Source organism: Paenibacillus suaedae, from assembly GCF_032337355.1.
Classification (GTDB): domain Bacteria; phylum Bacillota; class Bacilli; order Paenibacillales; family Paenibacillaceae; genus Paenibacillus_B; species Paenibacillus_B suaedae.
The window spans coordinates 288,358-396,763 of record NZ_JAVYAA010000006.1; the positions used below are offsets into that span (position 1 = coordinate 288,358).

Below are 108,406 nucleotides of genomic sequence, written 5' to 3' on the forward strand. Positions count from 1 at the left end.
GTAAGCGCGAATCCAATACTTCTTGTGTTGTCGATCGCGTGCTGAGCAATCGCCTTCACTTCTGCAAGCTCCAAGCCCTCTTCAGCGGCCGCACCTGCAATTTTATGAACGAGCACTGTCCCTGCAACACCTCTGCGGCCAACCGTGTATAGACTGTCCTCTACAGCTATATCGTCGTCCACTTTGACATAATCGACCTGAATTCCGTCTTCTTTGGCTAGATGCGACGCATTTTTGAAGTTCATAATGTCGCCACTGTAGTTCTTAATAATGAGCAGCGTTCCCTTCTTGCTTGCAGAGGCCTTTAACGCTTGATAAATTTGAATTTGTGATGGGGATGCAAATACATCACCGCATACGGCTACATCGAGCATGCCTTGTCCAACAAATCCAGCGTGAGCTGGTTCATGACCGCTTCCTCCGCCACTGATCAACGTAACCTTGTTCTCATTCACGATTTTTTTCTTGACAATCTTGTATTTGCTGATGAACTCCAGTTCCGGATGTGCAAGCACCATACCGTTACACATTTCCCGAACCAATGTTTCCGGTTGATTCAATATTTTTTTCATTCCTTACACGTCCTTCTGGCCTTTAAATTGTTGACCCATCATATCAGCCACTCGAATCGCCGATACGACCATCTCTTCTGTGACTGGGAACGGCATGGAGTGGATAGATTCTTCAGGGATGCACGCCTTCTGTGCAACTGCCTGTAATTCCTCGTTCGTAACACTTGTTACACCGAGATCAGCTAAGCATACCGGAAGACCAATGCTTACGCAGAATTCCAATACCTCGTTCATTTCTGCTGCGCTTGCATTCTCAAGGACAAGCTGCACCAATGTTGTAAAGGCTACCTTCTCGCCATGCATATAAAAGTGAGTGCCTTCAAGTGAAGTTAATCCATTGTGGATGGCATGAGCTGCCGCCAATCCGCCGCTCTCGAACCCTAATCCAGACAACAGAATATTCGTTTCTACAATGTTCTCCAGTGCAGACGTTACCAAGTTCGCATCGCAAGCCATCTTCGCCTTCGCACCGTCTTCAAGCAATGTTTCGTAGCACAACTTCGCAAGTGCGAGTGCTGCTTTCGTACCTTTGGCAGGTGCTACTCCTCCCATTGCACCACAAGGCAGTCCTGCATTTACATTCGAATAAGAGCTTGCTGTTGCACGTGCTTCGAAGTAAGTGGAGAGCGCATCTCCCATGCCTGCTACGAGGAAGCGCGTTGGCGCATTCGCAATGACAGTCGTATCAATCATGACCACACTAGGACTTTGCTTGAAATAAGCATAATCGTCAAATTCCCCTTCAGGCGTGTACATGACCGCGGAATGGCTAGTTGGCGCATCAGTTGCTGCAATAGTTGGAACGATAATGAGCGCTTCCCCTTCTGCCACACATTTGGCTGTATCAATCGCTTTGCCACCGCCAAGTCCAATTGTACATGAGCAATTATGCTCAATAGCAAGCTGTTGTAATCGTTTTACTTCTTGACGAGAGCATTCTCCAGTGAAACCGCTCTCAACTAACGTAACTTTGTATTTATTCATTGTATGTTCAAGCTTATGCTTTACACGCTGCACATCATCTGGATGAGCGATCAGAAGAGCAGAATCTCCGAATGTTCGAATGAAATAACCCAAGTTATACAGTTCATCTTCACCTTGTACATATTTGGCTGGGCTGATAAACGCTTTTCTCATGATTAAATGCCTCCTCTGTGCTATTTATATGTTTATTATAGAACCGTCAATGAACCAGATCATTGAACTATTATTGCGAAATAAAGCGCTATCTTATCGGATTTTCTTATCATTTGTACGCCGAATGGTATTATCTTGTCATTCAACCAGAAAAATATGCTATAATTTAGCTATGCAAACAAAAGGAGAATGAGTCATCGTGAGTTCCCGTTTTAGCTTAGAGAGCATCATCGATATGGAAAAATGGCAGCAGCTGCAAGACTCGCTATCCTTAGTGACGAAGATGGCCGTGATTACGACTGACTATAAGGGCATCCCAGTAACAGCGCATAGTCATTGCCAAAGCTTCTGCCAGGCCATACGGCAAGATGAATCGTTGTCGCAATACTGCCAGAAGTGCGATGCACGCGGCGGTCTAGAGGCTGTTCGGCTGAATAAGCCGTATATCTATTTGTGCCACTTTAACATTGTCGATATTGCCATTCCGATTATCGTGAATAATCAATATATGGGGGCAGTAATGGCCGGACAAGTCAAGCTGCGTGACAATCCGATGGAGCTCGAACAAATTGTAAACCGACCCGCTAATGCGGATGCGAATCGAAAGTTCAAGAATCTCGAACCAGAATACAGCTCCTTGCCGGAACTGTCCTATGATGAGGTTGTCACCATTTCTGAAATGCTCTATCATCTATGCAATTACATTGTAGAGGAAGCCATTTCCAAAAATACAACCATTGAAATGTATCGGCAGGCGCTTCATAGTGAGAAGACTGCATCCGAGTTTTTAGCAGACCATAGCTATCGCAGCATTCAGACATTCAAGGCAGAACTGGATAACACGCTGATCGACAATCAAATTAGCAAGATGAAAAATCAGCAAATGCATGCCTCCAACTCGATGCTTCAGCCTGCATTCGATTATATTTATACACACAAGAGCGAGAACGTAAAGCTGACGGATATGGCGGCACTCTGCCATGTCAGTCCCAGCTACTTCAGTCGTATTTTTACGAAAGAAACAGGAGAAAACTTCTCGGTGTTCATACCGCATCTCAAAATCGAGTGGGCCAAACAAATCTTGGAGACTACCGATCTGTCTATTTCGGAAATTAGCAATGAGCTTGGCTTCAGTGAACCGAGCTACTTCATTAAGTCATTTAAGAAATTTGAACAACTTACACCTGCTCGCTATCGCCAAATCTATAAACGATAAACCATAACAAAAAGCCGTCACTCCACGTTCTCCTTCGAACTTGGGGACGGCTTTTCAACTCTTCCTATCTTCCAATTATTCATCGAATCCACTGCTGCAAATCATTCATCGTTACATATGAGATAGATGGCGATCGTTCATGCTGCTCATGTCCTTCTGTACAGGCTGCCGCTTTATAACCATGTTCCAGCTCGAACGTATGGAAGCGTACCGATTCCTTATCCGGCTTCAATTCGAATGTCCCTGCCCCATTGTCAACGATGGAGAAGGAATCCAGCGGAATAGATAAGCCCTTTCCGGCTGCCTTGATATAGCTTTCTTTCAATGTCCAAAGTGTATAGAAGTAGTCTAACTTCTCCGCGTCGGCTTTTTGCATTAGAGCATCCGTTTCTTCCATCGAGAAAAAACGGCGCGCAATCGACAAGTCAATCGGCTTTATTTGCTCCACATCAATGCCAAGCACTCCTTGCCCCCATATCATCATCACCCAGCAGCCTGAATGAGAAATGTTGAAGGAAAAGTCGCTGTCTCCTGCGACACGTGGCTTGCCGTACTCATTGTGTTCAAAATGTATGTCTGCATTTGTATATCCGTAATCCTTACATAACACTGCTCTAACCAAAGATTCTCCAAACAGAGAGCGGTACGCATCTTCAACAAACTTAAATTTTCTAATTCGATCTCTTCGCTGCGGTGCAACCTTGCTCATAAAATCATCATACTCCGCAGGCGAAATGTGTTCCGGTAAGTGAAATGCTGCGATTTTCGTTATGTTCATCACCTTTTGACCGATATATTGAATGACATTTAGAAGCCCATCTTCAATAACCAGCTAGCCAGATGCTCTTCCCGCGCTTTTATGTCATCCTTGTCTCTATTATATTTGCCCAGTTGGTATTCGCCAACAAGATTACCGTCGAGCATGAGTCGAGCATGAATAGCACATGCTCAAAGCAAAAGATGCTCATAAGTCAACATGCTGTAAATACCTTCATGTTGGAAGACGAATGAGCATCCTTGATTATCTGGAAACGATGAATAGACCGTTATGCTTGAATGAATTGTGGAGACATTTGCAATTCATAGTTGTTCTTTTCTTTCTGCTTGTTATAGATGAAGTGCATAATGATCGCAGCGATTAAGAAGAAGCTGACTTGCAAAATCTGTACTTGCGCGTTGAAGTAATAGAACTGAAGTCGGCTTCCCGTTGCTGTCAGCCAGAACGTGAAGAGATAGAACAGCAGAGTGCCTCTTGTTGCATTGAACACGTAGCTTTGGAACCATATGAAGAACATGAGCTGAATAACGTAGAGAAAATAGGAGGTGCTAGTTTCATAGGAAGAGATCACGTAGCCTGGCAGCACCCAAAGTCCGAATATGAGTCCAGTGAGCAGCGAACTGGTAACATTGTTTTTGAATTTGCCCTGAAGAAAAGGAAGCAAAAAGCCAATCCAGCCAAAGATTCCACCGATAAGCCCTGTCTCCTCAATCAGATTCCACAGTCCAATTAGGAACATGTCAGAAATGCTGTATGTCATTTGCGGAAGAGGAATGCCGAAGAGCTTTGAGCCATAGTGCATTGTCGCTACGAACAAAATGACGACTACTAACAATACAGGGAACCAGAACAAGTCTTGTTTTCTAGGAATCAGTTTGGAGAACACGCCCTTCACTGCCTTTGAACCGCCCATTGCATAATACGCAATTAATCCAGCGAACGATGGTGAGTAAAGCGCAATGATAGTCAGCGGATGCATAAGCGTGAGAGGTCCTGTAATCGGAACCAGAATGTCCCCAAACAGCATATAGGCAAGCCCAATCCCCCAACAAGCGCCAAACGAGATGGCCAAATACAAATACAGATATTTGTTATGATTGCTCATCTTTTCAACCTCCCTATCGTATTGGTTTGGTGCTGGATCTTACTTACACATTCACTTTCTTATGGATCAAAGCCAGTAGGTTATTGACCGTGCTGAAGTTTTTCAAATCCATATCCTCATTTTCGACTTCGATTCCGAACCTCTGCTCGACAAAATTTACAAGCTTCATCGCGAACAGCGAGTTGACGAAACCCAATTTGAAGAAATTGTCGTCATCCGAGAATTCAATGTTATCTTCGCTAATGGACAAATTTTGATGAATGAAGTTTCTGATTTCATTTTGATAGTTCATAGTATCCTCCTTCAACATTTGGCAATTGGACTTCAATATAAGGTGGGAAGTCTTGAATATTGTCTAAATCATGTTCCAACACATAGTTGCCCTGCCCATCCGATGATTTCTCACGAAATCCTGCAAAGCGATAACTGACATACATCATCCTGTTGCGTCCTGTTTCGCGAAAATCGGCCAGCAGCGGGGTGTTCTGTTTGCGAGCCTCTTGTAATATGTAACTAAGCAGCACCGTTCCTACGCCTCGCGACACGACCCGACATGACATGAGCAGCATCTCTAGCTTCCAATGAGTTTCTTGGGTATGGATTAAGGCTAGCCCAATCTTACCGTAATCTCCATACTTGTCTTCTAATTGGCAGACTAACAGCCGATGGTGCGGAGATTGCCGCAACTCGTCCAATTCTTCATAGCTGAACGTTCTTCCCGTAGCATTCAATTGATTCGTTCGAACCGTCAGTTCCTCAGCTCGCTGCAAATCCTCTTCCTGTGCGGGATAGATCGTAAACTTCATAGACAGCGTTGCAAGAAACGCCTCCGAGGGCCCTTGATATTCACTTTCTGCCAGCTTCCGCTGATAATCAGCCTGATACAATTTGCGTCTTCGTGCAGAATCAACTGTTATGAAACGAGGATTCAGTGATGGATGTGATAACAGGGTGAGATATTGATCCGCATTGATGCAGTGAACACTCTCATGGACGTTCTGTACTTCTTCCAATTCGAAGGGTTGATCGTCAACAAACAGAATCGTGTCCATACCGATATTGATATTTTTCTGAATTTCTGCGAGTGAATATGATTTGGCGTTCCAATGAATTTCAGGATACAGGAAGTAATCATCCAATCCGAACTCTTTCAGCTTGGACATGGCCAAGTCATAGTCGTTCTTGCTGGCAATCGATTGAAGAATTCCGCGGCTATCAAGTGTCTGGATAATCTCCCGAATGCCCTCCTTAAGTTGGACGCTGGATGACTCCACCAGTACCCCATCCCATAGTGTATTGTCCAAATCCCACACGACGCATTTATACTCTTTTTTTTCGCTCATACGTATCCTCCATCGGAATAGTCATAGAACCCTCATCCACTTTTGCGTCCCCACAGGCCTGCATCAACCATCTTCTTCAACAATGGGCAGCATCTATACTTGGGATCTTGATAGCTGTCATACAGAACCTCTAGCGAATGAACAACCGTATCCAAGCCTATTAAATCAGCCGTTTCCAGCGGCCCCATCTTATGATGGAAGCCTTGCTTCATCATTTGATTCACTTGCTTCGCCGTCGCTATTCCATCCTGTACGAGATAGGCCGCTTCATTCATGAACAGATGGGATAAGCGATTCGAGACGAATCCAGGCAAGTCGTCAATAATTCGTTGTTAGGATGAAATATCCTTTAAGAGTACCTCATAGCCGTATCTTGCTAAATCCAGTGCAGTTGCACAGCCCATGACCCCTGCACCCACGATCGCAACTGTTTGGTTCGACCTCTTCCCATCCCTCCTCTATCATGCTATGCAGACACTTCATGCGCTCACTAATACCGCGCTTACAATCTGCTAGCCGGAGCTAGACTGATACAAGAAGAGCAAATGATTAGTAGATTTCTTCGTATGTTTCCTTCGTTTCCGCTAAAGCCTTGCCTACCTTGGTCCGGAACCATTCCACATCCTCTGCTGTCAGGGATATGTTCGGATACAGTCTCGACATCGTCGATACGAGTATGCCATTCTTCGAAAGATTATGGTTCAAAATAATGTCCATCGACATAATCTCAAAATCATAGTCCGAAGGACTTGTCAGTACCGAAGAGCAGCAATGATAGGCTGAACATGCTGGCGGACCTTGAATGACGAGTGGAAGCCCTATGGCATCCGCTTCCTGCTGGATAATCTGCTGCATCTCACACATCTTTTCATTCATTTCCGTCATTGCCAGCCCTTGATTGCGACTCAATATCTCCAGTGTTGTTTTGACAGCCGCCGTTCCAAGCGGGTACCCGTTGAAAGTTCCAGCATGAATTACTTTTTTGTCGACCAGAAGCTGCATAATCTCCTTCTTGCCAACTAGTGCAGATACAGGTACGCCGCCTCCCGCAATTGCCTTCCCAAGTGTTGTCAGGTCAGGACGTACATCGAATTGCTCCTGAGCGCCGCCTAATCCCATACGAAGTCCGGTTATTATCTCATCGAAAATAAGTACAACCTCATACTCATCACATAACGCCCGCATTTTCTTCAGATAACCCGGTGCGGGCATAACGCTTCCCCCATTCACGCATACCGGCTCCGTGATGACAGCAGCAATTTCATGGCCTTTCTTCCGCAGCAGTTCTTCTAGTGCCGCTTCATCATTCCATGGCAGCAAGTAGGATTGGCTCTCAAGCGAGTTCGCTGCGCGGCCTGCTGTTCCTTTGAGGTCTCCTCTGAAATCGGATGGAATTGGCTCCCCGCTGCGCGGCGCTCTCCCACCCATAATGTTGTCTGCATTGCCATGATAATGGCCTTCAAATCGGACGAAGCGGTTTTTGCCTGTCCATGCCCTAGCTACCCGTAATGCATTCTGTACGATTTCCGTACCTGACAAGCCAAAACGGATCATCTCAGCCGAAGGGATATACTTCGCAATCAACTCAAGCGCTTCTGCATCCATATCACAGTGGCTAACCGAGAGAACCCGATCGATTGTCTCCTTCAGGCTCTCATTGTATTCTCGATTCCCATGGCCAACGATCAGCGCACCGAATCTAGCATATAGATCAAGATACTCGTTGCCGTTCATATCCCATACCCGACTGCCTTCGGCTTTGACGAAGTGAATTGGGGTTTCCTCCCACGGAAGATGGAAATTATAATGCACGCCTCCGGGCAGCAGTTCTTTCACTCTCCGGTTGTAAAGCTCCATTGTGTTCTGTCGCGTAATCAATTGCGCTATCCCTCCTTTATTGACTCTACTATCCAACGAAGCTACCAACACCCATCATTCAGTAGATTCCTTCTTGGCATTTTGTATCAGATAGGATCGCTGCAATACGATATCAATATCCGGTCAAGCGTGAATAAGGAGTTGAGACAGTTGTTCCCGATCCGCCTGATCATCAAATGATAAAGATTGAGGAAGCCTCGTATTTTCCCGAATCAAATTACGGGTGATTTGATTCGGGCCAATATCCACAAATAAGTCAGCTCCTGCTTCATGCATCGCTTCGAGCACTTGATTCCAATACACCGGTGTAACCAACTGATGGGCAAGAATCGCTGCTAAGTTGTCTGCGGGCTCGATAATTTTACCTGTCACTGTCGACCATACATCGAATTTGGTAGGGCTGAATGTCACGTGCTGCAAGCAAGCTTCGAACTCAGGCTTCAAATAGTCCATTAATGCACTATGGTAAGGCGCATCTGCCTTCATAGGCATCATGCGGAATGGAATAAATTCTCCCCCCGCCTCGACCACATCATTCTCTACCTTCAGAAGTGCCGTCTGATGCCCCGCAATGATGAACTGACTGGGAGAATTGTAACCGGAAATTGTGACATAATCATGTGAACGAACGCTCTCGATGATATCTGTAAGCGTGTCTACATCTATATCTACGACGATTCCCGCTCTCCCCTTCTTCTCTTGCAGCGCGCGATGCATCAGTCTTCCCCTTTCTCTTGCCAAACGGACACCGTCCGAGAAGGGCAAGGCTCCTGCCGCAATGAGCGCCGAAAGCTCGCCAAGACTATGCCCTACAGCTCCGAATGGTACAAGTCCGATCTGTTTCTCCCACACTCGATACAGTGCATAACTTGCGGTCACGACTGTGGGCTGAGCAATTTCGGAAAGTGACAGTTCTTCTAAGCTTCCATTCAACAGAAGGTCTTGCAAATCCAAGTTCAATACATCACTCGCCTCTTCAAATACCTCCTGCACGATCGGGAACTCCTCCATCAATGAGCGGCACATCCCGCTGTATTGACTGCCTTGTCCAGGAAATGCTGCGGCAAGCTTCATATCGAGTAACCTCGCTTGAAATAATGCCGTAGACCATAATACGAAATCATTTCTTGCTGCATCTGGGAGGATCCCTCGATAATCTCCAACACCTTCGCTTCCCGGTATAACCTCTCTACTGGATATTGATTACTGAAGCCATTGGCCCCATGTACTTGCAGAGCATCGCTTGCGACCTCCACCGCTACCTTGGATGCAAAATACTTTGCAATTGTCGTTTCAATCGTAGCCTCGTCTTCCTTCGCAAGCCGCATTTCTCCTGCTCGCAAACATAACGCTCTTGCAGCGTGTACCTTCGTTACCGCATCTGCGATCATCCCGCGAATTAGTTGGAAGCTGCTCAGCTTCTGATCGAACTGCGAGCGGGTTCGGGAATAGGACACCATTGCATCCACGCCTTCTTGCGCAATGCCAACACCAGCCCACGCGATACTGTATCGGCCGTTATCCAGTGCCGTCGAGACCACATATTCGAAGCCGAAGTTAAGCCTCCCTATTACATGTGACTTCGGCACCTTAACATCTCGCAGATGAATCTCAGCCAGATGGGTTGAACGTGATGCCATTAGTCCTTCAATTGCTCTTGTTTCAACACCCTCATAAGCTCTCTCCACGAGAAATACAGAGCTCTTCCCCTGATTCGCTGCAACAATAAAGAATACATCCGCGATATCTCCAAACGTAATCCACTTTTTCACACCATTAATCACGTAATAATCGTCTTCCTCATGCCATGATGTCTTAATATTCTTGGCATCTGACCCAACGTCCGGTTCGGTTAATCCGAAGCATGCAATCTGTTCTCCTCGTGCCAGCCGCGGCAGCCAGGTTTCTTTCTGCTCCTTCGTCCCGAAGCGAAGCAATGTCTCTGACACTAGCGAGGTATGAACGGTTATCAAGCTGCGCGCTGCTACAGAAGCCTTACCGAACGCTTCTGTAAATAAGCCATAATGGATCGCATCGAGGCCAAGCCCGCCATAGGAGACAGGTAAAGATGCCGCCAGATAGCCTTTCTGCGCCATTTTGTCAATCAGCTCACGCGGCATTGTACCCTCATCTTCCATTTTTCGCACAAGTGGACGCACTTCTTTATCAACAAATGTACGAGCCTCCTCCACAATCGCTGCCTGTGAATTCGCCTGTGTTGGTTCCATTTCTTGAATGTTCTTCATAGCGACACCTTTTCTTCTACGCATTCACTCAAATGCCCAGCGAATTCCGAAATTGTCTTGAATTCAAACAATGCCACCGGATTAATATTGATTTCCAGTTTTCTGCGGAGTCGGTTCACAATTTTGAGAGCTTGAACGGAGGACACGCCGATCTTCATGAAGTTCATATCCTCATCAATCTCTTCTGGTTCCTCATTAAGAATCGTTGCAATTTCTGCTTTCATAAAGCCCACGATTTCTTCCTTGTTCATCTTCACTTCTCCTCTCTACTATTCACGAATCCAATGGGAAGTCTGCTCGAACGGATATGCTGGCAAAGGAACGAGCATGCCAGATCCGTCGGGATGCAATGACGACCAGTCTATATCAGCACCTGATACGTACAGCTGCCCAACAGTATGAAGCACTGTGTCTTCAAGCGAACCAGAGGCGCTCGACTCGATCAGAATGTGCTCAGCTTTGCTGTTCTGCTTATGCGACAGCACCTTGTCTGCTTCTTCCGTAGTCATGCACACGCCGAGTAGGACATCCGCTCTCGATTGCAGCAGACCCGCATCTTCATGAGCACTGCACTTCTTATCCTCGCCTTCTTCACGAATGCTCTTCGATTCGCTCATGAATGTGTCTAAGGCTGTTTTGATATCCATTCGTTCTTGCAGCAGATCAGCAAGGATCTGGCCAGAACCAAGTCCTCTTACTTCGGTTATTGAAACTCCGCTTTGCAGAATTCGCTGTACAAGCGAGTACCAATAAAAGAAAACCGATAACTGTACGCGCTCCTTCATTTCCGGCTCAGAAACCCCATATTGGCTCGCACCACATTCGAGTACATCCAAATGGTCGATTGTGAATTGTTCAAAGGCAGCATCTCGAGTTAAGAGATTATCAGCCAGCGATTGGCTCGCAATATCACCGATAACTAACGCTACTTTTGCGGCGCGGTTTTTCAAGAAACGACCTCTATTTGCCGTTTGTAATACCTCTGCCTTCAATGAATCAGAATTGGAAAGAATGCAGGCAGCTCGATAGCTGTAATGCTTGCGATAACGATTCCGTGTAAAGCATAGATGATTGATATTTATAGAAGGATCTAGTTCCAGCAATTCCTGTGTCTGACGAATAACCCGCTCCAGTGCTTGCTCCGATTTAGCTGACAGGGTGAGCAGATGTTTACGCGGACGAACTGCGGATCTTGTGGTTGCTGCGGATGCTGCAGTCACCTCAGATGCTGAGGACGTTTCGGACGTTTCGGATGTCTTGGATGTCACGAATGCCTTGGCAGTTTCGCTCGTAGTGGAGGGTGCCTCTGCCCCATTCCATTCTTCGAGCACCACATGCACATTCGTTCCCCCTAATCCGAACGAGCTTATCCCTGCCTTACGGGTGTTATTCTCATCAACTGACCATTCTTCAACATCCTGTACAATGAAGAACGGTGATTTCTCCATTTCAAGAGCTGGATTGCGTGTGCCCATATGCAGACTTGGAACCAGCTTTTTGTGATAGAGAGATAACAGCACTTTCACAAGTCCGGCCCCGCCTGCGGCAGGCAGCAAATGTCCGATATTGGTCTTGACAGAGCCCAATCCGATCTTGCCATCAGTTCGTCTCTTTCCTTCAGTAAAGAGCTTAGTTAGCGCGTTCACTTCAATCGGATCGCCGATTCTCGTGCCTGAACCGTGTGCTTCCACATAGCCAACTTCACCCGGTGACAGATTCGCATCAATGTACGCTTCGGACAGAACTTGATATTGCCCGCCCGGATTTGGCGCCATGATGCCAAGCGAATATCCATCGTTATTGACGGCGCTCCCGCGGATAATGCCATATATCTGCTTGTTGTTCTGAACTGCTTGGGTAAGAGGCTCCAAGTACACAACTACTACCCCTTCACCTAACACGGATCCATCAGCTTCAATATCGAACGTCTTCGTACAACGAGTCGAGGAGACAATTCCCGCCTTTCGCGACAATTGATGGACGATTGGTGTTGCCAATATATTAGCGGCACCTACAATCGCTCCTGATATGCTGTTCTGTCTAATCGCTGCAACTGCTTGATGAAGCGCTACTAGGAAGGATGAGCATGCCGTATCGATTACAAGCGCCGGCCCTGTAAAGTTGAGCTTATGTGCAATCAGAGCCGATACCATATTGTGCATATTCCCTACCATCGTATTTGGATGGATACGATCAACGCCATGCTTGTCCATATAATTCATAACAAGCTGGTAGTACGTATTGATGTTAATGCCGGTATATACACCGATGTTGCGTTTCTCATCCAGCCCCGGCAGCGCACCGGCATCTTCAAGTGCCTCATAGGCAATCTCCAGCATCAGCCGCTGCTGCGGATCCATGAATGCAGCTTCCTCATCGGAAATCTCGAAAAAGTCATTGTCAAAACAGTCGATATTCGCGATTTCACCAAGCCAGTCATCCCACTCTGGTTTTCCCGCCAATTGCCTGCGCTTCTCACTTACCTTGGCAATGCTGTCTTTCTTCGCGCATAGATTATCCCAGTATTGCTGAGGCGTACTTGCGCCCGGCACACGCAGCGCAATTCCAGTAATGGCAACAGCATTATGCAAGTCTAATTTGTTGTCAGCATCCCATGCCGATGCAGGAATCTCACGTGCTTGAGGCATCGTTTGCAAATAATCTGCCATTTGCTTAATGGTCTTGCAGATGACAAATAGCTCAAATCCAATTTCTCTGCCAAAGTGCTTCTCAATGCGGTCTAAGAACTGAAAACGTTGAATCGAGCTTCCGCCCAATGCCAGGAAAGAATCATCTGTAGATATACGTGTTTCCGGTATGCCCAGTACTTCTGCCCAGCTCCGGCGAAGGAAGGATTCAAGTTCATTTTGAGGAGAGTGAATAACCCGCTCCTGAACACGACGCTGTTCTAATCCCGCATGAATTTCTTGCAGCGCCTCGTCATACTCCCCATCTTCATAGCTCTTGCGCAGCTCGAAGCGTTGGAGTTTGCCGCTCGTTGTCTTCGGAATCGTGCGAACCGGAATGACATGAGTAACCTCAATGCCGAGAGATTCTCGCATATGAGTGATGATTTGGTGGCGAAGATCGAGCAGCTTCTCAATGCCCGATTTGTGCTTCACGAAGGCAAGCAGTTCTTCCTGCTGTGTAGCGCCGTTAAACAAACCTACGAACGCGATGTTGCCGCGCGGAATCGCACCTTGCTCATACAACACTTCCTCCAAATCATGAGCGAAGTAATTTTGCCCGCGGATAAATATAATGTCCTTCATTCTCCCGCTTACCACAAGCGAGCCTTCCGCTATGAAGCCTAAATCGCCGGTATGCAGCCATCCGTCAACGAACAAACTCTCGGTTAAGTCGTCACGATTGTAATAACCGGAAGTGACGGAACCACCTTGAATCTGAATTTCTCCTACAACATACTCGTCCACTGTACACCCGTGTTCATCCGCAATTCGGATACTGATCTCAGGAAACGGAGTGCCCTCATGAACGAACGGAAGGCGATCTCGTTCATCGGTTTCCTGAACAGGAACAGCAAGCTGTGCATGTATCAATTTAGATCGGGATATGTATTCTACCTTCGGAACTTCATCCATTCGCCAAATGCTGACCCCAACTGTTGCTTCAGCCATGCCGTAGGCAGGCAGCATCATTTCAGGCTTGTATCCACATGGTTCGAATTTCTTAGCAAAGCTGTTTACCACATGGATTGATATGGGCTCAGCTCCATTCAGTGCAAACCGTAAAGACGACAAATCAAGTGTGGTCAGCTTCTCGTCCGCGACCTTCTGTATCATCCAATCAAATCCGAAGTTCGTTGAACCGAACCAGGTTGCCCGATGCTCAGACATTTTGCGCAAGAACAGGTAGGGTGATCGGACAAACGTATACGGTGAGAAAATGACAATATTGCTTCCGCTCACAATAGGAGTAATATGCTGAACGAACAGACCCATATCATGCGTGTGTGGCAGCCACGTAAATACGGTATCCGACTCTTTCGTCTCGAATCGTTCTGCCATGGCGAGCGCATTAATCAAAATGTTGCGGCTGCTCAGCTTCACTCCCTTCGGAATACCTGTACTGCCTGAAGAAAATTGGAGGAACGCTAGCTCATCCGGCTGTGCATCATATGGCTCCCCTACGCCTTCGGTTTCCAGTTCCTGCGTGGAGAAAAAGCGGATTCCCTCATAGTGGGAACTCTGTTGAAGCGACTCATAATACTTGCGATTATGCTCCTCCATAATAATGATTGGCTTTTGGAGCACTTCCCATATTCTCGTCAGCTTAAGCAATCCGGCAGACAGCGGCTTCCACGAGGTAGGCTGACTGACCGGGGCTGCAACAATGCCGCCCAATATACATGCCCAGAATGTACAGTAGAAATCTTTAGACTGATCAATTTCCAAAATGATTACTTCGCCTGGCCGTATCCCTTTTCGGTACAGCATGCTTAAGTTTTTCCGGGCATTCTTCACAAGTTCCGGATAACTTAGAAATTCCTCATTTCCAGAAGCGTCTACGAAGGTGAGGCCCTTCTGCGGATATTGATTTGCGACATACTGAATCATTTCGGCTAAAGTGTGATACTCTGCTGGAAGTGCAAGAGATTTGCCATGTTGAATCGCCTTCTTAGACATGTTGAACCTCCTTATATGGATGACGCAAGAAGTAGTGGCTTGCTGAACAGGATGTACAGCATTCAGCAAGCCGTCACCAAGAAGAGTTGCCGTTGATTGAATTCAGAAGCCAAGTTAGTGCACGAGGGTGTATTGACCATGGAGATATGAACGAATAAATGCTTGGATAACGTCTGCGTTGAGACCTAGCGGGCTTTCCAAGTGAATACGCAGTTGTTCTTTATCGTAGTTGACGGAAATGGATAGCTGAGCTGGAGCACTGGCTTCCTGTTCACTGAATGAGTTCCGGAAAGCATCAATCTCCTCTTGTGATGCATAGCCTTGGAAATTATAGAGTACAAGAGCTTGTGGCTGCCCGCCGCTGCGATAAGATGCATCCAGCAGACTCGCAAGTTCGATATATTCCCCTGATAGCTGCTTATGGTACAGCAGTGACAAGAAGTTAATCGAATGTCGTCTGCAATGCTGCATCACATCTTGTAACCTAGCTGCCGGTTGTCCTTCGTGCAACAGCACGGGGATAATATCTAGAAATTCTCCTACGCTGTTGTAGAAATCCTGATTCTGATAGCTTCTTCCATAATGGATCATCGCGAGCGGAACGTCGGTTATTCCTGTATAGGAACGCAGTAAAGCGCCAACCAAGTCAAACGAATACTGCCATGGGTCTGCTATGTTCGTCAATGCAATCGGGATGGACAGCTCAAGCTCCGTAACCTCTCGGTTCGGAACGTGGAGCAGACTGTCTATGATGGAGCTGTTCTGCTCTTTCCATACTCGCAGCTCATGGTATTCGATGATATCCTGTTCCGTGATACCTACTGGCCCCTTGGACAGCAGTGTTACATAATCTGCATACGGCTGAATAGGCTCGTCGTCCCTGCCTGCTATCCCCTGTTCAAATTGACGACGCACAACTTCTGCACTCATCCCATCAAAGGCAATATGGTCGAATCCCCATAGAATCTGATGGGTATCATCTGATACACGCAGACAGCACAATCTCCAAGGCAAATGGCCCGCTATATAGGGTTCTGACAAAATAACGCCAGTCAAGCCGTCCACAAGATGTTGTTTTGTCGTCTCGTGATACGTCCGCAGATCGATATACGGAATGTGCTGAGCGATGAATGCAGAGAGAGCGGTACTATCATACTCACTCCAAGCAGGCTCATCCTCCCCTTCCATTACGCTATGAAGCAGCTGATTGCGCTGAATAATTGTGACTAGCAAGTTGCGAAGGAACTTCTCGTCCACATCGTGAATAGAAGTAACAAATCCGCTGACTTGAGCCCCGAATGCTCCGTGTGCGAGTTGGACAGGCGACAATGGGAAACGGCCAACTCGATCCGCTGAAGCCATCATTGTGGAAATAAGCGAGCATGAGACACGTACATGCTGCACAAGCAACAGGATTTGCTGCTCAGAAAGCTCGACCGCTGCTCCCTCTCTCCATGGGTCGTCGTGCTTTTGGAGAAATGAGGACGAACGAGAGCTGCTCAATCCAGGAAGCGCAGCCAACTGCTCGACTGTCGGATACATGAAAATTTCATTCACCTTCAATTGAAGCCCAGCTTGCAGCAGAGCCTGAACAAGTGCGATAGCCTTAATGGAATGCCCCCCATGCTTGAAGAAATCGTCTGTAATACCGAGTCTCTCCTGATCCAGCACTTCTTGCATGCAGCGCAGAATCGTCTGTTCGACCTCGGTTCTCGGAGCCGCATATGTCGACTGACCCTGCTCATTCTCACTGATGTTCTTCAGGGCCTGACGATCGATCTTTCCATTTATATTGAGAGGCATTCGTTCAAGCTTGATCAGACGAGCAGGAATCATATAGGCTGGAAGCTTTTCGCGCAGCAGTGCTTTCATCTGCTCTTGATTCCATCCCTGTCCATCCGCACGGTCTGCCTGCTCAACGGTGTAGTATGCAACCATGTACATGCTGCCGGTTCGATCTGTTCTCGCTAATACAACTGCCTCCTTCACGCCGCTGACGTGCTGGATATGATTTTCGACCTCTCCAAGCTCAATCCGGAAGCCTCTGATTTTGACTTGGAAATCAAGTCGACCAATGAAGCCAATCTCCCCTGTAGGAAGCCTCCATACCAAGTCCCCAGTTCGGTACAGCTTGCCCGTTTTGTCGAATGGATCGTTCACGAATCGCTGTACGGTCAGTTCATCCCGGTTTAAGTATCCTTTGCTTACGCCCGCTCCGCCGATATACAGCTCACCAGGTACATATGGAGGCACTAATTGCCCTTGCTGATCCAAGATGTACAGCTTGGTCTGGGAGAGCGGATATCCGATTGGAATGCTGTGCACGTGCTCGTCCGTATGTCCGATTGGATAGTAGGCAGCAAATACCGTCGTCTCCGTTGGCCCGTACCCATTGATCAATGTATCCGGCCCTAGGTACTCTACCGCTTTGCGTGCATGCGGTATCGAAATGGCTTCCCCGCCAATCAGCAATTTCCGGACATGCTTCAGTGCGGTTACATCCCAATCCACCAGCATATTGAACAATGCTGACGTGATGAAGAAGGCCGTGATTCGCTCCTGCTCAATGAACTTGGCCAACTGCGCAATTTCGATTGCCGAGTCCTTCGAGATGATGACTAAACAAGCACCATTCAGAATCGCTCCAAAAATATCGAATACCGAACCGTCAAATGCGTAATTGGACAATTGAAGCATTCTGTCACTGTGCAGTATCGTCACGTAATTCGCGTTCTTCACAACACGGGCTACATTGCGGTGACTAACAAGTACTCCCTTCGGTGTTCCTGTCGAACCTGACGTGTACATGATATATGCTGTATCGTCTGCATCTCCGATATTGGAACCGATATTGGTTGTCCATGATGCTGAGTCGTGAGATCCATCGTCATCTTCTGCTGCCCGACCTCCCTCACGATCCAGCAACAGTCGAGGGAGTGACTCGTCAAGGGTGGATTGCAGCACTGAATCTGTGAGGATGAGAGAAGCACCGCTATCCTCCAGCATGAAGGCGATCCGAGACTGCGGATAATCTGGGTCGATCGGCACATAGGTGCAGCCCAGCTTCAAAATAGCTAGAATGCTCACAATCTGCAGCGGCCCACGATCGAGCAATATCGCTATATGATCTCCCTGTTGAACATGCATGCCTGCAAGGCGTGTAGCGAGCCTGTTCGCTCGGCTATTCAACTCTGCATAAGTCAGTTCTTCATCATTCCACACAATTGCAGGGCGCTGCCCATGCAGCTCCACCTGTTCTTCAAACAACTGTGCAAGCGTTGGATGGTCTGCTTCCAGCGTAACTGCTGGATTCAACTCGTGCAGCAGCCACTCTTTCTCCTGTGGTGTTACAAGCGTAAGCTCACTCAGCCTACGTGTTGTATCTTCAGTCAATTGCGTAAGCATGTGGAGCAATCGCGTTCCATAAGATTCGATTCGTTGTCTGGTGAACAAACTCGTATTGTATTCCAAGAAAGCCACATAGCGATTGTTCCGTTTCTCGATTGTCCAAGTGAGGTCGAACTTCGAATCCTTGTTCATCATTGGCCTAGGAGTTAGTGATAATCCGTCCAGTTCCAATTCCTCCGTGCCCATCGTAATGTAATTGATAACGACATCAAACAGCGGATTTCTTGCGATGTTCTTCTCGATATGAAGCTCCTCAAGCAGCATCTCGAACTGGCAATCTTGATTTTCATAGGCCTTCAGCATCTTCTCTTTCATGTATTGCAGGTACTCGCCCACGCTTAGGCTTTCATCAATTTGTGAACGGATTGCCAATGTATTGACGAACATTCCGACGATCGGCTCGAGATTGGCATGGCGTCTACCTGCAATTCCTGTACCCACAATAAGATCCTGTTGGCCCGTAATCTTCCACAGCGTCAGCTTCAAAACAGCCATGAGAATCATATAAGGGGTCAATCCTCGCTCAGATCCCAACTGTTCCAGCCGCCCACTGAGTGCTTCACCAAATTCGAATTCCACTTCATCGCCCGAGAAGGTAAGCACAGGCGGTCTTACGTAATCTGTCATCATATTGAGCGTCGGAATCTCGCCTGCAAATTCTTCTTTCCAATATTGAAGCTGTGTACCAAATGCTTCGCTCTTGAAGAATTCATTTTGCCAAGCAGCAAAATCCTTATATTGCAGGGACAATGGCGTTAGTGTCTTGCCAGCATACAGTGCTTGCATCTCTTCTAGTAAAATCGCTATCGAATACTGATCCGATATAATATGGTGCATATCGATGAGCAGAATGTGCTTCTCCTCGTGTATGCTCGTCCATCTTACGCGGAGCAGCGGCACCTGCGCCAAATCAAACGGCCGGATGAAAGACTTGATTTCAGCTTCCACGCCTTCCTCAGTTGTAGTGTTGAATTCAACAACGGAAGGCACCTCGTCCTCAATGATTTGGACTACTTCTCCATTTACGATCTGGAACCGAGTGCGCAGCGATTCATGTCTTTGCACAATTTCATCAATGATTGACTTGCATCTTGCCTTGTCAAGCTGCCCTTCCACCACATATACGGAGGCCAAATTGTAAGGAACCGCATCGCCAACCAGCTCATGTACGGCATACATGCGCTTCTGCGCAGATGAGACTTCATAATAAGGCTTGTTCGCAACAGACTGAATCGCCATGAATTCCTGCTCGTCAGCGCGGTTTGTCCATATCCAGTCCACCATCTGGTTAAATACGGCATTATCGAATATTTCCGTCAATGACATATCCAGCTTAAATGCTTGTTGTATGTTGGCGGACAAGGAAATGGCCTTCAACGAATGACCGCCTATGACGAAGAAATCATCCTCAGCCTTTACCTCGCCGCAGCCGAGAAGCTCCTGCCATAATTCTGCTAATTGCTCACTGATGGTATCCCGACTCCTAATACTGGATGACTGACCAATCTCGATCTGCTGAGCTTGCGACAGGGTTTGGACACATGAACCTTCTTCCTTACGCTTCAGCTCAAATGCATTAAGAATCACATCATGCTCATGATACGTCGCATCGAACACATAGGTCGGCAGCGGGATACGCTGTCTTCCGCTCTCCGGATGCAGCATCGACCAATCAATCTCGAAGCCTTCACACCACAGCTGGGCAAGCAAGCGTTGGAATTCTATCCAGCTAGATGCTCCATTCCCGCCAGCTTGCAGCCTATGAACCGACGGCGAATCCTGCGCCTCCGTTCGATGTGAATGTTGGGATGTGGCAGACGCGTAATCCGAACATTCGCAGCCGATCGCAACGACACTTACACTGATTTCTTCAATAGTGCTGCTATTATGGCTTACATCAATGAGTGGAATTCGGGATGGACGGAGTGGATAATAGAATAGTTGCTTTCTAACCGCCTCTGTCCCGGCACCATTCACTACAGCCTCTAGCGCCCCTTCTTCCAAACCTTGCAGCCATTTCCCGCTTGTTTGTACCCATTCAACCGCGTGCTCCAAGGCCAATACACCAGCAACCGTTAAGGCACATACCTCACCAATGCCTTGACCGAATAGTCCATCTGGCAGGACACCAACATCGATCAAACTCATTGCTATCCCGTAACTTACAGTAAACCATTCCAATGCAGGGTCATCTTGCAACTGATGGAAGGCATCCCTCTTATCGAGTTCCGTGCATGCAATCACCCGTTCCACATGGCGGTTGAATGTTGCCGCTAGCGGATGTAGATTTTGCGTCGTTGATGTATACCAATCTCGGCCTAAATCGCGATAAACCCCCGCTTCCGCAGCAATATAAAAGTGAGCGGTCGGTCTGCCGTCCTGAATACGCAATCCGGATTGTTGAAGGAATTGCTGCATTTCCTTCGTCTCATATGGTAAACCTCCATCTAAGAGGAGCGCCTTGCGGTATTCGAACGGCTTGCGCCCCATTTGCAATGTCCAAGCGGCATCCGAGATATGGACTTCTGGATGGCTGTGCAAGTACTCCAACACAGCCTCACTCGTATGGGTCAATGCCGATTGACTCCTAGCTGAGAACAAGAGCAAATTGACAGGTTCCGATGGCCGGAATCGGCTTATTTCAGGCGGCTGCTCCAGCACGACGTGCACATTCGTTCCACCGATACCGAAGGAGCTTACACCAGCCCGCAAGATTTGACTCCGATCCGTCCGATATTCAGCCTGTGTATTCACATAAAATGGACTGTTTGCAAAATCAATTGCAGGATTCGGCTTCGCAAAATGAAGTAAAGGCGGAATCGTTCGATGATACAGGGACAGAACGGTCTTGATGAAGCCTGCCACCCCTGCCGCAGAATCGAGATGCCCGATATTCGCTTTTACAGAACCGATGGCGCAATAGCCCGTCTTCTTCGTATCCCATGCTTGCTTCAGGGCTTCAATCTCGATCGGATCTCCCAATTTCGTTCCTGTCCCGTGTGCCTCAACATAGTGGATATCCTCAGCCGATACGCCAGCCTGTCTAAGGGCAGATTGAATGACCTGGGCTTGACCGCTCACACTAGGAGCCGTGTACCCGATTTTCTCAAGGCCATCATTATTCATTGCCGATCCCTTAATGACACCGTAGATATGATCGCCATCTCTAAGGGCTGCGGCTAGCGGCTTGAGGAGTACAACACCGCATCCATTGCCAGATACGGTTCCCGATGAATCCTCCGCGAATGGCTTGCAGTGCCCGTCTTGGGAGAAGATCATGCCTTCATGCCATAAGTAGCCTTCCTTCCGCGGATAGGAAATGGACACTCCACCGGCAATCGCCATATTCGACTCTCCACGCTGCAGTGACTGTACCGCTTGATGAATCGCTACTAATGAAGTTGAGCAAGCGGTTTGCACATTGAAGCTAGGCCCTTTCAAATTGAGCTTGTATGACACACGGGTCGTCAGAAAATCTTTTTCATTTAAGGTAATCGCTTCGAATGCACGAAGCAGATCTTGTTGATGACCTAAGAATTGAATCATCCAAGGAAGATTGGAGCCACTTCCGGCAAACAGGCCAATTAACCCCTTGTATGCGGAAGGATTGTATCCCCCATTCTCCAGCACTTCCCATACGCATTCATGAAGCAGCCGAATTTGCGGATCCATCATGTTGGCTTCCTGATAGGGATAATCGAAAAATGCGGAGTCGAAATACTCGATACCATCAAGGTAACCTTTTGCCTTCACATACTTCGGATGAGACAGCATGTCAGCATCCACGCCAGCTTGCAGCAGTTCTTCGTCTGAGAACTCCACAACTGACTCTACGCCAGATACGATATTATCCCAAAATGCATCAATCGTAGGCGCTCCTGGGAATCGTCCCGCCATCCCTATCACTGCGATATCTGCTGTCGCATGACTTTCAGCAGCAACTGGAGCAACTGGCATTGCAAGACCAATGTCCTGCAATTCTGAAGGAATGCCGATACTCTTGACTAATGATTCAATCGTTGGATATTGGAACAGCTGCATTAACGGAATGGAACGCCCGATCAGAGAATTGATCCGATTATTAATCAGGATTAGTCCCAATGAGTTCCCGCCAACGTCGAAGAAATTATCCCGCACGCTAATGCGATCGGTTCCGAGCACATCCTTCCAAATATCCAATATCGCCTTCTCCAATCCTGTTGAAGGCAATTTCGTTTGTCCCGTCATTTCCGATGACTCTTGTGGGAGCGGCAGTGCTTTCTTGTCAATCTTTCCATTTGGAAGCGTCGGCATCTCCTCCAGCTGACGAACGAAGCCAGGAATCATATAATGAGGCAGCTTCTCTCGCAACCACGGCTTGAGCCATATATGCGCTTCTCCGTCAACATCCGCTTCTTTTTTAACCGTGCAATATAATCCAAGCTGTTTGTTCCCGCGCTTATCGTCGTAAGCAGCAGCTACAGCCTGTCTAATATGTTCATGCTTCTGAACAACCTTCTCAATCTCATCAAGCTCCACCCGATATCCGCGTACTTTGATCTGCGAATCCAGCCGTCCCATCAGTTCGATTTCGCCATTGGCAAGCAATCGTCCGCGATCCCCTGTGCGATAGAGGCGGCAGCCCGGAAGCTGTTCTGTTTCGAAAAATTTGCGCTTCGTTTCCTCCGGATTGTTCAAATATCCGCGTGCAAGTCCATGTCCAGCCAAGCATAATTCGCCGAATACCCCTACCGGCTGCAGCAGTCCAGAATCGCTGATGATATACGCTTGTGTGTTCGCAATCGGCTGTCCAATTGTAACCGACTTGGAAGCCGTCAACTCCTTCGCTACCGACCAGATGGTTGTTTCTGTCGGGCCGTACATATTGAATAATCTTGCTTCGGAACGAGTTTGCAAGTCTTTCAACAAGGCGTCAGGATAATTCTCCCCTCCGCTCAAAATACAGGCAAGCTGCTTCAGCGCAGGTGCAAAATCCGAATTCTCAACAAATGCCTTAATTCGCGATACCGTGCTTAACAGATGCGTAACCTTGTGCTGAACAATTTTCTCATTCGCCAGCATCGGATCCAACTGTTCACTCTCATTAGCAATATATACGGAGTGGCCCGTGCACAGTGGAACAATCGACTCGAATGCAAAAATATCAAAGGATAACGTCGTTACACAAATGACACGATCCTCTTCGTGCTGGAACACACCTCTCTGTTGAATATCTTGAATGAAATTGAGGATAGAGCCTTGATTGATCATGACTCCTTTCGGCTTGCCCGTTGAACCTGACGTAAAGATGACACAAGCTAAGTTGTTTTGATGAGTTCGTGATACAGGATTGCTGCAGTCTTCTGTATTGTGATTTCTGATAGAGTTTATGATCTCTCTGCAATCTACCATTTCCCCTGCAAACTCAATGCCCGCTTGATACTCTTGTGGACATAATAGAATATTCACATTGCTCTCTGTGAGCATGTACGTGATTCGTTCCTTCGGGAATGCTGGATCGATCGGAACATATGCTCCGCCTGCCTTCAGCACCGCCAGCAGTGACACGATTAAGTACTCATCCCGTCTTGGCATCACGCCAACCAGCGTATCCGCTGTAACACCTTGTTCAATCAAGTGGTGCGCGATCGCATTGGCTTGTTCATTCACTTCGCGGTACGTAAGCTGTCGTCCATCGGTTACGATAAGCGCCGGTTTGTCTGGTTGTGTTCGTGCATGGTGTTCGAACAGCTCTACAATTACTAGGTTCTCGTCATATGGCAGCGCCGTATGATTCACATCAGTCACAATCCATAACTTTTCTTCTGGCGTCAAGAATTCGATCTGCCCCAGACTAGTATTAATATCCGTTGTGATGCGCTGCAAAATGGCCTGAAAGTGTCCGATCATTCGCTGCACGGTTTCCTTGCGGAACAATCCCGTCGCATATTCTAGGAAACCTTCTACCGTCTTCTCTTTTTTGTTTTCCTGACAGGTTAGTACCAGATCATAAGCGGAAGTTGTTGTCGGGAAAGCATATGGTGCAAACGAGATGCCATCGATTTCAAGCTCATGGAACTCCATATTTTGAAAGTCGAAGCAGACATCAAACAGTGGATTGCGGTTGAATTCTCGTTGCAAGTGCATACGGTCAACGAGTTCGTCAAATTGGCAGTCTTGGTTCGAAAATGCCTTCAGTGCGTTCTCCTTCACTTCATGCAGAAACTCCGCAAACGACTTCTGGCTCAACGGACGGTTCCGCATCGCAAGCATATTCACAAACATGCCGACGGTATCTTTCGTCTCTTCCTGCGTTCTTCCCGCTACAGGTGTACCGACGATAATATCCTCCTGACCAGAATAACGGGCTAGCAGGACATACCATGCACTCAACATCATCATATACAGCGTCGATCCCGTTTCTTGAGCCAGTTGAATGAGCTTCGCCGCGCAATCTTCTTCAATGTGGAAATAAATCCGGTCGCCATGGAAGTCCTTGACAGGCGGTCGTTCATAATCTGTCGGCAATTCCAGTACAGGCAGTTCACCGCCAAGCTGCTGGAGCCAGTATGCCCGCTGATCGTGGATTTCTTGTCCAGCAGACTGCTGCTCCGCTTGCCAGACTGCATAATCTTTGTACTGAAGAACCGGCTGCGTCAACTCCCCGAAATACAACGCGTTGAAGTCTCTCGTAATAATCTCCATGGATGTGCCGTCCGCAATGCTGTGGTGCATGTCGAACAACAACAGCTGCTCGTCCGAGCCTGTGCGAATGAGTTCGACTCGGAACAATGGCGCACTTCCTAAAGAGAATGGCTTAATGAATGAACGGATCAATGGCATGATATCCTCGTCATTGAAACGGTCTATTTCCCGATACGTAAAAGGAATATCTACGGAATCATGAATGATTTGAACGGCTTGATCGCCGATAATGTCAAAGGAAGTCCGCAAAGATTCGTGGCGCAACATGAGCTTTTCCAGTGTTTGTTCTACTCGGGTTCTGTCCAGCAGCCCTCTAATCTTCGTAGCAGATGGAAGGTTATAAGCAACGCTGCTTGGATCAAGCAGATGCAGTGCATACATCCGATTTTGAGCAGATGACAATGGATAGTAATCTCTTTGTGCCGCAGGTGCGATTTGCACTTGCTGATAAGAGTATGCTGAATTCTCATACAAATGAGCGACCAATGTGATCGGTGATGAATAAGTGAATAAATCAACAATCTCCACCTTGATACCTGCATGCTGCTGAATCGCATGAGCCAAGCTAACCGCCTTCAAGGAGTCGCCGCCGAGCGAAAAGAAGTCTTGATCACTTGCAATCATGTCGAAACCGAATACAGATTTATACGCAACCAATACCGCCTGCTCTAGTTCACTCTGGTTACGAAGTGTCGCTGCCACTGCGAGACGATCCACATGATTCTGCGAATGCTGAGAATAAGACGATTGATGCACAGCAGCATTTGATCGTGGCAATGATGCTTGGGGAGGGCTAAACGCGATATCAATTGGGAAATGTCCTTTGTCAAACACATAGGTTGGTAGCGACACACGCTTGCGAACAGTATTGCCTCGCATGGCTTTCCAATCGAGATCGACACCCGCTCCCCATAGGAGTCCTAGCTTATGATGAATATATTCCACATCATCCAGCGCCTCTTGCGGATGGCGTATTAAGTTCACGAAATGTTGACCGGCAGCCTTGGATTCATGTTGTCTCGCAAAAGTACTTAAGGTACGACCCGCCCCGACTTCGATGAATACATCGTGCTCCGACTTTAAGATTTGTGTCAGGCATTTAGCGAAGTTCACTGGTCGTAAAATATGCGCTGCCCAGTAGGACGGCCGATTCATTTCGCTCGGCGACACCCATTCTCCGGTCACATTCGAGACGATCGGAATACGAGGCTCGTTGAACCGATAAGCGGACAGCCGCTTCTCAAATTCACGAGCAGCCTCCTCCATCATCGGCGTATGGAAGGCATGGGATGTTTTTACCCGAACTGCCTTCCAGCCGAGCTGCTCGCACTTCGCTTCGAATTGTGCAATCGCTTCTTCCCGCCCGCCAACGACGCAGCTATTTGTCGTATTTTCCAGCGCAATCCACACATTCGGAATCAGTTCCGGCTCTGCCATGCTTGCTGTCGCCATAACGGCAAGCATTACTCCTGGCTCCTGCTGCTGCATCAGACGTCCGCGCAAGCGAACAATCTCCACCGCGTCCTTCAGTTCGAATACACCTGCGACCGTTGCCGCGGCAAGTTCTCCAATGCTGTGTCCAATCATTCCTGCCGGCATCACGCCAAGCTCCAGCATCGTAAGCGCCAATGAGTAGCTTGTGCCAAACAGTGCAAATTGACTGTTCTCCGTCTGATTGATTCGTGAGCTATCGCCAACGCCGTATATCATATCCTCGAACATCAGCCGTTCGTCTTCAGTCAGGCATGACAGCACATGATCCATATGCCGCTTGAATATGCGGGAAACTGCGCTTTGTTCAGCGGAACGGTACAAGGAACGACCCATTCCTTGGTACTGGCTCCCTTGTCCTGGAAACAGGAAGTATACCTGCCGCTTGGCTGGCTGCACCTCATGAACAGCAGCGTCTTGCAGCTGTTTCAGCAGAAGCTGTGGATCATCGGCGTAGCGGTTATTCACGACGAGCGCCTTACGGTAGGCAAATGGCTTCCTTCCTATCTGTAATGTCCATGCCGCATCGGTAACGTTAATGCTTGGGTTGTCTATCAAGTGCTGTACGATATTGTACGAAGTGTTGACAAGCGCCTCCTTGCTCTTGGCGGAGAACACAAGCAAATTCACCTGCTCCGGATCGCTGCTGTCCATCATGCTCGGAGCTTCCTCCAATACCATATGGGCGTTCGTACCGCCAACCCCGAACGAGTTGATGCCTGCTCGGCGCTTGCTGCCTGTACCGATGGTCATCCACTCCATTCCTTGTGCCTGCACAGTAAATGGCGTACTCGCAAAATCAATTTTGGGATTCGGTTCCATATAATTAACCGTTGGCGGGATATATTTGTGCTCCAAGCTAAGTGCAACCTTCGCCAAGCCGATCACTCCAGCAGCTGTATCGGTATGCCCTACGTTGCCTTTCACCGAGCCTAACGTACAAAATTGCTTCTTTTCAGATGCGAACGCCTTCGTTAAAGATTCCACCTCGATCGGATCGCCGAGCGCAGTGCCTGTTCCATGAGCCTCAACATAGGTTATCGTTTCTGGATCAATGCCTGCAACACGATACGCCTCCTGGATAACCTCAGCTTGTCCTTCCACACTTGGCGCCACAAAACCAATCTTCTGTCTTCCATCATTATTAATCGCGGAACCTTTAATGACAGCATAGATATGATCGCCATCCTCAATGGCCTCATCCAATCTCTTCAGCACGACTAATCCCATACCGTTCGAGAACATGGTTCCCTTCGCCTTGGCGTCGAATGGCCGGCAGTGTCCATCCGGAGAAAACATCATGCCTTCCTCGTAATAATAGCCCCCCTCATTCGGCAGTTCGATCGTGATCCCACCAGCCACAGCAATATCGCATTCGCCAAGAATTAATGACTGACACGATAAGTGAGGGGTAACCAGCGTTGTCGAGCAGCCTGTAAGCGCTGAATAAACTGGCCCTTTAATATCCAGCTTATAAGCGATCCGAGTCGCCAAGAAATGATTCGTGCTCAGTGTAAAAGCTTGATACTTATCACTAAATCCACTTTCGCCGAACAGAACCTTCTGATACCATTCAAAATCGTCAGACCCGCCAAGAAACAACCCAATCTTCGAGGTATCAGATCCGGGATAATATCCGGCATCCTCTAATGCTTCCCATGTCCCTTGATAGAGAAGACGAAGCTGTGGCGACATCATCTGCACTTCACCTGGTGTATACTCGAAGAAGTTTGGATCGAACTCCTCAATGCCATCAATGCGTCCTTTTGCCTTCACATAATTCGGTGATTTCAGCAGGTTGGGCTGAATCCCTAATTCGAGCAATTCTTCATCCTTATAGAAATGGATGCTCTCTACGCCGCCTTTTAGGTTATTCCAGAAATCATGAATATTGGAAGCACCGGGCGCGTGAATGGACATGCCGATGATCGCGATATCCGATCGAACGACTTTTCTGTCCCGTTGGAAAAATGATTTCCGATCGGTAATCGTCTCTTCCTCAGCTTGATTGAAATGATCAGCCAGCAATCGTACAGTTGGATATTGGAACAGCAGCGTGATTGGGAAATCCTGCGTCAATGCTTTTTTCAGCTTGTTGTGCATTTGGATCAAGGCTATTGAGTGACCGCCGATTTCAAAAAAACTATCATCCACACCGACATGGGTAATTCCAAGTACCTCTTGCCACACAGAGGCAATAAGAACCTCTAAATCGGTATTCGGTGCTATGTCGCTTGATGAAGCTGCATCTAAATAGTCTTTGTCCGCGATCAGCGCATTCCGATTCACCTTTCCGCTCGTATTGAGAGGAAGCTCTCTTTTATGTACAAAGAAGGAAGGAATCATGTACGCTGGCAATTCCTTGGATAGGTGCTCCTTCAATTGAGCCACTGAAATCTCATCGTCAGAGAGATAATAGGCGCACAACGCAGCCGACTTGCCTGTCTCCTTCTTCACAACAACGATAGCCTGCGTAATTCCTTCCATCTGCGACAGCACATTCTCGATTTCTCCTGTCTCGAGCCGGACGCCGCGCACCTTTTCCTGAAAGTCAATTCGTCCGAGAAACTCAATCGTTCCGCTTGGAAGCCAGCGGGCCAAATCCCCCGTGTGGTACATATTGCGGAAGTAGTCCGGATCGATCCCTTCTTGATAGAACGGATTCGCGACAAACTTCTCCTTCGTCAGCTCATCCCGATTCAAATATCCCCTGGCCAAGCCTACACCGCTAAGACATAATTCACCTGCGATCCCAATTGGCTGTAATTGATCTTGCTTGCCTACGATGTACCAGCGCGTCTCATTGAGCGGCTCACCAATTGGAATCGAGCGTGTTGTATCGTCGCCCCTAATCGAATAATGGGAAGCCCATATCGTGCATTCCGTTGGACCATATACATTTTCAAGCTTAATATCCGTATGCAGCGAATTGAATTTATGCAAAATATCCGGCGTTACAGCCTCCCCTCCAATACATATCCACTTCAAGGAGGCTAGCTTTGACAGATTGTCCGCATTATCCAATAGTTCCAAGAAGGCTCGGAACATGGTAGGTACGAAATTGATATGAGTAACCTTATGCTTGTGTATCTCTTCCAAGATGATTTGCGGGTTTTTCTCTCCGTCTGGCTCCAATACGAGCAAGCTGCCTTCTCCCATAAACCACCCGAACAATTCCGTTCCGGATACATCGAACGTATGCGGTGTTTTGAGTAGGTACAGATCATGTTCTTCCACCGGAAAACGTCTTTCCAGATCGAGCAATGTATTCACGACACTATGATTCTCGATCATGACGCCCTTCGGCTTGCCGGTTGAACCCGAAGTGTACATAATGTAGGCCAAACTGTATGGATCCAGCTGTACTTCGGGAATCGAGTCATCCCCACTGTATATGTTCGGATCACCCACATCGATGATGTCTACTTTCCACTCTTCCTCGAATGGGAGATCTAACGTAGTGATAAGATAAGACACATTCGCATCTTCGAAAATAAATTGTTTTCTAGCTGACGGATACATTGGATCTATAGGCACGTATGCACATCCCGCCTTAAGAACCGCTAATAAACTAATGACTAAGTTAGCTGATCGTTCCAGCTGAATGCCGATACAGGATGGAGTTCCTTGCGTTTTCTGAAGGATATTGCGAGCCAATTGATTAGCTTTTGCATGAACACTAGCATATGTCTCAACTTGGTCTTGGTCGATCAATGCCTTTCGTTCCGGATGCTTAGCGACCTTGGAGTGGAATAGTTCAATGATGGTACGAGGTTCGTATGTAAAATAGGAAGTTTGATTAAATTGTTGCAGGATAAGGCTTCGTTCTTGCTCCAACAGCAACTCCGCTTCTCCGATCTTGATGTCTGCCTGTCCGCTTACCAGTTCCAGCAGTTTCATGAAGCGAAGACCTAATAAATCAATCGTTTCATCTGCAAAAAGTTCTGGCTTGTATTGAAGTTTAATCAAATCTTTGTGAGGGGTATGTTGCAGGATAACCATTAGGCTTCCGGGAAATGTTACGCGATCTTGATCGAGGATTTCTGCCTTAAGTTCGTACTGATCGCTGTCTTCTACGATATCATATACGAAGCTAACATCGAAGATAGATGGAGTTCCCGGCAATGGGAGCAATTGATTATCTCGCATAATCAGATTGTTCGGATAACCGATATGCTTGTAGACTTCGATAAACTCCTTCGACACTTGCTGCAGTGCTTCGGAGAAGCTCTGTTCATCCTTCAGCAGCAGACGCATGGGCAGCATATACACAAAGCAGCCTATCGATTCCTCGAAATCCATATCAGGACGATATGAAAATGGTGAGGAGAACACAACATCCTCTTGCTGCGTATAACGATTCAACAGTACACCGAATGCGGCCAATACAAACATAAAGGTCGTAACTTCCTGTTCCCTCGCCTGTTTATGAATCTGTTGCAATAGATCAGATGAGATCTCGATTCGTTTTTCCTTGCCGATGCCATGAACTTGATGTCGAATAAAGTCATTCGGCAGGGCAAGAGGCTCTGCACCTATCATCTTTTTCGCCCAATACTCTCTTTCTTTGTCGTACCCTCCCTGAGCAAGTTTTGTATTTTCTTGGCTCATGAAGTCGGTAAATCCCGTATTCGGCTTTATTTCAATTGGCTCTTTTCGTGCGAGCTTATGATCGTATTCCAAGAGCTTTTGCTTCAACACTTCGAGTGATAATCCGTCGGAAATGATGTGATGAATGCTGATGAGAAAAATATGCTTCTTGTCAGATAGCTTAATCAAGCTTGTGTGAAATAGCGGAGCTGCTGTGAGGTCAAATACTCGGTTTAACTCTTGCTCAACCTGAAGCTTTACCCGTTCTTCCTGAAGTTCAGGTTCTGCAGAGAAATCTAACTTTGTTAGTTGAATATTGATTCGTTCGTGGACAACGAGGAGAGGCATTTCATCACTGACATCAAGACTGCATCGCAAGGCTTCCTGCTCCTCAATGACTAGTTTCAGAGCTTGCTCTAACCGAGCCTCGTTTACTCCTTCAAGCATGATGGAAGCTGTAATGTTATAAGAGAGCGGGTCGTCAATTTGGCAATCGAAGAATATTCCCTTCTGGACTTCTGTTAATTCTAGTCTGCGCGTTACCATAGCTAGACCTCCTTAGTTGAAGACCCAGATTCCGCCAGCCATGATCGACAGAACCGTAATGAACGTTTGGTACACGACATCCATGATCAGATTTCCAATACTGTCTGCATCAACTTTCTTGTTCTTAATCATGACATATGTATGAGACCACAAACCGCTTAACCCGTATATGTACATCGTGACAAGTACACCTACCCAGAAGTTGCCGTGAAACCAAATTGCCATAATTCCCATCACCCCAAGACCAACTTGGGAAAATCCGTACTTGACTTGAAACGGCCCGCCTGGCCAGCCCAATTGAGATGCAGTTCTGTCAGCAATCGCAATGTTGTAAATAAATCCTATGACACCCACTAAGCCAAATGTCACAACAAACTGATGCAACAACAGCACATTCGCAATTTCGCTCGTATTTGCTGAAAAACCGTTGATCCAAAGCTGTACTACCGCTGAGACAATTCCCAATCCCCATAACAACAGAAACCACATCGTTACAAGCTCCTCTCAATTGATAGATTTGTTACCAAAGATAATAAAGTTGAAAGGTTAATTCTGTCAATAATATTATTTTTATACTAAACAATATCTGTCATCAATTGTCCCAAATGGATTTAATCCAATATTCCTGAAATTTTGTTTCTTTTCTGTCTATTGACTTCTCTCCAATTCTGATCATTTTGACGAACCAGAGTTTTTCCTCTATTCGGTCTATTAATGCTGACCTTATCTCCCAAATCCTTGATATAGTGCGATTTACACGTGTATTTCCCTGCGAAGAACATAAAAAAAAGCACCCCTTCTTGCCTATCGAAGCACGATAAATCACAGCCGTGTTTGGATAAAGAAAGAGCGCTTATATTTTGTTGTCATTATATTGTATTAATGGTATTCATCTCTTTTTTATTTCTCATCCACTGCATTGCTTTCCAATTCTTTAATCACTTTGGTTCGACCTGTAACAAACGATAAGAATGCGATGAGAATTCCAAACACAATAAACATAAAGCCAATGCCACGACCTGGTCCAATGCCAATAATGCTGCCAACTGATGTAGCGAGCAAACCGCCTTCCACTAATAGCGGATTGAATACATGCTCGGCCAATACACCAGAAAGAACATAGGCAATCGGATATCCGAGCTGCGTAGCCACCGATATGAGGGACCATACGCGGCCTTGCACGGTATTGTCAATATTTTGCCGAATCAATACTTCCAAGCTCGTCTGCACAAATGCTAGAGCAAAGAAAAAGAGAAATCCTGATACGACAATCACATATACATTCGTCGAAACGCCGATAAGCGAATAGAAGAGCCCAACAAAGACAAGACATACCGTCATTGTAGCGACATGCTTCTTAATTCCTCCAAAAATACTAATCAGCAAACTGCTGACTAGCAAGCCCGACGCACAGACGGATAGAGAGATTCCGTACGTCTTCGGATCTGTAAAGTTCAACATCATCGGAGCAAGCAATGTCTGCAAAAATCCAATATAGAAGCACAATACAGAAGTAAGTGTAATGAGTACGACAATCCCTTTATTGGCGTTGATTGTCCGCATTCCTTCTTTCAGCTCATGCCAAAAACTTAGCTTGACCTGCTCTTCAACATGATGATTCTGGAGCTTAGCTTGCTCAGCAACTACCCGATTGCTTCTAACCCATACAACCAATAGCGCCGCGATGATAAATGACAAAATATCAATGACTAATATGTATTTGATGTCCATAATCGTAATCAAGATACCAGCTAGAACTGGGGAGACTAGAAACTGAGAAGTGGAGGCAAGCTGCATCAAGCCGCTTGCTTGGGTGTATTTTTCTTCACTGACGAAGTCGGTAACAGAAGCTTTGTAGGCGGGATTATGCAAGGCACCGAATATCGAACTAATGGATGCCCCTACGTATATGTGCCATACCTCCAAGCTGCCCATCAGCACGAAGGCCAAAATGAATATGAGACCAAAAGCAGAGCCTGCATCACCTAAGATCATCATCAACCTGCGGTCGAAGCGATCGGCGAGAACACCCCCGACCGGCTTAAGCAACAGAGATGGCATAAACGAGCAAAATATGACCATGGCATAGCTGGTCGGGCTTTGTGTTTGCTGCAATACTAGGATACCGAGCGTAAAGGCAGTCAGACCGCTGCCAATATTCGATATGAGCTGGCCGAACCAGACTAGAAGGAACTTGGAAAATAGTTTCTGTTGAAGCGTATCCATGTTCTACCCCTTTTCCTTAAATGGTTGCTATGAAATTGTACAAGCAATATATAATTAACCAAAAACCCTCCTTCTATTATCTACTTCCGATCGAGTAACAGCATTAACTAATACTAACATTTTTATCCTTATACAAGCCTGTTGTCAAGACGTAAATTGCTGTGCTATGTAAAGGTGATCCACAGTTCCCTCATCGACAAATGGTGCCGACAAATAAGGTGAAATAACGACAAAATCACTCTTTCATCACCCAATAAAAAAGAACCGTCTGCGGCAGCCCAGATTATGGACGCAAAACGGTTCCTTCATTATATATATCTGTATACGATTTTCCTTAGTTCCTTGTTTATAAATCTGTATGTTTCCGCTTTAACAAATGGACATACCATTTCAACTCTGCATGATGATTGAACACACTGACCTTGTCCATCACCTCAAAATCCTTGCATTGATCCATTTCCGTTACTTTATTCTCGATCATCATATAGGCGAGATCTTCTTTGTTTTTATGTGAATACAGAGATGAGATAATGACACCATGTGGGGTTAGATAATTCGAGTAGTCCAGCAGCTTCTGCGGCGTATTGGGCACATAATGCAGCGATTCATTAAATACGATCACATCATATTTCTTTGCAGGCACATAATGATTAATGTCACCACAGTGGAACTGATTCAATGAGGATTTGGCCGATGCGACTTTAATGGCTTCTTGTGACAGATCAATCCCTGTATACCCTTGTTTCTCGCTGTCGAGAAGCATATCGAACAAGATGCCTGTCCCGCAGCCCATATCCAGAATCCCTTCTGTTCCAATAAATTTCCGAATGTAACCATACACCACCGAATATCGAGCATATTCCGTAATATCCGACAAATAATCCCATGCGTTCGACTTGTATTCCTCGTCCCATTGCTGCTGATTGCTTTCTAAGAAATCCGGAATTGTTACTTTTTCCATGTTGTTTCCTCCCACGCGTCAGATAGTTGATTGTTAACTTTTGCGTCGCATCATAGGTGTTGTTCGATAAGAAAAGCAAACAAATTCAAACAAATGGAGAGTATGTCTTGTTGAGTTTGATAGTCGTAGATATGCAGGGAAGTATTAATGAAGTTAAACAAATATAGTAGTCTTTCTTCATACTAGTATGCAATCCAGATCATGTCAATCTTATAGCGCTTTTACATTCACAAGAAAGCGGCCTGCGATGCAAGCACAGCTCCAAGTCGCCTCTAAATGTAAAAAACTCTTTACATGTTTACGTTTAACATATACACTATCTGTGATCGGTTTTGCTTTTTACCTGCTAATTACCCAAAATGCACTATTCAGCGTGGCACAATTTTATTTAAAATGGAAGCTTGGTAAATCCCCTCATTCTTAATTTTCTAGGTCGTATACTACTTCCCAGTACTGTCACTTCAGACTCATGAATGGCTGAGTCAACTTACTCCAGCAACTTGGAACTGCTTGAATCTCTTCTATATAAATCAAACGTAAATGCTTGGACACGTTATGCACACATCCCTCAATTCATAATTCAAAGAATACGCATTACATTGTAAGACAGCAAATGCCTCAGATGGCTCACGGCTTGTGTATATATCCAGCATCTTGAAGCAATCTCTCGCCGTGGGCCAAAAGAATACATGCCGATCCAAACATGCTCTGAATTGCTGTCTTCAAATTATTGGCTGCTCGGCGGAACAATCCCTTCCAAGCCTTTCAGGAAAATATCTACGTACAACTCAATCATCTGGCTGTCTTCCACCTGTTCCTGCTGTCTTCCTGCGAATAGCTCCAGCGCCATCTCTGCCCATCCCACCGCTCCTAGAAAAAAACGGGAGGCATAGTGGAGAATAGCGGATCCATCATTTTCGCCAATGCGGAAATGTCTCCTTAGTTCCGCTTCCAATATACCAGTCTGACGCAGCAATTGACGATAGAATGGAGCAGCAATCTGCGGGTTTTTGATCCCTTCAATGAAAATGATTTTTGTAAAAGGAGGATTGCTCCGAAACATGTCAACGAGCTGACTTCCGGCGTAAATTAACATTTCTCTAAGCGACAGGTTAGCGGCGGGAGGACTTATGACTGTTTTGGCAAATTCTCGTTCAACTAACGAATGAAATAAATCCTCCTTGCTTTTAAAATGAAAGTATAAAGCTCCCGGCGTAATTCCTGCTTGTTCCGCAATGCCGCCTACCTTCGTTCCTTCAAATCCTAATTGCGCAAACTTCAATAAGGCAGCATCTAATAGATCATCTCTTGATACCGTAATTCCGGCTCTACGCGCCATCTGCTTGCTCCTTTCTAAAAGCTGTCCAATACTTCCTCTGCTGCCTGGTATCCAGAATACAAGGCATGTTCTGTCGTCGGGCCCGCCCAATAATCGCCGCAGACAAACAGCTTTGGATTCTCTGGCCGTATGGCCTTCAGCGCTTTGTCACGCGATCGAGCCCAACCTGGATATTGAATCGGCATCGCATGCCTCCATCGTTGGATATGCGTGAACATAAGACGAGTATCCTGAATCGGATAAAATTGTCCAACCATTCTTTTCACATCATTTTCGATTTCTTGATCCGCCTTCGACCAATTCGCTTGACTATAGGAATGAGTCGGCATCGCAACCGCAATACCTTGACCTGATGGCGCCCTGTTTGGCCCCTTCAAGTGATCCCACCCGATCGCAGCTAGATCCGAGTTCAGCACAGAAGGCACGGCAAATCCATATGCTTGCTGTTCTGGCGCTTTTTCGTATCCGATAATCGTCGTTACGTTTGTCGTGTATCGCGTATTCTTTAGAAAATCCGTGCGTTCCTTTCCCAGTTCCAGCTCTGGATTCGCGATCATTCGCAATGCAGCAGGTGCAGGGACGGAGATGATGGCTCTATCGAAATATTCGCAAGTGTGAGCCTCTTTCCCTTCTATTGAAACTCGGATGCTTGAAATATCGGTAGATTCAACTGCGGTGACTGACGCACCAAGTTGAACCGAAACAAGCCGGCTCAACGCTTCGGGAACTCTCCCCATTCCCCCATTTGGCGTATATATCGACCAAGTGCTGCGCGCATCGCGCAAGGATAATAAGGGGGCATGCCAAGATGTGTCTTGTTCGTTCCAGAAAAACAAGGTGGAAGTTGGGACACTAAGCACCCAGTCGACAAGAGCATCCGTTGCCTCGCTTCTCCACCACGACAGATCACGGCCATCATCCAGCGAGCATAGGCGAGATGAATCGTGAAAGTCTATTTCATTCCGATATTTATATGCGTTGTACAACACCTTCACGGCAGCTATCTTCGCACGGGCATTCAACTTCGGATGGCGAAAAAAACTAAAGGGATTCCCCGATTGAAATCGATAAATCTGTTGATTGCCAATCGCCATCGCTTGAATCGGATTGACATAAGTCACATCTTCACTCATACCAAGCTCTTTCATCAATTCCTTCATATACCGGTAAGAATCAACCATAAATTGAGCACCGTTATCCCAAACATATCCGGCCTTGCGACTTGTGTGCATTCGTCCGCCAACAGAGTTGGACTGTTCGAATACCGTTACACAGTGCCCTTTTTTTTGCAAATGATATGCTGCACCTAATCCGCTGATCCCTGCACCGATAACTGCGATTTTGCTCATCCATATCCCTCGCTTCAATTAATTAAATGTTCATTTAATTAATTGAAGTATAACAATAAATCCCAAAGGAGTTCAATTCTTTTTTCTTTTTCATCCCCATATGCAATAAAAATCTCGCCCCGAATTGTCAGCCTCAACAATAAAGGACGAGAAATAATGAATACTTATTTCCGTTGTTCCTTACTTTAATCGCTTGCCCCCCACATAAACTTGCTCAATATTCGCGCAATCCTCAAGCACCTTAATATTGTGAAGTGGATTATGGGAGACAATCAACAGATCCGCCTGTTTGCCTGCCTCAATCGTACCAATGGAATCCTGCATCGCGCATGCCTCCGCGGCCGTTCTGGTCGCAGCGATGATGGCTTCCATTGGGCACAGTCCAATCTCACTCACTAGCAGGCTCAATTCCATAGCATGCTGTCCATGTTCAATCGGAGGCACGCCCATCAGATCTGTGCCCATTGCAATCTTGACCCCAGCCCGATATGCCTTTTGCATATTTTGATTATGCACATTATTCAACAATATGGCTTTTTGCAGCGATGCTTCAGGCAATCCCATGCGCGATCCGTGTGTAACGATTAAATGCGTAATCGTCATCGTTGGAACAAGTATGGCATCCGCTTTGAGCATGAGCTCGATTCCTTCGTCATCAATAAGCACCCCATGCTCAATTGTTTTGACGCCTGCTATGAGCGCATTCTTAATGCCTACCGTGCTCTGGGCATGTGCTGCGACGTATGAACCTGCCGCTTCCGCCTCATACACGATCGCTTTCAGCTCGTCAATCGTAAATTGCGGCGAACGGGGGTCATCCTTTTCAGACAATACCCCTCCTGATGCACAAACCTTGATAAAGTCCGCCCCCTGGCGGAACATCGTCCGCGCTGCCTTGCTGCATTCTGCTATGCCGTCGCATATATGTCCATATTTGTTAAATTGGGGAGGAAGCATATGTAAATCGCCATGCCCTCCGGTTTGGCTCAGCATTTGATAGGAGGTCTTAATTCGCGGCCCGTCGAATTCACCCTCTTTGATAAGGTTGCGCACATGCACCGCAATATGGCTTCCGACATCCCTAACACTCGTAACGCCAGCGTTGATCATTTTCTTCGTATCATTCAGCGCCCGCCCCATCAGGATTTCTGATGGGGTAATCGAGGCCGCAACCATATTAGGTGTTCTTGCACCAACTAAATGCAGGTGAGCATCAATCAGCCCCGGCATAATAATCTTACCGTCAAGCTCCTCCACACGTGCCTCGGCTGCTACCGTAATTTCTGAGGCTTTTCCTGCTTGAACGATAACATCCTGTTGAACCAATACGCCTGCGTCCTCTATATATCTGCCTTTTCCATCAATCAAGGTTCCGCCTTTGAAGAAAATCGCTGACATTGGTACATCTCCTCCCTACGAAAAATTTTCCGACATAGTGTTGGATAAAATGAATCTTAAGGATTATTATAAAATTGAAACGATAATCTACCACCATCAATATGATAGATTTTGTCGGAAAACGTACGGGTTCAGATCACTTGTCTGATAGATTTCAATATTTTCTACAGAGGAGACGAATATGTCCAATTCACAGAAAACAGAAGATCGAAGAATAAAGCGAACACGACGCATCATAAAGGAAGCATTCATCACCCTAATCGCCGAGAAGGGCTTGGAAGCTTTAACCGTACAGGACATTATTGCGAGGGCCGACATGAATCGCTCTACTTTTTATTATCATTTCCAGGATAAGCAAGACCTTCTGCAGCAAAGCATTCAAGAAATGATGAAGCAAGCGATGGAGGATGTCGAATTGCATCCAGCATCCGCAGAGCAGTTCAAAGGTAAACAGGAACATTCCACTTATGATCCAACGCCAAAGTTCATTAGGTTGTTCCAGCATATTGATCGAAACCGCGATTTTTATAAAGTCATGCTGGAGCACGTTCCGGGGTTTATGTGGACTACGATCGAGATGATTAAGGAGAATATGAGTAAAGATCTTACCCTGCTCCAATCTGATCCCTCTAAATTGAAAGTTCATGACGCGTTTCTCATCAATTACTCTGCAGGGGCTTATATGATGGTCATCAAGGCATGGCTGGATCAGGAGTTGCCGTTCTCCGCAGATTATATGGCCAAGCAGCTCACGCAAATTATGCGTAACGGAATGTATAGCGCTGCAGGCATCCAAGTATGACACGCAAAAACGTGTCATACTTCCCATTTTGATTGATGTAGCAATTACTTATTCAGCAATCTTCATCCGGTTATCAAGCTGTTCCAGCACCATTGGCCATGCTTGCTCATGCTGATTCTTGGATGCCTCATCTGGAAATCCAGCATGCGTTAGGCGGAGCTTCGTTCCTTCTGCAGAGGGAAGCAATGTTACGGTAACGACAGTCTCAGCTCCCTTTGTCCCCCCACTCCCCGTCACCCATGTAAGTTCAACTAGCCTATCCTGTTCGAGACGGAGAAATCTCCCGTAATGCGGATGCCGCTGAGCCTCATGCTTCGTGTCAGGTCGGTATACTGTTTCAAAATAAAAAACCGTATTCACCTCACCCATCATCATTACGGTTCCTGGCTCCGCGAACCAGCGATCGAACCATCGTGTCCATGCTTTGTATAGAACGGCTGGAGAAGTCTCCATCTCTCGTTCCACTGTGAGCTGATAAGGTCTTAATGAAAGATCAGGGATTGCAATCGGTTCTGTCATTATGGAATCCATCCTTTCTTATTCCCGTGTTAGTTACCCGTCTCATATATCTTTCCCATTCCATCCCTCAAAGAACCCTTCAGTACTTCATCTTAGCGCGATCCGATCCAACCCTATACTAGTCAACATTCGATTATTCGCACTAAGCCGCGACTCAAACCCTCCGGGATCATCCATATTCTTTCTCTTTCTCTTTCTCTTTCTCTTGCAAACAATCTCCTGCAATAACATGCCTACTCTATAACTCTATGGATAGTAAAAAATATAGATAAAATTTAATATTATTGAATTTCACTTCCATGTATAATGAATCGTGAAACGACAATAATGCTAGTATGCAAAAGAACCGTTAGACTTCAGAACCAACAACTGCTAAGGAGTGAAGCCAACCATGTCCATCCATCCATATCTCAACTTCAACGGCAACTGCCGTGAGGTAGTCGAGTACTACGCCGAAGTGTTCGGGCTAGACAAGCCTCATATTATGACATTCGGGGACACACCGTCAGATCCATCCCATCCTCTTCCCGAGGAGGCCAAACATTTGGTCATGCACGCAAGACTGAACATTCAAGGAACGATCGTGATGTTTTCTGATGTATTTCCGGGCATGCCATACCAAGCAGGCACTAATATCACTCTTTCTATTGTTGACACAGATGTCGATAAATTGACATCCATCTTCAACAAGCTCAAGGAAGGTGGACAAGTTGGCATGGAGCTCCAAGAAACGTTTTGGAGCAAAGCCTACGGTAATTTGACGGATAAATTCGGTATTCAGTGGCAAATCAATCACGATAATGGCGACTTTTCAAGTTAAATACAACCAACAAACACTACATGATAAAAGGATGTACGCCACTTCGATTACGAAGGATGGCTACATCCTTCTTCCTTGTTTATGAACCATAATGACCTTATCCCGTTCCAAAGTACAACCTGAAAGTTAATGCGGTTTAATTAATTTTTATAATGGCATGCGCGATCTAATTAAAATATTTCGTTCACACGTTGGTCACACTTTCAAGTATGATAAAAGCAAACAACAACTATAACATTTCAACAGCATTTTCTTCTATAATTCGACCACGAATACCTGTTCATGAATCCACTCGCTTGCTGGACAATGTCCACGATTCCTTCATTTTGGGACTAAGTATGTTGCTTTGTATATGAACTCTTCCGAGTTTATATAATAGAGTTGCTAGAAGCTGTATCCATAGCGTCATCTAGGAGCTCCACTCTTTTATTTTGACAACTTCATATGGAAAGGAGGCTGACTTTAAGTTTAAAGGGTTTAACATTTCATTTGAATTGTTTTCATGACATCCCATTATTCTTAGGAGGTTGATAGTGTGAATCAACTGCGTCTTTCCAACCCAATAACAACGAAGTTGCTTGTCGGTCTTGGTGCAATGCTCGTAACGGTTATCTGTATGGTGCTCTTTGCTGATAAAGCGTTTGGACATGGTTATATCGAAGGCCCTGCCAGCAGAGCTGCATTGTGTAAATCGGGTCAGAATACAAACTGCGGAGCGATTCAGTACGAGCCACAAAGCTTGGAAGCACCGAAGGGGTTTCCTAATGCTGGACCTGCTGACGGCAAAATTGCAAGCGCTAACGGAGCCTTTCCTGAACTGGATGAGCAATCCGCAACTCGCTGGACTAAAGTCAACATTAATGCTGGACAAAACACGTTCAATTGGAAACTAACTGCAGCTCATGCAACATCAAGCTGGAAATACTATATTACAAAAGAAAATTGGAATCCTAATGCAAAGCTGACACGCGACTCCTTCGATCTAACACCATTCTGCTCCGTTAATTATGGTGGCGTACGTCCTCCATCGACGTATTCGGATACTTGTAATGTACCAGCTCGCACTGGCTATCATGTTATCCTTGCAGTGTGGGAAATTGCAGATACTCCAAACGCATTCTACAATGTACTCGACGTGAACTTTAGCGGAACGAACCCTGGCGACAACCAAGCTCCTACTGCACCTGCTAACCTGGCAGTGACTGCAACAACAGCAACAAGCGTGTCCTTGAAATGGGATGCTTCTAGTGATAACGTTGGTGTAACCGGTTACAACGTGTACAATGGCAACTCCCTTGTTGGCAACGTATCGGGATCCACACTTACGTATACTGTAAGCGGTCTCACATCCAATACTGCATATACATTTAGTGTGAAAGCGGTAGATGCTGCTGGCAATCAATCAGCTGCTAGCAATGTAGTAAGCGTTACCACACCTACAGTACCTGTTGATAATGACGCTCCAACTGCACCAACTGGCTTGCATGTAATGGGTACACCGACATCTACGTCGGTATCCCTGATGTGGAGCCCTTCCACTGATAATGTTGGCGTTGCTGGCTACCGCGTTTATCGTGGAACGACATTAGTTGCAACTGTATCCGGCACAACAACAGACTATGTGGTTACTGGCCTCAGCCCGAAGACAGCGTACACATTCACTGTCCGTGCATTTGACGCTGCTGGGAATGTCTCTGCAGACAGCAATGCAGTATCCGCTACAACTGCTGATGCACCTGCAGTAGCTGCTTGGGTAGAAAATAAATCCTATGCAGTGGGCGACAAAGTTACTTACAATGGCACGGTATACGAGTGCCTCCAGCCGCACACATCATTAGCTGGCTGGGAGCCTACTAACGTTCCAGCATTATGGGCTGTTAAATAAGATACAAGATATAAGATATTTCCCCCTTCCAAATAACAAGAAGAGTCGTCCATGTAATTCCCCGGACGACTCTTCTTTATTGATTGCGATTTAGATAATAATCCTTCATCTCATCAAGCGGTATAAATCATGATCTCATCTGCTCTTAGAATGACACGTCCGTCCACTGAAGCCTCGCCTTTGCCAATTGTGAATCCCTTTTTGCTCCGCAGTACTTCATAGCTGAGCTCTAGCTTGTCCCCTGCATATGCGCTCCCCATTGATTCCACACCTTTCAATGCAGATAAGAAGCCAAGACTACCCTGCTGACTCTGGACAGCTGTAAAAGCTCCTAGCTGGGCAAGTGCTTCAATAATAAGCGAATCCGGCATGAAAGTTGACGCACCCGACATAAACCATTCATTGTGAGAAATGAGTTTATATCCGTTCGCGGACGTACCCGGTTCAATCTGAGTGACGCGATCAATCATGAGAAATGGGTAACGATGCGGCAATATATCCATCACTTCTTGAATGTTCAACGTATCAGCTCCTAGATATCATTCATCTATGTTTTCACTAATTATTTCATATAAGGATGTTGCTGTAAAGAAGCTATTTCCACGTAATTCCAGCCACTTAGCTTCTCATTCATTTTACTTCTTTTTGAAATAAGTCTTGAATCTTCTTGTTACTTTGTAAAAAAACCGTTTGCTTTCCGGCCAGATAAGACCAAGTAAATAACCAATAACCCCTCCGACAATGGCCGGAACCAACCAGCCAATTCCCTGATTGTACAACGGGAGCATCTTCAACCACGACAGAATCGTGTCGAACTGAATATCAGCTTGCTTCAATCCGTCGAATATACTGATGATGAACGTACCGACCAGTGCACCGACATATACCGATTGACGACCGCCGAACAAGCGATGTGACAGTGATAAAATGATCAATACAATGGATACGGGATAAATGATAAGCAAAATTGGGATTGAAATCGAAATGATCTTATTCAAGCCTAGATTCGCCACCAATAACCCCAGCACGCAAATGATAAATGCAATTTGGTTGTAAGTAAATCGGCCAAGTAGTGTTGAGAAATACTGACTGCATGCGGACACCAATCCGATGCAGGTCGTAAGACAAGCAAGCGTGACAATGGCAGCCAGCAATATTAATCCAGCTTCCCCGAACAACTGCTGTACGATTTGCGTTAGCAGCTGTCCTCCATTTGCCGCATAACCGAGTCCAGTCACACTTGTAACTCCCAAAAACCCGAGTGCTGCATAAACCAAGGACAGTCCAACACCTGCGATGATGGCTGCTTGTATAGCCGCTCTTGTAATCGTTCGCTTGTCTTGGACTCCTTGATCACGAATGGCATTAATAACAATAATGCCGAAGGCCAATGCTGCTATCGTATCCATTGTTAGGTAGCCTTCCATAAACCCTTTGAATCCTGGTGAAACCGCATATTCCTTGATAGCAGGCTGTGCTTCGCCGAGCGGCCCCATCATGGCAGCAATGAATAATATCGTAATCGAAATCAGCAGCAATGGTGTTAGGATATTGCCAACCCGCACTACGAGCTTGGATGGATTTAGACATAACCAATAAACAACACAGAAAAAGACGAGTGTGTACACGAACAAAACCCAACTGCTTGATTGCAGTGACTCAGGTACAAAAGAGCGTACCCCCATTTCAAATGCAACGTTAGCAACCCGCGGTATTCCCATGGATGGCCCAATGGACAAGTAGACAACAACCGCAAACAAGATCCCAAACTTAGGATGTACTCTACTTGCTAAGTGCTGCATATCTCGTCCGGATAGTGCAATCGCAATTACCGTTAACAATGGCAGCCCAACACCAGTCAGGATAAACCCTGATATGGCATATATGAAGCTGTCTCCCGCCTGTTGTCCTAAAATTGGCGGGAATATTAGATTCCCCGCTCCGAAAAATAGCGAAAATAGCATAAGTCCCACGAAAAACACGTGGCTTCTCGGCAATGACTTCATCTTTCTGTTCCCCCTAGACGTCTAGTACATTTCTACAGCAGCATCCCCATACAACAAAAAAACCGTCCCTCGAAAGGGACGGATTCTATCCGCGTTACCACCCATATTCATGCAGCCTGATGATAGACATTCGCAATTGCCAATGCATCTATCTCTCCTGCTCCATGCAGCTCTCTTCGCAGCCACACTTGCTGCGATATCCGAATAACGGTGGATATTCCGGCGCAGCTTACTTACTCTCGTTCGGCCACGCTTCTCAGAGATGATGTTCAGTTATGCGCCGAACGTTGGCTTGCAGCACTTCACCAACTCTCTGTAGATCGGCATTCATAGCTTACTCGTTCTCTTCGTTGAAGTTTTCATTCTTCAAGTTGTTTTCTATTGTCACATGAGCCTGATCTCGATGTCAATGTACAATATATCACAGTAACGAATGATCATGTACACATTTACAATTAATTCTAGTTCTTCTTATTCGATAAACAGAGCAAAATCCGCCCAATTGTTGCGGACGGATTTGCTGGAATTCTTACTTGTAATTAGACATCACTTCGTATTGCCGTGCACCTATAATTGGTTCATAGACTTCAAATATCGATAGATGAGCATTGCTGCTTGCGCACGAGTCGGAGTCTGATCGCTTCCAAATCGTCCGTTACCGATCCCTTGAATCCAGCCCTGCTCTACTGTAAAAGCAATAGCAGCTTGATTCGCCTGGTCTAGATGATCCGTATCTGTAAAATGGGACTTCGCGATGGTTGGCATTACTTTCGCAGTCTTCTGAGCAAGCAAAGCTACCATTTCAGCACGTGTAAACGGCTCTTTATCTGCCTTAACTGCCGACTTACCAACACCGTCCATAACCTCATTCACGAATCTTTCATTCTTCTTCATGGCAGCTTCTGTGCCTGCATGATGTGGCAACCGATCGAGCATCATGAGGAAATGTGACCGAGAGATAATTGCATTCGGCGTGTAGAGTCCCTTACCCGTTCCATTTACAATTTGCTGTGCTGCCAGTACTTCAATTGCATCTTTGCCCCAGTGATTTGCCAAATCCGCAAAGCTTGGAGCGTTCTCATACAACGCATATGTTCCCGTCTGTTCAACAGTCAAAGCAAGTCCTTCCGCATTATGAGTTGCCATTCCTGCAACACTCCATGTCCCCTGTGCATTTATCCGATACATAGCTGTCTTGCGCAAATCCCTCACTTTCGAAGCGTCCCCTCGAAGCAAGAGGATAACTGGCTGAGTCAATTTGCCGCTCTCGTTATGAATGGCAACAAGGCTGGATACGAGATTTCCCTGGTCGCCACTAGCACCTTCCCCTGTTCCTGCCTGACGCTCCGAACCCTTCTTGACGGATACAAGCAGCTTAAACTGTTCTGCCGCAGCATAATCCGCCAAGGAGGCCGTTGGTATCTTCAATTCATATGCTGCTGAACGAATATGCAGTTCCTTCCCAGAAGCCAGAAGCTGCTTCATCATCGCTGCATGGAAAGTGATCGATACGTGAGTATAATCCTCGAAACGTACATTAGTAAGATCCATCTCAACAGCTGTACTAGCTTTACGCGTAAGCTGCTCACTCAGCCATTGTTCCAAGAGGGATACCTTAGCAGATTTAGAACCTGTCGCAGAAGCTGGCTGCTCTACCAGATACCCAATCGTTCGGTTATTAGCAATAACCGGTATCCGCTTATCCTTCTCAGGAATTGTTACGGGCGAACTGGATGATCCCCCGCCTGAAGAAATAGGAGGCTCATATGGATTAACATTTTTCTTACGCACCGTAACGGTTGCTTCTGCTTGTTTATCTTTATATCCAACTGTAATTGTTGCCGTGCCTTCGTTCCAACCTGTTACCCGTCCCTTATCATCTACCTTGGCAACTTGCTCATCTGAGGAATGGAACTGCAACGGCTCTGTAATTGGCGATAATTTAACTTCTCCATCTTCATATACGATCGCTGCAACAGACAGTGGTGCTGAATCTCCCACATGTATTGCAAGCTTATCAGGGTACACTGTAATGCCTTGGAGTTCAGGCTCCCTTCCATCGTCCCCGCGATGCACGGTTATCGTTGCTTGATCACTCCACTGTTGGTAGGTTACCTGAACGACCGACACCCCTTCACTCATGCCTGTAACACGACCAGCTTGATCTACCTCGGCAATTCGACTGTCTGACGAAGTAAATATCAAGCCTTCTGTTATTGGCATCGGTAGGAGGTTGCCATTCTCGTATACGGCCGCTGTTACAGTCAGCGTCGACTGTTCCCCCGCCTTCAGGGACACATCTCGCGGATGTACAGCGATCGATGTAATATCCCCATTTTGTACAGGTGCCTGATAGTTGATCGTAATCGTGGCCGACTTGCTTGTCGCTTGTCCATTCGTTTCTGCGACTGCATACAACTTATTCGCTCCACGCTCCAATTCAGCTGATATCGCAAATTGTCCTTGCTGCACCGTTCCAGTTCCGACACGAACGTCTTGACGATATAAGTGAATCGTCGTTCCATCGGTTGGATATATTCCTTTCACAAAAATATGAGCATCTGTAACTGTGCTGCCTGACACTGGTTCAGTAATCACCGGTTCTTCCACAATCTTTGTAACCTTAGCCCGTATCATGTAATTGCCATCGCTGTTCCCTATCTTCTTCCACGAACCGCGATCCAATTTCCATGAACGCCCTGAAAAATTGCCAAGCTTCGTCATCGACAATCCTGGTACATTCGGCATGACACCATCCTGAATGTAGGCTACATAGAAATCACCGTTGACAATAATCGGATTCGGTATCATTACATCTGTCCACGAACCATCCAGCATTGCCTTGCCTTCATACGGACCGGCCACCATCTTGCCTGGAAGGCCATCAGGGCCGCTGGCATCATAGATGGCATACTTAAATTTCTCCCCGCCAGGATTCGGCCAGCCTTGATCCCAGAAGAAGAATCTTGCACCGGTTACTTGTGCAGGTCCGTCCGTTGTCATACGAACTGCAAACCCATTTCCAGTTACAAAGAATGCCTTGGCATTATCAGCCACGCCATCATCGTAATAGATTTCATCAGCTGATCCTTGGAAGCTATGAAGCGTATAAGAAACATGAGTCGTATCGTTACCTGTGATCTTAATGTTGTCTTGAACCGATAAGTAATTCAATGCGGATACCGATAGTTGATAGTCACCTTCGTAGGCTTCGAGTTCAAATTGTCCCTCTTCATTTGTTTCAACTGGTTCAACACGAACATCATTTAATAATCTGATTGTCGCATGCTTCACCGGCAACCCTGTAGCACGATCCGCTATCTTACCGGTAACCTTGCCTTTCGCCAATGGCTGTAAATGAACATTCATCACCGTATCTTTATTTTGCTCGATGACAATCGGTCGCTGCTCCGTCTTATAACCATAAGCCTCCACTTGCAGCGTATATGCACCAGGCGGATGCTTCAGTGTATAGCCTCCGGTTCCTGAATCAGAGCGTGTTGCCCGCTGCGATTGCACGACGCTGATGTCCGCCATTATCGGCATCCGGCCCGTATTTGACTGCTGCATCACGGTCTGCAGTTGCTCATCCGGCTTCGCGGCATGATCACGCTTCGCTGATTTCAACATTTCTAAGGTAAAGAGTTCATCCCTTGCTCCCTGCGTGTCATCATTTGCTTTCCCTGCTTGTCCGGCAGCCGCCTGAGTAGAAGATGTCTTCGGTCTTGTCATCACCGGAGGGGTCTCCCTAACCTCCACATCATCAATGTACCAACCGAACTGGATCGATGGCTGCTTGCTCTCGAATCGGAAGCGTAATTTGATCTTCTCTCCCATGTAAGTATCAAGTCCAAGCTCTTCCAAATACCAGAACCTACGTGGATGATTCGTATCATACCCCTGCTTCGGATATTCAGCGAGCGGTTTCCATGTCGCTCCCTGATCCTTGCTTATCTCAACTGTTGCCTTATCTCCATCATCAATATCGTACCATTGTTGGAAATACAACGTCGCATGCTTCACCTGTGTTAAATCGATTTCAGGCGATATAAGGCTCTCATTCACATCGCCGCCATAAGGGCCATTCAAGTTCGTGCCCCATACATTCTTGCCCGAAACTGCCTTTTGCGGCCCACGAGTCGGATGCGGAACACCATGCTCCCATTCGTTTCCTTTCCCTTCAACAGTCCAGCCCTTATTATTGCCTTCGAAATCATCACTGAAGATTTCACTGCCGCCCGTAAATGTCCAAGATACAATATCCGAGTCTGAACTCATCGTATGACTGACAGTTTGCGCCTTTACCTTGTAATAATACGTCCCCTTCTGAGGGGCAGGCAGATCGGCAAAGTTATAGCCAGAGCTTGTGCCAATCTCGTCCCAATTCCCACTCAAATCCTTCGTACGATAAATGACATATTCCTTCAATGTCCCCGAAGGCGCCTTATCAAAATCAAGAATGACTTTGCCTGGTGCGTTGCTCCTAGTCTTAATTTTAGGGGGAAGCGGAATTGTCGAATCTGGGGCTTGGATTTTAATATCATCGATGTACCAGCCCTCGTCACTGCCAAAGTCTCCTCGTAAATTGAATACAACGTAGATTTGATCCCCTGCATATGGGGACAAGTCGATATATTCGGTTGTCCACGTGGTGTTGCGCATCGTAAAGGTTTTTACCCGTTCGAACGTGAAGTTCGATTTCTTGCTGCCGATAAACACTTCTGCCCGATCAAAGGAAGCGCTCCACCAATCGCCAAGCTTATACCAATGAGCAAAGGATAAAACAGCGTGTTTCGTATCCGTCAAGTCAATCACAGGCATTTCTACATAGCTGTTAGTTCCATTCGGGTAATTGCCATCCAGAACGGTTGCCATTACTTTGGTGCCAGAGAATGCTTTTTTCGGGCCGCTTGTTGGAACGCCCCATTGCCATACGCCTGATGCATCTCCGAATCCAAATCCTTCTATTGAGGTTTCGAAATCTTGCGTATAACCAACCTTGACTCCCTTCGATACCGTTATGGGATAGATGTCTGTCTTGGACGAGCTGCCTGCGAAATTTACTGCTTCTATATAATATTCAATACCATTCAACGACAGCTCTTGAACAGGGATAGCGCCCTCATATAAACCATTCATATGACTTCCGGAAGTTCGAAGCAGCGCGTGCTTACTCCAGCCGGTAGTCCCCTTCTCACGGACATAAAGGTTCACATCCGTTACACTGACATCGTCCTTCACACGTGCAAATATGTCCTTGTCCAATATATTGAACGTCAATACAATAGGCTCATGTTCAATCGTCGGAGTCCCCGCATTCACCCCATCGATCGTCACCTGACCAACAGCCTTTCCCAGCCCTGTGTTCTGGGTTGACACGGCATTGAGTGCATTAATAAGGCCTGAGCCATAGCCATTATTCGGCGATTGCGGGAAATCATCGTCGGTTAATGCGTCCGTAGTGGTTGTTACTATTTCCGCTATATCCTTCACCTTTAAGCTGCGATTTGCCTGCTTAATCAGTGCAGCCACGCCTGCTGTATGCGGACTTGCCATCGAGGTGCCGTTCATGAGCGCATATTGTCCGCCTGGTACCGCTGAACGAATATGTACACCTGGAGCAGATACTTCCGGCTTCATTTGTCCATATGGCGTCGGCCCTTGCAGCGAGAAATCTGCCAGCTTGTTGTTCATGTCAACCGCACCCGTGGCGAATGATTCAGGGTAATTGCCCGGTGCTGCAATAGAGCCTGGACCGCCATTGTTCTCCGGAGGATGCGTATTTCCTGCTGAGAATGCCGGGAAGATATCGGCTGCGATCCATGCCTTCACGATATCTTGGAAGAACTCATTCTTGCCAGCAGGTACGTTCCCCCATGAATTATTCACGACATCGGGCGCAAGTTCGGGATGCTTCACTCCGTGCTTGTCCGTAGGTGCAAGAATCCACTCCCCCGCCTTAATGAGATCTGCATCTGTCGTTTGTCCATTCGAATCGAACACACGAGCCGCTATCCACTTCGCATTGGGGGCTACCCCAATCTTGTTGCTGCCATCCTTCTCAGAGCCTACCATTGTGCCCATAACGTGCGTACCATGACCGCTTCCATCCGTAGGCAGCTTCTTCCTCTCGATTGTGGCGTCGAACCAGCTTAGCTCTGGGTCCACAATGTCACCATTTTGATTCAGACCTCTCCATTTATGCTGCAGTGCCGGATGGGTTCCATCTACACCGGAGTCCATGTTGGCAACCACAACGCCTGTTCCATCGAAGCCAAGCTCCCACGCCTGAGCTGCGTTAATATTGCGCAAGTTCCACGGAACTTCTTGATTGCCAGCAGCAGATTGTGCTCCCGTTAGCTTCGACTTCGACACGATTTCAGATTGAAGCGTATATGTATGGTTTGGCAGAATCTTCTCGATTTCATCACGGGCTGCGAGCTTCTCCATGGCCGCCTTCGTACTGGTTACCGCAATCGCATTCACAATGTAATACGGATGGAATTCACGCACATCCCCAGCGGACTCCATTTGACGGAGCTGCTGAATAATGCCTGATTGCGACTGGTCTGCCGTGCTCATTAGCGAGTTCACAATGAAGTTGCGCACCGTGCGTGTCTGCTTCGCTGATGATTCTCCCTTCTGCTTAGACCATTGCAGCGCATGCTGTGAGATGGCTTTCATATCCGGCTGTTCCTTTAACTTGATGATGTACGTCTCAACCCCGTCAGACTGAAAAGCTTGCAACAGCTTGGGATCGATAACTTGGTGACCACCGTCCGATGGCTTCGAATCCATAACTTTCCCATCGTACGCCATCGCTGTATTAGACCGTACAGTAGACGCGGATGAATCAACTGATGTACCAACAGCGGCATACGTAAACGCCGGCGATGTAAGGACTAGAATACATACGAGTAATGATGCAATCCAACTTTTCAACCATGATTTCACCTGCAAAATCAGTTCCTCCTCGTTATCTCTCAATCTAGCATGTCGGTTCAACTTCCTCTTTTTTTGGGACATCTTGTAATCTATCATATTTGTTTCCCTCTTACAATAGTTTTGTATTAATGCAAAATTTGTTGCAAATTGTTGCATCCCCAGGAAAATGTGGTCATTTCGTCATGTCTATATACCAAAAAAGACCCAGCTTCGCGGCGTTCGCCTCGATACTGAGTCATCGAATTGTCGAGTAAATTGTAGAATGTTCGCTATCGGACTTTCTTGCCGATGTATAACAAATGGGTTCCTGTTCCTAGCAGCGAAGGATCGGCAGCAGTATCATATAGCAACTGATAGAGTCCCTCGAGCTCTTGTTCGCCACGGCTCGACCAATATTGCCACTGCTCCGGTGTCAAATTTCCTCCAAGCCCAGAGGAGCTGATCAACTGGATTCCTTCAAATCCATGTTCACGCATGAATGGCATAATCTCTTCCACCTTGTAAAAATATGCGCCCGTAAATCTGCCTTTATCTGCATGATTAAATATTCCGGTATGTAAAAAATCTTGTAATGCCTCTACGTTATCAAGCGGCTTCCAATTCTGTGGAAACTTAAGAGAGAGAAGGGTGTGTACAAGGCGTGGTCGGAATGCAACAAAGACGATACCTCCCGGTTTTGTTACACGGTATAATTCTTCTGCGGCGGCTGCCCGCTCCTCTTCCTCCTGCAAATGATACAATGGCCCTAACATGAGAGCTGCATCATATTGTTCATTCGGTAGCATATGCAGTTTCCTAGCGTCTGCGGCATAGAATCCGCGAAATTGTGCAGTAAGATCAAGCTCAGCAGCCTTATTCTCAGCAAAATCAACAGAGGCAGGTGTTAGATCAGTTAAGGTGACCTGATAACCAGAGCGAGCCAATTCCATCGCGTACCGCCCAGGTCCGGCACCATTATCCAGAACCTCCCCTTGTGATGGAAGATACCGCTTCATGTAATGCCAATTGATGCAAAATTCTAAGCTCTCCCTCTCCAATCTTCCCCACTCGTCAAATCCTGTGTAATAATCAACGATTTCTTGCTGCATCTTAACCCCTCCTTTTATCCCAAACCATGATGTATGATTAAGCCCCTAATTGTGAGTCCCATATTCCTTGCAGCTTGCGCAAATAAACAATCTGTCCGGCGTGATAGGCAATATGAGCATTCATATTGATGAGCGTCGATTCCCAAGGTTCATCGGAACCAGGCCGTACAGACTCTTCCAACTTGCACTCGGTGGACGAAGTCAATTCCTGCTTCCACTGATCAAGAACAGAAGCGAACCGTTGCAGCAGCTCTGACCAATCCTCCTCGGTTCTATCAGACTTACCCAATCTAAAGGTTTCTTCATTTTCCATTGTCAGATCAGGGACTAGTTTTTGCTGAAAGCGAAGCAAGTAGCGTTCTTGCCAGAAGAGCAAATGTTCGACAATCTCCCATATCGAGTGAACCTGATCATTCGGCTTCCATAGCGCCTGTGTTGCGGACAAGCCTTCCAACGATGTGAATAACGGAGCGAACCAGCCTTTTTCTAAGGTGCAGACGAGAAATTGATCGAGCAATATTTCTTTCCTGTTCATTTTCTTTCTCCTCCAAACACTATATTTATACTTGGGGCGTCGATTGCATTCGCTTACGAGCGCGCGATCTCCATTTGTATAACAACCAGGTCCATGCGGCAGATTCTGTGCTCTTATGCGCGGCTACATGATCTAAGAATATAAAGTCTGACGGCTCGACATGAATGCGAGCGAGCGGCTTTACTGAAGTGCAACTGGTCCATTCATCGAACGCGGCAGCTTTCTGTTCGGGGCCGTTGAACGTATCCTTGGACAGCAAATAAATCGTCCCACTCCTCCACGGGTGGTTGGTGTCTTCAAACGTTTCTCTTGTTAAAGAGAAAAAATAAAATCTCTTATTCCGTAAGCTAATTACACATCCATTGCGAAAATTGATCTTCAGCTTCACGCGGTCGAGCACGGCATAGAACATGGCCCAAATTCCATCACTAGTCGCAAAAACCGCCTCGGTCATGATCCCGTTGTACAACGTTTGCTGCTTCGTAAGCAGCTCATCGATTTCTGGATGATTCGACCCGTGTAGCAGCACGTTCTCCGCAGCAGCGATGTAACGTACAAACCGTTCTTTTGAATAAGAAGGAGCAATCCGCACGATGCCATCCCCATCAAGCGCTTCCTGATATGCCCGCTTGTATTCCCTCGTTTCTTCTTCTGAACAGCTTAGAGGCGCTGTTGTTCTAAGAAGTATGCGCAGCCCCAGTTCCGCAAGAATTGTAAGCAAGGACACGATATCGATCCTCCTAAAAAATGCGATAATAACCTACAACTCCATCTTTAATACCATATTTAACCACACCAATTACTAATGTGCAATCTTTATAATTCTCATTAAGATACAATGAGTGCTGCGTTCCCTCTTCAACAAGAATGTCGGATCATGCAGAGGGCATGCATGACATGATTTCGATACAAACACACAAAAAAAACGCCAGGCAATCCCGGCGTTTTCTGCGATAGCTACATGATACGAGTTCACATTCCTACTCGATTTCCTACTCGATCGAATGTCCTCTTCCTCATACAAGCAAGGCAATCTTCTCTTCTATCGCTTGCTTCTCCTCTTCATTCCATACTACGGATATCTCAAATGTCCCTTCCTTAAAAAACAAAGAAAACTTACGTTTGAACCAGGACTGCATTGGCAATTCCAACGCTGCCTCAATTGGCACCCACCCCAATTCCCCCTCAGGAGGATTCTTCAACAATTCTCCCTCATAGGAGGTAGCCAAATAATTGAATACCATGTACCGATAATTCGTAGAAGGAACAACATATTCGTCCAAGCCCTTATAAATCAGTCCACTCACTCGCAGACCTGTCTCCTCATAGACTTCTCGAATTGCTCCTTCTGTCAGACTTTCTGGAAATTCGACCTTGCCTCCCGGAGCCAAATATCCAGGAAAGCCCTTACTGTCAGGACGATTCATCAAGAGTACTTGATCTCCATCCTGTACCATACACATCGTATACATTCCATATGTAATTTCATTCGATGCAGTCATTTCTATCCCCCAACTTCCATGTAGAACAAATCATTAGAGCTCCGATCGTCGTTATTATCTTTGTTTATTGGCGAGATGACCTTGTAGTTCATTCACCTGATGTTCCAACTTTTCGATTCTGACATGCAATTGAGAGGCACGCTTCTTAGAACGAACAATTAGAAGCACCGCTCCGACAATCAATGCGACTAGAACAAGCAGAAACAGAATTCCTCCAACTATGTTCTCCCATACAAATGACAAATCAATATCCTCCAATTCACCAGAAGCAAGTTACTTCGTTATTAGACAGACTCAGTTTGAGGGCTTGATGCAACACTTGCGAGTACAGCATTCAATTCCTTCTCCGCCATCGAGCTTAATCGTCCATCACTGCCTGTGAATTCCATATGCGAGGTAACATTGTTCGGTACGACCACACAGTAAGCTCCCGCTGCTTTGGCTGCGATCATGCCGTGCATCGAATCTTCAAACGCAACCGCTTCCGTGCCTTTAACATCAAGTTCACGCAGCGTCTTCTCATATAAATCCGGAGCAGGCTTGATGCGTTCCACATCATCCGACGTGTTCACAACTTCAAAATATGAGCGAATATTAAACTTATTCAAATAGGATTCAACCCACACACGGTTCGAGCTAGATGCAAGTCCGATACGTAGTCCAGTACGCTTCGCTTCGGCTAGATACATTTCAACTCCAGGTCTCAAGCTCTTCCCTTCCATGATAATCGCGAACTGCGCATCCGCCTCCCGCTTGAATTCATCTCGATCTATCGGACGATTTGCATGTTCTACTATATAATCCAAAGGATCAAAGTGCTCGAAGGAAGCACCGACACACTGTCCCCATACTTCTATTTTCAAGTCTACTCCGTATGCAGCACTTACCTGTTTATACGACTCATACCATGCTGTTTCCGTATCGACAATCAAGCCATCAAAATCAAAAATAACTGCTTTAATCATTCGAATCCGCTCCTTCTACCATGCAGATGCCACAGCAACATGCACAGAATTGTTGTCGTTATTGTTGGTTGTCAAACACACATTCTTCCTACGACATGCGAGACTGCTTTTTCATCCTCTTCTGTTCTTCCTTACGCAGTACATCGTTCACTTCTACCTCAATCTCGGTCAGTACTTCTTCCAACTTCTTCGGCTTGGCTAACAGATTAAAACCTAGTGCACGCACCGTATTGATAGGCCCAGATGGGAGCGCCCACCAGCCAAATACGAAGGTATAAAGACTGAAGGCCATATTCAGAAGCGGTGTCAGATGATAACCCTTCACATAATAGCCCGTTTTCGTTCGATAGCTGAATATCCCGAAGGATAGACAGACCTCATACTGCACGAATTCGGATTCGTGATCAATTAGACATTGTTCATAGTTGGTTCCTTCTTGTCGAAGCTGCTCACGATTCAAGTACAACCAAATCACGAATTCATTACTCCGCTTCTGATCCTTGCGGAATACGATATACAGCAGAAGCATTACCGAGAGAACAATAGATTGAAATACGATATTACGATAATCTTGCCGAATGATGCTAGACACTAAAAAAATGGCAAAAAGCCCTGCTACAAGTAACAATACAAAGTGCATGATTGAATCTCCTGTTGACTAGTTAATCCATGATTTCTGATACCGAAAGTTCGTACCCAAGCTATTGGCTAATTGCTAATAAAATCAGAGATAGCACAATAAATGGGGTGGACATGATTAGAAACAAGGTTCCCCACCGTTCACGGTTCTGCCGCTCGTCCTTACTGCTCGTATGGTGGATATATCGTGCCTGATTCGGATCGGCAAACACGCCAAATAATAAGGCGCCTATTCCAATCAGGATTGCAGCTGAGAGGCCTAGCCATTTGCCAGCTGTGGTTAGGCTAGCTACACTTATTAAAATAAGTGTTAGGAGCAGACAGCTCCCACACGCGATGCCTAGCCACTTCATCTTCATGCTATCCCTCCTTCCTCAACCAATCCAGTTATCGCTCAATAACTTTCACAGCTATATTATACACGACCGCACACGATTACGAACCCTGTAATTCCCAATCCTCTTCCACTGTTACTCCATCTGCTCCGAATGCAAAGACCACAAGTACTATTTCGCTTGTGGCCTTCATTACTACTTCAATTGAAGGCTTACAAGGCAGTATCGTCAACCTTGTTCAACCAGTTCTCAATGTCCCCGATCACTGAAGCAATACAGCCATCTTCGAATGGTGAGATCAGTCCCGCTACTTGTACCAAACCTGTGAAGGATTGACTTCCACCTGCACGGCACAACTTCAGATAGTCTGCCCAAGCGGACTTCCAATCTTCATTCATGCGCTTCCAGAATTGGAATGCACACAATTGTGCCAAGGTGTAATCGATATAGTAGAATGGCGATTGATATATATGGCCTTGCTTCTGCCAGAATCCGCCGCGCTCCAAGTAATCATTACCTTCATAGTCTCTGTGCGGCAAGTACTTCTTCTCGATGTCGCGCCAAGCAGTCTTGCGCTCTGCAGGTGTTGCTTCAGGATTGCTGTATACGAAATGCTGGAACTCATCCCCAGATACACCGTGTGGAATGAACTGCAATCCGCCCGCCAAATGAGCGAACTTATACTTCTCTGTATCTTCTTGGAAGAACAGCTCCATCCAAGGCCATGTGAAGAATTCCATGCTCATCGAATGAATTTCTCCCGCTTCATAAGTTGGCCAGTTATATTCCGGAACCTCGAAATGACGACTCTCGTACACTTGGAACGCATGGCCCGCTTCGTGTGTCAATACGTCGATATCATGAGACGTACCATTGAAGTTGGAGAAGATAAACGGCGCGCCAAACTCACTTAAGAATGTGCAATAACCGCCGCTTTGCTTACCCTTCTTGCTCACAAGATCCATCAGCTCGTTCTCACACATAAAAGTGAAGAACTCGTTCATCTCCGGAGACAGTTCTTGATACATCTTCGCTCCGTTCTCAACGATCCATTCTGGATCGCCCTTCGGTGCTGCATTGCCTGTCTTGAATTTGAAGGATTCGTCATAGTAGTACATTTGATCAACGCCGATCCGCTTGCGTTGGCGCTCTATCAGCTTCATTGCAGCTGGCACGATATGTTCCAGCACCTGTGCTCTGAAATTCGCGACCATGTTCGCATCATAATCCGTACGGCACATCCGGTCATATCCAAGCTGAACAAAATTCTCGTAGCCAAGCTTTTTTGCAATTTTCGTACGTACTTTCACCAGATCATCATAAATGCGATCGAACTTCGCTTCGTTTTCCGCCATGAATCCGAACCTCGCCTCAGATGCACGCTTACGCATGTCACGATCTGTAGACAGCTCGAATGGTGTCAATTGTGCCAGTGTACGCTCTTCTCCTTCGAATGGGATTTTGGCAGAAGCGATCAATTGAGAATGTTCGGATGACAGCTTGTTCTCCAGCTGCAAGTCTTTAATTATTTCAGGGCTGAACGTCTTGAGCATTTTCTCAGCCAACTGGAACAGCTGAATGCCCCATTTCTGTTCAAGTTCTGGTCTGAACTTCGAATTCACGAGCGCCCGATAGTAGTCTGTTATGTATTCTTGGATTACTGGAACTACCTCGTCCATGTATTCCTGCTCGGCTTTGTAGAATTCATCATTCGTATCGATCGAATGGCGAATAGATACCAATTGCACCTGTGTATCGAATTCATTGCGAAGCTTGTTAATGTCAGACATGATGTCATCCTGCTGCTCGAAGCTGTCTGCAGCTTCAAAGGAACTGATCAGTCGTTTCATTTGGTGTTCAATTTGTTTCGCATCCGGTCGAACATATGCGTATTCACTAAACTTCATCTTCTTATGCATCCTCTCTATTAGATAATCCATAGATTATTTTGGTGGGGAATATTGTAGAAAATAGAAGCCGGCTGCACCACATGAAGTTCCGAAACACCGTAGCTTTATTCTACCCGCCCTTTCATAGCCGTACATGGAAGAAGTAAAAAATACTATCTACGAACCCCTCTCCCCTAATATTACCAGTACATCAATTTGCAATAAAGAGAGGACAGCTAAAATTCGACCTTATGCAAAGACCACAAGCACGACTTGTGCTTGTGGTCTAATTGTTCTTATCAGTTACGATTTAATGCTGATTGCTTACAACGATTGCTTACAATGCCGCATCATCGACACTATTCAACCAGTTCTCAATGTCCCCGATCACCGAAGCAATACAGCCATCTTCGAATGGTGAGATCAGTCCCGCTACTTGTACCAAACCTGTGAAAGATTGACTTCCTCCTGCACGGCACAGTTTCAGATAGTCTGCCCAAGCGGACTTCCAATCTTCATTCATGCGCTTCCAGAATTGGAATGCACACAATTGTGCCAATGTGTAATCAATATAATAAAATGGCGACTGATAGATATGGCCTTGCTTCTGCCAGAATCCGCCGCGCTCCAAGTAATCATTGCCTTCATAGTCTCTGTGTGGCAAGTACTTCTTCTCGATGTCGCGCCAAGCAGCCTTGCGCTCCGCAGGTGTCGCTTCCGGATTGCTGTATACAAAGTGCTGGAATTCATCCACCGTTACTCCGTATGGGATGAACAACAGCGCGCCAGCCAAATGAGCGAACTTATACTTCTCCGTGTCTTCTTGGAAGAACAGCTCCATCCATGGCCATGTGAAGAACTCCATGCTCATCGAATGAATTTCGGCAGCTTCATATGTAGGCCAGTTATATTCTGGCACTTCGAAGTGACGGCTCTCGTACACTTGGAACGCATGGCCCGCTTCATGTGTCAAAACATCGATATCGCCGGATGTACCATTGAAGTTGGAGAAAATAAACGGTGCGCCGTATTCGCTCAAGAATGTACAGTAGCCGCCGCTTTGCTTGCCTTTCTTGCTGACAAGATCCATCAATTCATTCTCACGCATAAACGTGAAGAATTCATTCATCTCAGGTGACAACTCTTCATACATCTTAGCACCGTTCTGTACGATCCAATCTGGATCACCCTTCGGTGTCGCATTCCCTGTCTTGAAGTCAAACGACTCATCATAGTAGTACATTTGATCAACGCCGATCCGGTTGCCCTGACGCTCCTTCAGCTTCGTAGCGGCTGGCACGATATGTTCCAATACCTGCGCTCTGAAATTCGCTACCATTTCCGCATTGTAATCGGTACGGCACATACGGTCGTATCCAAGCTGAACATAATTCTCGTAGCCCAGTTTCTTCGCAATCTTCGTACGCACCTTAACCAGATCATCATAAATGCGGTCAAATTTCGCTTCGTTCTCGGACATGAAGCCGAACTTCGCTTCAGAAGCACGCTTGCGCATATCGCGATCTGTGGACAACTCGAATGGTGTCAGTTGCGCGAGTGTACGCTCTTCCCCTTCGAATAGAACTTTCGCAGAAGCAATCAATTGGGAATATTCTGTCGACAGCTTGTTCTCCAGCTGCAAGTCTTCAATGATCTCAGGGCTGAATGTCTTAAGCAGCTTCTCAGCCAACTGGAACAGTTGAATGCCCCACTTCGCCTCGAGCTCCGCTCTATACTTCGAATTCACAAGCGCCCGGTAATAGTCAGTTATGTATTCTTGGATAACGGGACCTACTTCATCCATGTACTCTTGTTCTGCTTTGTAGAATTCATCATTCGTATCGATTGAATGGCGAATGGATACCAACTGCGCTTGCGTATCGAATTCACTGCGAAGCTTGTTGATGTCTGACATGATGCGATCTTGCTGTTCGAAGCTTTCCGCAGCTTCAAAGGAACTGATCAATTGTTTAATTTGCTGCTCAATTAACTTCGCATCAGGTCGGACATATGTGTAATCGCTAAATTTCATCTCATATGCACCCTCTCTATTAGATACTCCATAGATTATTATAACGGAAATGTTGTAAAAAATAACTATTTAAAAGTAAGAGAGTGTGCATATGCGCCTAATAATTTTTGATAATTACGTTACAAGCTCAACAAATTCTTCTACGTTATGCTGAATATAATGATGTATGTGTTCAAGCGTCGCTGGTGCTTGCTTCTTGTACGCTTCATAAAGGTGAGATACCTTGCCGTAGAGTTCCTCATTTTGTTCCAAATCAGCAACGATCGCTTCGCGCCAAGATCGGTCTGGCTTGCGATTGTATGACTCCACTAACGCTTCTACTTGGTCATACAAGCGCAGCATGCCTTCATCCTCAAATTGCCGCATGCCATTCTTCAAAGCCTGCCACGCCTGAAGATCACCTACAAAATAAGAGGCAAACCAATAAAACTCATCGATAGATTCAGTATGCTTATGAAACACAAAAAACATAAATAGCGCCTTTTGACCCTCGGTCAACTTAGCATACACCTGTGACTTCTCAATAGGATCCTTGCCCTTGATTCGCTCAATAATAGGCTCAATCATCTTCCAGCCCAGCGAGTCTTGTGCAATCGAACGATATACGTCCGTTTGCATTTTAATAATCATGACAATCAACCTCCTAGTTGTACTTGCTCATTAATGGCTCCCCATCCCGATCACTCAATATGAACAATCCCCCATCCTGGATTGCAAAATCCATCTGACCTGCCGGCACTTCGATCACTTCAATCAGCTGTCCCTGTGCATCACGGAGCTGCATGGTCATGGAATACGTAAATGACATTGACTTCACCGTCTTAGGTTCAGCCTCAGTCTCAGATTGTTCTTCTAGCTGAAATGAAGTCACTTCGATATTGCATTGCTGTTTCTTGGCTGTACCTAACGCAATGGCCAGAGTTCGGTTCCGATATAGTTGGTTATATGTCTCTCGGGTCAGGAAAGGCTTAATCCTCTCGTATCTCCCGAGGAGCTGATCCACATGTCCTGTAATTTGCGTATAATCGGGTACATCGTATTGTGCTTGCTTAAATGCTTCGGCCAACTTCGTGTACTGCTGCCATTCTGTTGACGAGCAGCCGATTGTGGACAACATGACACAGAAACACAATACAGTCATCCATATGATCCTCATCCTGAAATTCATACCTCCAACTCACAAAACGAGGAATAACTATTACCTGCACGATGAATCAATCCATCGAAGACATCCGATGAACTTGGAAGATCAAGAATAGTTGGAGCACTGTCATGCACATATAAGAATGGAAAAATCACATGTTGTGGGCAAAATATCATTTCGTGTGTAAAGAAAGAACGAGTTGTTTGTTGTGGAAGTCTGAGGTGTGCTTCTTCACCTTTGCTTGCCTGTAGAGCGCATCATAGGGCAACAAAGACAAGTTTATTCTTCTATTGAGAACCATGTTCCGCTACTTCCTGCTTGTTACGGAGGGAATGAATGAGAAGTGCAATGAAGTAACTGAACACAATCGTGAAAATAATCCCTAATAAATACGTGAATAGATTGAAGAAAGCAGAATTCATATACGGAGTGAGCAAATAATCCAATAAGGAATTGTCCGAAACATCATCAGGTACGCCCTCTCTCATAAACACAAAGCGCTGTACCAATCCTAATCCAATCGATATTCCAATGAGGAAAATGAGAAAACCGCTGTTGGACTTCTTATTACTCAACCGATTCATATAAACGAATCCTGATGCAGTACCAATGAGGGACAGCAACAAGAGGTAGAACGGAAGAAATAGGAGGATTGCAATCAATCCTATGTTGCCATTGCCTGATGTTCTGCCCGTTGAATGATAATGAATGGTCATCATATCAATGAGTTCAAGTTCGAGGAGCGTGACGACGAATAGGCATACAAAAACACCAAGCATAATCTTCTGCTGCTTGGAGCCGGAGATGACCGCATTCCAAAAGCTTGACATCCGTACACCACCAGAGATTTATAATATATGCCATATTGTACCATTTATTTGTTATGCAGATCAACACCTCAATTATGCCTAATCGGTGAACTTTATTAGCCACCTTCCCAACAATTGTAGACTTATTCCCAATATAAAAAGAGAAGGAACAGTGCACTCCTTCTCCCTGTATTATCTTTAATTTCCACCTTTTTAGCTCGACCTCAGATCCGATTATAAAAGTTGTAAAAGTTCCAGAGCCCTGCCCTTGCTCACTTGTCACACTGATTCAAAAAGTCTCGAATCGTCTCATACAATCCTTGTTCTTCCGTCATTCTAATTCCATGCCCAGAGTGAGCGAAGGGCCGCACCGTCAGATCCGCGCACATCAACTTGTAACGATTCAGATCTTCTTCCGTAATCATTGAATCATCCAGCATACCATGCATAACTAGAACAGGCTGTGGAAGCATGATTTCAAGAGCAGCATATTCAGAATCACGATGAATTCCGATAATCGCTTCCTGCCGAATGTGCGGTAAGCGTTCGTGCGGAATGATGTATTCATGTAAGTATTCTTCGGCCCACGCTTCGCTCATGGCACGATGCTCAGGCGGATAATCATCAAGCAGCAGACTGCGTATATACGGCTTTGCTGCTCTCGCATACCCCAACGCATAGGATACTCCTCTTGAGTGGCTGTACATGTGATATTGAATCAATCCAGCGGTCTGTACAACCTTCTCGATATCGGCCACATGCTCCTCCAAGCCATATCCAGTGAGCGGTGTGTCACTATGTCCTCGTCCACGGAATGACAATGCCACACATCTTCGCGGAAGCAAGAATTCCATAAGTGCTTCAAATTCCTCCGCGGTCTCGGACAATCCCGGGCAAATAAGCAATGGGGTAATAGATGGATCTGCTTCATCCAAAGTATCCAGAACATGTATGCCTACGCCATCGCTGCTGTTCGTCCGATACGATTTCATCGACATCCCCCTTTAATTGCGAAGTCGTTGCAAGATCTCTTCCTTCTCTTGCGTCATTGCTTAATTCAATGGCTTAATAAAGCCATATGCCGCATCCTTCGTAAATCCAAGCTTCTCATAAAATTGATGCGCATCCGTTCTCCACGCACTTGATAAAAGAACGACACTATGACAGTCGCTTTCTACGGCAATTTTCTCAATCGCATCTACGAGGATTTGTCCAATGCCTTTTCGATGATAGCTTTTGCTTACGATCATATTTTCCAGCACCATGAACGGGCGACATTGACCTGTTAAGTCATAGCAGCGAATCCCCATTACGGAGCCGACAAGCTTGCCGGAATCATCTACTGCACCTATGAATGTATAGTCTGGGTTCGATTGCAGCGCAGTAAATCTTTCTCTTAGCCTTTCAATGTTCGTCTCACTGTTATCGAGCTCCGTATATAGCTCCGCCAACTCATCAAGTTGAGTTCGTGCAACTGTCTGTATATGTATCATTGATTGATCCCCCTTTTCGCGATAGACAGATATATCCATTCTATAATCACTCTGACAAATCCTTCAACATATAAATTAACCGGGATACAAAAAGAGAAAGCGCCCTCTAAATGGGATGATCTCCACCAGAGGGCGCTTGCACATGTTCACATACATGACGCGTGTAACAACTGCTCGCAGCTGTTTCCACTTATAAGGTTGTCAAAATGACTGGACCATCCTTCGTAATCGCAATCGTATGCTCATATTGCGCCGACAAACCGCCGTCAGCTGTACGTGCAGTCCAACCGTCGCTGTCGAGCTTCACATGGTAGCGGCCCGTATTCAGCATCGGTTCGATCGTAATGACCATGCCTTCCTTCAAGCGAATGCCGCGATTTGGAGAACCATAGTGCGGTACTTGCGGCTCCTCATGCATATCCTTGCCTATACCATGGCCGATGAAGTCTCTTACTACCGAGAATCCATTCGCTTCTGCATAGGATTGAATCGCATGTCCGACATCTCCGAGTCGATTGCCTGGAACCGCCTGCTCGATGCCGAGATACAAGCATTTCTCCGTAACGGTGAGCAATTTGTCTGCCTGCTCCGATACTTCACCGACACGGTAGCTCCACGCTGAATCAGACAGAGCGCCATTCAAATTTACGACCATATCAATGGTTACGATGTCGCCATCCTTCAATGGCTCTTTGTTCGGGAACCCGTGACAGATCACATCATTCACAGATGCGCATGTCGCAAACGGAAAGCCGTGATATCCCTTCTGTTCAGGCGTTGCACCATGCTTATGCAAATAGCGCTCCACGAACTGATCGATCTCATGTGTGGTCACGCCAGGCTTAATCATACCTGCGAGCTCTTGATGCACCTGCGCAAGCAGTCTCCCCGATTCGCGCATTGCATCGATTTCTTGCTGACTTTTCAAAATAATCATATTTCTACACCTCAATAGCTGCGTAATGACGTAATATATCTTATTGTACACCAAAACACATTGCTACCCGGTCATTTATCACAAAAAAATTCATTTTGGCATCAATTGGTGTCTTTTCGCGGTCTTTCCACTCCACTGTAACATGCTGCAAAATCGCATTTCTTAGCCTTATACAACATGGGAGGGTTGGTAGATAATCCTCCCCATATGAGCTTCCTACTCTTCTGGCTGCAAACTCTCAATGGCCGTAAAAAATACATCCATTAATTCCATTTCGAAGTTGTGCTGCACATAATCCGTAATTTCATGAAGTTCCTGTTCGGATTTGAATTCAAGCACAGGACGTCCTTCGCATTTCAAGACGGTACAGCTATACTTCTCTTTGACCTGCTCGATGATATAATCTTGACTGACTGGTGCAACTGATTTTCCACTCATGCTGTGACTTGCCCCCCTATTATCTTTGCCAAATGTTACATATGTATCATTTCTAGCAATCAGCAGCATGATTGTCTATGAAGTTAATCACAATCGATTCGAAGTAATTGTTCATAGGGATCGCCTTCAAGCTGAAGAAGGAGAGGGCAGCGTACCGATAAGGTGTACGGCTCTAAAACCTCCATAATATAACAAAAACTTACCCGCTGCCTAATGGCCCGCAGGTAAGTTCACATTATGAATTCTTTATCCTTTACGCAGACGCACCAAGCTTCTTAGCGCACCGTTACATTGGACAAATCAGCCTTATAGCTCTTCAGCAGCGCATAAGTCAGCTTATCCATCGTCGCCCCGTCGAAAATCGTCTTCTTCACATCTGTCTTAAAGGACACATTGTTGAATACCGCATTGCGGAATGTTGTCTTTCGCAACCCAGCATAATCAAACACAACCCCATTGAATGTTAAGTTGTCGAAGCTGACGCCAGAGAAATCAGAGGACTTGAACGTGGTATTCTCGAAAATACAATCTGTGAAAATCGCTTTTCTCGCGCTTGACTTCACTATTTGCGCACCTGACAAATTTGCCCCTGTAAAGTTGACCTGATCCAAGCTGCTGCACTTGAAAGAACTGTTCGTTAAATCCGAATAGCTGAAATCCGATCCTTTCAAATTGCTGTAATTGAACTGTCCATCATGCACAGAAGTCGATTTGAAATCAGAGTTTTCCAAATTGCTTTTCGAAAAGTCCATCCCCACCTTCTGCTGCAGCTGAACTGTTTGCGAATTAATACTCTCAATGAGTTCAGAAATCTCACCAATCGATTCAATCGTTAGAAGATAGGCTGCCTCATCATCATAACCCTCCTTCTTCAAATCGCTCAGCTTCTCCTGTAAATCATACAGCAGTTCTTCCTTCAGTTCCTGGATCTGCTTCAAATCTTCATATGGGGAAAAGACGCTGTCCAAGTATCGTCTTAGTCGCTCATTCATCGCATATTCCACCTTTCTTATAGAGGTTGTTCAAAAAGTCCGCTTTTGATCACGAAGTAAATCATGAAGTGGACTCGGCATCGAATCTTGAATTCAGCCGGCCCTAAGCAGATGCTTACGAAGTATGTTTCCTGCGGAAACATCTTAGGTGCTCATGTACCCAAAACGTACACTCCGCTCCTCAGGCCCTAGCTTCATCCAACTGAAGCGTTTTGAAAAAACGCACATCGGAAGCATATGCTTCGGTGCTGAAAACCGGCCTTTTTGAACACGCACTTATATCAAAATATCTAATATTTTCTTCGCATATTCCCAATTCTGCTTATTGTCTGCATACGTGATGCGCCCTTTGTCCGTAATGCGGTAATACTTCCGTCTACCGCCATGCGTCTCGTCCCCCCAATAGGAAGTAATGTTTCCTTCTGACTCCAGCCGCTTCAGACTGGAATACATTGTGGCTTCCTTCAGCTCGTATTGCCCATCTGATCCACTGTGCACCAGCTTGCATATTTCATAACCGTATTTATCTCCGCTCATCAGCAGCTTCAAAATAATTGTATCCGTATGGCCGCGCAGCAAATCAGAAGACAGCTTCGCATTCATGCAAGGATCACCTCCTCAATAACAATATAGATCAAAGTACTATGACAGTCAAGGTACTATTATGATCATTGCAAATTTTCCTCATACAACCACCTGCTGGAAGTGCTCCAAGTACCCTAATCGAACAAAACAAAAAGCCTGATTCGAAACGCAATCATGCGTGAATCAGGCTTCAAAATCTAATTCATCTTATCGTACAAATGGTCAGCAATGCTGCTCAGCACATAATTAGATGCTATTCTCTGAATTGCGCCTTGTGCAGTCGGCTATACAAGCCGCCTACGGCAAGCAGTTCGTCATGACCGCCCTGTTCTACAATTCCCTTTTCGGTTACAACTACAATACGATCGGCAATCTTAATCGTTGCCAAGCGATGAGCGATTACTAGCGTTGTCCGTCCCTCCGACAATTCCGCTAGAGACTGCTGGATAGCTGCTTCCGTCTCCGTATCAAGAGCAGATGTTGCTTCGTCCAAGATAAGGATTGGCGGATTCTTCAAGAACATACGCGCTATGGCGAGGCGCTGCTTCTGGCCACCCGACAGCTTCACTCCACGCTCGCCAATTACTGTGTTCATACCTTCCGGCTGATCACGAATGAAGTCATCCAGCCGCGCGCGCCGTGCTGCTTCCCAAATATCCTTATCGGAGGCTCCAAGACGCCCATATGAGATATTCTCACGAATGGTTCCAGCGAACAAGAAGACGTCCTGCTGCACGATGCCAATCTGCTTGCGCAGCGATTGCAGCTTCAAATCGCGAATATCGACGCCGTCTACCGTAATACTGCCTTCAAGCACGTCGTAGAATCTCGGCAGTAAACTGCAGAGCGTCGTCTTGCCAGAGCCCGACGGCCCTACGAAGGCAACCGTCTCGCCTGCGTTAATGGCAACGTTAATGCCGCGCAGAACAGGACGATCCTGTTCGTAACCGAACGTAACATCTTGGAACCGAATATTGCCGCGCAGCATGCCCACATCCACTGCATCCGGCTTATCCTTCACGTCAGGCTCGGTGTCGATAATCTCTACATAGCGCTTGAAGCCAGCGATTCCTTTCGGATAACTCTCGATCACGGTATTAATCTTCTGGATCGGGCCGAGGAATACGTTCGTCAGCAAAATAAACGCCAAAAACTCTCCGTAAGATAATTCCTTCTGAATGACAAACCATGTACCGCATAGCAGTACAAATACGGTTACAATACGCATCAAAATATAACTGATTGACGTATTCCACGCCATGATGCGATAAGACAACAGCTTCGTCTTGCGGAAGCGGCCGTTGTTCTCTGCAAACAACTCCTTCTCATGCGTCTCGTTAGCAAAGGCTTGAACAACGCGGATGCCGCCAATGCTGTCTTCTACGCGAGCATTGAAATCAGCAAGGTCTGTCATCATTCTCCGAAATGTCCCCATCATCTTCTTATTGAAAAAGATCGTGATGGAACATAGTAACGGAACAACGACGAACGTCAACACGGCCAGCTTCCAGTTCAACCCGAGCATAAGACCAAATGCGCCGAGCAGTGTCATCACCGCAATGAACAAATCTTCCGGCCCATGGTGGGCTACCTCGCCGATTTCAAGGAGGTCATTTGACATGCGGGACATCAGTTGCCCTGTCTTATTGTTATCGAAGAAACGAAATGACAGCTTCTGCAAGTGCTCGAACATTTTCTTGCGCATATCTGTCTCAATGTTAATGCCAAGCATATGCCCCCAGTACGTGACGACAAAATGCAGCACCATATTAATCAAATAAATCACGAGCAGGCCAATGCAAGCCCATACGATCCACGTCCAGTTCCCTGTTGGCAGCAGCTTGTCCACAACCTGATTCACTGCCAGCGGGAAACCGAGCTCAAGTAATGCGACGAATACCGCACAGGTAAAGTCTAAGAAGAACAGCCCCATGTAAGGACGATAATAGGAGAAAAACCTTCGCAGCAATCGATTCCCTCATTTCTCTATGTCAGTATAATCATAATCAACAATCTATGTCATTATAATGCATTGATAATGATTATCATAGAGAAAAATAAAAAAGACTCGAGTTCACTCCTCCGTGACCCCGAATCTTCAGAAATACATCGATATTATAATTGCGTTACCAATCAATTTACGCTGCTAGGCTCATTATCGAACAAATGGTTGCACTCATTCATCAAATAAGTCATATACGCCAAGGCATCCCGCTTCCTCTCCCACTTCGAAGCATAGAGAGACTCCCCGATGCCTCGTCTTTCGTTGATCGATTCTTGCAGAATCTTATGCCATCGCGCAGGAACTATGCTCAATGCATATTCCCCCGCTCCAGCCTTACTCACAATCGCTCTTTCACGGAACGTATACCATTGTCTGGTTACACCAAGTACCCCCCACGCAACTTGAGCACGATTGAGCAGCAGGAAGGAATGAATAGACAAGAACGGTGTTGATCTCTGTATCCAATTCGCCCAATAGGTGTTCAAATTCTCATGCATATCAGACAAGAACAAGTTCATATCTAAGGGAATATCCAATTCAGCCACAGGCGGCCCAACGATTGCTAGGCCGTGATACTTCATTTCATACCAGGTCACAGGATTGAGCTCGAAATAACCTGCTCGGTTCATCTTCCCATCACAATAATAGGGAAACGACGCAATTTCATGAGGCAACTTGCCTATATCCTCCCAAGTCAAGTAGATCCCGTTCATATTAGGCTTTGGAGCAAACCGCCTTACTTTCGCATGAATAATTGCCATTTGTCTAATCTCATCTGCATTCAGTCGTTCACGAGTGATCGCAATGAAGTCAATATCGCTTAATGATAACGAATAATCCCCTAACGCAATTGAGCCATAGACATACAATCCCTCCAGCCAATCCTGCTTATATTCGTCAATTAACTTGATATATCGATTCAGAATAAGTTCAATCTCAGGTTGTATATTCACCAATGCTGTACGCTCCCTTGTATGTTACAAACTGCTCGGATACACAATCATCGCGATGATAACCAATACGATAAGCAAACTAGCAATAAATACACCATAGCGGACACCTCGTAGATGTTCCGTCTCCTTGTCGTAGTGCTCTCCTCGGCGAAATATGCCATAATATAACCCCAACATCAATTCAAGCACCATCTTCATAAAGCTCTTCAGCGTTCGCATGGGTAAAAAACACTCCCTATCTAATCAGATAATGATCATTACCTCTTCTGACTAGTCTTGATGCAGCGCTTATTTCCTTTATGACATTCTCAATATAGGCGACATCCTTCTCTTTTAGCGAGCAACCGAAATAATCTCTCTAAATAGTATTAGTTGAATATGGATTCATTCATTCCAAAAAAGTCATATGCGGCATCGCTTCCTTGTAATAGTCCAAGCGATCCGCCAATTGACCGGAGTGGAATTCAAATCGGTGTCCGTCTGGGTCTGTGAAATAGATCGACCGCTTGTCCCGCTCATCACGCTCTCTTCCAGGCAGTATTCGGGCACCGTATTGTTGAAGCTTCGTCTTTATCTCATCAATATCATGTTCGTTTACGGTAAAAGCAATGTGGGTATACCTTTGTAAGTATTCATCGTTCATCCCGGAAATGTGTGATCATGCAAAATGCACAGGAGGCGAATCTAGCGATTCTCCTACCCTGTTAGGAGTTGCTGACAGTTATGTACGATTGCTATCTAATCGATCAGTTTGTGCTGGAATATACATGCGCTGAACCTCTATTGGCCCAGGCATAAAACCAAGATTGTAGTATACCGATTCCGCTGTATTCCCCTGCATCACATACAGTCTTAGAACAGGATAGTGCCCTTTCAAATTAGATAATGCCGTTTGAAGCATTCTTGTGGCAATCCCCTGCCCCGAATAGGAAGGATGCACGGCAATATTATAAATAGCTGGGTAACTTCCTTGCATGGACACGAGACATGCGCCTACCACTTCATTCGTATGACTATCGACAACGATCGTCGAGGCGTTCCTTACCAAGTCATTCGTGTAAGACACATATTCGCGGATATCCTCTTGATAGAATTGCATATCCGTCTGCTGTCTGCGAATGGCATCTATCGAACCTGCACCGGCAAAACTTCGATATAAGAGCTTCGCAATGTCATTCTCGTTCCGCAGTTGATTGATGCCATCCTGCTGGATCATTTCTGGCGTCTCCACAACAAAGTGATCTTCCCACTTGACTACAAAAGCTTCGGTTGGCCGCTGCATCCAGCGGCATCTGAATGCTGATGGCCAGAAGCCAGCTCTACCTAGCAGCTCAACCTGATCTGGCAGTACCTCGAATATAATAATATCCTTGCGTAGATCAGACCAGCTGATTAGCGCTTCCTTCAATAATAGCACGATGCGCCGTTCATCTCTGAATGGCGGGATGAAGAACAGCGTATACATGACATTGGGCGCTATCACTACCCCGCCGATGCGAGCTTCGCCTTCATAAATCCAGAAGGGATCTCGCCATCCTTCATATTCATATCCTTGATCCTTGAAAAAACCGTTATATTCTGCACTATAATACACAGAGCAGTATATTCCCCATTCGATCTTATCCGCCTTCAGCAGGTATACCTGTTCCGATAACGCATAGCGCTGCTGTTCAGGCTCCCATCGCGGGATCATTGCCATTATGCATCACCTTTCAGCTGTTAGGTCATTTCCCATCAAGTTGCATCTGCTCATATTCGTCCTTTAACACGCTCATCACGATAACATCCGAGTACTTTCCGTCCTTAAACATCTTCTGGCGGAGTCTCCCTTCCTCCTTGAAGCCACAGCTGATATAACAACGATGCGCCCGCTCATTGAATGCATACACCTCCAGCTCCAGCCGGTTCAAATTCAAGGAGTGGAATACAAACTTCTGCATCAGTCTAATCGCTTCCCTGCCATAACCGGCACCAAGCATATCTTTGCGGCCGATCACGATGCCAAGTACGGCGGAGCGATTTTTCCAGTCAATCTGATGCAAATCAATTTGACCGATATAATCCAACGATTGCCGATCAGCGATGACGAAGCCTTTCGATTTAGACGAACTGTCAATCATCATTTCTAGAAAGGCTTCCGTATCTTGTTCCGCATGCGGATACAAAAAAATATCACTCAGTGTATTCGTTATCTCCTCATCATTTGCCCATTTCCGAATCCATCCCAAATCTTCTCTGCGATATTCGCGTAATGTGATGCGGTTTCCATGTAAATATGGCATCAATTGCACCGTCCTCTCTTGAAAAAAATTATTAGCTATTTCCTACCATTTATTTTTGCTATCATAACAATCAAGACCTAATCCATCAAGGTAATTTTCATTACAAGGTATTCTTTACTTCGACCACCTGTATACAGAGTGCCGTATCCACTCTTTGGAAACATCACACTAGGGTGCAACACTGCGATGGCTGCATACTGCATTAGCATAACGCAAGACTTTTCCTTAGAATCACTGCAACAGGAACCAGAGGTACACGTAAATGAAGAATTAGGGTACGGTGCAAACCTAAAACAACTTGGGGGTGCTACTCATTCAAACGGAAAAAGAAAATCCAGAAGCAAGTCTGCTATCTTCTAATAAGCTTATGAACATGCACGCTGAAGCCCTGTTTACGCATGATGACAAGATGCGGCTTCGATCGATTAACGAGCCGTGGCCTGGTGAGCGTCCAGCTCCTCGCTTTTTCTTAGGACGAACCATGGATGGCAAGACGATATGTAGATTTCGCCATGATGTTCCAAGCTCGGTAGTCGAACAACTGAAGTCATTAATTAAGGTTGAACCCGCAATTCGTGATATTCATGCAACACCGAAGCACTATGAATCCTATATGAGCCTCCTGCATGCTGAACAATTCACAATGGGGCCTTGTTACTATGTACCTGATACCAGCTTGGCGGATGCGAGTTCGGAGAAGCCAGTAACGATCACGCAAGAAAATATAACAAAATGGGATTACAGCGGATTCGAGTGGCTGGCCTCAGAAATCGAGTATGCACAGCCTTGCGTCGCAATCGTTCACCATGAGCAGATTGTATCGCTATGCCGGAGTGTTCGTATTTCTTGTCATGCCCATGAGGCTGGGCTAGAAACGCTTCACGACTTTCGTGGTAGAGGGTACGCAGCTCACGTAGTTGCAAGCTGGGCTCAAGCGGTCCGCAGGATCGGAGCCATCCCGTTATACAGCACGTTCTGTGACAACTTCTCTTCACAGCGTGTCGCCGCAAAAGCTAATTTGCCGATATACGGAGTCAACTTCACTATCTATAGCAGGTAAAAAAAAGCACCGAGGTTCGGTGCTTTTGGCTTTTCTTACACACTTCACAAATTCACTATCTCACGCCTGCTTCTTCATGTTGCTTGTACGTTGACGTTGACGAAGCGGGATATTGACGCCCAACACGCCGATTATGATGAGCCCAGCGCCAACGATATGATAGTACTGCAAGCTTTCGTTCAAGATCATGACACCTGCTCCCATCGTCACAACCGTCCCTAATTGCGTAAATACGCTTACCTTCACAGCCTCCAGCTTCGATAATGCATAGTTCGTCAAGTATGCGGTCATCAGAGAAGATAACACGCCCAAGTAGAGAATGGAGACTACGAACATCGGATCGAATAGCGGCTGCATCACATTCCATGTCGTTCCTTCCGCAATATGCTGGAAGATCGCCATCGCATTAAAGAGCACGAATCCGAAGCAGGTCATAATAAAGGTTACATCCATCACTCCATATTTGCGTGTTCTCTTGCGTGCAGCAACGTTGTATCCCGCTAAGGAGAGCACAGACAGGAAGACGAGCAAGATGCCTAATAAACTTGTATTTCCAACGTTAACGCCTTTCATCGCAAAGATATAAATAAGTCCTGAGACCGACAGAAGCAGAGCAATTTTTTGCTGCCATGTGGAATGTTCCTTCAGCCAATACGATGCGAATATCATCGTGAATATCGGTACAGCCGCCTGAATAATCCCAGCCTCCGAAGCAGATACGGTGACGAGACCGAATGTTTGAAAGGCAAAAAACAATCCGGGGTAGAGAACCGCCAGCGGGACAATCGTCGCAACATCCTTCCATCGTAGGTTCAGCTTTACTCTTCCGAACAGAATCAAGATCATGATAGCCGCAAAGGATGCCGTAAATCGATAGGCAAGCATGTCTAGCGAGTTTACGCTTTGCAGCGCTATTTTTACAAAAACAAAGGAAAATCCAATAATCAGTGTATTTAGGATGGCGGCGATATACGCTTTTTTTACAGCTGAATGATTCATGATCGATTCCTCTCTTCCTTGCTTGCAAGCAATTGATTACTGAAGGCCCTACAACCATGTTAATTGCTGCAGCACTATGCTACAATCAAGAAAATTAGCATCTGTACCGGTACAGATTCGAGGTGAATGGAGATCGATGTATAAATTCGAGCAGGTCATTCAGAATTTAGAGCGCAATCTGGAGAAGCACACCTTGAACGACGGGGATAAACTTCCTTCCATTCGCGAGCTTGCCATTCAATATGGGGTCAACAAGAGCACGATCATTCGGGCACTGCATGATTTGGAAGAAAGACATCTCATCTATTCGGTGGCGAAGAGCGGCTATTACGTTGTTCGGGCACGAAATCAAGCAGATTTCAAGAAGCAGGAAATTATCGATTTTGTCTCCGCCGCGCCTGACCCTGGCGTGTTCCCATACTTGGATTTCCAGCACTGTATCAACAAAGCGATCGATACCTACAAAAATGATCTATTCATCTATGGGACCTCTCAAGGGCTGCCATCGCTGCTTGCACTCATGCAGCGGCATCTCGCCAATTATCAGGTGTTTACACAGCTGTCCAACATCTTCATTGTATCAGGGGTGCAGCAAGCCCTCTCCATACTTTGTACCATGCCTTTTCCGAACCAAAATAGGATGATTCTTATTGAACAGCCTTGTTATCATCTGCTGGTTGAACATCTGCAAACGCATCAACTTCCTGTAATGGGCATTCGCCGAACGGAGCAAGGCATCGATATGGACGAGCTAGAACGAATATTCCGTACGGAGGACATTAAGTTTTTTTATACGATACCAAGATTCCATAATCCGCTTGGCTCTTCCTACCGTACCGAAGAAAGGAAGCGAATCGCTGCCCTCGCACACAAATACGACGTCTATATCGTCGAGGATGATTATTTGGCCGATTTGGAACACAATCCGAAGTCCGATCCACTATATGCGTACGATCAATCTGGGCATGTCATTTACTTGAAGAGCTACTCGAAGATTATTTTTCCAGGGCTCCGCATTGGGGTGGCTGTGATTCCAGATGCACTAATCCAGACGTTCAATCGGTATAAACGAACACAGGATATTGACAGTTCCATGCTATCGCAGGGAGCGCTCGAAATCTACTTGAAGAGCGGCATGTTCGAGCATCATCGCGAGAAAATACGCACCTCGTATGCCAGAAGGTCGCAGCTCATGCAGGCAGTATTGCGAGATATCTCCCTTCAGCAGCATGAACATTTCGCAATCCCAAGCGCTTCATCCCATCTAACGGTGCATACCCATCTGGAACTGCATGACAGACTGCCTGTGCAGCGGCTTATTTCTGATGCACAAAAGAAATCGATTCATCTCGAATCGATCGACAAGCATTACTTAGCTTCGTTCCCGGCTAGCAATTTGTTGAAAATCAATGTGACGAATGTGCCTGAGGATCGCATCGAGCTTGGGCTGCGTCAGCTCATAGAGATAGTGAGCACTATTCAGTTCAACAAAGGATAGCCTGAACCAAGATCCCCTACGAAGCGAAAAGGAGCGGCTCTCCTTAAGGTCAATTACTGACCATTAAAGATCCCGCTCCTCTTCCTTTCTCATGCAAATGCAAATTATGTATTCGCCAGATTCAATTGCCACGATACACCGAACTTGTCCTGTACCCAAGCAAATTTGGCGCTCCAAGACGAGGCTTCAAGCGGCATCAGCACTTGTCCTTCCTCAGACAGCTCCCGAAATACTCGATCAATTTCTTCTTCCGAATCGCATGTCACGAACAAGGATATAGCCGGCGTAAACTCATGGCGATGCTGCTTGTCCAAGTTATCAATGCACATGAACACCTGTCCTTTCAACGAGAACACGGCGTGCAGCACCTTATCCTTATCTCCTTCGTCCAGTTTTGGCATTGCATCTCCATGTCGCACAATGCTTATCACCTCAGAAGGTTGAAATACGGAAGTATAGCGCTTGATTGCCTCTTCAGCATTGCCGAAAAACATCAGAAACGGATTGATATTTGATGCGTTCACGCAAGTTCATCTCCTTTTAGCATTTATCCCCTTCTACTAATATTCTCGACTGCTGTCATACACATACCAAGCATCATGAACGGCATCTTTTAAAAAAACTCGACTGCATGGAACAAGTTCGTAAGACCGATTCTTGAGATAAAAAAAATAGCCAATGACACCCTAAATGCAGTGCCCTTTGGCTTTATAATCTCGTAACGCCCCCGTGTTTAGCAGTTAGGTATTAACGTTCACATTTCAATTATTGATTATGAGGAATGGACCATAACAGCATATTTCTGCAAATACGCCTCCCGCTGTACCTCATCCCGTTCCAACGTGGAATCTATCTGTGTTGCAGTAATGTCCAGCAGCTTCCCTTTTTCAAATATGCAGTGATAATCGTAGCAGTACATATCGCTTCTCATGCCTTGAAGAACTTGGGACATATTAGAGGCGACTCCTTGATTATGAACATCCATAATCCAATCTACTCGTTTCCAATCCAAGATGCCCTCGTCTGTCTTAATCGGCGTATTGTATGTAAAGCTCTTCTCCACACTTGCTGCGTACAAATACATGCCGCCAAACCTCGTCCCGTCCACCCTCCAACTGACGATGCCCTTGAATGTCAAATCCGTGGGCGTTATTCCCGTTTCTTCTTTCAATTCACGTTCCATCGATTCACGAGGAGACTCCCCTGCTTCCAGCTTGCCGCCGATGCCATTCCAGCACCCCATCCAGCTCGGTTTCTCCCGATTAAGCAGCAGTACCTCGTTCCCGCGTTGAATATAACAGATATTGTAGATTAGCATATGATGTCTCTCCTGATGTTTTGTAATAGTGGAAAAGATAGTTTGGGCTGTCATCTACTGTCGAAACAACCTGATTTGCGTTCGAAGCTGCACGAGCATGATTCCAGTTATCGTTCCAAAAACAAGGCTGATAAGCGACAGCGGCAACCCGACAAAAAGTATCAGCATGCCTATTGCCGGATCATCTTCAGGGGCATTCACAACGTTAAGATTGATAATCGGTTGGAGTCCAACCATCCATACGATAATCCAAACGATATAAGCAACTGATGAGATTAGAAACTGCCTCCATTGTCCCTTTGACACGAGCATGGTAACTGACGCTGTGATTGCCGTTAATATAATAAATCCATACATAAGTACGGAACTGAGCGAATTCTCGTCAGCTCCAACCATAAATCTGATGTATTGAAGACTTGCGACAACATGTAGTAAGGCTGGCAGCGTGCGCAACAACCATTTCATCTGACCGCCCCCCCATCATAACATAGCCTTATGTATCAGGAGCATATCCTGTACGTTATTCAGCGGCTAATGGCTTCGCATGTTGAAATCGAATAATCGAAAAAGCATCCACCGTAGACGCAAGCACTGCATTGTAAATGGGATGCAAATTCGGTGTAAACCGCAATTCTACCCCAGTTCGCACGATGTGCTTAATGAGATTGGTCATCGGCTCGATCTGAATGGGCTTCACCGTTTGTTGCGAAATATAGTATCCAGCATTCGCATCTAGTAACTGAAAAGTGGAATCTTCAAACGTATATTTATAGATCGTTGTATTGCTTATCTGCTCGAGCCAGTCATTCTCAACCACTATTATTTTGTTTGCCACTGTGTGACCAAAGAATCTCGCTTCATCTTCCGTACTCATCATATCCGATTTTGCATAAATGACCCTTGGACAATCTCGGGGCAAATAATAATGAACCGCATTCTCCTCATTTATCGCCCATACTGCCGGCGGAATATGCGATTGTTTTGCTGGACGCGGTATAAATGTGGAAATGGTTGAATCTTCACTAAAATGGTATAGCATCGCGGATCTCCTTCACATATTCTTGTTGTCTTCGTACTGTCTTGAATCTCATGTCTCCTCTATCATTCAAATCATATCTACTGTCTACCATGATATGATTTCTCCAAATCAGTTTCCAGCTACAATTCTATAAAAATAATTTGAGATCCAACAGATCTCGAATCATCGCATCCGCCTCTGCAGGTATCTCATAATACTTGTCTTCCTTCCAGATTGCAGTCATTCCAATTGCACGGCTTGCCCTCACGTCATTGTCCGGATGATCGCCGACGTAAATCGCTTCTTCTGCTCGAACAGACAGTTTATACAATGCACGATGGAAGATAGCTGGATCTGGCTTGCGTAGCCCTTCCCACTCGGAAATCAAGATACAGTCAAAATAGGCTTCAATGCAATTGATCCTCAAGAAAAGATAGCAATGAGCTCTCTCGATCCAATAACGTACCATCCAAATCGAAGATAACAGCCTTCACACCGACACCTCCCGACTCGTACACCCGCTCATTGTAAACAACAACTATCACTCACTTATGAGAATGTGGTATGATTGTTCACTTCCAACTCAATTATTTCAACATGCAACTCACCATAACTATCTGACCAACGCAATTTGACATAACTGCCAGCGAAGTCATCCTTCGTCATGGCCCGCTCGAACTCCGTAGGCTCGCTTTGAGTGGAGCCCAAGTGATCCAATTCCGATAATAGTTGCACACTGCCGTTCGTAGCTACCATTCCACTCGTAAGAACTCCCTCTTCGCGTTCCCCATGCTTTTCGTAATATTCAATATAAAACGATGAGGAATCCTTAATATCCTTGGTGTCACCCAAGTAAGTCAATGATGCAGATCCTCTTCGTATCGAATTCGATGTTCGCATCACCTGATAATGACGAAGCTTCCAGTGCTCTGACTGCCCTCTTAACTCGAACACATCCAACGCAGGCTGCACAACTGTCCCATTTTCTTTCTTTTTCTCTGTCATAAGGCATCCTATCGTGATCAAGTTTGTAATAAGCAAGATAAGCGCTATCCCCCATGCTACTTTAGAATGACGCATCATGCTCAACCTCCTTGCTTCCGATTGTCATCTTCAATTACCACTTCTGAATATATCCCGCCTTGCGCAAATACTTCTCATTGAATGGATTCAACTCTGGAATCGGTTCATCAAGAGCGAAATACTTCACTTCCAAACCCTCATGATCATTCACGACAGGTGTTCCCGTTACATCCAAAGCTTCATACACAGCCATTACATTATAGACTTCATCACCGTGCGGGTATTGGAAGTACATATCCGATCCAGACAACAGTGTAACAAATTTCATTCCTCCTGCACGAAGTCCCGTTTCCTCATAAAGCTCGCGATGCGCCGCTTCCTCCATCGATTCCCCTAATTCCATTGCGCCGCCTATCGTTCCCCAATCCAGAGTATCCGCCCGCTTTTGAAGCAATAAGTGGCCTGCTTCATTAAATACGAGTACACAGGCACCTACTAAAAGCAATGGCTTCGTACCTACAACTTTCCGCAATTCCGATATATATCCCATGTCTTTCATATCTCCTTAATGAACGCTTTGTTGTTAGGCAGAATGCTGAATATGAATATTAATCCCAAAATTAGGCATAATCATTATCCTAAAAACAGGAACCGATGTACATACAAAAAAAAGCCATGCTTCCTTCGTTAAGATAAGCTGGCTATTCTGGTCTACTTTGCATTTATGTAGTAGATGAGATGATCTGTCCACGCGTCATTTTCATATATAAATCCTTTTCGAATACACTCAAACTTCATTCCAACCCCTTCTGCACATTTGATTGAAGGAGTATTATCAAGGTTAATATGCGCCTCAATGCGATGATAATTAAGTTTTTCAAACGCAAAAGTAATTGCTGCAGCTACAGCCTCATTTCCATAACCCCTTCTCCAATATTGATTATGAATCATATAACCTAATCTGGCCCATTGAAAATCATCCCGCAATAGCGTAGAAAAATCGATGGCCCCTACATGGGCGTTGTCTTCTTTTCGAAAGATGCCGAAAAAATATAGTTTATCTTCGACAGCCAATTTTTGATGATTGTCTATCTCGAGTTGAAACCATTCTTCGGTGTATCTGCTCATCTCAACGGTGCCTTCATCATATTTGTGCTGTGCAGGCAGCCTATTTTCATATCCAGCTAGCCATGCGAAGTAGTCTTCTCCCTCAAGCGGTCTAATCACAAGCCGTTCAGACTGTATACGGTTAGAGAACTTGTTCAACCAAACACCTCATCTTCAACTGAGATTTATTATGATAAAGATCGCTATTTCTTCACGGCATACAGATAATGAAGCATATCTCCGATCTGATATGGCTTGACGAATTCTTTTATAACAGCCATCCCTAGATCCCATAATCCAAAGCCATACTCTTGATAGTGCGCGTTCTGCCGATCCAACCATGCTTGTACATCAGCATCCTCAAACTTGCGATCATAGGCATACATGACCTCTTCATCCTGCAGAATCTCGCATAAATCTGGATAATCTGCCTGGTTCATCTGCCGCAATTGCAGCCGCTCTGTTTCTAGTATCATCTCTGCCTCCCCTTAATGCTTCATTAGGATACAATAACGAACCTACGCCCTTATTGCGATTTCGATCAGTTCCTGTTCAATACGACGAGCATCATCAAGATGGAACATATGAGCGGATTTATCCATCCAGATCAACCGTTTGCCAGCAGGAGCCTCCAACTTCGCGCAAAACGTTTCTACAAACTGCCCATGCACATGAACATCATGTCTGCCACGACAAGATACACCTGGCAACGGCAGACCAGGACCACCATGAAGCATAAGCAGGATAGGAAGACCTTCTCTTATCGATTGAACCAATATGTATTGTTCGATTCCACCGATCTGAACCTTCTCAATCTTATTGATGCCAGTATGAGGAATGTTGAACTCTCGTTTAGCTAACCATTTCATAGAGCTCCCCCTTGCAATCAGTGCGTTCCACGCAAACGGTACCAATAGCGATATGCCTCTTTGTACTGAAGCTTCTGATAGAGATGCAAGGCAGGCGCATTGTTCTGTACGATGAGAATATAGTTGCGAGATACCCCTAAGCCCAGTCGCGGTTTTATGAGAATCCAGGACTGGGCCAACTTTCATCAAATTCCTTATATGTACCTTACAAATAGACTTTGCGCTTGAATACAGCAATGATATCTCTGGACTGACCATGGGTGGTGCTCGTGTCGAAGCAGGACACTAACTCCCATCCTTCGTAGCCGGCTTCATTCAGCATTTGCTCGAAGCCATCTTCATCGACCTTGCCGCCCAGAAATCCTCCTGTCTTATATTTGATCGTACGATATTCCCACTTCGTATCCAACTTATCATCTCCCAAGATAGCCAAAATAACTGTTCTCGTAAATTATATCACGATACTTCAGACAGATGATGACGCTCCTGCTGAAACGCCATGTCTCTCCCGAAATTCTCGCGCTAGTATACTCATCATAATAGAGTCGTGGTATTCATGATTGTAGTAAAGTGCTTCTCTCTGAATCCCCTCTTGTACAAACCCAATCTTCTCGTAGGCTCGGACTGCCCTTGCATTGTATGAAAATACAACCAATTCAATTCGATTGAGGTTCAGCATACCGAAGCCGTAATCCAACATAAGAATCATTGCTTCCGAACCGTACCCTTGCCCGCAGTCCTCTTCAGCGAATATCGCGATACGAATATGACCGCTCCGATTCGATGGATCCATATCCATAATCGCAATTTCTCCAATCGGCCGCTCATCCTCCTGCAGCGCGATAACGAACTGTGCCCGTTCACGGTCAGATGCAATTGTATCCAAATAGTTTCGCAGTACTTCTCTGGAAAACAACTTTTTCGTACCCGTCAATCGGTTAGACTCCTGTTGGAGTAATGCCTCATAGTACCAATCTATGTCGTCACCAGTAAATGGACGTAAGTATATTCTTTTTCCTGCTATCCCTTTGCGTGAATTGCTCATTTTACGTCACCCTCTTCAGTATATTTGGAAAAGAAAAATAGTTATGTAGCCGTGTTCTTTGCTTTTCGAACTTCCAGTTCATTTTCGACCCTTTGCCGCAGCGCCTTTTCATTCAGCCCTTGCTGCACAAATTGAAACCGCGTGCCTATTCTCCGCTGTACACGGTCTATGACTTGCCCAGAATGATAGGCTGTATGTTCAACGAGATGATAGAGGTCATACATAGAATGATTCTTGGAATGAGATTGATCGATCGCCGCACCTAAAGCCTCAAAGGATTCGGTTACCCGGGCAATCAACTCCAGCTTGCTCATAGGCTCATTCGGAAAATGCGTTTCGATGCCCTGATCGAAGCGGCGATCAGGGTTCGAGAGCCGCATCGTATTGCGGTCGACGTGCGCGATGATATGCAGCACAATGCTGCCAATACAATTTTCACCCTCTGACTCCTGATCCCACAGCATTTCAGGTGAAATGCATTGAAGACATGACAACAGCTTTACTTGATAGTGGGAAACCAGTCGATGTTTGGATATCAACAGAAACTCATCTAACTGTCTATCATCCACCATATCTCCGCCCCCATTGCCAGCTTCAAAAGCCACTCAGACAATCATCCTGTAGATAAATAATACTAGGCCTACGGCCATGATGATAAACCCGCTTATCTTAGTAAGTATGATGTAGTCATCACTGGGCCCAGTTCCTCCATCTACGGTCCACCCATGCTTCATCTCCCATCCGAACTTAGGAAAGAAGAAGCTGACAGCTCCTGCAATAATAATAACAACGAGGAAAACAGTCATAAGCAGCACGTCCTCCGCTTCACTTATTTGCCTTCATTTCGACCTTACTCTTGGAAAGAAGCCTGATAGTGACTTGTATCTCCATGCTGAACAATTACAGCTTGTGGTTCACCAGCAATAATCTCTATCTGACTGAGACTAGTTGGCTGAATGTGTGGTGGCTCCCAGAGTTGATCTGGAAGTCTGTGCTCAAAGTAAGCCATCAGCGTCTTCACGACAACCGTATGTGTCACGATCAGAATCGACTTGCCTTCGTTGTCCGCAATCATGGACTGTAAATACGGCAGCACTCGATGACGAAGCTCTTCGAATGTCTCTCCGTTCACGCTCTTATATTCGGTCGGCTCATACCAAAATGCCTCGAACTGATCTGGATAGGCTCGCTGCAATTCATCTGCAAGCTGTCCTTCCCAGTCTCCCATATGAATTTCCTTCAACGCATCCGTACTAATAATCGGGATATCACGCTCCCCGCGAATGAGCCGTGCAGTCATATCCGTTCTGCCGCTGCTGCTGGCATAGATGCAATCAATCGCTGTATCCTTCATCGCTTCACCCAACCATTGTGCCTGCCTAACCCCAAGCGCCGTCAACGGGGAGTCCATATGCCCCTGCATGCGCCGCTCCACATTCCATTCGGTTTGGCCGTGGCGGACAATATATAATGTCGTCTTCTTGCTCATCACTATCACTCCTATTCGCGAGCCGTTACTCGTTCGAAATCATTTCTGCACATACAACACAACCCGATCTGAGATACGGATGATCCTGGATCGGGCTTATCACGAGTAAATGCTGTTCCATTATTATACATACGAATTTCGATATTAGAAGTTACAAAATCGAGTATTATCCGATAACCACGCTATGCCCTGCGATATGCATTCCAATCGAATTGCTGCAAGTCTTCTACTTGGAACGTTTCTCTAAGCAGTACGCCCAGCGAATAATGGCTTAATTCCTCTCGATAACGACGTTCCGCATTGGTGAAGGCTTGGGTCATTATTGTCTCACCGACCGCGACAGCACGCTGATCCGAAAAGATCTGATGAACCAAATCCGTCGTTTTTAAAAATGGCTTGGTGCCCTCTATCGCCTCAAACACATCGAGCAGCCGAATGTCGTCCGCATCCTTCGCGAGTTGAAAGCCACCGTTCTTCCCTGAGGTCGATGTAATCAATTTTTGTACGACCAGCATTCTCATAATCTTTTTCAAAAAAGACGGCGACACATCCAATCGATCGCTGATCGTATCGCTCGTGACTGCATCTCCATGATGCTGAGTAGCCAGCATCACCAAAATGCAAATCGCCTGCTCTACCCCACTCTTAATTTGCATCCTTATCTCCTTCTACTTGCTGTTCCCGCAATATAATTGCACTAGCATGTGCGTCCCTACTTCCATTATAGGTATTTTCGAATCCGACACAAATAAAAAAGAGCATGGATACCTGCTAAGTACCCATGCTTCGCATTCCTCTATCCGAAATTATCAATGTTAGAATATAAGTTCACCCAATTCGATCGGAGCCCGCGTCAGCAATTCATAACCATCCTTCGTTATGAGAACCGTATCAGAATGCCGGAAGCCTCCAACGCCTTCCACATAGATCCCCGGTTCAATCGAAATCACCATATTTTCTGTAAGCACCTCATCGCTGCCTTCCGCCACAAATGGCGCCTCATGATTGCTTAACCCAATTCCATGTCCCGTCCGATGCAGCAAATTGCCGATAAGTCCATATTGCGCCAAGTAATTCCGCGCCGCCAAATCAACTTCCTTCGCGTTTACGCCCGGCTTCAATACACTCAGCGCCGCTTTGCGGGCATTCATCATATGTTGGAACAACTCGGTTTCTTCTTTCGTCGGATTTCCTAAGAAGAAGGTGCGCTCGCATTCCGAGGCATACCCATTAATTCGGTAATAGGTCATCGCCACATTCGGGCCATCCCCAACCTTTTTGTATATATCCGGCACCCCATGCGGCATGGCACTTTCAGGAGCAGGCCACACGACGGCTAAAAGGTTCGTGTTAAGCGGATCCAATTGTTTTGTTTTAATCAACTCTACCTGCGGAATTTGTGCCAGGGCGGACATTTCCAGTACCATCGTTTCTCTCGACGCCTTCTTGAAAATGTCGAGCATCGTACGATCCGCTATATTTGCACAAAAGCGAATGCGCTCCATTTCGTAATCGCTCTTGATCTGCCGGTCGGCTGCGACGAAGTGACATAGCTCTACATGGCCCCCTTGAATGCGGATATAATGCTCAGCCAGAATGTTCGCCTCTACACCAATGTGCTGGAATTTATGTAATACACTGCTTAGCCGTTCAAACCAATTCTCACCGGCAGGTGATGGATAATCCCAATAAGACACAGTATCTGTGTCCAATATCCCTTTTTGGACATGTGCCTCTTCCAATTTAGGCACGACCAAGGTTGGCTTGCTATCAAGTGAAATGACGATAAAAAATGGCCGTTCTTCGGGACTGTACGTAATATTCGTGTAGTACCAAATATCCTCCTGTGACGATACGACATATGCATCATAGCCCTTCACTTCCATCTTTGCTTTCAATTTGGCAATACGCGTTTCCAACTCCTGCTTCAACATCCTGATACCACCCTTCCGCATGATGTAATAAAAATTTCGATTTATTCATCTACTTTTTTTATCTATTATAGATTATAATTATCCACAAATAGTTTTGCAACTGCTCTTTTCATTCAGTAGCGGTCTATAAAGAAAGGTGGCTCCCCATTCATGAATATCGGCTCGTTGGCGCGTGATAAGGATTACCTCTTGGAGACAGTGCTCTTTGCAGGAAAGTTGCTTCTGGAGAACGGAGCGGAAACAAGCCGGGTTGAGGATACGATGGAGCGGATGATTCGCCACGCCATCGGAGATTCCCGTCCAACTAGCGATTACACCTACGTAACCGTCAATGGCATTTTCGTGAAGCTGAATTCGGGCGGTTCTCAATTTCAGAGAATCGATAAGCGGCAGTATGACTTGAATAAAATATGCGGCATCAATCAGATATCTCGGGATTTTGCTGCTGGCCGCATTAGTCTTCAAGACATGCGGCATCGTCTATTCGCAATTGAAAGGGATGTGTGCAAGCTGAAGCTGTGGCACAAGTTCATATGCACAGCCTGCTTGAGTGGAAGCATCATTCTCCTATTTGGAGGATCATTCGTGGATGTGCCAGCAGCCATATTCGCAGGTCTCGTTGCCTATTTCATGCATTCATGGCTGACACGAGCATTGCATGCGCCCTTCCTGCCTGAATACGGTGCCGCCTTGCTTGGCGGTGTGGCAGGCTATATAGCTTTTACTTATAGAGGGGTGCATCTTGATCTCATCATGATGGGGGCGGTTGCTCCGCTCGTACCGGGCATCGCTATCACGAACGCGATTCGCGATATGATGGCCAGACATTATATTTCTGGCATGATCGTGGCAATCGAAGCGTTGTTTACCGCTAGCGCGCTCGGCGCCGGCATTGCAAGTGCATATTATCTATTCTTCGGTAAATAGACAAAGAAAGAAGGGGCTTGACGATGAGAGATATCGCCATTCACATGATATTCAGCTTCCTCGCTGCTGTATCGTTCGGGGTTCTATGCAATGTGCCGAAGCGTTCGGTTATTGCGGGAGGACTGATAGGCACGATCGGCTGGATCACTTATATCCAGCTCATTTCCCGAGGATTCGGTGTTTTTCTATCCAGCTTCACGTCTGCGTTTTTACTGGCTTTTGCTGCGTGGGCTGCAGCCAGCAAGTTCCGCTTGCCAGTTACGGTATATATCGTACCTGGAATAGTGCCGATCGTGCCCGGCATTACATTCTATGAGGCGCTTCGAGGACTAATTGCCGGCAGCGACTCCTTCTCAGGCTCCGGAATTGTGCAAGTTGTATTCGGAGCAGCGGGTATTGCTTGCGGTATCGCAATTGCAAATGTTCTATATCGTTCTATAGCTAGATTCATCTTGCGTCATTACCAACATCGATAGGTACAAAGAGGTGCTGCGTGCGTTCAGCGTCGATTTCTCTCCATCCACTGAACAGCATAATCAACAAGCTCTCGGACAGGCATTAGCAATGCGTCTGCATTTGCTATTTTCCCGCTGCGCACATAACCAGTACCACGGGCAAAGTCAGCCCCAGCTTCTCAAAGTCATCGGTATCGAAGTCCACATCTTGATAGGCTACCCATGATTTCACACCGTCTACAATCATAGGAGACTTCAACACCATCATCTGCTTGCTCGCGTATTCAGCACGATACTCAGCCAAATGGATAGACGTATTATTGCCATGCCCAACGCCCAGCAGCAAGACCCAACCGTTTAGCTCGTACAGTTTCGCTATCGGAGACTGTTCACCCAGACTGTAATCGAGACTGTGATTCGCAATGATCCGATCCTTGTTCGCTCCCCACGCAGCAAAGGAAACCTGAGGGTGATAGCTTCGCACAACCCCGCTCTGCTTACGGAAAAGCTCTGGAATGATCCCCATTTCCATGCACGGTGTAAATGCAACATCAAATGCCGGCATTTGCTCCCGAATCGGTTCCCACCACGATTCCGGAACAGGAGGGCATTGCCATGTCGATGGATCTGATAAATCCACTGTGTGCGTTGGCATGACCAGAGTTCCCTGCTCACTTAGCTGTTCTTCGAGCGCCAGTATGACAGCTGATGCGCCGCCCGCTACCCAGCTTCCTAATGATTTCATAGAGGAGTGCAGAATAAGGTTCATCCCCGGCTGCACGCCCAGAGCCTCAAAATCTTTCGTTAATGTGTCAACCGTAAATAGTTCCCCGCTCATGACTTCCATTTCAAATCCCACCTTATTTGAGTTACTCTCTATCTGCTCGTCCATGTTGTTCGTACGTAACCCATCTTCATTCCTACCCGCTCCATATTACGATGGCTTGGTGATAGAAATGCGCACTGGCTAACGGCCAACCGGCAGCCATGCTTTGCTGCTTCTGCGATTCTATGTTTCAACAGCCGGCTCTGCAATCCGAGCCTACGATATTCCGGGAAGGTCGCCGCAAATGTCAAGGAGGCAATACTGTTGTGCATATGCATGACCCCTGCAGCGGCAGGCTGCTGATCAACATAAGCGACATAGAACTTCCAGCCCGGACGACGATATAAAATTCGATTATTCATCGCGACATGCGGGATTCCGCTGTCCGGTAATCCAGTTCCCTTGCAATGAATCGTGGCATACATTTCGAAATCGTCTTCTTGCAGCTCAGCTACGCGAATGCGCTGATCATTCACCCACTTTTCTTCAAACGCCTTCGGCTCTATCCCGTAATACATAGATGTATGATGACCAGAGGGATACATGCCGCGCTCCGACAACCGCTTCAGAAATGGAGCGTCCACCATCCCGGGCACAATTTCGAACTGCGGCTTCCCTCCACGATCCGTGAAGAACTTCATCATATCTTCGATTCGGTCTATATCCGCTCCTCTGCATCCTTTTATCGTGTTGAAGGACGGCCAAGGCATTCCAGCACTAAAGTAGCACGCAACTTCCCCAATTCGCTCCAGTTCTACAGCCTCGGGATTGCCCGGTTTCTGCTGAATCGCAAGCATGCGATCCCACATGTAATTGATTTCGGATTGTTCGATCTCATTGATTAGCTCTTCGGATGCGATGCCGCTTTCCATTTCCAATCCACCTCTAACTCTAGTAGGTATCGTAATACTATTCACACAGTTTCGAGACTGTAGAGCAGGATCAATATTCCAGCTATTTTGCTCATAATAGATGGTGTAGATACAATATGTATCACTCGCGATGAATAAATATACAGCTCCTTGTCCTCTACAGAAGGGATATCCCCATTATTTTTCTAACTGAGGAGCAACCCGATGCTTCGTCGCCTGCTCATAACCATAGGCCAGTCTCAGCAAAGTCGGTTCCGCATAAGCCCTTCCGACAAAGGTAACTCCTTGCGGCCCTTTCGTCGTATAGCCCCCAGGTGCTATAATCCCAGACTCGGCATATCCCGCCGGGATGGTGATGGATGGATACCCGGCTCGAGCAGCCAGATCAGCGCCATGCTCATTGCCTAGGAAGAACAGTGCATCCAATTCATGCTTACTCAAGACTTCGTCGATGCCTTTGCGAGCCATCTCCTGATTGCGATTGAGGCTAGCATGGTATTCTGGCTCCGTTAGCGTTCCACTTGTCTCTTCTGCCCATAGGAGCACATTTTGACCGTATTTCAAGGCAATGTCAGCATGCGCTTCGTTGTACGCAATAACGTCTTTTAGAGAATGAACGGGCATCGTAATGTCCAATCTACCTAGATAGTCATTCAGCGCTTTTTTGAATTCATATCGAAGTACATTGGAATCCCATTTCACATGCTCACAAGACAGCTCTACCGGATCAATGATGGTTGCACCCTTGCTTCTCAGCACCTCGATGGCAGACTCCATAATCGCAAGCCTCGCTTCATCCAAGTCCTGATAATAAAATCTTGGAATCCCTATTCGCGCCTGCCCGATGAAGCTCTCATCTAAAAATGGTGTATAGTCGCGATATGATCGAGACTTACTCGTCTGCGTACATGCATCTGTCTCGTCGACCCCCGTTATCGCACCCAGCACTATGGCTGCATCTCTTACGGTTCGCCCCATCGGCCCAACCGTATCCTGACTCATCGTAATCGGAATAATTCCGCTGCGGCTGACGAGCCCTAATGTCGGCTTAATTCCCACGATACCATTTTGACTGGATGGAGAAATAATCGAACCTGACGTCTCCGTTCCAATTGCAGCAGCTGTTAAATTCGCCGCTACCGCAACAGCCGAACCCGAGCTCGACCCGCCAACAAATAATTCGCCTGGCCCATATGGATTAAGCGTTAGCCCACCTCGTGAACTGTAGCCCGCCCACATTGTGCTTGACATAAAATTTGCCCATTCGGTCATATTTGCCTTCCCAAGAATGATCGCGCCCGCCTCACGCAGACGTGCTGCTACGTAAGAATCTTCTGGTGCGGTCCATTCCGCCAGTGCGATCGAACCTGCACTTGTGTGCAGCTTGTCCTGTGTATCGATATTATCCTTCAATACAATGGGGATGCCATGAAGCATCCCACGACATACCCGTTCTTGCCGTTCCTTGTCAAGTTCACGTGCAATTGCAACCGCATCCGGATTTACTTCTAAAATGGAACGAAGCTCCGAATCAACCTTACGGATACGTTCCAAATAGACGTTAACCAGCTCTTCCGCGGTCAGTTCTCCCGCATTCATTGCCGCCTGCATACTTGATATATCTGCTTCGATAATCCATGTAGATAATGATTCCATGTTCGATTCAACAACCTTCTCTGTCGTGTAATTTTCTATATCTATCATTCTTGTTCTAACGATCTACTGTGTGAATAAATGATTCATTCTTCTATGCAGAGCCTGCACCAATAAACTGAATGACTCCGATTCCGAATGTAACAAGGAAAATAACGATGACTGCAATGATTACATACTTGAACCCTCGAATAAACCTCTGATTTCTCTCAAGCTGCTTCTCTACCTCCGTTAGGCGCTGTTCAAGGTCTTGCAGATTTACTTCCTTTGACATGTCTTCGTTCCTCCTAATGAAGATAATCTATTGGAATAAACCGGATAGGCAGCTGGTAAAGATCATGGATGCTCGTTCAACGACTTAACTTATTACTCATTCGCTTCGCTTGATGAAGCCGGCTTGGAATGGCTTAGAAGCCATTGATATAGCTCTGGATTTTGATAGGTCTCCGTCCATGCATCATGATTGGCATTCGGATAGATGGTTAGCTTGGCATTGCCGCCTGCTGCGTTCGCCGCATCCACCATTTCGTTCGATTTTTTAACAGGTATTACATCGTCTTTCTTCCCATGGAATGCCCAGATGGCTGTATGTTTGAGCTGTGCCGCCTTTTGTGGGTTCCCCCCGCCACAGATCGGCGCAATCGCTGCAAACTTATTTGGGTAATCCGCAGCCAAGTTCCATGTTCCATAGCCTCCCATACTTAGACCAGTTGCATAGATCTTGCTTTCATCAATACGATAGGTTTCGCATACGTCATCCAGCAAAGCGATAATCGCATCGCGTTCGATTTCCCATAATGATTCTTCCGGGCATTGTGGAGAGACGATAACAAAAGGGAGTTTCTCTCCCTTCTCAGCCAACTTCGGCGGACCATGCCGTTTCACTAATTCGATGTCGTTTCCTCTTTCTCCAGCCCCGTGCAAAAAGAGCAGCAATGGCCATTTCACCGTAGGATCCTCTCCATACTGGTCAGGCACAGATAATAGATAATTGATATGTACCTGCTTCGTAATCTCACGTTGCAATTGATATGATAATTGCGTCATTCATCAATCAGCCTCCTGGTTTACATAATAGAAAGTACGTTCCCTACTACAGCTTATATTGATATCCCTTGTAGCTCATTTCTCTCTGGAACCCTATTCGCTCTGCAATTGCACTCGACGGCTTATTCGATGCTGTACAGTCCCAGCACATCGATTGTCCTTGGGAAAACAAATGCTCCGCATACGCACGAACTGCAATCTGCGCAAGCTTGCGTCCACGATATTGTTCTATCGTGTCAATTCCTAGCGCATGAATATGACGGTATCGGAAGCCGGTCATGCACAAGCTTGCGACGGTCTCATTGTGCATCACACAAAAACCACCGCCTTCTTGTAGAAACTGCTCCGTAGATTCCCAGAAGTCCTGAACCCTCGATTCGAGAAAAGAATGATTCCAAATACTTTTATTTTGCAGCAGTTCGTCGGTAACTTGAACCACCCTATAATCACCGTCAGGCAATTGGATTGCATCTTGCTTGTAATCCGGCAACATTAGCGAGTATACATATGATGTCCATGAGGACAACTCTCGATCGGCAAATATGTGCTCAATCGCTGGCTTCCAACTTGGATGAGTGCCGATGCATTCTGCCCACTCCAACCCTAATTCCAAGGCTTCTTCACGTAACACTTCATCCATATAGACTCTTATGTCCCTATTGAAGGACTCATTACTAGCGTCACCAACAAATAAAAAACCGTCTAAATTGCCCTGCCACACCATAGCGGATCGCGGCGATTCCGGGTGATCGACAAATATTCTGCCGGGGTTGTTGCCTGCAACGATTGCCTTCGGCTCCAGCATCGTGGTGCAATTCACAAGATCCGTACATGTATAAAATTGATCGCGCTCAAGCTCAACTATCATATGTATCTCGCTCTTTTCGTTTTAGTTGATAGGTGTGTTAACGAATTCTTTTCTCTAAGCAATAAAACGGAACATCCGAATGTGGGAAAATAACCTTGCCTCTTATTTCATAGTGTAAATGTTGATAGAATGATAAAGCCCTTTCATTTTTGGAATAGCAATCTAATCGAATGCTAGATAGAGAATGGTTGCCTGCATACCACTCTGCAAAGCCCATTAATTTCGTTGCTATCCCTAGTCCCTGCAATTCCGGATCAACCCCAAGGCGATAAACAACAAGACACTCCGCATCCTGACCAGACTGCCATTGAATCGTCTCATACTCGGTAGGCTGACTGCTGTGCAAGGTAATGACTCCACAAATCAAATCATCCTTAAAATAGGCATACATTGACCCACTGGCTATACTTTGTTCTACCACTTCCACGTTGGGATAATGTTCATCCCATTGATCGATTCCTTGAGCAATCATATGTGCTGTGCACTGTGAGAAGAGCTTCATGATGTGTGGTAACTCCAACTTTTCAGCTAAACGAATGGTCACTACATATCCTACTCCCTATTGGTTTTATACGATATTTTACAAAGGAATAACCTTTTCTTCCCTACGCAACAATTCCTGTTTTTTGATTTTTCCTTTCTATTACACTCCCGCTCATTCTGCACAAATTCTTCCTTCGTTAAGCCAAATAGAATCACATCCATTTACCGTCCATCGATATACCTTCAATATACCGCTTAAAGTGGAAGATTGCTTGTGAAAGAACAATATAAATAAAACTTTACCCAACCTTAATCCAGATTCACATTTTCCCTACGCGCCATGTTGATGATGCCTTGTATGAAATCAGCCTTCCCCGCTGTGTATTGAACGCGATCATGCGGAAATTGTGCAGCTAAAGCATGCTTAAGCTGCATATACTGCTCCCTTGCATCCCGGTGCATCCGTAAATAATTGCGGAATCGAATATTGTCCTTCCAATTCTCCCCATTATACAGATAGACATGCAGATGTTCTGTGCCCGCTCTCCACTGTCCCCTGCGAAAAAACAATCGTTCAGGGAAATCTGGCTTATTCACATATTCATAACCAATCTCCAGCATTCGTTCGATGTGCTTCGCCTTCATATCTTCTAATTCCCGTACACCAAGCATCATATCAATGACTGGCTTGGCACTGAGCCCTGGCACCGACGTGCTGCCGATATGCTCAACCGCCAAACCTATGTCCGCGACGGCTTCCATAATCTTGTCTCGTTCTTCTTCATACCTTCTTATCCATTCAGGGTTATATGAATCAATAATGACCTGTTCCATATTCGCACCTCATCCTGTCAAAACTTCAAAAGCATTTTTTCGAACCAGCTCCCTGAAAGATCACACTCTACAGGGCAGATATTAGTGACAACCGCGTCAGATCAGTATCCTGTTAATGATTGCCCCTCCATAATTATAAATCCATATCCCACTTCATTCCAAATTGATCTACTAATATTGTCAAATATAATTTGATTCGTATGTAACAGTGTATTCATTACATAAATTAAGTGTAGGCTTGTGGAGCTCTACAAATGAAATCGTTGAACTTTCGCTCTATTCCAAATGGCCTTCTGGTCAACTTAATAGAGTATTTTCGACTACCGTGAATATTGGCCCCACTTCCCCAAGTCCTGTCGAGTTTTCAATTGGATACCTTAGTGCAGGAACTTATGTCCTTAAAGGGGAATTTCAAGGTTCTTACGGTAGTCTTGGGATGGTTAGTTTGAATCAAGTCTATTAAAATAAAAGGGCCAAGCGTATGATTTCGTTCGTTTGGTCTTTTTATCTATCGCCCGCCCAAAACTAGTCGTAACAACGTACTATAAACATCTCATTGATGTACTCATAGATGAGACAGCGCCCCTTTTCCGGCATTCAACCGAAAGAAGGGGCGCCTTGTTTATAAAGGGCTGCTCAGATGGCAGAACCCTAGTTCACGGACTCTAGCGATTTCAATACGACCAGTGCAATATCGCTGATATCAATGATTCCATCTCCGTTCAAGTCCATCATTCGGTTGCTGTCGTCAGGCTTCTTGCCCAATTGCTTGGCAATGAGCGCGATATCCTGAGCGTCTACTCTATGGTCTTTGTTGAAATCTTCTACATCGTAAGCGAATCGGATGCCAAGCTTCTCATCTTCCGAGAGCATATAAGACAGTTTGGTCACATCTCCATTTTTGTCGGTAAAGAACGACTGTTTGGTAAGCACCACTTCCGCCGGATCGCCAAATTGCTTCGCCTTTATGGTTATATGCGCAATATCCACGTTGCCGCCTAGTGCTCGATCTCCTAACTGAGTAGCAATGATGTTGACTTTGCCCTTCGCGCCGTCTTGGTCCCAACCCAGATAAGCGGTAGATGTGGAACCGAACCCGTCTGCCATCCGAACATCCACCACTTCGAACAGGGCGGGGTCAAATGCCAATGCTGCCTGCACCGCATACAGGTCGGTAACGTCCTTGGCCTGCAAGATCACATCAAACGTATCTCCGACGGACACTTCGCCCACAGCCTTCAATTGCAGTCCGCCCGGAGACTGTCCTTCAAAGGTCACTTGGTCATAATATCCGACCATCATGTTCCACGCCGAAGAATATAGGGATATTCGTGCGAATACCGCTTGTTCTGGAGCAGTGCCGGTCGCTGAAATGTCGATCCATTCTTTTTGCGGCATGCCTTTAATTACCGTGCCTGCTACCGTACTGATCCGGGCACCGGATTTATCATAGAAATATAAAACGATGCCGGAGTCATCCGTTCTCAAGCCTTCAATCAGTCCCTGCTCGATATAGAGTTTCGCCGAAGCCGTATATTCGCCGCCGCGGACGACTGGAATCGGATCGCTAAGATAGCTGCCGATTCCTTTATTGCTTTGTGACTTGTCAATAATCTTCAAGCTTTGCTCTTGTTCTCCACAAAAGCTCTGTTCCTGCGAAAGGCTATACTCAACTTCCGTTCCTGCTTCCACGCTCCAGCCTGGGATGGTTCCATCCGCATTTAGCGGTTCCCCGAAACAGCCGTTTCTCACAACCGTCTTTACGCTGTCAGATTCGGAAATCGGGATCATCATTAATTTCGTTTTATCCGTGTAATAGATTTGTTCATGTCCGTCCGCGTCCTTAGCAAGTGTCATGAAGCTCATCTCAAAGTTGCTTGGAGTTAACGAGCGATACTCCATCGTGGCCGGATCCACAACCGTCATCCGGTTCGCCAGGCTGATATACAGAAGACCATCCTCACCCCAGCGGGAATAATACGGACGCCACATTCCGTAATCCTTCACATCGGGATATATGTTTTTTTGCTTGACGACCGAAAGATCGTCCGGATTCAATGCAAAAAGTATGCCGTCAACGCCGCCCCACAGCAAACCGTCCGGACCAATAGTAAGGCCGCTGATCATCCGATGATTGCCAAGCCCGGTCAACGATGTAAGCTGTGTATGCATCGTCATTTCCTTTTTCGCGATATCCCAAACAAACACTTCCGGGTTATTCGCAGGCATCGTTGTGTTTAATCCTCCAGATTTGGTGGTTGAACCATAAATTTTACCGTTCTTATAGGCAAGACCTACAATGCTGTGATCCTGGATGATATTGCGATACACCTGCTTTTCCCCGCTTGCCAAATCGTAAATCGTTAATGCTCCGCCCAATTGCCCATAGTCCGGAATCGTACCGATCAGCAACTTTCCGTCCGCATACTCCATCTTATAGGGTCTATCTTGACCTGATCCAACCTGGAACAGCTGCTTGGGCTCGCTCATTTTGCCATTGGAAATATCAGTCTCATAAATGTATCCGCCAGGATATATCCCGTAATATACCTTATTACCGGCAGATACAATCCCTTCCGCTTGTCCGATCAAGAAGTTGGATGATTCACGGGTTACCGGATCAAACGCACCACCGACCCCGCCGGGATAAGCCGTCATATACAAGCGTCCATCCGTTCCCCGCTCCATATTATGAATCGGAATCGGTCCGCCTTTGGCGGCAACGCCGGGCAAATCTTTGCGCAGTCCTTTCTTCACGTCCAGCGCCGATAATTTGCCGTTGGCCTGGATCGTCACGATCGTGCGATCAGGGGTTAGCTCAGGATCCCCCATATCGATCCATGCCGCCCCACGTAAGGAAGTAGCAAAGCTAATTCCGGTATTTCTCGTCGCAAGCGTCGACAAATCAACCTCCAAGATGCCTCCGTGGGCTGGCACATAAGCCTTGCCGTCCGCGACAGGGATCTGGTTATAGCTCATCACTCCCTTACCGTTAACTGGATCAACACCTATATATTTATCTTCCCACTTCTGTTCCTGCAGATTGTAGTAGACCATCATCAAACCTGCTTCTCCACTTGCTTTGATGAACAGATATTTATCCACTACGGCCATATCATAGGCAAATTCCAGTTTTTCATGTTCTACGCCAAGAATTTTAGGCACTTCGTCAGAGATCACTTCCGAAGCCCCTGTCTCCACGTTTACCTTCACGACTTCGAATGGAAGCGCCATGCCGGCATAAATGTAACCATCAACGTAAGCCATGGAGCGTATATAGTTGTGGTTAGCGAGCAAGCTCCCGTAATCCTTTAATTCTTTGGTCTTCGGATTATATCGGAACAGCTTGCCATGATCATAGGTACCGATATAGACATTTCCTTCTGGATCGGTCGTCATGGACCATACTGATTTCTCACCCCCGATAACCTTCAGCTTCTGAACGGACTTGGTAGCCGGCGAGTAGCTCCACAGCTCTCCCGTACCTGATGCGGTATTGGTGCCAATATAAACGGTACCGTCGGGAGCAATGACATGTCTCCACGATTGGGCGACTCCTTCAAGCTCAAAAGTACGGATTAGCGCATTATTTTTGACATCTATCACGTTAAATACGGCAGGAGTGGTCGATGCTGTTGTGTACAGCACATCCCTTTCATTTTCTTTTCCCATCACGCCGTCGTTGATCGATACGGTACGGATCGGATAACCGAGATTTATGGGCGTTCCAAACTTTAATTTCGACAATTTACTCTCCTTCTCCGAGGCTGCCTGCGCCCCCATCGGCAATAGCGTACTCAGCCCCAGTGCCAAGATAAGCGCCATAGTAATTGAACGGTTTCTCATACCGCGTGGTATCATAGAGCATGTCCTCCATCATCCAAATTCAGCAACTTCGACAGGATCGCGTTGGTCAGCGCCTCGACATCCGCATGATCAATTCTGCCGTCATTGTTGATATCATATTTCCAGTTGTCCCCCGCCGCCATTTGACCCACCATTTTGGCTACAGCCATCACATCAAACAGATCGATTTTTCCGTCGCCATTCACATCCAGAGATGCTCTGCGGATCTGGGTGCTAGCCCGTTCATCGGATGTACCGATATAAATCTTGTTGTTCTGGATACCTTCTGAATCCTGTATGCCGGAGCCCGAAAGCAGCGTAACATCAACACGATCTGGCTCACCCAAAACTTTAAAGGTGACATTTATGAGCTGTTTATCATCGCTGACGGTAGAACCCGCTATTTTGGCTACCTCGAACTTCAGAACCCCCGCTTCATGACTCCAATCCAGCTTTGCTTCCCCACCTGTATGAAAATCACTTGCGACGGCTGCATACACAACCTCCAGCACTGTCGGATCATAACGCAAGCTGCCAAATGCCTTCTGCACGTCCTGACCTCGGCTCAGCATAATTTTGGCTTCAAGCTGCTGGCTGCCTGAAATGCCTGTCGGCATTTGCAGATGCAAGGTGCCTGGCGCTTTCTCTTCTTGCGGTGAGGTTAAAGTGAAGTCATCATAAAAAGCACCTGACTCCGCAGTAAAGTAGTTAGAAATAGAAGCTGCTAATCTCGCATTTACGGCGTTGGAAGGAGCAATACCCGTTACCGTAACCCGCGTCCACGACCCGACGGTTCTTAAATGAACGATGTTCTCGCCATCCTTATCCGTATTGACCTGTTTCCCGGCTGCATCATAGAAACGAAGCACCAGGCTCGCTCCGGCCGCATTTCCTGCATTCGGGGCAATATACATCATGGCCGACCCGTTATACGTATAGCCCGGCGTTACAGGGCGCGGATCGCTCTGCACATAAATCGGCAGTGTATTCGATTTATCTACCAGCTTCAGGCTGGAAGTGCCGTAATACCGCATATCCTGCGATATTTCATAGGAAGTTCCCTCATTCGGAGCAAAAAACATACTCCAGCCCGGGATGGTTCCATCCGCATTCAACGTCTCTTCAAACCCGTTATTGAAGAGTGGTTTCACTTCATGAATTTCTTGAGAAGCCAGTTCGCCCGCCCCTACAGGCTCAAGCAGCGGACCCTTTTCTTCTCCTTCCGGGATCAAGGAGTCATCCACCGGATCTTCCTGCGGTTGTTCAACCATACCGTCCGCCGAATCACCATCTTTGCCATCGGACGGCACATCAACTGAACCATCGCCAAGCTCACCGTTATCCATACCAGATCCATCAGTCGGCCCACCATCAGCGGGTTCGCCAATCGGCTGATCGGCTGGATCACCGCCCTGTCCGGCAAATATCGCATCTTTACTTGCCCCAGAAGCCTCGGCGGTTCCGGGAACAAGCATTAACGGCTGCAAGGCGATTAGAAAAGCCAACGCGGCAATTCTCCCCATTCTCCAAGCTTTTTTCAATCCGGAGTTCAACATAACCGACTCCCCTCCCTTATTTCGCATGCTGATGCATTTTCCAAATCAACACGGCCGTATCGGCACGATTTGAAGACTGCTTCGGCATAAATAGGTTCTGCCCCGTACCTGAAATGATCTTCATTTCTTTTGCCTTTTTTACCGACGATTGGGCCCAAGAACTAATTGCATTTTGATCAGCAAACGGCTTGCCTGAAGCCTGCGCATTGCCGCCCTGAACCTGACCGAGGTTTTGTAATGCATTCATCATCATGACGACCATCTGCTCACGGGTCACCGGTTCATTCGGCTTGAATGTGCCATCGTCGTAACCTTTTGATATTTGAAGCTGATGCATTATTTTGACGTCTTCGTAATACCAATCGCCTTTCCTAACATCCGAATATGCAGCTTCTTCTTTACGATCCGTTATAAGCCGATCCAAGGAGAGCGCTTTCACGATCATGGAAGAAAACTCAGCGCGGGTCACTGCTTTGCTAGGCGAAAATAACGTCTCCGATGTCCCTTGCACGATATGCTTCGCAGTCAGAGCCTCAATTGCATATCGAGCTTCCGGATAAATACCGGAGATATCTTCATACGACTTGGTATATTCCATCACTCGGTATGTCCCGGCCTGCTTTACAACCAGCCCGAATTTACTAGCCTGCTCTTGATGGAGGGCTTCCCTGATATATTCCCAAACAGCCTTAGCCGTGTTATAACGATAAACGCCCAGTTTATTGACATCACGTCCGCACAGCGTATATTCCAACAATGCATTAAGCTCGATTTTATTGATTTCCGCAGTATTCATCTTCCATTGAGACAGAGATAATTTCATGTCCTCCAAAAGTGTTTTTCGCTTGCTCAGATCCTCTGGAGCAATCACATAGGTATCCACGCCCTCTTTATTCATAGAAATGGAAGATAGCTTCTCCAGGATGGATAACGCAGCTTTCTGAATTACCTCCTTTTCCGCTGAAGCCGGTTCCGATTTCAACCCTTTCAGTAAGGATTGCAGCATTTCCGCAGCACGTACCGGATCCTTTTCCTTCAATATGGCATCCATATTCCAAACCGGCTCCTTGCTTGAACCCAACTGTCCGCTCGTGGTGCCCGATCCTGAACCTGAGCCCGATCCTGGAGACGGATCTCGGTCGTCCTTCTTCGAAATTGTAAATGTTATTGCTTCACCCACACCAGATGTAAGCACTTTCAAATCTTTGTATCCTTGCTCATTAACAACTCTTTCGCTGCTTACGGCTTTCACATGCTGAATCTCGACAGCGGCCTGTTTTCCCTGCAGCGCCTTAAACGTAATTTCTGCTAGGCGAACAGATGCCTGCGGAATTCCTTGCAGCTGTTTTCTCATCACGGGGATATGAAGCTTCCCTTCATTAGCATCATCCTTGTAAGCGCCAAAAGTATCATACCCGTCACCGGCCTTTACCTCCAGCACCTGCAAAGCCTTGAGGTCGTACGTTAACGAAACCTCGACACCAAATAGATCATTGAAATTTTCACCGCTCACTTGCAACTTGAACGTGTCACCAACATGTACGCTGCTTGAAGGGTTACTAAGAGCAATCCGTGCCCCCTCTGCCGCCTTGGCGTCCATGCTACCAAAGTTGAAAGACGTCAATATGAGTAGCATCAAGCAAAGCGCAAACATCATTTTTTTCATCCTGATCTCTCCTTTCGGATCAAACTTTTGGGTTAGATACGGATTTAGCTAAAAGGGATCACCTCCTTTGGTTTATAGCCTTCATTCTGTATAAATTGAACCCATGATTGTTCAGACGAATTTTTCAACATGAAGTGCCATGGGTAAATAAAAACCCGCTTCATCATCTTATAGTCGATAGTAGCGGGTTTTCTTCGTTGTATATGGAAATGCAATTCTAACTGAATCTCCTTTTGTACTTGTGCATGTTTCATAATATTGCTTGAGTGAAATTGAAGTCTTGACGCTTTCATTTTCAAGGAACTTTTCTCCTATTTCGCTACCTACCAATTGGAATTCTTACCCACCCCTCGATCTGATATAAATTTCTTCATCAGCCTACGTTTTCCTCTTTTATTCGCGTTATATCTTCAAAGGTAAGACAAATGCCCTTTTTCTGAATCGGATCCAACATATTTTTGCTGTAATGACGCAAAGTCTTAACAGAGAAAGGACATTTTTAATGACTTTTCAGAAAATATTGGATGTTTCTTTATGGTTTTCAAAGGTGTATATGGTATTTGTCATTGACAATTCGTAAGTATTACAAGGAGGAACTACATGCACTCACCAATCAAAAAATATCTTTCCGAACTTATCGGTACATTTGTACTCGTTCTGTTCGGTTGCGGAAGCGCAGCAACTGCAGGAGCACAGCTCGGAAATCTCGGCATCGCCTTTGCCTTCGGCTTGTCGATCATTGCGCTAGCCTATGTAATCGGGCCAATCAGCGGATGTCACGTCAACCCAGCTGTCTCACTTGCCATGCTGTTCAATAAAAAAATGTCTGTTGCAGACTTCATCGGGTATGTTGTCGCTCAAACAATCGGGGCTGTGGCAGGCGCTGGATTGCTGTATGCAATCATTGATTCCACGGGCACTGCGGTAACGAACCTTGGCCAGAACGGATTCGGGGCTGGTTACGGCATCGGCATTACTCCAATCATGGCATTCGTTGTCGAAATCGTATTGACGTTCGTGTTCATTTACGCCATTCTTGGTGTAACTTCGGATGAAAGCAAAGGAAGTGTAGCCGGAATCGTGATCGGTCTTGCACTTGCGTTCGTTCACATTCTTGGTATTGGATTGACAGGAACATCCGTTAACCCTGCCCGCAGCTTCGGGCCTGCTGTACTGCTCGGCGGCGAAGCATGGTCCCAACTGTGGGTGTTCGTAACAGCACCATTCGTTGGCGCTATTCTAGCGGTCATTGCATTCCGCGTATTGGGAAGCCGCAAAGCCTAATATAGACACCAACACATAACGAAGGGGCTTGCCGCATAAGCGCAGCAAGCCCCTTTGCATATGCAAAATGATGCACATGTGCTGTATATTCGAATTCAAACATCTTCATGCGAAAATGAGATCTGCAAACCACAACGAACGATGCATGAGAGCGCTCACTCCCCCGCTATGCTAATATTGCTGCTTCAACTTCACATTCTTGAATGCTTCGGCTTGCTGTCTGATTCCGACTTCTGCAGCAAAGCGTTCGATGCTCGATGCACCGAAGAATCCATCGATGCCTGTTGTATGTTCGAAGATATATTGCGCATCCTCTGGATCAGCGATTGGACCTCCGTGACAGATAACGAGTATATCTGGATTAACCGATCGACCTGCGTCGGCAATTGCCTGCACTCTCTTCGCGCAATCATCAAGCGTCAATGCTGTCTTCGCCCCGATAGTCCCTTTCGTTGTCAAGCCCATATGCGCAACCAGAATGTCAGCACCTGCCTTCGCCATCTTAATCGCCTGTTCTTCATCGAATACGTATGGTGTCGTCAGCATGCCGAGCTCATGTGCTTGGCGAATCATATCCACCTCTAGGTCATAGCCCATCCCTGTTTCCTCTAAGTTCGCTCTAAATACCCCGTCAATCAGTCCAACTGTCGGGAAGTTCTGCACACCCGCGAAGCCCTGTTCCTTCAATTGCTTCAGGAACACTTCCATGATGCGAAACGGATCCGTCCCACACACACCCGCAAGTACCGGCGTATTCTTCACGACAGGCAGCACCTCAGCGCCCATGTCGACTACAATTTGGTTAGCATCGCCATAAGGAAGCAGTCCTGCAAGTGAGCCGCGTCCCGCCATTCTATATCTGCCTGAGTTGTAAATGATAATTAAGTCAACGCCGCCCGCTTCCCCACTCTTCGCGGAAATCCCCGTTCCTGCTCCGGCTCCGAGAATCATTTCACCATTGGCAACTTGTTGCTTTAATTTATTGATGATATCTTGGCGTGATTGTTTCATTGTACTTCCTCCTTGATGTAAGTTTCGCTGCTGCTGTGCTTCATCAGCTCAATGAGCTTCTGAGCTGCTGCGATTGCGAACTGTTCGTCATTGATGTCTGCATTCATTTCAATAAGCTCTACAGCTTCCTTATTGATCCGCGTACGAAGTGTATCGAATAAAGCCTTATCCTCTTCCGTCCCGTAGAATGGCTGTCCTTCTACATCCAGTGCGGATACCCCCTTCAACGGCAGCATCAGCACTGTCGGTGAAGTTGCTTGATTCAGCTTATCGGCAATGATCTTACCGAGCTCTATATTCTCTTCAACCGTGGTTCGCATCAGCGTTACGGTCGGATTATGCTTATAGAAATTACGATTTTGGAACTGCTCCGGCACGGAATCGAATGGCCCGAAGTTCACCATATCCAGCGCCCCCGTCGATACGACCTGAGGCACTTGAGCCCGCACTGCGGCCTCCAGCCGATGCGGCCCAGCATTCAGCACACCGCCGACCAGTTCGTCGCACCATTCTGTTGTTGTCAAATCCAGAACACCATCGAAATAGTGGGATTCAATCAAGCATTCCATCGTCTTCCCACCTGCACCTGTCGCATGGAAGACAACAACCTCATATCCATGCTTCTCCAAGTACTCTCTCGCATGATTGACGCAAGGCGTTGTCACACCGAACATCGTGGCTGCAACTAGCGGCTTCTTCTCTACCGTCACCGTTACTTCTTCTTTCACCATGCCAGCAATCGCAAGTGCGGCATTCGTAAAGATGCGTGTCGAGATCGAGTTCAAGCCCGACACATCGACGATCGATGGATACATCATAATATCGCTAGTACCTACGTATTGCGATACGTTGCCAGAAGCAACCGTCGATACCATGATCTTCGGCACCCCAATTGGCAGCGCTCTCATTCCTGGCGTTACAATAGAAGTACCGCCAGAGCCGCCGAAGGAGAGGATGCCATCGAACTTCCCTTCCGAATACAACCTTGGAATCAGCTTCTCCATTCCTTGGGCCAACACTTCGGTTGCTAAGGCGCGATCCTTCTTGGAGGCGATTTCATGAATATCCGCCCGCACCTCTCTAGCCACTTCCTCGTTCGATACATCGGGAACGAACATCGGATCAAATACTCCACTATGAATCGTAAGCGTATTCAATCCAAGCCCTTCTAGAATTTCCTTCACATACAAAAACTCTTCTCCTTTGGAATCGAACGTACCGACTATCGCCACTGTTTTCAATATAACAACCTCCTTATGAAGTGGAAGTATATGAAGTACTGATCTATATGAACTACCTAAGCCGGCTTACAATTCAAGTATAGGGCGATTCTGATTCTGATTCATGTATATTTGTACGATGTTCATGTGTTTTTGTATTGTCGTTGATATTCTCTTGGAGACAACCCCGTTGTCTTTTTGAACATTTTGCTGAAGTGCGCATAATCGTTATAGCCAACCAAGCCAGATAGCTCCGACAAATCTAAATGACGCTGCTTCATCAACTCGATCGACTTATTGATTCGGAATCTAGTCAAGTATTCTGGAAATGTACATCCCACCTCTTGCTTGAATAAATAACTCAGATGGGTTCTAGACAGATGTGCAACTTGGGCCAGCTCTGCAAACGAAATATCATGCATGTAGTTCGCCTCAACGTATTCCTTCACGAACTGCACATAATCGTAATGCTTCGTTACCCCTTCGAGCATTTTATGAAGCAGCTTGTCTTGCTCCGTTACCCCAACTTCCTTAAAATCAATCGCAGTCTTCGTGATCGCCGCCTCTGAAGGAATTCGCTCAAATGATGAGCCGCCCAAGTACCCGACTGCGCTCGTATTGTCATACATATATTTCACATCAGCCGGCGTATTGACTGGACCGCCATAGATCATCTTGATCACATTCGGATTGATTTTATCGCTCACTTGGAAAATCTGCGCCGCCAAGTCTGCGGCTGCCTTCAAAGAGAGCACCTTCGCCGCACCTAATACGCCGCCCTTCGTAAATCCTAAGTGAGCACAGATTACATCTGCACCGGCTGCTGCCATCAGGTGCGCCTGTTCCCGGTTGAACACGAACGCAATCGTGAACATGCCCATCCCGCTTGCGATACGGATCGCTTCCACTTCCGACTCGAAGCTGATACCCGCTTCTTCTAGCGCCTCGCCGAATTGTCCACCAATCAGTCCAACGGTAGGGTAATTGTTGATTCCCGAGAATCCTTTATTCTGAATTTCTTGAATGTACGCCTCCAACTGAATTGTCGGATCTGTTGCGCATAACCCGAACATCACCGGTACCTCTCTGACGAGCGGTACAATTTCCTTCGAGCCAAATTCCATGACGAGCTCATTGCAGTTCCCAAATGGGAGCAGTCCCCCTAGAGAGCTTAAGCCCATCTGTCTGAAACGCCCCGAATTCAAGGCCAAAATGAAATCGGCGCCGCCCTTTACCGCATATTTAGCCGAAATCCCTGCACCGGCTGCTACGCCAATAATGTGCCCGTTCGATTTCAATTGGGCATGCAATCTATTTCGAATCGTTTCACGATCAAAGTACATGTTCACACACCTTCTTTTCATTGCCGTTGCTGCTGCTAGGTTGTTGTTTCGTTTCGATTGTGTTGTGAATATCATAACATTCTCTGATTAGCCGGTCGAATGTCCATAAATGAATGGCTTCAACTCGAGCAACATGCAAAAAAGCAGCTTGGTGAAAAATCTCCAAGCTGCTGCCTACGTACTATTGTATTTTCCTCTTAGCCCGACGCTGCGCAAGCAGACTGATTAGCACTGCCGTGTTGCCAACTATAAAAAAGAGTGACAGCATTGCTGCGAACAAAGTCGTTCCCATATAGTTAGAATCCTTATTCCCCTTCAATTGGATCAGAAATACGATGACGGCTATACAGCACGCAATACAACAAATCAGTAAGGCGCACAGGCGTCGCTTTATTCGTCGATCCATCTACCTATCCACCACCACATCATTCTCGTACTTGCTCGTTCGCAACATTGTTCCACAAGGAATAGCTACAACGATTCCTTTCTACATAACTATACGCCTAAGTTCTGCTTTTGTCTCTTCTATGGAAATAAAATTAAGTAATGGACTGAAAAATAAAAACTCTTAATTTCTCGTACTATTTCGCAAGGTCGCACAGCTGGAGTCATTTCGCTTCTTGGTGTTATACTTGGATTCGTGATTTACATGATCGCAACCATGTTCGGTCTCTCGGCTTTTTTCATTAACTTTTTCCTTCCAAAAAGATGATATGATCATTCTTTGTGATTAGAAACCATAACAATATACGTTCCACAAGTTGGAAATGTTTTGGGAAAAATTATTTTTTTTGACCTGTTATCCATTGTAACCAATAAGAAAACTCACAGGCTAAATGCATTTGATGCGATTTAATAAGGCTATTAGGACAAAGTGCTGGGAATTCAACCACTAGACTTACTTCTATCCCAGTATCAGTATCTTTAAATTGATGTCGAACTCCCCCAATAATAGTACCGTTTTTCATGCGTGCAACACCTGTTGATTGGTATTGATAAGAGTTATCTCTAGGTGTTTTCAATCCCGTTTCATCACCATAAACAATAAAAAATTGAACTGGGAATGGAGAATTACCAGTAGTTTCGATAACCTCTAATTCATTTTTCCCACAGGGTCTTAGTACATAGTGATCAGGACAAGCCGATAAATTCACTTGATTATTTTCACGTGATTGTTCAAGCATTAAACTATCAATTCCATTTATAGCTTCTTCTGCCGTAATCCCATCTAAATAGATACTTGTTTTTGAAAATTTTCGCTTACCGCCAGATAAAACTGTACTGATACGCATACCTATTTCGCTCAATCTAAGTTTAGATTTCAACTTATCGTACATTTCATTGTATGAATATTTCAACTTTAGTTCTGTTAGTTTTTTTATTATGTCGTCTATATCTTGTATTTCAGATTCTTTATGTCCTAATGTATGGAAAACTTTCTTAATACGTTCTTTTTTCCATTTTGTAAGTTGTTCCTGCGAAATATTATTTCCGTCAATATAAATTTTCATATTAATCCCCCTGTATTCTTCTTCAATTGTTTTTCCAATGATTGTTTTTCAATCTTATTCATTTACCATGATGTAATTTTAGATTTTTTCTTCTTTTTGATCGTATTTTAGTGTGGTTAATATTAGATTGACCATCTCTTTTTTTGTATTCAGAGTTAAATCTATCTCTGAATGGGCAATACTACTAAGACCATATAAAATAAATCCAGAAGTTAGAAATGAGTTGTCAGTGTGAAAAACTCCTGTTTTTACTCCATCCTCAATGACCTGTTTAATGAGCGGACGTAATTGCATAAATATTTTTTGCTCAAGTAGGTAATGTTGTTCCGTTTGAAATGAACTCTCATCTTTGTATGGCGCTAGTTTTTCAACAAATTTCCAAAATATATCTAGGGAATATTTCATTTTTTGCATAACTAGCAATTCATTCGAAGTAAGTATTTGCTGAATTATTTCTATATTTTTCACAATGAAATCATTTAAAATCTCATCGACAAATTCTTCTTTAGATTTAAAGTAATAATAAAATAAGCCTGTTGCTACACCTGCATGATTAACAACATCCTTTATGCTAAATCCTCCCATACCGTTTTTCATATAAAGATCAAAACCAATATCCATTAACTCTTGACGCCTTACATCAGCTTCTTTTGATATTCTTTTCATCATTTATCCCCTACCGCATTATTTTTTACAACTGAATCTGATTCAATCATATACGACTGAACTTAATTCAGTCAAGTTTTATTGAATTAGATTCAGTCAGTTATTAATTTAACCATTTTCAAAGTATTTTATCTCCAAATATCTTACGAGATCTCGCTAGAGATGTTGGTTTTGTGCAACGAACCAGTAATTTAGTTTTAACCCAATTGGGAAGTTCTCACCAACTTGCTTACGAATTTCATAATAGGTTTCAATTAAAAATTTCATGCGTCAAATTAAATCTCAGCAGATGTTACTTCTCTTGGTTCATTGAAGAAATCCTTAATATCGCCAGTCAGAATAGGGGCTGTCCCATAAGTAGGTTTTTACTACTTGTGAGACGACTCTAGATTTGAAAAAGGTCGAGCTATGGGTTACATTTGTACCCATACTCGACCTTTTTGCTTCATTGTTGCCCACTTCAGC

The 108,406-nt window shown here is 46.0% G+C and carries 89 protein-coding genes, 6 pseudogenes and 1 other annotated feature (1 of these 96 cut by a window edge); of the genes and pseudogenes, 10 read left to right on the forward strand and 85 right to left on the reverse strand.

The window, feature by feature from the left end; all coding sequences use genetic code 11:
• A protein-coding gene (gene dhaK / locus RQP50_RS22665) for a dihydroxyacetone kinase subunit DhaK (protein ID WP_072729897.1) crosses the window boundary here: on the reverse strand, positions 1-572 show its 5' end (the start). Its footprint begins 1,189 nt before the window's first position; 572 of the gene's 1,761 nt are visible here — the first part of the coding sequence; the start codon lies at positions 570-572; its stop codon lies off the left edge, out of view.
• Between the two features lie 3 nt (positions 573-575).
• A complete protein-coding gene (locus tag RQP50_RS22670; RefSeq protein WP_072729896.1) occupies positions 576-1,709 on the reverse strand; it encodes a glycerol dehydrogenase in 1,134 nt (377 codons plus the stop codon).
• Positions 1,710-1,908: 199 nt separating this feature from the next.
• Between RQP50_RS22670 and RQP50_RS22675 the strand changes: the two genes are divergently transcribed.
• Positions 1,909-2,925, forward strand: coding sequence for a PocR ligand-binding domain-containing protein (locus tag RQP50_RS22675; RefSeq protein WP_083545181.1), 1,017 nt, complete (start codon positions 1,909-1,911; stop codon positions 2,923-2,925).
• A 79-nt stretch (positions 2,926-3,004) separates the two neighbouring features.
• On the opposite strand, the gene RQP50_RS22680 is transcribed toward RQP50_RS22675, so the two are convergent.
• The 19 genes and pseudogenes from RQP50_RS22680 to RQP50_RS22760 form a co-directional block, all read right to left on the reverse strand.
• Entirely contained in the window at positions 3,005-3,703 is a 699-nt protein-coding gene (locus tag RQP50_RS22680; RefSeq protein WP_072729895.1) for a 4'-phosphopantetheinyl transferase family protein, read from the reverse strand.
• 268 nt (positions 3,704-3,971) lie between these two features.
• Positions 3,972-4,808, reverse strand: a complete 837-nt coding sequence (locus tag RQP50_RS22685; RefSeq protein ID WP_217492499.1) for a hypothetical protein — start codon at positions 4,806-4,808, stop codon at positions 3,972-3,974.
• A 43-nt stretch (positions 4,809-4,851) separates the two neighbouring features.
• On the reverse strand, positions 4,852-5,100 hold the full coding sequence (locus tag RQP50_RS22690; RefSeq protein WP_021255057.1) for an acyl carrier protein: 249 nt from the start codon (positions 5,098-5,100) through the stop codon (positions 4,852-4,854).
• Positions 5,084-6,151 (reverse strand): HAD-IIIC family phosphatase, encoded by a 1,068-nt coding sequence (locus RQP50_RS22695; RefSeq protein ID WP_021255058.1) that lies wholly within the window; start codon positions 6,149-6,151, stop codon positions 5,084-5,086. Before RQP50_RS22695 ends, RQP50_RS22690 begins: the two co-directional genes overlap by 17 nt.
• A 32-nt stretch (positions 6,152-6,183) precedes the next feature.
• Positions 6,184-6,468: pseudogene (locus RQP50_RS22700) on the reverse strand (3-hydroxyacyl-CoA dehydrogenase family protein); the annotation flags it as partial.
• 15 nt (positions 6,469-6,483) lie between these two features.
• Positions 6,484-6,570: an FAD-dependent oxidoreductase gene (locus RQP50_RS29395; protein WP_394358427.1), complete on the reverse strand. Its 87-nt coding sequence runs from the start codon at positions 6,568-6,570 to the stop codon at positions 6,484-6,486.
• Positions 6,571-6,700: 130 nt separating this feature from the next.
• Entirely contained in the window at positions 6,701-8,029 is a 1,329-nt protein-coding gene (locus RQP50_RS22705) for an aspartate aminotransferase family protein (RefSeq protein WP_227774753.1), read from the reverse strand.
• 123 nt (positions 8,030-8,152) lie between these two features.
• The gene (locus tag RQP50_RS22710; protein WP_174809021.1) at positions 8,153-9,103 is read right to left on the reverse strand and encodes an ACP S-malonyltransferase; all 951 of its coding nucleotides are present in this window, start codon (positions 9,101-9,103) and stop codon (positions 8,153-8,155) included.
• Entirely contained in the window at positions 9,100-10,275 is a 1,176-nt protein-coding gene (locus RQP50_RS22715) for an acyl-CoA dehydrogenase family protein (RefSeq protein ID WP_227774750.1), read from the reverse strand. Before RQP50_RS22715 ends, RQP50_RS22710 begins: the two co-directional genes overlap by 4 nt.
• Positions 10,272-10,526: an acyl carrier protein gene (locus tag RQP50_RS22720; RefSeq protein WP_028531520.1), complete on the reverse strand. Its 255-nt coding sequence runs from the start codon at positions 10,524-10,526 to the stop codon at positions 10,272-10,274. The genes RQP50_RS22715 and RQP50_RS22720 overlap by 4 nt, the downstream gene beginning before the upstream one ends.
• An 18-nt stretch (positions 10,527-10,544) precedes the next feature.
• Complete coding sequence (locus tag RQP50_RS22725; RefSeq protein ID WP_315746830.1) at positions 10,545-14,921, reverse strand: beta-ketoacyl synthase N-terminal-like domain-containing protein; 4,377 nt, start codon at positions 14,919-14,921, stop codon at positions 10,545-10,547.
• 114 nt (positions 14,922-15,035) lie between these two features.
• Positions 15,036-31,640, reverse strand: a complete 16,605-nt coding sequence (locus RQP50_RS22730) for a non-ribosomal peptide synthetase/type I polyketide synthase (RefSeq protein WP_315746831.1) — start codon at positions 31,638-31,640, stop codon at positions 15,036-15,038.
• Positions 31,641-31,652: 12 nt separating this feature from the next.
• On the reverse strand, positions 31,653-32,129 hold the full coding sequence (locus RQP50_RS22735; RefSeq protein ID WP_315746832.1) for a DUF6790 family protein: 477 nt from the start codon (positions 32,127-32,129) through the stop codon (positions 31,653-31,655).
• Between the two features lie 411 nt (positions 32,130-32,540).
• Positions 32,541-33,866, reverse strand: a complete 1,326-nt coding sequence (locus RQP50_RS22740; protein WP_251484497.1) for an MFS transporter — start codon at positions 33,864-33,866, stop codon at positions 32,541-32,543.
• Between the two features lie 346 nt (positions 33,867-34,212).
• Positions 34,213-34,827, reverse strand: a complete 615-nt coding sequence (locus RQP50_RS22745; protein WP_072729887.1) for a class I SAM-dependent methyltransferase — start codon at positions 34,825-34,827, stop codon at positions 34,213-34,215.
• 530 nt (positions 34,828-35,357) lie between these two features.
• A pseudogene (locus tag RQP50_RS29400) lies at positions 35,358-35,534 on the reverse strand (DUF7002 family protein); the annotation flags it as partial.
• A 20-nt stretch (positions 35,535-35,554) separates the two neighbouring features.
• Entirely contained in the window at positions 35,555-36,166 is a 612-nt protein-coding gene (locus RQP50_RS22750; RefSeq protein WP_315746833.1) for a TetR/AcrR family transcriptional regulator, read from the reverse strand.
• A gap of 14 nt (positions 36,167-36,180) precedes the next feature.
• A complete protein-coding gene (locus RQP50_RS22755) occupies positions 36,181-37,515 on the reverse strand; it encodes a protoporphyrinogen/coproporphyrinogen oxidase (RefSeq protein WP_315746834.1) in 1,335 nt (444 codons plus the stop codon).
• 180 nt (positions 37,516-37,695) lie between these two features.
• Positions 37,696-38,913 (reverse strand): metal-dependent hydrolase family protein, encoded by a 1,218-nt coding sequence (locus tag RQP50_RS22760; RefSeq protein WP_315746835.1) that lies wholly within the window; start codon positions 38,911-38,913, stop codon positions 37,696-37,698.
• Between the two features lie 181 nt (positions 38,914-39,094).
• Between RQP50_RS22760 and RQP50_RS22765 the strand changes: the two genes are divergently transcribed.
• Positions 39,095-39,715 carry a TetR/AcrR family transcriptional regulator gene (locus RQP50_RS22765; RefSeq protein ID WP_315746836.1) on the forward strand — a complete coding sequence of 207 codons (621 nt, stop codon included), beginning with the start codon at positions 39,095-39,097 and terminating at the stop codon, positions 39,713-39,715.
• Positions 39,716-39,763: 48 nt separating this feature from the next.
• Here RQP50_RS22765 and RQP50_RS22770 read toward each other — a convergent pair whose 3' ends face one another.
• Positions 39,764-40,234: an SRPBCC family protein gene (locus RQP50_RS22770; protein WP_315746837.1), complete on the reverse strand. Its 471-nt coding sequence runs from the start codon at positions 40,232-40,234 to the stop codon at positions 39,764-39,766.
• A 391-nt stretch (positions 40,235-40,625) separates the two neighbouring features.
• On the opposite strand from RQP50_RS22770, the gene RQP50_RS22775 reads away from it, so the two are divergent.
• Together RQP50_RS22775 and RQP50_RS22780 are read left to right on the forward strand one after the other, a co-directional pair.
• Complete coding sequence (locus RQP50_RS22775; RefSeq protein ID WP_021255069.1) at positions 40,626-41,054, forward strand: VOC family protein; 429 nt, start codon at positions 40,626-40,628, stop codon at positions 41,052-41,054.
• 535 nt (positions 41,055-41,589) lie between these two features.
• Positions 41,590-42,939 carry a lytic polysaccharide monooxygenase gene (locus RQP50_RS22780; protein WP_268624795.1) on the forward strand — a complete coding sequence of 450 codons (1,350 nt, stop codon included), beginning with the start codon at positions 41,590-41,592 and terminating at the stop codon, positions 42,937-42,939.
• 113 nt (positions 42,940-43,052) lie between these two features.
• Here RQP50_RS22780 and RQP50_RS22785 read toward each other — a convergent pair whose 3' ends face one another.
• From RQP50_RS22785 to RQP50_RS22920, 28 genes and pseudogenes are all read right to left on the reverse strand, one after another.
• Positions 43,053-43,460 (reverse strand): 3-hydroxyacyl-ACP dehydratase FabZ family protein, encoded by a 408-nt coding sequence (locus tag RQP50_RS22785; protein ID WP_315746838.1) that lies wholly within the window; start codon positions 43,458-43,460, stop codon positions 43,053-43,055.
• 192 nt (positions 43,461-43,652) lie between these two features.
• Positions 43,653-44,945 (reverse strand): annotated as a pseudogene (gene brnQ, locus RQP50_RS22790) (branched-chain amino acid transport system II carrier protein); the annotation flags it as partial.
• A gap of 71 nt (positions 44,946-45,016) precedes the next feature.
• Positions 45,017-45,305 (reverse strand) — a binding site (T-box leader).
• Positions 45,306-45,512: 207 nt separating this feature from the next.
• Positions 45,513-51,986: a S8 family serine peptidase gene (locus RQP50_RS22795; RefSeq protein ID WP_315746840.1), complete on the reverse strand. Its 6,474-nt coding sequence runs from the start codon at positions 51,984-51,986 to the stop codon at positions 45,513-45,515.
• 173 nt (positions 51,987-52,159) lie between these two features.
• Positions 52,160-52,978: a class I SAM-dependent methyltransferase gene (locus RQP50_RS22800; protein WP_315746841.1), complete on the reverse strand. Its 819-nt coding sequence runs from the start codon at positions 52,976-52,978 to the stop codon at positions 52,160-52,162.
• Positions 52,979-53,015: 37 nt separating this feature from the next.
• Positions 53,016-53,513 carry a DinB family protein gene (locus tag RQP50_RS22805; RefSeq protein WP_315746842.1) on the reverse strand — a complete coding sequence of 166 codons (498 nt, stop codon included), beginning with the start codon at positions 53,511-53,513 and terminating at the stop codon, positions 53,016-53,018.
• A gap of 25 nt (positions 53,514-53,538) precedes the next feature.
• Complete coding sequence (locus RQP50_RS22810) at positions 53,539-54,240, reverse strand: hypothetical protein (protein WP_315746843.1); 702 nt, start codon at positions 54,238-54,240, stop codon at positions 53,539-53,541.
• 289 nt (positions 54,241-54,529) lie between these two features.
• Positions 54,530-55,015, reverse strand: coding sequence for an 8-oxo-dGTP diphosphatase (locus RQP50_RS22815; protein WP_315746844.1), 486 nt, complete (start codon positions 55,013-55,015; stop codon positions 54,530-54,532).
• Between the two features lie 54 nt (positions 55,016-55,069).
• Positions 55,070-55,258 (reverse strand): hypothetical protein, encoded by a 189-nt coding sequence (locus RQP50_RS22820; RefSeq protein WP_315746845.1) that lies wholly within the window; start codon positions 55,256-55,258, stop codon positions 55,070-55,072.
• A 41-nt stretch (positions 55,259-55,299) separates the two neighbouring features.
• On the reverse strand, positions 55,300-55,980 hold the full coding sequence (locus RQP50_RS22825; protein WP_315746846.1) for an HAD family hydrolase: 681 nt from the start codon (positions 55,978-55,980) through the stop codon (positions 55,300-55,302).
• 88 nt (positions 55,981-56,068) lie between these two features.
• Positions 56,069-56,620 (reverse strand): hypothetical protein, encoded by a 552-nt coding sequence (locus RQP50_RS22830; protein WP_315746847.1) that lies wholly within the window; start codon positions 56,618-56,620, stop codon positions 56,069-56,071.
• 61 nt (positions 56,621-56,681) lie between these two features.
• Positions 56,682-56,978, reverse strand: coding sequence for a DUF5316 family protein (locus RQP50_RS22835; RefSeq protein WP_028531531.1), 297 nt, complete (start codon positions 56,976-56,978; stop codon positions 56,682-56,684).
• Between the two features lie 188 nt (positions 56,979-57,166).
• Positions 57,167-58,861 (reverse strand): M3 family oligoendopeptidase, encoded by a 1,695-nt coding sequence (locus RQP50_RS22840; RefSeq protein WP_315746848.1) that lies wholly within the window; start codon positions 58,859-58,861, stop codon positions 57,167-57,169.
• 319 nt (positions 58,862-59,180) lie between these two features.
• Positions 59,181-60,875: a M3 family oligoendopeptidase gene (locus RQP50_RS22845; protein WP_315746849.1), complete on the reverse strand. Its 1,695-nt coding sequence runs from the start codon at positions 60,873-60,875 to the stop codon at positions 59,181-59,183.
• A gap of 114 nt (positions 60,876-60,989) precedes the next feature.
• Entirely contained in the window at positions 60,990-61,505 is a 516-nt protein-coding gene (locus RQP50_RS22850; protein ID WP_315746850.1) for a hypothetical protein, read from the reverse strand.
• Between the two features lie 13 nt (positions 61,506-61,518).
• Entirely contained in the window at positions 61,519-62,016 is a 498-nt protein-coding gene (locus RQP50_RS22855) for a Tim44 domain-containing protein (protein WP_072729867.1), read from the reverse strand.
• A 290-nt stretch (positions 62,017-62,306) separates the two neighbouring features.
• Positions 62,307-62,849 carry a hypothetical protein gene (locus tag RQP50_RS22860; protein ID WP_315746851.1) on the reverse strand — a complete coding sequence of 181 codons (543 nt, stop codon included), beginning with the start codon at positions 62,847-62,849 and terminating at the stop codon, positions 62,307-62,309.
• Positions 62,850-63,100: 251 nt separating this feature from the next.
• Complete coding sequence (locus tag RQP50_RS22865) at positions 63,101-63,820, reverse strand: alpha/beta fold hydrolase (protein WP_072729865.1); 720 nt, start codon at positions 63,818-63,820, stop codon at positions 63,101-63,103.
• Between the two features lie 60 nt (positions 63,821-63,880).
• Positions 63,881-64,321, reverse strand: coding sequence for a GNAT family N-acetyltransferase (locus RQP50_RS22870; protein ID WP_315746852.1), 441 nt, complete (start codon positions 64,319-64,321; stop codon positions 63,881-63,883).
• 190 nt (positions 64,322-64,511) lie between these two features.
• Positions 64,512-65,258: a type I methionyl aminopeptidase gene (map, locus tag RQP50_RS22875; RefSeq protein WP_065290526.1), complete on the reverse strand. Its 747-nt coding sequence runs from the start codon at positions 65,256-65,258 to the stop codon at positions 64,512-64,514.
• 216 nt (positions 65,259-65,474) lie between these two features.
• Complete coding sequence (locus RQP50_RS22880) at positions 65,475-65,696, reverse strand: hypothetical protein (protein ID WP_044355742.1); 222 nt, start codon at positions 65,694-65,696, stop codon at positions 65,475-65,477.
• Positions 65,697-65,971: 275 nt separating this feature from the next.
• Positions 65,972-66,688, reverse strand: coding sequence for a pentapeptide repeat-containing protein (locus RQP50_RS22885; protein ID WP_021255091.1), 717 nt, complete (start codon positions 66,686-66,688; stop codon positions 65,972-65,974).
• 276 nt (positions 66,689-66,964) lie between these two features.
• The gene (locus RQP50_RS22890) at positions 66,965-67,291 is read right to left on the reverse strand and encodes a PadR family transcriptional regulator (protein WP_315746853.1); all 327 of its coding nucleotides are present in this window, start codon (positions 67,289-67,291) and stop codon (positions 66,965-66,967) included.
• A gap of 235 nt (positions 67,292-67,526) precedes the next feature.
• The gene (locus tag RQP50_RS22895) at positions 67,527-69,242 is read right to left on the reverse strand and encodes an ABC transporter ATP-binding protein (protein WP_315746854.1); all 1,716 of its coding nucleotides are present in this window, start codon (positions 69,240-69,242) and stop codon (positions 67,527-67,529) included.
• A gap of 164 nt (positions 69,243-69,406) precedes the next feature.
• Positions 69,407-70,231 carry a nucleotidyltransferase domain-containing protein gene (locus RQP50_RS22900; protein ID WP_315746885.1) on the reverse strand — a complete coding sequence of 275 codons (825 nt, stop codon included), beginning with the start codon at positions 70,229-70,231 and terminating at the stop codon, positions 69,407-69,409.
• Between the two features lie 24 nt (positions 70,232-70,255).
• Positions 70,256-70,450: a hypothetical protein gene (locus RQP50_RS22905; protein ID WP_315746855.1), complete on the reverse strand. Its 195-nt coding sequence runs from the start codon at positions 70,448-70,450 to the stop codon at positions 70,256-70,258.
• A 169-nt stretch (positions 70,451-70,619) separates the two neighbouring features.
• Positions 70,620-70,868, reverse strand: a pseudogene (locus tag RQP50_RS22910) (VOC family protein); the annotation flags it as partial.
• An 84-nt stretch (positions 70,869-70,952) separates the two neighbouring features.
• A complete protein-coding gene (locus tag RQP50_RS22915) occupies positions 70,953-71,930 on the reverse strand; it encodes a GNAT family N-acetyltransferase (protein ID WP_315746856.1) in 978 nt (325 codons plus the stop codon).
• Between the two features lie 25 nt (positions 71,931-71,955).
• Complete coding sequence (locus RQP50_RS22920; RefSeq protein WP_072729861.1) at positions 71,956-72,513, reverse strand: GNAT family N-acetyltransferase; 558 nt, start codon at positions 72,511-72,513, stop codon at positions 71,956-71,958.
• 304 nt (positions 72,514-72,817) lie between these two features.
• On the opposite strand from RQP50_RS22920, the gene aac(2')-IIb reads away from it, so the two are divergent.
• Positions 72,818-73,573, forward strand: a complete 756-nt coding sequence (gene aac(2')-IIb / locus RQP50_RS22925) for a kasugamycin N-acetyltransferase AAC(2')-IIb (RefSeq protein WP_315746886.1) — start codon at positions 72,818-72,820, stop codon at positions 73,571-73,573.
• A gap of 60 nt (positions 73,574-73,633) precedes the next feature.
• Here aac(2')-IIb and RQP50_RS22930 read toward each other — a convergent pair whose 3' ends face one another.
• A complete protein-coding gene (locus RQP50_RS22930; RefSeq protein WP_072729860.1) occupies positions 73,634-74,572 on the reverse strand; it encodes a DMT family transporter in 939 nt (312 codons plus the stop codon).
• A 136-nt stretch (positions 74,573-74,708) separates the two neighbouring features.
• Here RQP50_RS22930 and RQP50_RS22935 point away from each other — a divergent pair, with 136 nt between their 5' ends.
• Entirely contained in the window at positions 74,709-76,070 is a 1,362-nt protein-coding gene (locus tag RQP50_RS22935) for an aminotransferase-like domain-containing protein (RefSeq protein ID WP_072729859.1), read from the forward strand.
• A 104-nt stretch (positions 76,071-76,174) separates the two neighbouring features.
• Here RQP50_RS22935 and RQP50_RS22940 read toward each other — a convergent pair whose 3' ends face one another.
• From RQP50_RS22940 to RQP50_RS23015, 17 genes are all read right to left on the reverse strand, one after another.
• Positions 76,175-76,594 (reverse strand): VOC family protein, encoded by a 420-nt coding sequence (locus RQP50_RS22940; protein ID WP_072729858.1) that lies wholly within the window; start codon positions 76,592-76,594, stop codon positions 76,175-76,177.
• A 248-nt stretch (positions 76,595-76,842) separates the two neighbouring features.
• On the reverse strand, positions 76,843-77,388 hold the full coding sequence (locus RQP50_RS22945) for an NUDIX hydrolase (protein WP_072729857.1): 546 nt from the start codon (positions 77,386-77,388) through the stop codon (positions 76,843-76,845).
• A gap of 54 nt (positions 77,389-77,442) precedes the next feature.
• A complete protein-coding gene (locus RQP50_RS22950; protein ID WP_072729856.1) occupies positions 77,443-77,853 on the reverse strand; it encodes a hypothetical protein in 411 nt (136 codons plus the stop codon).
• Positions 77,854-77,908: 55 nt separating this feature from the next.
• Positions 77,909-78,427, reverse strand: a complete 519-nt coding sequence (locus RQP50_RS22955) for a DUF6886 family protein (protein ID WP_072729855.1) — start codon at positions 78,425-78,427, stop codon at positions 77,909-77,911.
• 127 nt (positions 78,428-78,554) lie between these two features.
• Positions 78,555-78,794 (reverse strand): HAD family hydrolase, encoded by a 240-nt coding sequence (locus tag RQP50_RS22960; RefSeq protein WP_265332108.1) that lies wholly within the window; start codon positions 78,792-78,794, stop codon positions 78,555-78,557.
• Positions 78,795-78,955: 161 nt separating this feature from the next.
• Positions 78,956-79,489: a hypothetical protein gene (locus tag RQP50_RS22965; RefSeq protein WP_315746857.1), complete on the reverse strand. Its 534-nt coding sequence runs from the start codon at positions 79,487-79,489 to the stop codon at positions 78,956-78,958.
• A gap of 34 nt (positions 79,490-79,523) precedes the next feature.
• Positions 79,524-79,979 carry an NUDIX hydrolase gene (locus RQP50_RS22970; protein ID WP_072729852.1) on the reverse strand — a complete coding sequence of 152 codons (456 nt, stop codon included), beginning with the start codon at positions 79,977-79,979 and terminating at the stop codon, positions 79,524-79,526.
• 161 nt (positions 79,980-80,140) lie between these two features.
• Entirely contained in the window at positions 80,141-80,695 is a 555-nt protein-coding gene (locus RQP50_RS22975) for a GNAT family N-acetyltransferase (protein WP_072729851.1), read from the reverse strand.
• A 44-nt stretch (positions 80,696-80,739) separates the two neighbouring features.
• Entirely contained in the window at positions 80,740-81,012 is a 273-nt protein-coding gene (locus RQP50_RS22980; protein ID WP_315746858.1) for a GNAT family N-acetyltransferase, read from the reverse strand.
• 42 nt (positions 81,013-81,054) lie between these two features.
• Positions 81,055-81,405 (reverse strand): hypothetical protein, encoded by a 351-nt coding sequence (locus RQP50_RS22985; RefSeq protein ID WP_028531551.1) that lies wholly within the window; start codon positions 81,403-81,405, stop codon positions 81,055-81,057.
• Between the two features lie 205 nt (positions 81,406-81,610).
• Complete coding sequence (locus tag RQP50_RS22990; protein ID WP_028531552.1) at positions 81,611-81,814, reverse strand: DUF4177 domain-containing protein; 204 nt, start codon at positions 81,812-81,814, stop codon at positions 81,611-81,613.
• Between the two features lie 57 nt (positions 81,815-81,871).
• Positions 81,872-82,450, reverse strand: a complete 579-nt coding sequence (locus tag RQP50_RS22995) for a GNAT family N-acetyltransferase (protein ID WP_315746859.1) — start codon at positions 82,448-82,450, stop codon at positions 81,872-81,874.
• A gap of 41 nt (positions 82,451-82,491) precedes the next feature.
• Positions 82,492-83,055, reverse strand: a complete 564-nt coding sequence (locus RQP50_RS23000) for a DinB family protein (RefSeq protein WP_315746860.1) — start codon at positions 83,053-83,055, stop codon at positions 82,492-82,494.
• Positions 83,056-83,256: a DUF6199 family natural product biosynthesis protein gene (locus RQP50_RS29405; protein WP_394358426.1), complete on the reverse strand. Its 201-nt coding sequence runs from the start codon at positions 83,254-83,256 to the stop codon at positions 83,056-83,058.
• 44 nt (positions 83,257-83,300) lie between these two features.
• Positions 83,301-83,939 carry a histidine phosphatase family protein gene (locus RQP50_RS23005; protein ID WP_072729847.1) on the reverse strand — a complete coding sequence of 213 codons (639 nt, stop codon included), beginning with the start codon at positions 83,937-83,939 and terminating at the stop codon, positions 83,301-83,303.
• A gap of 182 nt (positions 83,940-84,121) precedes the next feature.
• Complete coding sequence (locus tag RQP50_RS23010; protein WP_072729846.1) at positions 84,122-84,595, reverse strand: Rrf2 family transcriptional regulator; 474 nt, start codon at positions 84,593-84,595, stop codon at positions 84,122-84,124.
• A gap of 159 nt (positions 84,596-84,754) precedes the next feature.
• On the reverse strand, positions 84,755-85,873 hold the full coding sequence (locus tag RQP50_RS23015) for a M24 family metallopeptidase (protein ID WP_175560734.1): 1,119 nt from the start codon (positions 85,871-85,873) through the stop codon (positions 84,755-84,757).
• Positions 85,874-86,023: 150 nt separating this feature from the next.
• On the opposite strand from RQP50_RS23015, the gene RQP50_RS23020 reads away from it, so the two are divergent.
• Both RQP50_RS23020 and RQP50_RS23025 read left to right on the forward strand, forming a co-directional pair.
• The gene (locus RQP50_RS23020) at positions 86,024-86,800 is read left to right on the forward strand and encodes a threonine/serine exporter family protein (RefSeq protein WP_072729845.1); all 777 of its coding nucleotides are present in this window, start codon (positions 86,024-86,026) and stop codon (positions 86,798-86,800) included.
• Between the two features lie 23 nt (positions 86,801-86,823).
• A complete protein-coding gene (locus RQP50_RS23025) occupies positions 86,824-87,276 on the forward strand; it encodes a threonine/serine exporter family protein (RefSeq protein WP_072729844.1) in 453 nt (150 codons plus the stop codon).
• A gap of 23 nt (positions 87,277-87,299) precedes the next feature.
• On the opposite strand, the pseudogene RQP50_RS23035 reads toward RQP50_RS23025, so the two are convergent.
• The 11 genes and pseudogenes from RQP50_RS23035 to RQP50_RS23085 all read right to left on the reverse strand — a co-directional run bounded on the left by RQP50_RS23035 (position 87,300) and on the right by RQP50_RS23085 (position 100,906).
• Positions 87,300-88,147: pseudogene (locus tag RQP50_RS23035) on the reverse strand (aminoglycoside N(3)-acetyltransferase).
• On the reverse strand, positions 88,132-88,953 hold the full coding sequence (locus RQP50_RS23040) for a GNAT family N-acetyltransferase (RefSeq protein ID WP_315746863.1): 822 nt from the start codon (positions 88,951-88,953) through the stop codon (positions 88,132-88,134). Before RQP50_RS23040 ends, RQP50_RS23035 begins: the two are co-directional and overlap by 16 nt.
• A gap of 177 nt (positions 88,954-89,130) precedes the next feature.
• On the reverse strand, positions 89,131-90,609 hold the full coding sequence (locus tag RQP50_RS23045; RefSeq protein ID WP_315746864.1) for an amidase family protein: 1,479 nt from the start codon (positions 90,607-90,609) through the stop codon (positions 89,131-89,133).
• Positions 90,610-90,700: 91 nt separating this feature from the next.
• Positions 90,701-90,880 carry a hypothetical protein gene (locus RQP50_RS23050; RefSeq protein ID WP_065290549.1) on the reverse strand — a complete coding sequence of 60 codons (180 nt, stop codon included), beginning with the start codon at positions 90,878-90,880 and terminating at the stop codon, positions 90,701-90,703.
• Between the two features lie 92 nt (positions 90,881-90,972).
• The gene (locus RQP50_RS23055) at positions 90,973-91,653 is read right to left on the reverse strand and encodes a carboxylesterase family protein (RefSeq protein ID WP_315746865.1); all 681 of its coding nucleotides are present in this window, start codon (positions 91,651-91,653) and stop codon (positions 90,973-90,975) included.
• Between the two features lie 46 nt (positions 91,654-91,699).
• Positions 91,700-92,521, reverse strand: a complete 822-nt coding sequence (locus tag RQP50_RS23060; protein WP_072729840.1) for a GNAT family N-acetyltransferase — start codon at positions 92,519-92,521, stop codon at positions 91,700-91,702.
• A gap of 37 nt (positions 92,522-92,558) precedes the next feature.
• Complete coding sequence (locus tag RQP50_RS23065; protein WP_139295362.1) at positions 92,559-93,065, reverse strand: GNAT family N-acetyltransferase; 507 nt, start codon at positions 93,063-93,065, stop codon at positions 92,559-92,561.
• A gap of 248 nt (positions 93,066-93,313) precedes the next feature.
• A complete protein-coding gene (locus RQP50_RS23070) occupies positions 93,314-93,838 on the reverse strand; it encodes a GrpB family protein (RefSeq protein WP_315746866.1) in 525 nt (174 codons plus the stop codon).
• 651 nt (positions 93,839-94,489) lie between these two features.
• The gene (locus RQP50_RS23075; RefSeq protein WP_072731277.1) at positions 94,490-97,699 is read right to left on the reverse strand and encodes a cohesin domain-containing protein; all 3,210 of its coding nucleotides are present in this window, start codon (positions 97,697-97,699) and stop codon (positions 94,490-94,492) included.
• On the reverse strand, positions 97,696-99,240 hold the full coding sequence (locus RQP50_RS23080) for a dockerin type I domain-containing protein (protein ID WP_315746867.1): 1,545 nt from the start codon (positions 99,238-99,240) through the stop codon (positions 97,696-97,698). The genes RQP50_RS23075 and RQP50_RS23080 overlap by 4 nt, the downstream gene beginning before the upstream one ends.
• Before the next feature lie 16 nt (positions 99,241-99,256).
• Positions 99,257-100,906: an S-layer homology domain-containing protein gene (locus tag RQP50_RS23085; protein WP_315746868.1), complete on the reverse strand. Its 1,650-nt coding sequence runs from the start codon at positions 100,904-100,906 to the stop codon at positions 99,257-99,259.
• Positions 100,907-101,506: 600 nt separating this feature from the next.
• Between RQP50_RS23085 and RQP50_RS23090 the strand changes: the two genes are divergently transcribed.
• Complete coding sequence (locus RQP50_RS23090; RefSeq protein ID WP_315746869.1) at positions 101,507-102,190, forward strand: MIP/aquaporin family protein; 684 nt, start codon at positions 101,507-101,509, stop codon at positions 102,188-102,190.
• Between the two features lie 171 nt (positions 102,191-102,361).
• Here RQP50_RS23090 and RQP50_RS23095 read toward each other — a convergent pair whose 3' ends face one another.
• From RQP50_RS23095 to RQP50_RS23110, 4 genes are all read right to left on the reverse strand, one after another.
• Positions 102,362-103,201 (reverse strand): phosphoenolpyruvate hydrolase family protein, encoded by an 840-nt coding sequence (locus RQP50_RS23095; RefSeq protein WP_315746870.1) that lies wholly within the window; start codon positions 103,199-103,201, stop codon positions 102,362-102,364.
• On the reverse strand, positions 103,198-104,442 hold the full coding sequence (locus tag RQP50_RS23100) for a Tm-1-like ATP-binding domain-containing protein (RefSeq protein ID WP_315746871.1): 1,245 nt from the start codon (positions 104,440-104,442) through the stop codon (positions 103,198-103,200). Before RQP50_RS23100 ends, RQP50_RS23095 begins: the two co-directional genes overlap by 4 nt.
• 122 nt (positions 104,443-104,564) lie before the next feature.
• Positions 104,565-105,764 (reverse strand): phosphoenolpyruvate hydrolase family protein, encoded by a 1,200-nt coding sequence (locus RQP50_RS23105; protein ID WP_315746872.1) that lies wholly within the window; start codon positions 105,762-105,764, stop codon positions 104,565-104,567.
• A gap of 181 nt (positions 105,765-105,945) precedes the next feature.
• Positions 105,946-106,170, reverse strand: coding sequence for a hypothetical protein (locus RQP50_RS23110; protein WP_072731263.1), 225 nt, complete (start codon positions 106,168-106,170; stop codon positions 105,946-105,948).
• Positions 106,171-106,332: 162 nt separating this feature from the next.
• Between RQP50_RS23110 and RQP50_RS23115 the strand changes: the two are divergent.
• A pseudogene (locus RQP50_RS23115) lies at positions 106,333-106,452 on the forward strand (LysE family translocator); the annotation flags it as partial.
• 94 nt (positions 106,453-106,546) lie between these two features.
• On the opposite strand, the gene RQP50_RS23120 reads toward RQP50_RS23115, so the two are convergent.
• Together RQP50_RS23120 and RQP50_RS23125 are read right to left on the reverse strand one after the other, a co-directional pair.
• Positions 106,547-107,275, reverse strand: a complete 729-nt coding sequence (locus tag RQP50_RS23120; RefSeq protein WP_315746873.1) for a hypothetical protein — start codon at positions 107,273-107,275, stop codon at positions 106,547-106,549.
• A gap of 78 nt (positions 107,276-107,353) precedes the next feature.
• Positions 107,354-107,941 carry a TetR/AcrR family transcriptional regulator gene (locus RQP50_RS23125; protein ID WP_315746874.1) on the reverse strand — a complete coding sequence of 196 codons (588 nt, stop codon included), beginning with the start codon at positions 107,939-107,941 and terminating at the stop codon, positions 107,354-107,356.
• Positions 107,942-108,406 lie beyond the last annotated feature (465 nt).

Excerpts from the sequence above, each read along its gene's own strand:
- RQP50_RS22670 (WP_072729896.1), bottom strand. The coding sequence starts at position 1,709 with ATGAGAAAAGCGTTTATCAGCCCAGCCAAATATGTACAAGGTGAAGAT.
- RQP50_RS22680 (WP_072729895.1), bottom strand. The coding sequence starts at position 3,703 with ATGAACATAACGAAAATCGCAGCATTTCACTTACCGGAACACATTTCG.
- RQP50_RS22685 (WP_217492499.1), bottom strand. The coding sequence starts at position 4,808 with ATGAGCAATCATAACAAATATCTGTATTTGTATTTGGCCATCTCGTTT.
- RQP50_RS22690 (WP_021255057.1), bottom strand. The coding sequence starts at position 5,100 with ATGAACTATCAAAATGAAATCAGAAACTTCATTCATCAAAATTTGTCC.
- RQP50_RS22695 (WP_021255058.1), bottom strand. The coding sequence starts at position 6,151 with ATGAGCGAAAAAAAAGAGTATAAATGCGTCGTGTGGGATTTGGACAAT.
- RQP50_RS22710 (WP_174809021.1), bottom strand. The coding sequence starts at position 9,103 with ATGAAGCTTGCCGCAGCATTTCCTGGACAAGGCAGTCAATACAGCGGG.
- RQP50_RS22715 (WP_227774750.1), bottom strand. The coding sequence starts at position 10,275 with ATGAAGAACATTCAAGAAATGGAACCAACACAGGCGAATTCACAGGCA.
- RQP50_RS22720 (WP_028531520.1), bottom strand. The coding sequence starts at position 10,526 with ATGAACAAGGAAGAAATCGTGGGCTTTATGAAAGCAGAAATTGCAACG.
- RQP50_RS22725 (WP_315746830.1), bottom strand. The coding sequence starts at position 14,921 with ATGTCTAAGAAGGCGATTCAACATGGCAAATCTCTTGCACTTCCAGCA.
- RQP50_RS22730 (WP_315746831.1), bottom strand. The coding sequence starts at position 31,640 with ATGGTAACGCGCAGACTAGAATTAACAGAAGTCCAGAAGGGAATATTC.
- RQP50_RS22735 (WP_315746832.1), bottom strand. The coding sequence starts at position 32,129 with ATGTGGTTTCTGTTGTTATGGGGATTGGGAATTGTCTCAGCGGTAGTA.
- RQP50_RS22740 (WP_251484497.1), bottom strand. The coding sequence starts at position 33,866 with ATGGATACGCTTCAACAGAAACTATTTTCCAAGTTCCTTCTAGTCTGG.
- RQP50_RS22745 (WP_072729887.1), bottom strand. The coding sequence starts at position 34,827 with ATGGAAAAAGTAACAATTCCGGATTTCTTAGAAAGCAATCAGCAGCAA.
- RQP50_RS22750 (WP_315746833.1), bottom strand. The coding sequence starts at position 36,166 with ATGGCGCGTAGAGCCGGAATTACGGTATCAAGAGATGATCTATTAGAT.
- RQP50_RS22755 (WP_315746834.1), bottom strand. The coding sequence starts at position 37,515 with ATGAGCAAAATCGCAGTTATCGGTGCAGGGATCAGCGGATTAGGTGCA.
- RQP50_RS22760 (WP_315746835.1), bottom strand. The coding sequence starts at position 38,913 with ATGTCAGCGATTTTCTTCAAAGGCGGAACCTTGATTGATGGAAAAGGC.
- RQP50_RS22765 (WP_315746836.1), top strand. The coding sequence starts at position 39,095 with ATGTCCAATTCACAGAAAACAGAAGATCGAAGAATAAAGCGAACACGA.
- RQP50_RS22770 (WP_315746837.1), bottom strand. The coding sequence starts at position 40,234 with ATGACAGAACCGATTGCAATCCCTGATCTTTCATTAAGACCTTATCAG.
- RQP50_RS22775 (WP_021255069.1), top strand. The coding sequence starts at position 40,626 with ATGTCCATCCATCCATATCTCAACTTCAACGGCAACTGCCGTGAGGTA.
- RQP50_RS22795 (WP_315746840.1), bottom strand. The coding sequence starts at position 51,986 with ATGATAGATTACAAGATGTCCCAAAAAAAGAGGAAGTTGAACCGACAT.
- RQP50_RS22800 (WP_315746841.1), bottom strand. The coding sequence starts at position 52,978 with ATGCAGCAAGAAATCGTTGATTATTACACAGGATTTGACGAGTGGGGA.
- RQP50_RS22805 (WP_315746842.1), bottom strand. The coding sequence starts at position 53,513 with ATGAACAGGAAAGAAATATTGCTCGATCAATTTCTCGTCTGCACCTTA.
- RQP50_RS22815 (WP_315746844.1), bottom strand. The coding sequence starts at position 55,015 with ATGACTGCATCGAATGAAATTACATATGGAATGTATACGATGTGTATG.
- RQP50_RS22825 (WP_315746846.1), bottom strand. The coding sequence starts at position 55,980 with ATGATTAAAGCAGTTATTTTTGATTTTGATGGCTTGATTGTCGATACG.
- RQP50_RS22830 (WP_315746847.1), bottom strand. The coding sequence starts at position 56,620 with ATGCACTTTGTATTGTTACTTGTAGCAGGGCTTTTTGCCATTTTTTTA.
- RQP50_RS22835 (WP_028531531.1), bottom strand. The coding sequence starts at position 56,978 with ATGAAGATGAAGTGGCTAGGCATCGCGTGTGGGAGCTGTCTGCTCCTA.
- RQP50_RS22840 (WP_315746848.1), bottom strand. The coding sequence starts at position 58,861 with ATGAAGTTTAGTGAATACGCATATGTTCGACCGGATGCGAAACAAATT.
- RQP50_RS22845 (WP_315746849.1), bottom strand. The coding sequence starts at position 60,875 with ATGAAATTTAGCGATTACACATATGTCCGACCTGATGCGAAGTTAATT.
- RQP50_RS22850 (WP_315746850.1), bottom strand. The coding sequence starts at position 61,505 with ATGATTATTAAAATGCAAACGGACGTATATCGTTCGATTGCACAAGAC.
- RQP50_RS22855 (WP_072729867.1), bottom strand. The coding sequence starts at position 62,016 with ATGACTGTATTGTGTTTCTGTGTCATGTTGTCCACAATCGGCTGCTCG.
- RQP50_RS22860 (WP_315746851.1), bottom strand. The coding sequence starts at position 62,849 with ATGTCAAGCTTTTGGAATGCGGTCATCTCCGGCTCCAAGCAGCAGAAG.
- RQP50_RS22865 (WP_072729865.1), bottom strand. The coding sequence starts at position 63,820 with ATGAAATCGTATCGGACGAACAGCAGCGATGGCGTAGGCATACATGTT.
- RQP50_RS22870 (WP_315746852.1), bottom strand. The coding sequence starts at position 64,321 with ATGATACATATACAGACAGTTGCACGAACTCAACTTGATGAGTTGGCG.
- map (WP_065290526.1), bottom strand. The coding sequence starts at position 65,258 with ATGATTATTTTGAAAAGTCAGCAAGAAATCGATGCAATGCGCGAATCG.
- RQP50_RS22880 (WP_044355742.1), bottom strand. The coding sequence starts at position 65,696 with ATGAGTGGAAAATCAGTTGCACCAGTCAGTCAAGATTATATCATCGAG.
- RQP50_RS22885 (WP_021255091.1), bottom strand. The coding sequence starts at position 66,688 with ATGAATGAGCGACTAAGACGATACTTGGACAGCGTCTTTTCCCCATAT.
- RQP50_RS22890 (WP_315746853.1), bottom strand. The coding sequence starts at position 67,291 with ATGAATGCGAAGCTGTCTTCTGATTTGCTGCGCGGCCATACGGATACA.
- RQP50_RS22905 (WP_315746855.1), bottom strand. The coding sequence starts at position 70,450 with ATGCGAACGCTGAAGAGCTTTATGAAGATGGTGCTTGAATTGATGTTG.
- RQP50_RS22915 (WP_315746856.1), bottom strand. The coding sequence starts at position 71,930 with ATGGCAATGATCCCGCGATGGGAGCCTGAACAGCAGCGCTATGCGTTA.
- RQP50_RS22920 (WP_072729861.1), bottom strand. The coding sequence starts at position 72,513 with ATGCCATATTTACATGGAAACCGCATCACATTACGCGAATATCGCAGA.
- RQP50_RS22930 (WP_072729860.1), bottom strand. The coding sequence starts at position 74,572 with ATGAATCATTCAGCTGTAAAAAAAGCGTATATCGCCGCCATCCTAAAT.
- RQP50_RS22935 (WP_072729859.1), top strand. The coding sequence starts at position 74,709 with ATGTATAAATTCGAGCAGGTCATTCAGAATTTAGAGCGCAATCTGGAG.
- RQP50_RS22945 (WP_072729857.1), bottom strand. The coding sequence starts at position 77,388 with ATGCTAATCTACAATATCTGTTATATTCAACGCGGGAACGAGGTACTG.
- RQP50_RS22950 (WP_072729856.1), bottom strand. The coding sequence starts at position 77,853 with ATGAAATGGTTGTTGCGCACGCTGCCAGCCTTACTACATGTTGTCGCA.
- RQP50_RS22955 (WP_072729855.1), bottom strand. The coding sequence starts at position 78,427 with ATGCTATACCATTTTAGTGAAGATTCAACCATTTCCACATTTATACCG.
- RQP50_RS22965 (WP_315746857.1), bottom strand. The coding sequence starts at position 79,489 with ATGATGCGTCATTCTAAAGTAGCATGGGGGATAGCGCTTATCTTGCTT.
- RQP50_RS22970 (WP_072729852.1), bottom strand. The coding sequence starts at position 79,979 with ATGGGATATATATCGGAATTGCGGAAAGTTGTAGGTACGAAGCCATTG.
- RQP50_RS22980 (WP_315746858.1), bottom strand. The coding sequence starts at position 81,012 with ATGATACTAGAAACAGAGCGGCTGCAATTGCGGCAGATGAACCAGGCA.
- RQP50_RS22985 (WP_028531551.1), bottom strand. The coding sequence starts at position 81,405 with ATGAAATGGTTAGCTAAACGAGAGTTCAACATTCCTCATACTGGCATC.
- RQP50_RS22995 (WP_315746859.1), bottom strand. The coding sequence starts at position 82,450 with ATGAGCAATTCACGCAAAGGGATAGCAGGAAAAAGAATATACTTACGT.
- RQP50_RS29405 (WP_394358426.1), bottom strand. The coding sequence starts at position 83,256 with ATGACTGTTTTCCTCGTTGTTATTATTATTGCAGGAGCTGTCAGCTTC.
- RQP50_RS23005 (WP_072729847.1), bottom strand. The coding sequence starts at position 83,939 with ATGAGCAAGAAGACGACATTATATATTGTCCGCCACGGCCAAACCGAA.
- RQP50_RS23010 (WP_072729846.1), bottom strand. The coding sequence starts at position 84,595 with ATGCAAATTAAGAGTGGGGTAGAGCAGGCGATTTGCATTTTGGTGATG.
- RQP50_RS23015 (WP_175560734.1), bottom strand. The coding sequence starts at position 85,873 with ATGTTGAAGCAGGAGTTGGAAACGCGTATTGCCAAATTGAAAGCAAAG.
- RQP50_RS23020 (WP_072729845.1), top strand. The coding sequence starts at position 86,024 with ATGAATATCGGCTCGTTGGCGCGTGATAAGGATTACCTCTTGGAGACA.
- RQP50_RS23025 (WP_072729844.1), top strand. The coding sequence starts at position 86,824 with ATGAGAGATATCGCCATTCACATGATATTCAGCTTCCTCGCTGCTGTA.
- RQP50_RS23040 (WP_315746863.1), bottom strand. The coding sequence starts at position 88,953 with ATGGAAAGCGGCATCGCATCCGAAGAGCTAATCAATGAGATCGAACAA.
- RQP50_RS23045 (WP_315746864.1), bottom strand. The coding sequence starts at position 90,609 with ATGGAATCATTATCTACATGGATTATCGAAGCAGATATATCAAGTATG.
- RQP50_RS23050 (WP_065290549.1), bottom strand. The coding sequence starts at position 90,880 with ATGTCAAAGGAAGTAAATCTGCAAGACCTTGAACAGCGCCTAACGGAG.
- RQP50_RS23055 (WP_315746865.1), bottom strand. The coding sequence starts at position 91,653 with ATGACGCAATTATCATATCAATTGCAACGTGAGATTACGAAGCAGGTA.
- RQP50_RS23060 (WP_072729840.1), bottom strand. The coding sequence starts at position 92,521 with ATGATAGTTGAGCTTGAGCGCGATCAATTTTATACATGTACGGATCTT.
- RQP50_RS23070 (WP_315746866.1), bottom strand. The coding sequence starts at position 93,838 with ATGGAACAGGTCATTATTGATTCATATAACCCTGAATGGATAAGAAGG.
- RQP50_RS23075 (WP_072731277.1), bottom strand. The coding sequence starts at position 97,699 with ATGATACCACGCGGTATGAGAAACCGTTCAATTACTATGGCGCTTATC.
- RQP50_RS23080 (WP_315746867.1), bottom strand. The coding sequence starts at position 99,240 with ATGTTGAACTCCGGATTGAAAAAAGCTTGGAGAATGGGGAGAATTGCC.
- RQP50_RS23085 (WP_315746868.1), bottom strand. The coding sequence starts at position 100,906 with ATGAAAAAAATGATGTTTGCGCTTTGCTTGATGCTACTCATATTGACG.
- RQP50_RS23090 (WP_315746869.1), top strand. The coding sequence starts at position 101,507 with ATGCACTCACCAATCAAAAAATATCTTTCCGAACTTATCGGTACATTT.
- RQP50_RS23095 (WP_315746870.1), bottom strand. The coding sequence starts at position 103,201 with ATGAAACAATCACGCCAAGATATCATCAATAAATTAAAGCAACAAGTT.
- RQP50_RS23105 (WP_315746872.1), bottom strand. The coding sequence starts at position 105,764 with ATGTACTTTGATCGTGAAACGATTCGAAATAGATTGCATGCCCAATTG.
- RQP50_RS23110 (WP_072731263.1), bottom strand. The coding sequence starts at position 106,170 with ATGGATCGACGAATAAAGCGACGCCTGTGCGCCTTACTGATTTGTTGT.
- RQP50_RS23120 (WP_315746873.1), bottom strand. The coding sequence starts at position 107,275 with ATGAAAATTTATATTGACGGAAATAATATTTCGCAGGAACAACTTACA.
- RQP50_RS23125 (WP_315746874.1), bottom strand. The coding sequence starts at position 107,941 with ATGAAAAGAATATCAAAAGAAGCTGATGTAAGGCGTCAAGAGTTAATG.